This window comes from Variovorax sp. PAMC26660, from assembly GCF_014302995.1.
In the GTDB taxonomy this organism is placed as follows: Bacteria; Pseudomonadota; Gammaproteobacteria; order Burkholderiales; family Burkholderiaceae_C; genus Variovorax.
This window is the reverse complement of sequence record NZ_CP060295.1, coordinates 1,238,513-1,350,553: the sequence shown is the minus strand read 5'-3', so window position 1 is coordinate 1,350,553 and position 112,041 is coordinate 1,238,513. Positions and strand designations below refer to the sequence as shown.

The following is a 112,041-nucleotide window of genomic DNA, read 5'->3' as shown; positions in this document are numbered from 1 at the left end:
CGGGCGTGATCACGCCGGCGCCGCAGTCGGTGCAGCTCGATGCGCTGTTCCTGCCGCTCAACCACACCTTCTCGGCCCGTGCCGAACAAAAGCAACTGCAACTGCGCGTGCGCGCCAGCGGCCTGTGGGTGCGCAGCGATCCGCAACTGCTGCACCGCATGCTGTCGAACCTGATGGACAACGCGCTCAAGTACACCGCGCGCGGCGGCGTGACGGTGACCGCGCGCGACCGCGGCGATGCCGTGTGGATCGAGGTGCGCGACAGCGGCATCGGCATCGCACCCGAACAGTCGAGCCGCATCTTCGAGGAGTTCTATCAGATCGACAATCCGGGCCGCGACCGCTCGCGAGGGCTGGGCATCGGCCTGTCGATCGTGCAGCGCCTGTCGCGCCTGCTCGGGCATCCGGTGCAGATGCATTCGCGGCCGGGGCGGGGCACGCACTTTCGTGTCGTGCTGCCGGCTGTCGACGCACAAGCCGATATGCGGGTCAGGCAGCTCTCGCAGACTGCCGTCGAAGCCCTGGAGAGAGAGCGGCAGTGGCAAGGCAGGCCCGCGCTGCCGGGCCGCGTGCTGCTGCTCGACGACGAACTCGAAATCCGCGAGGCCATGATGGGGCTGCTGCGCTCCCATGCCATCGACGCCCACGCCGTGGCGGACGAAGCGGGTGCGGCTGCCGCCTTGCAGCAGGCGAGCCGCGAGGGCCGCCCCTTCGAACTGCTGGTGTGCGACTACCGGCTGGCCGATGGCGCCGACGGCCTTGATGCGGGCCTGCGTCTCAGCCAGGGGCAGGGCGCCGCAATACCGTTGCTGTTGATCACCGGCGAAACCGCACCCGAGCGTTTGCAGCGCGTGCGCGAATCGAAAGTGCCCGTGCTCTTCAAGCCGGTCGTTGCCGACTCGCTGCTGCGGGCCATGGCCGAGGTGGCTGTCGCCCGTTAGCCGCCGCGCAGGCCGTTTCTTATCCGAGCAGGGCCTGCGCGAACTCGCGCGCGTTGAAGGTCTCGAGGTCTTCGAGCTTCTCGCCCACGCCGATGAAGTACACCGGAATCGGCCGCTCGCGCGCAATGGCGCACAGCACGCCGCCCTTGGCCGTGCCGTCGAGCTTGGTCACGATCAGGCCCGTGAGGCCCAGCGTCTCGTCGAAGGATTTGACCTGCGCGAGTGCGTTCTGTCCGGTGTTGCCGTCGATCACCAGCAGCACCTCGTGCGGCGCCGTGGCGTCGGCCTTGGTGACCACGCGCTTGATCTTCTTCAGCTCGTCCATCAGGTGCAGTTGCGTCGGCAGGCGCCCTGCCGTGTCGACCAGCACCACGTCCTTGCCGCGCGCCTTGCCGGCGTTCACCGCGTCGAAGCTCACGGCGGAAGGGTCACCGCCTTCGTTGCTCACGATCTCGACAGTGTTGCGGTCGGCCCAGACCAGCAACTGTTCGCGCGCCGCTGCCCGGAAGGTGTCGGCGGCGGCGAGCAGCACCGAGGCGCCTTCGGTGGCCAGGTGCTTGGTGAGCTTGCCGATGGAGGTGGTCTTGCCTGCGCCGTTGACGCCGGCCACCATGATCACGGTCGGCGTGAACTGGCCGATGACCAGCGGCTTTTCGAGCGGCTTGAGCAGGTCGGTGATGGCATCGGCCAGCAGCAGCTTGACCTGCGCGGCGTTGGTGGCCATCTGGCGCTTGACGCGGACCTTCAGGTCGTCGAGCAGGTACTCGGTCGCCTTGACGCCGGTGTCGGCCATCAGCAGGGCGGATTCGAGTTCTTCGTACAGCGCATCGTCGATCTGCGCATTGACGAAGACGGCCTGGATGCCGGTGCCGGTCTTGCGCAGGCCGGTCTTGAGCTTGTCGAACCAGCTCTTGCGCTCGGTGGCGATGGCGGGTTCCGCGACAGGCACAGGCACGGGCACAGGGACCGGTGCAGGGGGCGGTGGAGGCGGAACGAAGACGGGGGCAGGGGCAGGTGCTGGCGCTGGCGCCGGGGAAGGGGCGGGCACGACCGGCGCCGGTACAGGCATTGGCACCGCCGCCGGGGCAGGCGCGGCAACTGGTGCGGGTGCCTCGACGGGTGCGGGCGCAGGTGAAGGTGCTGGTGTGGGCGCAGGTGCCGGAGGCGCCTCTTCAGCCGCCGGCTTCGCGCCGAACCAGCTCGAAGGCGAAAACACCGAGCGTGCCGGGGCGGGCTCGGCAGCAGGTGGCGTGGCGGCAGGCGCGGGGGGCGCCGGCGCGACCGGGGTTTCGGCAGGCGGTTTTTTCTTGAAGAAACTGAACATCAGGAGCTTTTTACAATCCGACCCATTCTATGAAACACCTCTCGCCACGCAGTGCTGCGTCTGGTGCGGTGCTGGCGGTGGCGCTTACGGCGTCCTGGGCCATGCCTGCGCAGGCCCAGCCCACACCGGCTCCCGCCGCATCTTCCGCCGCCACCGCGGCCGCGCCGGGCCCTCAGCAATTCAACCTTGCGAACGGCATGACACTGATCGTGCAGCCCGACCGGCGCGCGCCGACCGCGGTGCAGATGGTCTGGGTCCGCGTCGGCTCCATGGACGAGGTCGACGGCACCTCGGGCGTGGCCCATGCGCTCGAACACATGATGTTCAAGGGCACCAAGGACATCAAGCCGGGTGAGTTCTCTCGCCGCGTGGCGCAGCTCGGCGGCCAGGAAAACGCCTTCACCACGCGTGACTACACCGGCTATTACCAGCAGATCCCGGTCGGCAGCCTCGAGCAGGTGATGAAGCTCGAATCCGACCGCTTCGCCAACAACCAGTGGCCCGACGACGAGTTCAAGCGCGAGATCGAGGTCGTCAAGGAAGAGCGCCGCCTGCGCACCGAAGACCAGCCGCGCGCGCTGCTCGGCGAGCAGCAGAACGCCGCCGTCTTCACCGCCTCGCCCTACCACCGCCCGGTGGTCGGCTGGATGAGCGACCTCGACGCGATGACGCCCGATGACGCGCGCGAGTTCTTCAAGCGCTGGTACGTGCCCGCCAACGCCGTGCTGGTGGTGGCCGGCGACGTCGACGTGGCCCAGGTGCGCGCCATGGCCGAGAAGTACTACGGCCGCATCCCCTCGCGCGCCGTGCCCACGCGCAAGCCGCGCATCGAGCCCGCGCAGCGCGGCATCCGCCGCGTCGACTTCAAGGCGCCGGCCGAGCAGGCGTATGTGTCGCTGGCCTACCGCGTGCCGCAGCTCGCGAACATCGACGACGCCAACAGCGACGCCTGGGCATTGGTGGTGCTGTCCGCCGTGCTCGACGGCTACGCCGGCGCGCGGCTCGACCGCGCGCTGACGCAGGGCCCCGACCGCGTCGCCGATTCGGCCGGCGCGTATTCGGGCTTCGTTGGCCGTGGTCCACAGCTCTTCGTGCTCGAAGGCGTGCCGGCTGCGGGCAAGACCGCCGAGGCGGTCGAAGCCGCGCTGCGCGCCCAGGTGGCGCGCGTCGCCAAGGACGGGGTGGGCGAAGCCGAACTGGCCCGCGTCAAGACCCAATGGGTCGCCAGCGAAACCTACAAGCGCGATTCGGTGATGGCGCAGGCGCGCGAACTCGGCAGCAACTGGATCCAGGGCCTGCCGCTGGACGCGAGCGAACGCATCGTCGCCCGGCTGCAATCCGTCACGGCCGCCCAGGTGCAGGCCGTGGCCGCCAAGTATTTCGGCGACGACCAGCTCACGGTCGCCACGCTGCGCCCCCTGCCGCCTGAAGCCAAGCGCGGCCGCGGCTTCGCGGCGCCCGCAGGCGAACTGCGCTGAAAGGTATCGATTTCATGATTACTCTTAAAAAGATAGCGCAGTGCGCCCTGTTCACGGGCGTTACGGCAATTTTTGGCATGACCAGCGCGCAGGCCGCGCTGCCCATCCAGCACTGGACGCTGGCCAACGGCGCCAAGATTTACCTGGTGTCGACCAACGCGCTGCCGATCGTCGACGTGCAGGTCGACTTCGACGCCGGCAGCCGCCGCGACCCTGCGCCGCAGGCGGGCCTGGCCAGCACCACGGCAGCCATGGTCGAGAAGGGCGTGCGCGCCGGCAAGAACGGCGAGCCGGCGCTCGACCAGAACGCGCTGGGCGAGGCCTGGGCCGATCTGGGCGCCAGCTTCGACGTGGGCGCGGGCACCGACCGCACCAGCTTCTCGCTGCGCACGCTGTCCGACCCGGCACTGCTGAACAAGGCGGTGACGCTGGCCTCGCGCGAGATCGGCGAGCCGGCCTTCCCCGACGACGTGTGGCAGCGCGAGCGCGAACGCATCAATGCCGCCATCAAGGAAGCCAACACCAAGCCCGCGACCCTCGCGGGCCGCGCGTTCGCGCAGGCGGTGTACGGCGTGCATCCCTACGGCCAGGAGGTCACCGAGGCCACGCTGGCGCGCATCGACACCGCCGCCATGCGCCAGCGCTACCAGCAGCTCATGGTGCCGTGCCGCGCCAAGCTGAGCATCGTGGGCGCCGTCACGCGCGCCGAAGCCGAGACCATGGCCACCGCGCTGCTGTCGCGGCTGCCCAGCGCAGAGGCGTGCACGCCGCTGCCAACGATCGCGCCGGTGGCCGCGCTGACGGCACCGAAGGACGAGCGCATTCCGTTCGACTCGGCGCAGGCCCATGTCTTCATCGGCCAGCCCGGCTATCCGCGCAAGGACCCGGATCACTTCGCGCTCACGCTGGGCAACTACGTGCTGGGCGGCGGTGGCTTTGTCTCGCGCCTGACCAATGAAGTGCGCGAGAAGCGCGGGCTCACGTACAGCATCTACAGCGGCTTCGCGCCGGGGCTCGAGGCGGGCGCGTTCCGCATCGGCTTCCAGACCCGGCCCGACCAGGCTGAAGAAGCGATCAAGGTGTCGCGCGAAGTGCTGGCCAAGTTCGTGGCCGAGGGCCCGACCGCCAGCGAGCTGAAGGCGGCGAAGGACAACCTGATCGGTGGTTTTCCGCTGCTGCTGGACAGCAACCGCAAGCTGATCGGCAATGTCGCCAACATCGCCTGGCATGACCTGCCGCTGGACTACCTCGACACCTGGACCGCGCGCATGAACGCAGTCACGGCGGCCGAGGTCAAGGCGGCTTTCGAGCGCAAGCTGCAGCCGGCGCGCATGGTGACGGTGGTGGTGGGCGGCAAGTAACAGGGCATGAATAAACCTACTGCGCGCCCCGATCTCGCACCTGCGGTCCTCACCGTACAAAGTACGGCTCCGGTCCTCGATGCAAGCTCGTGGCGCTCGCTACGGTTTCTTCACGCCTTGTAGGCCCACTGGTTGGCCATCAGGCCAGTGCGTGCGGTCCGCTGGTGGCGGCCGCACGCACCGCCGCTCTGAGTTTCTTCAGCAACTGCGGCGCCGCGCGCGCCTGCTGCCAATAGAGGGGCACCGGCAGCGTCGAGCCGGGCACCAGTTCCACCAGCCTTCCTTCGCGAATCGCATCCGCCACCATGCTGGCCGGATGCATGCCCCAACCCATGCCGGCACATGCCGCTTCGACGAACGCGCTCGGCGAGGGCACCCAGTGCCGGGGCGTCTCGACATTGCGATGGCAGATGCGGCGCACCCAGCGCGCTTGCAGGCGGTCCTTGCGGTCGAACACGAGGCTCGGTGCATTCGCCAGCGTGCGGGCGCCCACGCCTTTGTCGAAATACCGCCGCACGAAGTCGGGGCTCGCGGCCGCCACGTAGTGCGTCGTGCCCAACGCCTCGCTGTTGCAGCCGGCCACCGGCTGGGCCAGCGCGGTCACGGCCGCGAGCACCGCGCCGCTGCGCAGCCGCTCGGCCGTGTGGTCCTGGTCGTCCACCGAAAGATCGAGCAGTGCGCCTTCTTCCTGGGTCGCGAAGGCAGCGGCAGCAGCAATGAACCAAGTCGCGAGGCTGTCGGCATTGACGGCCACCCGCACGGTGACGCGTTCGCCCGCTTCGCCGCCGCCCATGCCAAGGGCGGGCAGGGTGTCGCGCAGCTCGTGTTCCAGCATGCCCACACGCTCGACGTGCCGGCACAGATGCAACCCCGCTTCCGTTGCCACGCAGGGCTGGCCGCGCACCAGCAGCGCGCCGCCGGTGCGCTCCTCCAGCGCCTTCACGCGCTGCGACACCGCCGAGGGCGTGACATTGAGCGCGCGGGCCGCGCGCTCGAAGCTGCCTTCGCGCACCACGGCGGCCAGGGCGTTGAGGGCGGCATAGTCGAGCATGAGATGAAGCCAAACTGAATTGAAGTTAGAAAGTTTAGTTTGATTGAATCGAAGGCCGGCGGCAAGCTCGCACCATGTCAGCCGAACTCGCCACCACCGCCTTCCTGAATGGGCTCTTCATGAGCCTGGTGCTCATCGTCGCCATCGGCGCCCAGAACGCCTACGTGCTTCGCCAGGGGTTGCGGCGCGAGCATGTGAGCGCCGTGGTGCTGTTCTGCGCCGCCAGCGACGCGGTGCTGATCGGGGCCGGCGTGGCCGGCATGGCGCAGGCGCTGAAGGGGCGGCCGATGCTGGCGACGGTGCTCGCGGGGCTCGGCGCGGCGTTCCTGTGCGCCTACGGCCTGAAGGCGCTGTGGCGCTCGCGCCAGCCCGGCGCGCTGCAGGCAATGGCGCAGGGCACATCGCTTTCGCGTGCAGCCGTGGTGGCGCAGGCGGCCGGCTTCACGCTGCTGAATCCGCACGTCTACCTCGACACGGTGCTGCTGGTGGGCAGCGCCGGGGCGCAGTACGGGGGCTCGCTCAAGGTCTGGTTCGTGGCGGGCGCCTCGGTGGCGAGCGCGCTGTGGTTCACCGCGCTGGGCTATGGCGCGCGGCTGCTCGCGCCGGTGTTCGCGCGTCCGCGGGCCTGGCAGATGCTCGACGCGCTGATCGGCGGCACCATGCTCGTGCTGGCCGCCATGCTGGCCCGGCGCGCCTTCACGGGGCTTTGACGAAGGGCGGCGCTCGCGGCGGCGTTAAGCTCGCCGCATGCCCCAGAAGAAAGCCGCAGCTCCCTCCCGCCCCGCTCCCGCCAAGCGTTCGTCGAAACCGCCCAACGAGGTGCGCATCATCGGCGGCCAATGGAAGCGCACCCGCCTTGCCGTGGCCGACAAGCCCGGCCTGCGCCCCACGCCCGATCGCGTGCGCGAAACCCTGTTCAACTGGCTCGCGAGCCTGGCCGGCGTCGGCGGCGGCGGATTGCCGGGCTGGCATTGCATCGATGCCTTCGCGGGCACCGGCGCGCTCGGCCTGGAAGCCGCGTCGCGTGGCGCAGCCAACGTGGTGCTGTGCGAGCAGGACGCTGCCCTGGTCGCGCAACTGCAGGCCGCGAAGACCAAGCTGTCGGCCGAGGCCGTGCACATCGAGCGCGGCAATGGCGTCACGGCGCTCGAGCGCGTGACGGCCGGCAGCCTGCACGCCGTCTTCCTCGATCCGCCTTTCGAGAGCGTCGCGCTCTACGAACCGTCCCTGCGCGCGGCCGCACGCGCGCTGCGTGCCGGCGGTGCCGTGTACCTGGAGGCGCCGCGTCGCTGGACGGACGAAGAACTCGCCGCTTTCGGCCTCGTCGGTTTCCGTTACCTGAAAGCCGGCGCCGTGCATGCCCACCTGCTGCGGCTTGCAGCGGATGGGACTGCATAATCCGCCGAACAAGCCGCATCGGCTGCATGAGGAAGAAGCAACCATGGCCAGCAACGTGATCGCGGTTTATCCCGGCACATTCGACCCCATCACCCTCGGTCACGAGGACGTGGTGCGGCGCGCAACCCAGCTTTTCTCCAAGGTGATCGTCGCTGTCGCGGCGGGCCATCACAAGAAGGCGCTCTTCACGCTCTCCGAACGCATGGACATGGCACGCGAGGCGGTCAAGCCGTACAGCGACCAGGTCACGGTCGAGAGCTTCTCCGGCCTGCTGCGCGACTTCGTCGTCGCGCGCGGCGGCAAGGCCATGGTGCGCGGCCTGCGCGCCGTGACCGACTTCGACTACGAGTTCCAGCTCGCAGGCATGAACCGCTCGCTGATGCCCGATGTCGAGACCGTGTTCCTCACGCCCAGCGACAAGTACCAGTTCATCTCCAGCACCTTCGTGCGCGAGATTGCGATGCTCGGTGGCGAGGTCAACAAGTTCGTCTCGCCGAACGTGGAGCAGCAACTCGCGGCCAAGGTCCGCAGCCTCGGCCGTGAATAAGCCGCGATGAGCGGCTCGCCCCCGCCCCGACTGCATCTTCTGGGCGATGCAGCGCTGTTGTGCGAGCTGCCCGCGCCCGCCACGCTGGCGCAACAGCAGAAGATCTGGGCCCTGGCCACACAGGCGCAACGCTGGCCCGGTGTAGGCGAAGTGCTGCCGGGCATGAACAACCTCACGCTGACCTTCGATCCGACCGCGATCGATCTCGACACGCTCACCGCGCAGGTGCTCCAGGCCTGGCCGAGGCTCGACATCGGTGCCGTGGAAGGTCGGCAGATCGAGATTCCCGTGGCCTACGGCGGCGAGCACGGGCCCGACCTGGCCGACGTTGCGGCGCACACCGGCCTCACGCCGGCCGAGGTCGTGCGGCGCCACAGCGCGGGCGAGTACGTGGTCTACCTGCTGGGCTTTCTGCCCGGCTTTGCCTTCATGGGCGGCCTGGCGCCCGAACTCGCCACGCCGCGCCGCGCCGAGCCGCGCATGGCCGTGCCTGCCAGCTCGGTCGGCATCGGCGGCGAGCAGACCGGCATCTATCCGCTGGTGTCGCCGGGCGGCTGGCAACTGATCGGCCGCACGCCGCTGTCGCTGTTCGACCCGACGGCAGAATCGCCCACCCTGCTGCGACCCGGCGACCGGGTGCGTTTTGTCGTCGAGAGCGTGCAGACATGATCGTCATCCAGAAACCCGGCCTGCTCGCGTCGGTGCAAGACCTGGGGCGGCACGGCCATCGCCAGCTCGGCATCTGCCCGGGTGGTGCGCTCGATGTGCTCTCCCTCGCATTGGCCAACCGGCTCGTGGGCAACGTGGACGGCGCGGCCGGCCTCGAACTGACCATGGGCGGCTGCGAGCTGCGCTTCGAGGCCGACACGCGCATCGCGCTGACCGGCGACGACTTCAGCGCCACGCTCGACGGCGTGCCGCTCTGGCCCTGCTGGAGCGTGCCGGTGCGTGCCGGCCAGACACTCAGGCTCACGGGCGCCAATGCGGCGGGCCGCAAGAAAGCCGGCCTGCGCAGTTGGCTCGCGGTGGCGGGCGGCATCGACGTGCCCCCGATCCTCGGCTCGCGCAGCACCGACCTGAAGGCCAGCTTCGGCGGCCACGAGGGGCGCGCGCTGCGCAAGGGCGACCGGCTTTCGCTCGGCGCGTCGCGGCTCAGTGAGGCACAGCGCACACGCCGGCCTTTCGGCCTGCGCGGACCCGATTGGGGCGCCGAAGAAGCCGACGCGGCCATCGCCCTGCGCGTGCTGCCCGGCCCCGAGTTCGAGCAGTTCACGCTGGCCGCGCGCGATCTGCTCTGGGGCGAGCGCTGGCGCATCACGCCGCAAAGCAACCGCATGGGCAGCCGCCTTGCCGGCGCCGAACTCAAGCGCAAGCGCGGCGGCGACATGCTCTCGTCGGGCGTGATCCCCGGCACGATCCAGGTGCCGCCTTCGGGCCTGCCGATCATCCTGATGGGCGACGCGCAGACCACCGGCGGCTATCCGCGCATCGGCGTGGTGATCCGCGCCGACCTCTGGAAGCTGGCGCAGGCGCCGCTCAACGGCAAGCTGCGATTGGTGCAGGTCGACATGGCGCAATCGCTCACCGCGTGGGCCGACCAGCAGCGCTACCTGCGGCAGGTGGCACAGGGGCTCGCGGCTGCAGGCTGGCCGGGCGCGGCATAGACTGTGCAAGCAGACGGCGAGAGGGCCGGCGCGATGCCGTCCCCCGCCGAAGAAGAAGGAACCTCCCATGCACATCGACCTCAATGCCGACCTCGGCGAAGGCGCCGGCAGCGACGAAGCGCTGCTCGGCCTCGTCAGCTCCGCCAACATCGCCTGCGGCTGGCACGCGGGCGACGCCAAGACCATGCAGCAGTGCGTGCGCTGGGCCATCCAGCACGGCGTGGCCATCGGCGCGCATCCGAGCTTTCCGGACCGCGAGAATTTCGGCCGTAGCACCATGCACCTGCCACCCGACGAGATCGTGGCCAACGTGCTCTACCAGGTCGGCGCGCTGGCTGCCATCGTCAAGGCCGAGGGCGGCACGCTCTCGCACGTCAAGGCGCATGGCCAGCTCTACAACCAGGCGGTGAAGGAGCCCGAACTCGCCGATGCGCTGTGCGAGGCGGTACGCCGCTTCGATCCCTCGCTCAAGTTCTTCGGCCTGGCCGGCAGCAACATGATCGACGCGGCGCGCCGCGCGGGCCTCACGCCCGTGGAGGAAGTGTTTGCCGACCGCGGCTACATGCCCGACGGCAGCCTGGTGCCGCGCAGCCAGCCTGGCGCGCTCATCGAGAGCGAAGAACAGTCGATTGCGCAGACGCTCTCGCTCGTGCGCGACCACCGCGTGACCGCCATCGACGGCAGCACCGTGGCCGTCAATGCACAGACCGTGTGCCTGCATGGCGACGGTGCCCATGCACTGGCCTTTGCGCGCCGCATCCGCGAGCGGCTGCAGGCCGAGGGCATTGCAGTCCGCGCCTGAGCCGGCTCGTTGCTCGCGGGCTTCATGACAGCGGTGCGGGCGACAGCGCGCTGACCCATTCCTCACCCGCCTCGGCGCAGTAGTCGGCCACGATGGCCCGCGTGAGCTTGGTGACCGCGTGCACGGCAGGCGCCGTGTCGCGCGCATGGGCCACGGTGATCACCATCGGCGGCAGCGCGGGCCCTCCGCGAATTTCGAGGTAGCCCTCGGCCAGTTCTTCGCGCACGAAGATCGGCGGGATCGCCGCCACGCCGAAGCCGCCCTTCGTGAGCTGGATGATCGACTGCACCGACGGAAAGCTGCACACGCGCGGCTCCGTCGCCCGCCCCGCGAACAGCGCCCTGACATGCGCGCGCGGCCCCGAGGTGCGGGAGAAGGTGAGCACCGGCACGCGTTCCAGGTCTTCCAGCCGCAAGGTCCGCGCCTTGGGCAGCACCGCCGGGCGTGCGATCCACAGCATCGGAAAGCGGCACAGCGGCGTGACGGTCGCGCCGTCATTGCAGGCCACGTCCGCGATGTCGTCGTTCTGGATCAGCATGTCGAACTTGCGATGCCTGAACTGCTCGCGCAGGTTGTGTGCCGTGTCGACGGTGATGTCGGGCTCGATGGCCGGCAGCCGCTCGCTCAGCATGTGGATCAGCGGTGTCAGCCAGGTGTGCACCACCGTTTCGATGACGCCGATGCGCACCCGGCCCGAAGGGGGCGCGTCGGGGTGGACGGACAGCTTCAGTTGCTTCTCGAGGGCGAGCATTTGCTCGGCCTGGCACACCACCTGTTCTCCGATGATCGTGAGCTTGAGCGCACGCTGCGTGCGGTCGACAAGCTGCACGCCCAGCTCTTCCTCCAGCGCTTCGATGCGCTTGGACACGGCGGCCTGGGTGGTGCACAGCATCTGCGCGGTCTCGCGAAAGCTCTTGAGCCGATCGAGCATGACGAGCGTCTCGAGGAATCGTGTGTTCACTTGTGAATATCTCCCTGCGTTCAGGCGCTTTGCGAATTTTTGTTATCGACATGTCAACAAAAACTCGTTCGACAGCACCTGAGGCGCCATGTTTTCATAAAGCCGTCACACAGACACAGAGGTGCAACCCGCCCTTTCAACGCCTGCAGAAGTCGTGCCAGGGGTATGCACCAACGGCTCATGTCACCCATCAGGGAAGGGAAAAGATGAAACGTACGATCACTGCACGGCGGCTGAAAACGGCTGTCGCGCTCGGCGTCTGCGCGCTGGTACTCGCAAGTTGCGGAGGCGGGAGCGGCAACGGGGACAATGCGGCGGCGCTTGCGGCCATCGCGGCAGCGAATGCTGCTGCAGCCGCGGCAGCGGCTGGGGGCTCGACACCGCCAACCGCGCCGCCGCCAGCCGTCATTCCGCCAGCACCGCCTGCGATCCAGGCCAAGTGCGCGGTGGACACGACAGTGGCCGCGTCCTACGAAGAGCAACGCCTGCCCAACAAGCTGTCGAGCAGCGATGCACTGAGCTTCTCCCAGCAACTGCTGCAGGCCAGCGGCTTTGACAAGTTCGGCCCCGACTTCGCCAGCAAGCTGTGCAGCAACAGCCTGGCAGGTGCCTCGACCTACGACGACACCGTGACGCTGCTTCACACCGAAGGCCAGAAGCTCTGGCAGGCGGCGCTGGACCGTGTGCAGGGCCGTGCCGTGCAAGGTACGCTGCCCAAGAGCGACGACCGCATGCTCTATTGGGCGCGCCTCACGATGACGCTGGCGCTGCGCCAGTGGAAGCCCGACTTTCCGTTGACGGACGACCAGCGCGCGGCGCTGCAGAACGAGTTCGAGCGCGCTTCGCGCGGCCAGTACGCGATCGACTTCCCGGAGGGGCCGAAGTACAAGCGCGTCCTGGTGAGTGGCTTCGATCCATTCACACTCGGTACGCCGGGCGTAAACGGCGATCCCAGCGTTCGCATCGGCAATCCCTCGGGAGCGGCCATCCTTTCGCTGGACGGCAACATCGTGGCCTTGCCTGATGGCACCACGGCTGTGATCCATACTTTCATCCTGCCTGTCAACTACGGACCGTTCATGCAAGGCATGCAGGAAGACACGCTGGGTCCCTGGTTCAAGCCCGGTACCAAGCGTGTTGATGCCTCCGTCAGCGTGAGCCAGGGGGGCGGCGAATTCGACCTGGAGCATTTCAACGGCCGCTATCACATGTATGGAATACCCGGAAACGACAACGTATTCCCGGCATGCGCCGATGGCGGTTCCTACCCGGCTGCACTCGAATGCGACATCTTTCCGCCGGAACGATGGCTGGGATATGCGCCCAAACCATGGGTCAAGGAGCTGCCAGCGCAGTTCACGCAATCCACTCTGCCTTTTAAGAAGTTGATGGACGCCAACACCGGTGTGGGCGTCATCAACCAGGACACCAACATGACAGGAGGATGGGCCGTCGTGCAGCATGACACCTATTCGGTGCGGGACTGTGTCAAGAACCCTCTGGGTCCTCTGGAGAAAAACTGTGCGTACTGGGGCGGTGGCCAAAGCTACTTGTCCAACGAGAGCGCCTATCGCAATACCCAGTTGCGCGATGTTTTCAGGCTTCAGATCCCGGCCGGACACATCCACACGCCGGTCATGACCGTCTTCGGCGCCGGCAGCGATGGCAAGATCACCGATACAACCTTTGAGGGCCACCGCGATTCCATCGTGGCGCAGACTCGCAACTTGATTGTTGCGTTGGCAAACACCCTGGCAACGTCGCCCGCACCGTAATCCATGAGGACCATGACCATGAAATCAAGATTTCTCGCTATCGTCCTCGGCGTCACGTTATGCGGCGCTGCAATGGCTCAGCCCATTGGAGGTTTTTACCTGTTCAAGAATAAGGAAAGCGGCAAGGAGGTGTGCTCGTCGCACGCATTCAGCCCCGATTGGATCAAGCAGGCCGGCCCGTTTGAGGACCTGACCTGCAAGATCGCGCAGAAGCCGCAGCCTGCTCGCACCGACCTGCCAGCCAGCCCGCTCGACCTGGCACCCAGGAAGTAGGGACTCCCGGCGAGGGCCTCGTTGCGGTACCTTCGGGCATCACGCCGAAGGTTTGTCCATGCCCCAGCCGAAGTCATCGCCGTCTTCCCCGTCAACGCGCGTCCTGCTCACCGGCTTCGATCCGTTCGAGCAGGAGGCGGTCAATCCTTCATGGGAGGCCGTGCGCGCGCTCGATGGCTGGAAGGTCGGCCGGGCTGTCGTGCACGCGCGGCAGGTGCCCTGCGTGTTCGGCGATGCCATCGACACGCTGGTGCACGCCATGGACGAGCTGAAGCCACGTCTCGTGCTGTGCATCGGTCAGGCCGGCGGCCGTTCGGAGATCGCCATAGAGCGCATCGCCATCAACATCGACGACGGGCGCGTGGCCGACAACGCGGGCCGTCAGCCGATCGACGTGCCCGTGGTGCCCGATGCGCCGGCCGCGTACTTCTCGACGTTGCCGATCAAGGCCATCGTGCGCGAGCTGCGTGCCGCCGGCGTGCCGGCCTCCGTGTCGAACAGCGCGGGCACCTTCGTCTGCAACCACATCTTCTACGGCCTCATGCACCGCATCGGCACGCACCCGGTGACGGGGTTGCGTGGCGGCTTCATCCACATCCCGTACCTGCCCGAGCAGGCCGCGCGATTCCCGGGTGCGCCGAGCATGTCGCTCGACACCATGGTCCAGGCGCTGCGCATCGCGGTGACCACTGCGCTCAAGGTGAAGCAGGACATCGCCGAGACCGGCGGCCAACTGCACTGAACCGCATCAGGCGGCCGAAGAAGGGAACTGCTTCGCCAGCCAGGCGTTCAGCGCCGCGTTGACGAACTCGGGCTTTTCCATCGTCAGCATGTGGCCGCACTGCGGCACCCACACGACGTCGGCCTGCGGCAGCAGCGCCGCCATCTCGCGCGTGCATTCGGGCGGTGCCAGGCGGTCGTCGTCGCCGCACATCAGCAGCACCGGCGCACGCAGAGTCGACAGGTGCAGGCTCGCATCGGGCCGACGCATCACCGCGCGGTTCTGGCTGATGAGCTGGACGGCGCCGGCGCCGAGCACGATGTCGAGGTAGCGCTGCACCAGCACCGGGTCGGCCGCCTGCGTGGGGTGAAAGGCGAAGTACACATTCGGCTCGATCACGTCGCGCAGCTCGCCGCGCTCGAAGTGTTCGATGGCGCCTTCGCGCAGCTCGCGCATGTCGGGCGTTTCGGGGCGCGCGCTGGTGCCCAGCAGTGCAAGGCCGGCGATGCGTTCGGGCGCCTGGCGGGCCGCTTCCATTGCGACCATGCCGCCCATCGACGCGCCGCACAGCACCAGTGGCCCGTCGTGCTCGCGCAGCACGGTAGCGGCCATGCCTTCGATGGTGTCGTTGCGCGTCTGGGCATCGCTCACGCGGGCCTGGAAAACGGAGGGGAGGGCGGGGAGTTGGGCTTCCCAGAGGCGCTCGTCGCAGGCGAGGCCGGGCAGCAGGACAAGATTTGGCATGGGGAGGGATTCTGCGCGATCGTGGCCATCGGCGTAACGGCATAGGCTTCATGACCAGCAGTCAACTCGGGTCGCCGTCGACATACTTTCCGGCGCCGCGCGACGCATCGCGCGTGCCTTTGCGATCCATGTCGAGGACAAGAACATGAACCTGGTTGAACGCGTGCAGGCCATCCTGCTCAAGCCCAAGGCCACATGGCCCGAGATCGATGCCGAGCCGGCCGATGCCGCATCGCTCTACAAGAACTACGTGATGATCCTTGCGCTGATCCCGGCGGTGGCCAGCTTCATCGGCCTGTCGCTGATCGGCATCGGCGCCTTCGGCGTGAGCTTTCGCGTGCCGATCGTCGCGGGGCTCGCGAACATGGTCGTGGGCTACGTGCTGTCGCTGGTGATGGTGTTCGTGCTCGCACTGATCATCGACGCGATGGCACCGACCTTCGAGGGCACCAAGAGCCAGATCGGCGCGCTCAAGCTGTCGGCCTATGCCAGCACAGCGGCGTTCGTCGGCGGCATCTTCAGCCTGCTGCCTTCGCTGGCGGTCATCGGCGCGCTGGTGGCGCTCTACGGCATCTACCTGCTCTACACCGGCCTGCCGGTGCTCATGAAGTGCCCGGGCGACAAGGCCATCGCGTACACGGCCGTGGTCGTGGTCTGCGCCATCGTCGGCGGCTTCGTCATTGCCTGGGTGCTGGCGCTGCTCACACCCTCGCCGGTGCGCCTGGGCGTGGGCCTGCTGCCGGTCGATGCGGTGGTGGCCTTGCAACAAAGCGTCAACGCCGGGGCCTGAGCGTCACGCACAGGGTGGAAAATGGACGGCAATGCCAACGCCCAAACCCGACTCCACCACCGACATCATCCTCATCCGCCACGGCGAGACCGCCTGGAACCGCGAGCTGCGCTTCCAGGGGCATGCCGATGTACCGCTCAACGACATCGGCCACGAGCAGGCACGCCGCATCGGCTTGCGACTCGCCGGCGAAACCGCGCAGCACCTGATCAGCAGCGACCTGATGCGCGCGCAACAGACCGCTGCGCCCGCCGCGCTGCAACTGTCGCTGCCGGTGGTGACCTCGGCCGCCCTGCGCGAGCAGTTCTTCGGCGTCGTCGAAGGCATGCGCTCCGATGAAATCCAGAGCCTGCATCCGCGCGCCTGGGAAGAGTGGCTGGAGTTCCGCGAAGACCACGCCATGCCCGAGGGCGAGACGGCGCGCGAGTTCCATGCACGCATCATTGCGGCGCTGGGTGGCATCGCCGCCGCGCACACGGGGCAGCACCTGATCGTGGTCACGCACGGCGGCGTGCTCGACATGGTGTGGCGCACCGCGAAGGGGCTGAGCCTGAGCGGGCCGCGCCAGAGCGACATTCCCAATGCCGGCTTCAACCGCATCCGCATTGCCGACGCGGCCAAGCCTGAGGCGATCGAGATCGTCGACTGGGCCGACATCCGGCATCTGGCCGACCTGCCGCCCCAGCCGACCTACGACCAGACGCGGCACCTGAAAAGCAAGGACTGAGCGGCGTGCTTCCTCAGCCCTGGGGAAGTGGAAGAAGCTGGCCGAGCCCCAGCCGCGCATAGACCGCGCCCGCCTGCCGGCGCAGGCGCAGCGATTCGGGCTGGCCGTTGAGCTGCTGCTGCAGGATGCCCTGCGCAGCAGCGAGCGTTGACTCGGTGCCGCTGCGCACCAGCGCATCGAGGTACACCTGTTCGAACAGATCGCGTTGCGCGTGACTGCCGCCGATCTCGATCAAGCGTGGCAAGGCCACCCCCAGTCCCTCGATGGTTCCGGCGAAATCGCCACGCGCATGCGCCACGAGCCCGTGCGCGGCCGGCACGCAGACGCGCTGCCATGCTGCGCGCGTCGACGGCGGCGCTCCGGGCGCGAAGGCTTCGATGTTGCGCAGCAGCGTGTCGGCCTCGGGTCGCCCGGCGCGCGCGAGCCCGTAGAGATATTGCAGGTCGAGGAAGGGCAGCACATGGTCGGCCTGGCGCTGCAGCAGGTAGCCCGCCACGTCGTTCCAGCGCGCGCCCACGTCGATGCCCGCCAGTTCCAGGCGCGCCAGCAGCGACACCGCGCCGATCTGGTCCTGCGAATAGTCCTTGACCACGCCCCAGGCGTGTTCGTCGTACACCGCGAGCGCTTGTGCATCGCGGCCCAGGTCGATCAGGAACAGCGCCACGTGCCACCAGTTGTGCGTGACCATGAAGGAGTTGAGCCCGGTCCAGGTGTCGCTCATGCTCTGCATGAATGCCAGCCCTTCAGCGAGCCGGCCTTCGGTGAGCATCACGTGGGCCAATGCGTGATGCGCCCACGGTTCCTTGCGGCACATCGATATCGCATGGCGGGCGCTGGCTTCGGCCTCGCGCATCAGGTGGCATTGCTCGTAGCCGAAGGCTGCCATGCCGTGCACATAGGGCACGTCGGCCGCCGAAGGCAGCACGGCCAGCGCGAGCCGCAGCATGCCCGGGCAGTCGCCGGTATTGAAGCAGTGGTACTGGCCGAGCTTGACCGACACCAGGTCGCGCGGATGCTCGCTGGCCTGCTCGGCATGCAGCGCGATGGCGCGCACGATGTCGCCATCGGCCCAGGCCTCGATGGCCGCGATGTAGCGTTGCTCGCGCGGTCTGGCGCGTGAAGCGCCGGCTCTGGCTTTGACAAGGAACGGCCGTGCGTTGGCGACGGCTTCGCGCGATTCGGCGAACAGGTGCAGCGTGGCGCAGTAGGCCTGCACGATCGGGCTTGAATCGGTCTGCGCCAGTGCGAGCAGGTTGACGGCCCGCGCCTCGGTCGAGATGAAGCCCATGACGAAGTCGTCGACCAGTGGCAGGCTGGCAATGTCGTCGAGGGTGAGCGGATTGCCGAGGCTGTCGGTGGAAAGCGGGGCGGTGTTCGTGGGGTTTCCGGAAGGCATGGCGCATGGTGCCATGCCCCCGGCGATGCTTCAAACCCCGGCTTGCTGGTGGCGGAACTCCTGCGTCCTGCCGCCGTAGCCGTAGGCGGCGCCGCGAGCGTCGATCACGTGGATGTACGACACCTCGTGCAGGTTCGGCCGCAGCTTCGCCATGGCCGCATGCACTTCGCGCAGGTAGCGCGCCTTCTCGGCCTTGGTGTTGGTTTCATCGGTGATGCTGATGTCCAGGTGAAAGGCCGACTTGCCGAGCGAAGCCAGCGACTGGCCGCCGATGAACCAGGCGTCAGCAGCGATGTACTGCACCGTGGTGGCGATCACCGGCAACTGCTTGCCGAGCACGCTCTGCGTGAGTTCCGCGACCGTGTCGACGGCCTTGCGTGTGAGGGCGGCGTCGGGTTCGCCGGAGAGGTGGATGACGATGTGGGGCATGGTGGGCTCCTGTGGTGGCGATGAGGAATGAATGAACGATGGGGTGATTGTGGGAATTCCTTCATCATCGTAAAAGCGGGAAGATATGATGGGATTCATCGGATAAACGGATGGATAGGTCATGCAAGGCTTTGATCTCGAACAGCTCCGCACCCTTGCCGCGGTCATCGACGCGGGCAGCCTCACGGCGGCTGCGCCACGCGTGTTTCTGTCGCAGTCGTCGGTCAGCGAGCAGATACGCAAGCTCGAGGAGCGGTCGGGGCAGTCGCTGCTCACGCGCAGCAAGGCGGGCGTGGCGCCCACCGAGGCGGGCACGCGGCTGCTGGCCTACGCGCGGCGCATCCTGGCCCTCAGCGACGAAGCATTCCGCGACCTGCATGGCGAGACGCTGCAGGGCGAGCTGCGGCTTGCGGTGACCGACTATTTCCGGCCCGGCGATCTCACTCGGTTATTGGGGCGTCTGGGAGGAAGCTATCCGCAGGTACGGCTGAATGTCAGCATCCTGAAAAGCGATGAACTGCGGGCGGCGTATGGGCGAGGGGATTTCGATGTGGGATTGGGGATGAACATCGCGGGCGTGACTGCCGCGTCGGCACAGGGCGCGAAGAGTCCGGTGATCCGTCGGGAATCGCTGGTGTGGCTCGGCGCGACCGGCATGCGCCTGGTGCGCGGCGAGCCGGTGCGCCTGCTGGCCTTGCCCGACACCTGCTCGTTGCACCAGTTCACCGTGGCGCTGTTGCGGCGGCGGCGAGTGCCGTATGCGCTGGCGCACGTGGCGTCGGGGGTGGCTGGGTTGCAGTCGGCGCTGGCTGCGGGATTGGGGGTTGCTTGCCTGAACGAGTCCGCGATGTGCGACGGGGTGAATCGGTTGAGCGCGCCGCACGGCCTGCCGGCCTTGCCGCGGGTGGCATTCCAATTTCTGCCTGGGCGTCGGGGCGAGACCGAATTCGTGACCCGTGCCAGGGAACTGTTGGCGACGCACCTTGTGTGACGGCTGCTGAGCGGCTTGCTGCGCCTTTTTGCAAGGGCGGGGCTTGTGTTCGGGGTGCGTGCGAATGACACCGGGAGCTCCCCTGTGCGAATGTCCCCCGCTTCGCTCCTCCTTTATTTCGCTGCGGGGAGCACCCGGTGTCATTCGCACAGGGACACGCTGCTGGTGATCGCCGATCAACGACTGCTCTGAGCACCGTGTCGGCGTGAGCGACGCCCTGAATGCCCCTCAGCGTCCAGGCACCACCGGCCAGGGCCTTTGCAATTCACGGATCTGCTCGAACGCACGCGACACGCGCAACACGCCCAGGTCATCAAAGCGCTGTCCCGCGATCTGCAGGCCGATGGGCAGTCCGCCCGCCGAGTACCCGCAATTGACCGAAGCAGCTGGTTGCTCGGACATGTTGAACGGCACGGTGAACCCGATGTGCTCCAGCGGCCGCAGCGGATCGTTGGTCGGCGAAGGTGCCTCTGCTGCAGCAGGCATGTTCGGCGACACCGGCGAGATCACGTAGTCGAAGCGCGAGCATGCCTGCACCGTCGCCACGCGCGTCGCATGGAACTGGCTGAAGCCGCGGAACACATGCTCGCCGCTGAACTCGGCCGCGCTCTCCGCCCACTCGCGGATGTAGGGCAGTACCTTGGCGCGCTGGTCGGGGCGCAGGGCCTTCAAGTCCACCAGCGAGCGCATGCGCCACAGGTGGTCCATGCCGTCGAGCATGGCTTGCGACATGAAGGGCTGCATGGTCTCGACGATGGCGCCGGCCTTTTCAAACAGGCGAGCCGCATGTTCGACCGCCGTCTGTATCTCGGGCTCGACCGCAAGGCCGCAACCCGCATCGAGCAGCAATCCGATGCGCAGGCCGCGCAGATGGTCGGGCGACACATCGAAGCCGGCCCAGTCGATGGCTTCTGCAGGCAGGCTCATGCTGTCCCGCGCATCGGGCCTGGCCAGCGCCTGCATCATCAGCGCGGCATCGCCCACGCTGCGCGTCATCGGCCCCGCCGCGCGGCCCATGTAGGGCGGGTCGATCGGAATGCGCCCCAGGCTCGGCTTGAGCGTGAAGATGCCGCACCAACTGGCGGGCAACCTCAGCGAGCCACCGATGTCGGTGCCCAGGTGCAGCGGGCCGTAGCCTGCCGCGGCCGCCGCACCGGCGCCCGCGCTGGAGCCGCCCGGCGTTCGGCTCAGGTCCCACGGATTGCGCGCCAGCGTGTGAAAGCTCGACAGGCCCGAGGACAACATGCCGTAGTCGGGCATGGTGGTCTTGCTCACGATCACCGCGCCGGCTTCCTTCAGGCGCGCGGCCGGCGGTGCGTCGGCTGCCGCCGGCTTCAGGTCGACGGCGGCCGTGCCGGCAGGCAGCGGGTCGCCGCGCGTGGCGATGTTTTCCTTGATGGTGGTCGGCACGCCGTCGAGCGGGCCGAGTGCATCGCCTCGCTGCCAGCGCGCCTCAGACGCGCGTGCCTGTGCGAGCGCCGCCTCGGGCCGAAAGAGCCAGGTGGCCTGTAGGTGCGGCTCCCAGCGTTCGATCTGCGCGATCACGGCCTGCGTGACCTCGACCGGCGAGAGTTTCTTGTCGCGGTAGGCGGTGGCGAGTTCCTGCGCGGACAGGTCACTCAGCAAAGGTGCATCGGACACTGTGTCGCTCATCCCCAGGACAGTGCCGACAGGTCGTTCACGAAGATCGGGTTCTCTTTCCAGAGGCCCTTGACGTTCTTCTTTGCGATGGTCGGGAACTGCGGCTGGTACAGGAAGCCGTTGGCCGCATCGGTGGCCAGCATCTTCTGCGCGTCGCCCAGCAGCTTGTTGCGTTCGGCGGCGTTGCCGGTGGACTTGATCTTGTCGAACAGCGTGTTGAAGGGCTTCGACTGGTAGCCCCAGTAGTAGTCCGACTTGGCGTAGTTGCCGAGGTCGAAGGGCTCGACGTGCGAAATGATCGACAGGTCATAGTCCTTGTTGCCGTAGGTGCCGCTGAGCCATTGCGCCCACTCGACGTTCTGCACCTTCACGACGATGCCGATCTTGGCAAGCTCGGCCACGATCACCTCGCCGCCCTGGCGCGCGTAAGGCGGTGGTGGCAGCGTCATCGTGAGTTCGAGCGGCGTCTTCACGCCGGCTTCGGCGAGCAGCTTCTTGGCCTTCTCGATGTCGAACGGATTGATGCCGGTGGTGTCGACATAGCCCGCCGCACCCGGCACGTAGTGGCTGCCGATGGGCACGCCGAAGCCGTCGGCCGCGCCTTCGATCACGGCCTTGCGGTCGATGGCTGCGAGGATGGCGCGGCGTACGCGCACATCGTCCAGCGGCTTCTTGCGGTTGTTGATCGACAGGATGGTCTTGGCGCGCGAGCCGGCCAGGATGACCTGGAACTGCGGGTTCATCTTGAACTGCGGCACCACGCGCGTGCCGATGCGCGTGAACACATCGACGTCGCCCGCCATCAGCGCGGCGGCCTGCGCGGCCGTGTCGGAGATGAAGCGGAAGGTGACCTTGTTGATCTTGGCGGTGGTGGGGCTGCGGAAGCCGTCCCACTTGCTCAGCGTGAGCGACGAGCCCTTGGCCCAGCTGTCCAGCTTGTAAGGGCCGGTGCCGATCGGCTTGTTGGCGTTGGTCTCGGCGCTCTTGGGTTCGACGATCACGGCCGTGGCCTGGCCCAGCACGAAGGGCAGGTCGGGGTCGATCTCCTTGTTGATGACGACGACCGTGTAGTCGTCGATCACCTGGGTGGCGAGGTTTGCGAAGGTGCGCTTGTCCTTGTTGGTGCTCTTTTCGCCGCCGGCGCGGTCGAACGAGAACTTGACGGCCGCAGCGTTGAACGGCTCGCCGTTCTGGTACTTCACGCCGCGCTTGAGCTTGAAGGTGTAGGTCTTGAGGTCGGGCGAGATTTCCCAGCTCTCGGCCAGCAGCGGGGTGACGCTGCCGTCGGCGTTGATCTTGGTGAGCGTCTCCAGGATGTTGTATTGCACGACTTCGGCAATCGCGGCCGCTGCGCCGGTGGTCGGATCGAGCCCCGGCGGTTCGAGCGCCATGCCGATCACGATGGCGTCCTTCCTGCCCTGCGCCATGCCGGCGAGCGGGGTGGCCAGCGCAACGGTGGCGCCAGCGGTGGTGAGGAGGGTGCGGCGGTTCAACATACGTGTGATCTCCGGAAAAACAAGCCAGGGTCGAATGACTGCTTCGGCGTGCGCCATGCCCCGAAGGGAGGCGCGACGCCGCGAAAGAACAGACACGCAGCACGAAAGATGCCACGTGCGCAACGGGTCATTCTCTCGCAGCAGGCATGTCGGCGTGTGCTCGCGAAGGCGGTTTTTCCTCGGGACGTTCCCGTAGGTGCGACCCGGGTTGAGCCCTGCCGGACCCCGTCAGACCCAGGACAGCGCGGCGATGTCGTTCACGAAGATCGGCGTGTCTTTCCAGAGGCCGCGCAGGTTGCGTGCCGCCACCGTGATGAACTGCGGCTGGAACAGGAAGACGTTGGCCGCGTCCTCGGCCAGGATGCGCTGCGCATCGCCGAGGTAGCGCAGGCGGTCTGCGCTGCGCGCGCTGTTGCGTGCCTTGTTGAACGCGTCGTTGAACTTCGCCGACTGGTAGCCCCAGTAGTACTCGGGCTTGGTGTAGTTCACGAGGTCGAAGGGCTCAACGTGCAGGATCAGCGAGAGATCGTAGTTCTTGTTGCCGTAGGTGCCGCTCATCCATTGCGCCCATTCGACGTTCTGGATCTTCGCGACGATGCCGACCTTGGCCAGCTGCGCGGCGATGAGTTCGCCGCCTTGCCGTGCATAAGGCGGAGGCGGCAGCACGAGCTCGAGTTCAAGCGGTGTCTTCACGCCGGCCTCGGCCAGCAACTGCTTGGCTTTCTCGACGTTGTAGGCGTTGATGCCGGTGGTGTCGATGTAGCCTGGCGCGCCCGGCACGTAGTGGCTGCCGATGGCCACGCCACGGCCGTCCATGGCGGCTTCGATCACGGCCTTGCGGTCGATGGCCGCGGAGATGGCGCGGCGCACGCGCACGTCGTCGAGCGGCTTGCGCTTGTTGTTGATCGCGAGGATGGCTTTGCCGCGCGAGGCGTTGAACACCACCTGGAAGCGCTTGTCGTTCTCGAACTGCGCAAGGCTCCGCGAGACCGAGGCATGCGGGAAGAGGTCGATGTCGCCCGACAGCAGCGCGGTGGTCTGCGCAGCCGGCTCCGAGATGAAGCGGAAGCTGGCCTTGCGAATCCGCACGGCCTCGGCATTGCGAAAGCCGTCCCACTTGGCAAGCACGATGCCCGAGCCCTTGGCCCAGCTGTCGAGCCGGTAGGGGCCGGTGCCGACCGGCTTGGTGGCGTTGGTCTCGACCGTCTTGGGGTCGACCAGGATGGCCGAGGACTGGCCGAGCAGGAACAGCAGGTCGGGCTCGATCTCCTTGTTGATCAGCACCACCGTGTGCTCGTCGACCACCTGCGTCGCGAGGTTGGTGAAGGTGCGCTTGTCCTTGTTGGTGCTGTCGGGTGCGGCCGCGCGGTCGAACGAGAACTTGACGTTGCTGGCGCTGAACGGCTCGCCGTTCTGGAACTTCACGCCGCGTTTGAGCTTGAAGGTGTAGGTCTTGAGGTCGGGCGAGATTTCCCAGCTCTCGGCCAGCAGCGGCGTGACGCTGCCGTCGGAGTTGATCTTGGTGAGTGTCTCGAAGACGTTGTAGAGCACCACTTCGGAGATTTCGGCGCCGGCCTTGGCGGTGGGGTCGAGGCCGGTGGGCTCCAGCGTGAGGCCCAGTATCAGCGCGTCCTTTTTTCTTTGTGCCAGCGCCAGGGTGGGCAGCACCAGCGGTGTCAGGGCGGCGGCGCTGGTGGCGAGCAGGGTGCGTCGTTTGAGCATGAAGCGGTGTTCTCTGAACTGGGGGCAAGCATCATCCGCGAGGCGAGGCCTTTTGTGCAACCAGATGCTTATGACGTACTCATCCTTGGTGCTGTTCGCTCATGCGGTTCATTCGGGGCGAGTGCGAATGACACCGGGAGCTCCCCTCCGCGAATGTCCCCCGCTTCGCTCCTCCTTTATTTCGCTGCGGGGAGCACCCGGTGTCATTCGCACAGGACACGCTGCTGGCGATCCTGCGCTCAACCACCGCTCTGTCCAACGCTCGCGTCGATACGGGGCTCTTTTTCGCGAAATAAAGGAGGAGCGAAGCGGGGGACATTCGCGAAAAAGAGCACCGTGTCGGCGTGAGCGTCGCCCTGAACAGCAGCGCCCGAATCACTCCACGCGACAGGTGGCCCCGAAAATCCGGTTCGCTTTCAAACCGGCAACAGCGTGCCACCAATGGGCGTGCGCGGCACCGCATCGAGCAGCGTGCGCGTGTACGGATGCTGCGCGTGGCGGAACAGCTCGCCGGGCGGACCCTGCTCGACGATCTTGCCCTGCCACACCACGCACACGTCGTCGCACAGGTGGTTGACCACCGCGAGGTCGTGGCTGATGAGCAGGTAGCTGATGCCGAACTGCTGCTGCAGGTCCTGCATGAGATTGAGCACCTGGGCCTGCACCGACACGTCGAGCGCGCTCACAGGTTCGTCAGCCACGATGAGTTTGGGCCGCGTGATCAGTGCACGTGCGATGGCGATGCGCTGGCGTTGGCCACCCGAGAACTCGTGCGGGTACTTGTCCATGTCGGTGGTGCGCAGGCCCACGGCGGCGAGTGCTTCGGCGGCGCGTTCGCGTTGCACGGCGCGGCTGGTTTCGGCCAGCGCTTCGAGTGGCTCGGCCACGATGCGCGCGACGGTCTGCCGCGGATCGAGCGAACCGTACGGGTCTTGAAAGACCATCTGGAAGTCGCGCCGCGCAGTGCGCAGCTCGGCCTTGGGCAGCGTGTGCAGGTTGCGGCCTTCGAGGGAGACGGTGCCCGAGGTCGGCGTGTCGAGCGCCATCACGAGGCGCGCGATGGTCGACTTGCCGGAACCCGATTCGCCGACGATGCCCAGGCTCTTGCCGGCCTCGACCTTGAAGCTCACGCCGTTGAGTGCCTTCACGGTCGGCGGTGGGCCGAAGAGTTTCTCGCGCGGCATCGCATAGTGCCGCACGAGATCTGTGACAGCCAGCAAGGGCACGGAAGAAATGGGCTCGCTCATGGTGCGACGGTGAGGCCTTCGGCCGCGATTTCTTCAAGACGGATGCAGCGCACCGCATGGTCCTGCGGCAGCATCGTGGCCGGCGGCCGTGTGGTCTGGCAGGCGTCGATGGTGTAGCTGCAGCGGCCCGCGAAGGGGCAGCCCGGTGGCAGGTCGACCAGCTCGGGCACGCTGCCTCTGATGGTGGCAAGGCGCACGCCACGCGGTGCGCCGATGGCGGGGCGTGCGGCGAACAGGCCCTGGGTGTAGGGATGCGCGCGGCGCGCGAACACCACCTCGGTCGGCCCGCTCTCGACCACGCTGCCGCCGTACATCACGAGCATCTTCGAGACGGTCTGCGCGATCACGCCGAGATCGTGCGAAATCAGGATCAGTGCCATGCCGCGCTCGGCCACGAGGCTCTGGATGAGTTCGAGGATCTGCTTCTGGATGGTCACGTCGAGCGCGGTTGTCGGCTCGTCGGCGATCAGCAGGTCGGGGCCGCAGGCCAGGGCCATCGCGATGCCGATGCGCTGGCGCTGGCCGCCCGAGAACTGGTGCGGATAGGCATCCAGGCGCGAAGCCGCATCGGGGATGCCCACGCGGTCTAGCAGCGCGAGAACTTCCTTGCGTGCTTCTGCTTTCGACAGGCCGCGGTGCAGCCGCAGCGGCTCGCCGACCTGGCGTGCGATGGTGTGCACCGGGTTCAGCGCCGTCATCGGCTCCTGGAAGATCATGCCAATGCGGTTGCCGCGAATCTGGCACATGGATTTTTCATCGCGGCCGACAAGCTCGGTGTCGTCGAACCTGATGCTGCCCGTGACATCCGCGGTCGATGGCAGCAGGCCCATCAGCGACATCACGGTGATCGACTTGCCACAGCCCGATTCGCCGACGATGCCCAGCGTTTCGCCACGCTCCAGCGAGAACGAAACGCCGCGCACGGCCTGCGCCGGGCCTCGCTGCGTCTGCAGGCCGATATGGAGGTTGTTGACTTCGAGGAGGGGCATGGCGCTTAGCGGGCGCGGGCGAGGCGAGGATCGAGTAAATCGCGCAAGCCGTCGCCCAGCAGGTTCAGGCCCAGCACGGCCATCGCGATGGCCATGCCCGGGAACACGGCGAGCAGGGGCGCCTGGAACATCATGGTCTGTGCTTCGCTGAGCATGCGGCCCCACGAAGGCTGCGGTGGCTGCGTGCCCAGACCCAGGTAGGACAGGGCAGCTTCGGCCAGGATCGCAATGGCGAAGCGGATCGTGATCTGCACGATCAGCACCGCCGAGATGTTCGGCAGCACGTGCTGCATCGTGATCGAGAACGGGCCCTTGCCGCAGGCGCGCGCGGCGGCCACGTACTCGCGCGACCAGATCGCATTGGCTGAAGCGCGCGTGATGCGCGCGAAGGTCGGGATGTTGTAGATGCCGATCGCAACGATGGCATTCACGATGCCAGCGCCGAACACGGCAGTCATCATGATGGCCGACAGGATCGCGGGGAAGGCGAGCGTGAAGTCGGTCAACCGCATGATGGCTTCTTCGATCCAGCCGCGTTTGGCGGCGGCCAGCAGGCCCAGCGCGGTACCGACGACGAGGCCGATGCCGACCGCGATCACTCCGACAAGAATCGATGCGCGTGCGCCCACGAGCAGCAGCGAGGCGACGTCGCGCCCGTAGGTGTCGGTGCCCAGCCAGTGCGAGCCGGTTGGCGGCTTCAGCTTGTTGGCCATGTCCATGTCGTAGGGCGACCACGGCGTCCAGACCAGCGAGACGGCTGCTGCAAGCAGCAGGAGCAGCGTCAGCACGCCGCCGATGACGAAGCTGCGGTGCTGCAATGCGCGGCGCCAGAAGCCCGGCACCTTGAGCGCGGCGGCGCTCGGGACTGTCGCGCTGCTCATATGTCGCTCGCCTTGATGCGCGGATCGATCACTGCGTAGAGCACATCGACCACGAAGTTCACGATAACCACGAGCGCTGCAAGCAGCATCACGCAGTTGCGCACCACGATCAGGTCGCGGTTGCTGATGGCCTGGAAGATCAAGCGGCCCAGGCCCGGCAGGTAGAACACGTTTTCCACCACGATGGTGCCGGCCAGCAGCTCGGAGAACTGCATGCCCATGACCGTGATGACGGGGATCATCGCGTTGCGCAGCACGTGGGTCCACAGCACCATGCGCTGCGACACACCTTTGGCGCGCGCGGTGCGCACGAAGTCTTCGCGCATCACTTCGAGCACCGCAGAGCGCGTGATGCGCGCGAGGATCGCGGCCTGCACCACGGCCAGCGAGAGTGCAGGCAGCAGGAGCGACTTGAGACCCGCGAAGAAGCCTTCGCCCCAGCCCTCGAAGCCGCCTGCGGAGAACCACTGCAGTTGCACCGAGAACACGAGGATCAGAAGAATCGCGAACCAGAAATTGGGAATGGCGATGCCCACTTGGGCCATGCTCATCAGGCCGACGTCACCGAGCTTGTTGTGGCGGGCGGCGGCAGTCACGCCCACCAACAGCGCGATCACGACGGTGATGGCCATTGCCAGCAGCGCGAGCGGCACAGTGAGCGCGAGCCGCTCGAGGATCAGGTCGAGCACCGGCGAGCTGTAGGCGTAGCTGTCGCCAAGGTTGCCGGTCAGCATGCCGCCGATCCAGTGCCAGTAACGCGTCCAGGCGGGTTGGTCGAGGCCGAGCTTGGTGGCGAGCGCGGCCACGGCTTCGGGCGAGGCATCAGGGCCCATGAGCATCTGCGCGGCATTGCCGGGCAGGATCTCCAGGACAAGGAAAACGATGACAGAGGCGCCGATCAGCGTGCCGATCAGCGTGGCGAGGCGCTTGAATAAAAACAGACTCATGGGGCGGGGCGCAGCATAACTGACTCCTGCAACAAGCGTGCCGCTTGTGAGACCTTTGTCACTAACTTGCATGCCGCCCTGACGCTGCTGGGGGCTCCGTGCGGCCCGACCCGGCCCGGTCACCCGACCCGTCGATAATCGGGGCATGGCCCTCATGATCACCGACGAATGCATCAACTGTGATGTCTGCGAGCCCGAGTGCCCGAACGATGCGATCTACATGGGCGCCGATTTCTATGAAATCGATCCGCACAAGTGCACCGAGTGCGTGGGCCACTTCGATGAGCCCCAGTGCGTGCAGATCTGCCCGGTGGCCTGCATTCCCCTGAATCCCGAGCACGTGGAAAGCCGCGAGACGTTGATGCAGAAGTACCAGCGTCTCACGGCGATCAAGGTGACGACGGCCTCAGCCGGCGTCTGAGCCGGCGGACTTCGGCTTCTTTTTCTTCTTGCGCTGCGGCGCATCGCCGGCCGCCTTTGTACTTGGCGTGCTGCTGCTGAAACTCATGCTGGACTTGCGCGGCTCGCTGGCCATCTTGCTCGCGTGCTCCCGCGATTTCTGCTCGGCCAGGGCCAGACGTCTTTCAGCCATGGCTGCGCCTCTCGCTTCCCGCGCGGCCTGGCGGTCCCTGTCGTGGGCCGCTTTCTCCTGGGACAACCGGCTGCGTTCCAACTGATCGGCCTGGGTTCTGGCGCTGCGTGTGCCGGCATCGGCAGCCCGGCGGTCCTGGTCGCTGCGGTTGTCATCCACCTTCACCGTCTTGCCGCCTTCGCAGGGGCGATCGGAATAGGTGTTGCCGCATCGCCATGTCTGCGCGGAAACATCCAGGGAATAAGCACAGGATGCTATTGAAAATATAGCGACCCAGACATTCCCCGCTCTTGCTCTTCTCTTTCTCATTTTTATTTCTCTCCCTCCCTGCGCTCCCGTTGCCGGCTAGGTGGCGGCAGGCGTGCCCCCTTCGCCGGGCTCCCGCCGCGGCGGTTTGGGCCGCGGCGGTTTGCTCGTGTGAATGACCAAGGTCGCTTTCTCCATCTCGCCGGCCACGAGCGCGGGCGCTGCGTGCAGCGTGCGGACGATGGCGTCCTCGATCGCTTCGCGTTGTTCCTTCAGCGGTTTCTTGAGCACCCAGTTGACGACCTCCGACTTCACGCCCGGATGCCCGATGCCCAGGCGCAGCCGCCAGTAGTCGCCGGTGCCAAGCTGTGCGTGGATGTCGCGCAGGCCGTTGTGTCCCGCGTGGCTGCCGCCGAACTTGAGCTTGGCCTGGCCGGGCACCACGTCGAGCTCGTCGTGCACCACGAGGATTTCTTCGGGCGCGATCTTGAAGAAGCGCGCGAGCGCCGCCACCGACTTGCCTGACAGGTTCATGAAGGTCTGCGGCTCCAGCAGCCAGATGCTCTGGCCGCCGATGTTGGCGCGTGCCGCAAGGCCGTGGTAGCCGCGCTCGGGCACGAGGTTGAGTTTCCAGTCGCGCGCAAGGGCGTCGATCCACCAGAAGCCCGCGTTGTGCCGCGTGGCTTCGTACTCAGGCCCCGGGTTTCCGAGGCCGACGAAAAGCTTGATCATGGCCGGGATTATCCCGCCGCCAAAAAGCAAAAGGCCCGCACGGGGCGGGCCTTTTGGCTCATTCGCGAGCTTGCGAAGAAGAGATTACTTCTTGGCAGCGGGCGTCTTGGCTGCAGGGGTCTTGGCTGCGGGCTTGCCGCCCTTGCCAGCCGGTGCTGCGGCAGCTGCGTCGGCAGCGCCTTCGACGGGTGCGTCGACTTCTTCAGCCGCCGGCGACACGGCCGAAGCCAGCACCGGATTGACCTTGCCGTGGCTGACCCACTTCACGCCCTTGGGCAGCTTGATGTCCTTCAGCGTGACGGTGCCGTTCTTCTTCAGGCCCGACAGGTCGACTTCGATGAATTCCGGCAGGTCGGTCGGCAGGCAGTTCAGTTCGAGTTCGGTCGTCACGTGATTGACCAGGTTCAGGTCGATCTTGACGGCGTCGGATTCTTCTTCGCCCTTGAAGTGCAGCGGCACCTTCAGGGTCATGCGGGTCTTGGCATCGACGCGTTGGAAGTCGATGTGTTGCACCAGCTGGCGGAACGGGTGGTACTGAACGTCACGCAGCAGAACCTTGCTGGTGGTGTCGCCGAGTTCCATTTCGAGCACGGTCGAATGGAAGGCTTCCTTCTTCAGGGCGTGCCACAGCGCGTTGTGATCGATCTCGATCAGTTGCGGCTGGGTGTCACCACCGTAGACGATGCCAGGGGTCTTGCCCGAGATGCGGAGACGGCGGCTCGCACCCGTGCCCTGCTTTGCGCGCTCAAAAGCGACGAATTTCATAGTTAGCTCCTGTGAGAGTCCACCGCGACCAGTGAGACTCCGGTTCAACAAGGGCTCCTGCCCCGAAAGGGGAGAGGAGCCCGCTTTTTGCTCAGATCAGAACAGGTTGTCCTGGTCCGAGAACAAACTCATCACCGACTCGCCCTTGGCAATGCGCTGGATCGTTTCGGCGATCAGCGGTGCCACGGAGAGCTGGCGGATCTTTCCGCAGCCCAGGGCCGCATCGGAAAGAGGAATGGTGTTGGTCACGACCACTTCGTCGAGGGCCGAGCCCTGCGTGATGCGCTCGATGGCCGGGCCCGAGAAGATCGGGTGCGTGCAGTAGGCGTAGACGCTCTTGGCGCCGCGCTCTTTCAGCACTTCGGCCGCTTTGACCAGCGTGCCGGCCGTGTCGATCATGTCGTCCATGATCACGCAGTTGCGGCCGTCGATCTCGCCGATCACGTTCATGACTTCGCTGACGTTGGCCTTCGGACGGCGCTTGTCGATGATGGCGAGGTCGCAGTTCAGTTGCTTGGCCAGCGCACGGGCGCGAACCACGCCGCCGACGTCGGGCGAGACCACGATCAGGTCTTCGTAGTTCTTGGCGCGCAGATCGCCCAGCAGCACTGGCGACGCGTAGATGTTGTCGACCGGAATGTCGAAGAAACCCTGGATCTGGTCGGCGTGAAGGTCCATCGTGAGCACACGCTCGACGCCGACGGTTTCCAGCAGGTTGGCCACGACCTTGGCCGAGATCGGCACGCGGCTCGAACGCGGGCGGCGGTCCTGGCGGGCATAGCCGAAATAGGGAATCACGGCGCTGATCCGCTCGGCCGAAGCACGCTTGAGCGCATCGACCATGATCAGCAGTTCCATCAGGTTTTCGTTGGTCGGTGCGCAGGTCGACTGCACCACGAACACATCGCGCGCCCGGACGTTCTGGTTGATCTCGACGGTGACTTCGCCATCGGAGAAGCGACCGACGCGTGCGGCGCCCAGCGAGGTGCCGAGGTTGTGCGCGATTTCCGCGGCAAGGCCTGGATTGGCGTTGCCGGTGAAAACCATGAAATCAGGGTGATTAGCCTGCATGAGCGCGTCCCGGCAGTGCGAATTGGCTGAGGAAGCCGCCAAAAGGTTTGTGATGCGTGGCGGCCGGTGAGCCGCCGATTATTGCAGCGGGTGGGCTGCAAAAGAAGACTGCGGCCGTCGGGCCGCAGTCTTTGAAGATTTGGCAGGGGAGAAAGGATTCGAACCTTTGCATGCTGGAATCAAAATCCAGTGCCTTAACCAGCTTGGCGACTCCCCTACACGGGTCGATGGTTTTCACCACCAACCGATATATGTCGCGTCGAACCGAACAAACGGTCCGACTATCTTCAGGTTGCCCACCCCCAGAGAGGATGAACAGCCAAATTGCTGCATTGACGAACCTGCCAGCCTTCGGGGGCTTCGAGCAGTTCCGCGTCTTGCGGCGCTTGCGGCATCTTTGCGAACACTGAACTTCCGGAGCCGGTCATCCGGGCTTTCAATCCTTGGGCGCCGAGCCATTCGATGGCCTCGGTGACCGCGGGGCAAAGCCGCTGAGCAACCGGCTGCAGGTCGTTTCGACCGAAGTCGCCGAAGTCGAAAACCTGGTTTCCCAAGTTTGGAGCTTCAAGCTGTTCGCTATCTGCAGCAAAGCCCGAGATTATAGCAACAGGAGTTGCACGTTCAAGATCGGGCGCAGAAAAAATTAATCGGGTATCGAGTCCTTCGGGCGGCTTGACCACCGCGAAGTGCGCGGGAGGGAGTGTAACCGGACGAATTTCCTCGCCGATGCCTTCGACCCATGCATTGCGGCCTGCAAGGAAGAAAGGCACGTCGGCGCCCAGCTTCAGTCCGATGTGCGCCAGGCGCGCAAGGGGCAGGTTCAGGCCCCACAAGCGGTTCAGCGCCAGCAGGCAAGTAGCGGCGTCCGAAGAACCACCGCCCATGCCTGCTTGCGCCGGCACATGCTTGGCGACCGAGATGTGGGCGCCCTGGCCGGGTGCGGCGAACACCTGCAGCGCACGCGCGGCGCGCAGGATCAGGTCGTCGGCCGGCAACTCGGTCGTCAGGTCTTCGCGGCTCAGTTGGCCATCGCGACGAAGCTCGACATGCAGCGTGTCGCACCAGTCGATCAGCATGAAGACCGATTGCAGCAGGTGGTAGCCGTCGTCGCGCCGGCCGGTGATATGCAGGAAGAGGTTGAGCTTGGCCGGCGCGGGAAGGTCGTAGATCGCCTTCATGACCGCTCGAACACGATGCGCAGGTCGGCCCTGGGGCCGGGTGATTCACGCACGGCTTGCAGGCGCCCGCTGCCGAGCTGCGCCAGGTCGGGTTTCCAGCCGGGCACGGGCTCGTTGCGGCCTTCCAGCCATCCGAACAGCGCGCCGACCGGAATGGCGGCGCCAGTGGCTGCTTCGACAAGGGCATCGACGGAGTCGAAGCGCCGTGTGTTGTTGCCGTCCTTGAGCAGGGCTTCGCCCGGCGTCCAGTGCAGTTGCGCCAACGTGCTGCCGATGGGCGTCGTGAGCGTGAGATCGCCTGCTTCGGCCGAGCCGCGCAACTCGAACAGCGCGGCGAAGGTCTGCGCCGGTTCGCTCTCGATACGCAGCGACATGCGGCCGCTCCAGCTGTCCGAAGTTTTCGGCCCCGACGAGCCGCCCGACAGCTGGGCGCAACCGGCCATCAAAAGAAGAGCCGCTGCGCCCATGGACAGAACGGCACGACGGCCGTTCAGCGCCCCGTCAGCGCAGGTCATGGCTTGACCCGCAAGCGCTTGAGCGTTTCCTGCAGCGTCTCGTTCTCGGCGTCACTCAGCAGGGCTTCTTTCCAGATCGTGACCGCGCGGTCCTTCTGGCCAGTGCTCCACAGGACTTCGCCGAAATGCGCGCCGATCTCGGGGTCGGGGCGCGTCTTGTAGGCGGCCTCCAGGATGCGGATGGCCTCGGTCGTGTTGCCGAGCCGGAACTCGACCCAGCCCAGGCTGTCGGCGATGAACGGGTCTTCAGGCGCCAGTTGCACCGCCTTCTGGATCAGCGTGCGTGCTTCGTCGAGCCGGATCTTGCGATCGGCGAACGAATAGCCCAGCGCGTTGTACGCATTCTGGTTGTCGGGCTTGAGCTGCATCAGCCGGCGCAGCAACCGTTCCATGTCGTCGAGGCGGTTGAGCTTCTCTGCAATCATGGCCTGGTCGTAGACCAGATCGCCGTCATCCGGCGTGGCTGTGGAGGCCTGGGCCAGCATGTCGTAGGCGGCCTGGTATTGCTTCGCGTCGCGCAGCAACTGCACTTCGGCGAGGAACTTCTGCTTCTTGTCGTCGGGCGTGCGCTCGGGCAGGTTGCGAATGACTTCGCGTGCCTGCGCCAGCTTGCCCTGGCGTGCCAGCAGGCCTGCGCGGCGGCTCTGTGCGGCCACCAGTTCGTCGGGGCCGTCGACACGGGCCAGCCAGCGCTCGGCGGCCGTGAAATCCTTGCGCCGTTCCGCCAGTTGCGCGAGGGCGAGGTAGGCCTGCGATACGCCGCGCTTGCGTTCGGCGGCATCGGCCGCATCCTTGCCCTGGCTGCCCGACAGGTCGACGAAGCGCTTGATCGAGGTTTCGGCCGCTGCGTCTTGTTTAGCCTGCATCTGCAGGCTGCCGAGCAGCAGCCACGGCTCGGCGAGTTCGGGCCGCGACGAGGTCACTGCCTGGAGTTGCGTGGTGGCGTCGCCAAAGCGCCGGTTCTCGACCAGCACGCGGGCGTAGGCAATGCGCAGGTCGGGCGTGGCCTTGGGGTTGTTGCTCAGGTAGCGCGTCACGATCGGCTCGGCGAGCGGCTGGCCGGGATCGATCATTTCGAGCGCCAGCGCAGCCGGCGCGTCGGATGCCGGATCGATGTCCTGGCCCTTGCGCGCCGCGTCCAGCGCGCCGGAGGCATCGCCCGCGTTGAGGCGCAGGCGGCCGACAGTGGCCCATGCCAGTCCGCCCGAAGTGGGGCTCTTGAGCTCGTCGACCAAGGCTTGTTCGACCACCGAGGCGGCCTGCTTCTTGTCCGCGGCGCGAGAGTAGTTGCGCGCGATCACCGCCATCAGCAGCGGGCGCTCGATCTGCGAGGTGGCTGCCACTTCGGCGCGCAGGGGCTCGACCGTTTCGCTGATGCGGTTCAGCGCGATCAGGATCTGCAGTTCGATGCGGCGGGCATCGCGCGAAGTGGGCAGCGCTTCTTGCCACGCGCGGGCCGCGGCGAGCGCTGCGTCGCCGGAGCGCGACTGCAGCGCGATCTCGACGGCGCGCTGGAACAGCTTGCCGTCGCGCAACCGCCGGGCGGCGTCGAGTACCAGCGCGTAGCCGGAACCCGGGTCGCCGGAACGGGCCGTCATCTCGCCCATCAGGATTTCGTAGAACAGGTCGGCCGTCAGTGCCGATGGCTGAGGAATGGGGTCGCTGGCCTGCTTGCTTGCCGCCGGCCTGGGTCGGGCGGCCGGCTTCGGCGGCGCGGAGCGTTCGATGACCGGCGTCGGGCTACCGGCAGCGGCAGGATCTGAAGAAGATTGCGCGTGAGCCGCGCAGGCCAGAAGAGCAAGAGACGCGGCCGCCGCAAGGCGGTGTCGGCGGGGCGATAGATTCATCTGGCCATAATAATCCAGCCATTTGAACGAGCGCCGCGTGGGGCTTCGTCAACGTCGCAGATTGCCGGAGCTTTACTTTTCATGCCTGAGTTACCCGAAGTCGAAGTCACCCGGCGCGGCATTGCCGACCGCATTGCCGGCGCCCGCATCGACGCCGTGCGCGTCGGCAAACCCTTGCGCTGGGCGCTGATGGTGTTGCCTGAAACGCTAGTCGGACGGCGGGTGCTCCAGGTGCGGCGTCGCGGCAAATACCTGCTGATCGATCTCGATCGCGGCATCCTGCTGCTGCACTTGGGCATGTCGGGCAGCCTGCGTTTCGACGCGGTGTTGCCGCCGCCCGGCGCGCACGATCACTTCGACCTGGTCACCGACCGCGGCACCTTGCGCCTGAACGATCCACGCCGCTTCGGCGCCGTGGTCTATGTGGACCATGAAGAGGCTCCCTGGGCCATCAAGCTGCTCGGCGGCCTGGGCATGGAGCCGCTGGGCGACGACTTCGACCTCGATGCGTTCCATGCCGGCCTCAAGAAACGCAAGGCGGCCATCAAGCTGGTGCTGCTGGCCGGCGACGTGGTGGTGGGCGTGGGCAATATCTATGCGTCCGAGGCGCTGTTCCAGGCCGGCATCCGGCCGACGCTCTCGGCCGCGCGCATCACCCGGCCGCGGGCCGCCAAGCTGCACGCGGCGGTGCGCGAAATACTGGCCCGCGCGGTGGAGAAGGGCGGCAGCACATTGCGCGACTTCTCGAACGTGGACGGGCAGGGCGGCTATTTCCAGTTGGAAGCGACTGTTTACGGCCGGGCTGGCGAGCCTTGTCGGGTTTGTGCAACGCCGATCCGCCTGCTGCGCCAGGGGCAGCGCTCCACCTACTACTGCCCCAATTGTCAGAAGTAACCGTCGGGCACCCTCGACGGATACCCCGCAAACGGTTGCGGCACGACGTGCGATGCTATATTTGTAAATTGTTTCTTACATATTTCCCTTGAGCCGCTCCTTCAACCAACAACTCGATCAGCACGGTGCCTGGCGGAGCAATTTCGCGCACCGGCTGCAGTGGCTGTCCCGCTGGCTGACCGAGAACGAGCTGCTCGACCAGTCCGTGGCCGAGCGCTTGCGCGGGCTCGAGACGCAGATCCGCACCAGCAAGGTCATGGTCGCGTTCGTGGCCGAGTTCTCGCGCGGCAAGTCGGAGCTGATCAACGCGATCTTTTTCGCCGGCTACGGGCGGCGCATCATGCCCGCCAGCGCGGGCCGGACCACGATGTGCCCGACCGAGCTGGGCTACGACGCCGCGCTGGCGCCCAAGCTGCGCCTGCTGCCGATCGAAACCCGCCTGGAGCCCCACTCGCTGGCCCACTGGCGTGAAAAGTCCACGCGCTGGACCGAAATCGCCATCGACGTCGGCAACGCCGAGCAACTGGCGCAGGCGATGAGCAAGGTGGCCGAGGTGCTGTGGGTCGAGAAGGAAGAAGCGCGAACCCTGGGCTTCTGGAACGACGACACGCCCGACGACAACCCGGTGCAGAACGCCGAAGGCCGCGTCGAAATTCCGCGCTGGCGCCATGCCGTGCTGAACATGCCCCATCCGCTGCTGGAACAGGGGCTGGTGATTCTCGACACTCCCGGCCTGAATGCGATCGGCGCCGAACCCGAACTGACGGTGAGCCTGATTCCGCAAGCGCACGCCGTCGTCTTCATCCTCGGCGCCGAAACCGGCGTGACGCGCTCCGATCTGTCGATCTGGCGCGAGCACCTGATCACCGAGGACGAAGGCAACAACACGCGCTTCGTGGTGCTCAACAAGATCGACACCATGTGGGACACGCTGAGCACGCCCGCACAGATCGAGCAGCAGATCGAACGCCAGCGCGACAGCGCGGCCCGCTTGCTCGAAGTGCCGCTCGCGCAGGTGCTGCCGGTTTCCGCGCAAAAGGGGCTGCAGGCCAAGATCCAGCGCGACGGCCCCTTGCTCGAAGCCAGCCGGTTGCTGGCGCTCGAAGCCCTGCTGGGCGAAGGCGTGCTCGGCAAGCGCGAGACCATGTTGCGGCTCGCCGTCGACGCCGGCATGACCGCGTTGCGCGCCGAGGCCGAACGCATCCTGAAGGTGCGCCAGCGCGACCTGTCCGAGCAGGCGCTCGAACTGCAGGGGTTGCGCGGCAAGAACGTTTCGGTGATCCGGCACATGCGCGCGCGCATCGACCAGGAACACGCAGAGTTCGAGGGCAGCAACACCCGCATCCTGGCGCTGCGCTCGGTGCAGGGCAAGCTGCTGCGCGAGGTGTACGCGGTGCTCGGCCGTACCGCGCTCAAGGCCGACATGGTGCGGTTATCGACTGCGCTCAAGCGTCCCGGCGTCAAGTTCAACGTCCGCAAGGTGTATGCGGAGACTTTCGATTCGCTGCGCAACAACCTGCGCGAAGTGCAGGCGACCACGGCCGAGATCCAGTCGATGCTGCACGCCACCTTCCGCCAGCTCAATGCCGAGCAGGGCTTCACCCTGCAGGCGCCGGCCGAGCCCGACCTGACGGGTTTCGAGCAGGAGCTCAGCCAGATCGAACGCAGCCACATCCACTACCTGGGCGTGGGCAACTTGCTGAAGCTCGCGCAGGCCGATTTTTGCGACAAGCTGGTTCGCGCGCTGGCCAGCCGGCTGCGGTTGGTCAACGAAGCCGCCATGACGGAAGTCGAGCGCTGGAGCAAGGGCGCGAGCGCGCAGATCGATGCGCAGCTCAAGGAGCGCCGCCGCAACTTCAGCAAGCGCATCGAGGCGATCGAGCGCATCCAAAGTGCCGCAGGCAATCTGGACGAGCGGCTGGTTGAACTCGCCGCACAGGAAAGCAACCTGGCCGAGCTTCATCACCGCCTGCGCGATTTCACGTCGCTGATCACGCAGCAGGGAAAGCCGCAGCCTGGCGCGGCCGCTGCCGGCGAGTTGCGTGCGGCTTGAGCGTTCCGCCCCCGCGGCGGCTGTCACTTCTTCGAAACTGCCTCCGGACTTCGCGGCGCAGATCGTGAGCTGGCAGCGCAGTCATGGGCGCAGCGAGCTGCCGTGGCAGAACACCCGCGACCCGTATCGCGTGTGGCTGTCGGAGGTGATGCTCCAGCAGACGCAGGTCTCGACGGTGCTCGGCTACTTCGCGCGTTTTCTCGAGCGCTTTCCTGATGTGAAGGCGCTCGCTGCAGGCACGGAAGACGAGGTGTTCGGTCTCTGGAGCGGCTTGGGCTACTACAGCCGCGCGCGCAACATGCACCGGTGTGCGCAGGACATCGTCGCCCGATTCGGTGGCGAGTTTCCGCGCACCGCCGCTGATTTGGTGACCTTGCCCGGCATCGGCCGCTCCACCGCCGCCGCAATTGCCGCCTTCTGCTTCGGCGAGCGGGTCGCGATCCTCGACGGCAATGTGAAGCGCGTGCTGACGCGCGTGCTCGGCTTCGGCGGCGACATGTCTTCATCGGCCCAGGAGCGCGCGCTGTGGGACCTGGCGACGCAACTGCTCCCGCCCGCCGAACAGCGTGAGGCGATCGCGCACTACACGCAGGGGCTGATGGACCTGGGTGCCACGGTCTGCCTGCCGCGCAAGCCGAGCTGCATGATCTGCCCGGTCGACAAGACCTGCGTGGGTTTGCGTGAAGGCGGGCCGGAGCGCTATCCCGTCAAGACCCGCAAGCTCAAGCGCAGTGCCCAGTCGCTCTGGGTGCTGGTCGCCCGCGATGAAGAAGGCCGTGTGTGGCTTGAGAAGCGGCCGTCGAAGGGCATCTGGGCGGGTCTGTATTGCCTGCCGGTGTTCGACAGCCGCGACGATCTGCTTGCAGCACTGCCGCCCGCCGCGCAGCGTGGCGCACAGGATCTGCCGGCCTTCGTGCACGTGCTGACCCACAAAGACCTGCACATGCATCCCGTGCTGCTGCAGGGCAGTCAGCCGCAAGGCGAGGCCGCACGCTGGGTCGATGCCGAGGAATGGGCCCGCTTGGGCTTGCCTGCGCCGGTGCGCAAGCTGCTGGAGAGCAGCAGCGCTGTCTGACGGCTAGCTTGCGTCGAGTTCGCGATGGCGCTTGAGTGCGCCCCAGCGTGCGCCGAAAGAACGCGCCAGTTGCTCGACCAGGAACACCGAACGATGCTGCCCCCCGGTGCAGCCGATAGCCACCGTGACGTAGCTGCGATGGTCGCGCGCCAGCGCATCGAGCCAGTGGGACAGGAACTGCTCGATGTCGTCGTACATGCGTGCCACGTCGTCGTGCTCGCGCAGCCATTCGATCACCGGCTCGTCGCGGCCCGTGAGCGGACGCAGCGCGGGCACGTAGTGCGGGTTGGGCAGCATGCGCACGTCGAACACATAGTCCGCGTCGAGCGGCACGCCACGCTTGAAGGCGAATGACTCGAACACCAGCGTCAACGCGCTTTGCGGCGCAGAGATCAAGGCCTTGATGTAGCTCTGCAATTGGGCCGGCCGTATCAGGCTGGTGTCGATCACGTCGGCACCGTCACGCAGGTCACCCAGCAGCTCGCGTTCGAGCTCGATGGCCTGCGTGAGCACGCGATGCTGGTCGGGCACGTCGGTGCGGCCTTCCTGGCGCGAAAGCGGGTGACGGCGGCGGGTTTCCGAGTAGCGGCGCAGCAGGGCGTCGGTGGTTGCATCAAGGAACAGCGAACGCAGCGAGATGCCATCGCGCCGCAGCGCTTCGAGCTGCTGCGGAACGATCGGCAGCGACACGCCGCTGCGCACGTCCATCGCAATGGCCACGCGCGTGGCCTGCTGCTCGTGCTGCAACGCGATGAAGGATGTCAGCAGCTCGGGCGGCAGGTTGTCGACGCAGTAATAGCCCGCGTCTTCCAGCGCATGCAGGGCCACCGACTTGCCGGAGCCGGACATGCCGGTGATGAGTACGAGGTCGAGGTTCATGGCGCGGTCGCCGAAGTCTTGTGGCCGAGCATTTCGCGTGCATGCGCGAGCGAGGTCTGCGAGACCTTTTCGCCACCCAGCATGCGGGCAATCTCCTTGGCGCGGTTGTCGTTGTCGAGCCGCGAAACGCCGCTCTCGGTACGCGGGCCGTCCTTGCCGGCCGCGGCCGTCTGGCGCTTGGCCACCACGAGGTGATGGTCGGCGCAGGCGGCCACTTGGGGCAGGTGAGTCACGGCGAGCACCTGCCGGTCGCGGCCCAGTTGCTTCATCAGGCGGCCCACGGTTTCAGCCACGGCCCCGCCGACGCCGGCATCGACCTCGTCGAAGATCAGTGTCTGCGCGGCGCCGAGCTGGCTGGTCGTCACGGCGATGGCCAGTGCGATGCGCGAAAGCTCACCACCCGATGCCACCTTGCCGATGGCGCGCGGCGTGCTGCCGGTGTGGCCGGCCACGAGAAAGGCCACGTCTTCCAGGCCGGCGCGGCCGGGCTGCGCCAGCGGCTGCAGCTCGACCTCGAAGCACCCGCCCTGCATGCCAAGGCCTTGCATGGCCTGCGTGACAGCCTGGGCCAGACGCGGAGCCGCCTGCTTGCGGGCCTTGCCGAGCGCCTTGGCCTCTTTCATATAAGCCTGTTGGGCGTTCTGCTCGATGCGCTCCAGGCCTTCGAGATCGCTTTGCGCGTCGAGCGCCTGCAGTTCGGACTGCCAACCGGCCAGCAGCATCGGCAGCTCGGCCGGCGTGCGCTTGTAGCGACGCGCGAGCGACATCCACAGGCCCATGCGTGCGTCCAGCTCGGCCAGGCTCTGTGGATCGGCTTCGGCATTGCGCAGGTAGCCGTGCAGCGAATGGGCGGCGTCCGACGCTTGCGCCACGCAGGAGGCAAGCACCTCGCCCAGCGATCGGAATTCGGGCTCGATGTGCTCGCAGTTCTGCAGCAGCGTGGCCGCGCGCGTGAGCGCGGACAGCGCGCCGTTGTCGTCGTCTTCCAGCGCCTGGCCGGCGCCTTGCGCGGCGTCGATCAGGGCCTGTGCGTTCGAGATGCGCGAGTGGTTGGTCGAGAGTTCTTCCCACTCGTCGACACCTGGCGCCAGCTTTGCGACTTCGGCAATCTGCCATTGAAGCCGCTCGCGTTCGCGTTGCAGCGAGTCTTGTGCCGAGCGCGCGTGTTCCAGCGCGGAGAGCGCCTGCCGCCAGCCGTGCCAGGCGGCATCGAGCGCGTCGGTGCGAATGCCCGCATAGGCATCGAGCAGGCCGCGCACGGCCTCGGGCCGCGTCAGGCTTTGCCAGGCGTGCTGGCCGTGGATGTCGAGCAGGCGGTCGCCAAGCTCGCGCAGTTGCGTGGCTGTGGCCGGGCTGCCGTTGATCCAGCCGCGGCTGCGGCCCTGCAGGTCGACGGTGCGGCGCAGCAGCAGCGCGTCGCCGGCTTCGAAGCCGCCTTCGTCAAGCCAGGTGGCAAGGGCCGGGTCTGCGTCGAATTCGGCGCTCACGTCGAGCCGTTCGGCGCCTTCGCGCACCGCGCCTGCGTCGGCGCGGTTGCCCAGCGCCAGTTGCAGCGCATCGATCAGGATGGATTTGCCGGCGCCGGTTTCTCCGGTCAATACCGTGAAGCCGGCGGACAGGTCGAGTTCAAGTGATCGCACGATCACGAAGTCGCGCAGTGCGATGCGTCGCAGCGCCATGTCAGGAGCCCCCTTCGTTCCAATGAAGTTTCTTGCGCAGCGTGTCGAAATAGCTCCAGCCCCGGGGGTGCAGGAAGCGCACCCGGAAGTCGGAGCGGCGCACCACCACGCGATCGCCGATCGCGAGGGAGGCCAGTGACTGCATGTCGAAATTGGCGCTGGCGTCGCGCCCGCCCACCAGCTCGATCACGATCTCGTCGGCATCGGGCAGCAGCACGGGGCGGTTCGACAGCGTGTGTGGCGCGATCGGCACCAGCACCCAGCCGGGCACCGCCGGATGAAGCAAAGGACCGCCGGCAGACAGCGCATAAGCGGTCGAGCCCGTGGGCGTGGCGATGATCAGGCCATCGGCGCGCTGGTTGGCCACGAAATGGCGGCCCACCGACACGCGCAACTCGACCATGCCGGAGGTGGCGCCGCGATTGACCACCACGTCGTTCATGGCGAGCGTGTCGAACACCGACACGCCGTCGCGCATGACCTGGGCGTGCATCAGGCTGCGGTGGTCTTCCTCGTACTCGCCGGCCAGCATCGGGATGAGCGTGGCCTGGTAGTTGTCGAGCGGAATGTCTGTGATGAAGCCGAGCCGGCCGCGGTTGATGCCGATCAGCGGAATGCCGTAGCTGGCGAGTTGCCGGCCGATGCCCAGCATGGTGCCGTCGCCGCCGACCACCAGGCCGAGGTCGCAGCGCTGGCCGATCTCTTCGACCGACAGGGCTTCGTAGCGCGGATGGGCCGGTGCGCCGTCATCGGCTTCTTCCTCGCAGGTCGAGCGCTCGACAAACACCTTGCAACCCTGCGATTCCAGGAAGGTGCCGATGCTCTCCATCACGCCGTCGCGTGCATCCGCTTGCGCGCGGGCGCCGGATGCCTGGTATTTGCCGATCAGGGCGACGTGACGAAAGCGAGAAGTCATTCACAAATTACAACACTAAAATCTTGCAATGCTGGACGACCGTGCCAAGTTGCTGCTCAAGACGCTCGTCGAGCGCTACATCGCCGACGGGCAACCCGTCGGGTCACGCACGCTATCGCGTTCCTCGGGGCTGGACCTGTCGCCCGCGACCATCCGCAACGTCATGTCGGACCTGGAGGCATTGGGGCTGATTGCCAGTCCGCACACCTCGGCGGGCCGCGTACCAACCCATCGCGGCTACCGCCTCTTCGTCGACACCATGTTGACGGCCCAGCGCGAGCAGATGAGCACGCCGAGCCTCGCACCCGACCAGCCGCAGAAGGTGATTGCCAACGCGGCCCATCTGCTGTCGAACTTGTCGCAGTTCGTGGGTGTGGTGATGGCGCCTCGGCGCGCGTCGGTGTTCAAGCAGATCGAGTTCCTGCGGCTGTCCGAAAACCGGCTGCTGGTGATCATCGTGTCGCCCGATGGTGACGTGCAGAACCGGGTGATCTTCCCGGAGGCCGACTATTCGCAGTCGCAACTGGTCGAGGCCTCGAACTACATCAACGCGCACTACGCGGGCCTGACGATCGAGCAGGTTCGCGACCGTTTGCAGTCCGAGGTCGAGAAGCTGCGCGGCGAGATCGCAGCACTGATGCAGGCGGCGGTGCAGGTCAGCTCCGAGGTATTGACCGAGGCACAGGAAGACGAGGTCGTGATCTCCGGCGAGCGCAACCTGCTCGCGGTGAGCGATTTCTCCAGCGACATGGGGCAACTGCGCCGCGCCTTCGAGCTCTTCGAACAGAAGGCGCAGCTCATGCGGCTGCTCGATGTGTCGAGCAAGGCCGAAGGCGTGCGCATCTTCATCGGCGGCGAGAGCCAGGTGGTCCCGTTCGAGGAACTCTCCATCGTCAGTGCCAACTACGAGGTCGATGGGCAGGTGGTCGGCACACTGGGCGTGATCGGGCCGACGCGCATGCCTTACGAACGCATGATCCAGATCGTCGACATCACATCGCGGCTGATCGGCAATGCGTTGAGCCACCGCAAGTGAGCGGGTGGGTGGCGCGGCACGAATAGAATCGTGCCCGCGTGGGCCGTTAGCTCAGTTGGTTAGAGCAGTGGACTCATAATCCATTGGTCGATGGTTCAAGCCCATCACGGCCTACCACCACGCTTTCCCCCTGAAAGTACCTCGAAAGAGCAGCCATCACGCGGCTTTCTTCGTGGATCATCTTTGGACGCCGCAGCCGATGCTGGCCTGCACTTCGTCCATCACAAGCCGCCGCTCATGCGCGCTGCCCCGTCCTGCTGGCCAGAACCGACGGCCCCTTCACCAGTCCGACCGCCAGCGCGGACAGGATCAGCGCAATCGACGTCCACTCGGAACCACTTGGCTGCTGTCCAAAGATAAGGATGGAGCCAGCGATGCCGAACACCGGAATCAGAAGGGAAAGCGGTGCCACGCGCGAAACCGGGTATTCGCGCAGCAGCAGGTTCCATCCCCAATAGCAGAAGTGGGTGGCGCCATAGACCTGGAACAGCAGCGAAAACACCGCCACACCGTCGACATGCTCGAGCAGTGTGAGGTAGGGCGCCGATCCGTGGAACAGCCAGGTCAGCAGGAACAGAGGTATCGGCGGGAACAGGCTGGCCCAGACCACGAAGGCGAAGATCTCGCGCACTCTGGACACCTTGACGACGATGTTGCCGATGCTCCAGGCCACGGCGCTGACCATGACCAGGGAAAAGCCGAGCATGGTAGCCCCATCTGAACGGCCCGACAGAATGCCCACCAATCCAAGTGCTGCCAGCACGAGGCCGACAACCTGCGGCAGGCTCAGTCCTTCCTTGAACAGCAGCACCCCCCAGCCCAGAGTGAAGAAGGCGCTGAACTGGATCAGCAAGGCTGCGCTGCCCGGCGGCACACCCCACGCGATGCCCAGGTTGATCAAGGCCCACATCGCCACTCCGAAGATCAGCCCGTAGGCCGCCAGCCATCCGAAGGCGACCTGCGGGCGCCTGACGATGAACACCAAGGGCAAGGCGGCCAGCGTAAAGCGGATGGCGGTGAGCAGCAGTGGGTCGACTCTGGCCAAGCCAAGTTTGGTGATTGGAAAGTTGAATCCCCAGACGGCCGTCACGAGAATGGCCAGGAGCAGGTGTTTCTTTTGCATGGTCGGTATTTCCGCGTCAAGTGCGCCGGCGCGGAGGGCGTCGGCCAAGGTGACTGTGCTGAATTTCGGCTCGGCCCGCCTTCGATGGCGGGTCAACTGATGTCAAATATGGGCCATGCGAAAAACTGACGCCGATCCCCACGAAAAAACACCGCGCGATGCCGTGGTGGCAGCCCGTGATTACGCGGACGGCGAACTCTTTCCCTCGCACAGCCACCCGCGTGGACAGTTTGCGTACGCTGCCTGCGGGGTGATCACCGTGTTCACCGACCAAGGCAACTGGGTCGTCCCGGCGCAACGTGCCATCTGGGTGCCGGCTCGGCTGCCGCACGCGATGCAGATGCGCGGGGCGGTCACCATGCTCAACACCTATGTCCGCAGCAAGGCGGCACAACGCCTGGGGCTGCCGGACGACTGCCGGGTGCTCGACGTGTCGCCGCTGCTGCGTCAACTGCTGGAAAAAGCCGTCGATGTACCTGCGCTGTACAAGCTCGGCGGACGCGATGCGCATCTGATGGGCCTCTTGCTGCACGAGATCGCGGACATGCGGACACTGTCGCTCAATGCCCCGCTGCCCGCCGACCCGCGCCTTGCGCAAGCCTGTCGGGAGATGCTGATTCACCCCTCGCTGGAGATCGGCATCGACGACATGGCGGCACGCACGGGCATGAGCCGCCGCACATTCACCCGGCAGTTCCGGCAGCACACCGGCGTCAGCTACATCGAGTGGCGCCAGCAGGCCTGCCTGCTTGCCGCAGTGGTTCGCTTGGGCCATGGCGAGCCAGTCACGAGGGTGGCCGCAGACTTGGGCTACAGCAGCCCGAGCGCCTTTGCCACCGTGTTCCGGCACGCGCTGGGTGAGGCGCCCAGCCGGTACTTCGATAAAAAATAGTTCGCAGTGCGATGCGCCTCTCGCAGAGGTCGCACCTTCGTTTCCGGATCTCGCCCCGATGGTCCCGTCACCGCGGGATTCCACCAAGGCTGCGCGTGCACCAGTGCGGCGCATACTGGCGCCAAAGCCACATGTCGGGCCCCTCCGGGGTCCCGGGCGTTCGTCCAGGAGACACGCATTGCAGCGAACAAACATTGCAAATCCGGCCTACTTCCACAAGGTCGTCGATTGCCAGTACGCCTGTCCGGCGCACACGCCCGTTCCTGAATACATCCGCATGATCGCGCAGGGTCGCTACAGCGACGCCTACATGATCAACTGGGTCTCCAACGTCTTTCCCGGCATCCTGGGGCGCACTTGCGATCGGCCGTGCGAGCCGGCCTGCCGGCGCGGGCGGGTGGAGGAAAGCAACGCCAAGGATCCCGAGCCGGTGGCGATCTGTCGGCTCAAGCGCGTGGCGGCCGACATGAAAGACGATGTGCGTGCGCGCATGCCGAAGCTCGCACCGAAGAACGGCAAGCGTGTCGCCTGCATCGGCGCGGGGCCGGCCTCGCTCACCGTCGCGCGCGACCTGGCGCCGCTGGGCTATGAAGTGACGGTGTTCGATGGCGAGGCCAAGGCCGGCGGTTTCATCCGCACGCAGATCCCGCGCTTTCGCCTGCCCGAGTCGGTGATCGACGAGGAGACGGGCTACATCCTGGACCTGGGCGTCGAATTCCGCAGCAGCGAGCGCATCGATTCGATGAAGGCCTTGATGGCGCAGGATTGGGACGCAATCTTCGTCGGCTGCGGCGCGCCGCGCGGGCGTGACCTGGACATGCCCGGCCGGCAGGAAGCAGCGGCCAGCATCCACATCGGCATCGACTGGCTCAACTCCGTGTCTTTCGGCCACGTCAGCAGCATAGGCAAGCGGGTGATCGTGTTGGGCGGTGGCAACACGGCCATGGACTGCTGCCGGTCGGCCCGCCGGCTGGGCGGCACCGACGTGAAGGTCATCGTGCGCAGCGGCTTCGAGGAGATGAAGGCCTCGCCCTGGGAAAAGGAAGACGCCCAGCACGAAGGCATTCCGATCATCAACTTCCACGTTCCCAAGGCCTTCGTGCACGAAGAGGGCAGGTTGCTGGGCATGCGCTTCGAGATCGTCCGGGCCGCGTACGACGATCAGGGCCGCCGTTCGCTGGTGCCTACCGGTGAGCCGGACGCCTTCTTCGAATGCGACGAAGTGCTGGTGGCGGTGGGCCAGGAAAACGCCTTCCCCTGGATCGAGCGCGACTGCGGCATCGACTTCGACAAGTCGGGCCTGCCGATGCTGGACAAGAACACCTTCCAGTCCAGCGTGCCCAGCGTATTTTTCGGCGGCGATGCGGCCTTCGGCCCCAAGAACATCATCACCGCCGTGGCCCATGGCCACGAGGCGGCCGTGTCGATCGACAAGCTGCTCCACGCCGAGCCGGTCTACGTGCGCCCTGCGCCCATGACCAACCTGGTGTCGCAGAAGATGGGCATCCACGAGTGGAGCTACGACAACGACACCTCCAACGACCTGCGCTACAAGGTGCCCTGGGCCAAGGCCGAGACGGCGCTGGCCAGCATCCGTGTCGAGGTCGAGCTGGGCTTCGACGCCGCCACTGCCTTCAAGGAGGCTGAGCGCTGCCTGAACTGCGATGTGCAGACCGTGTTCACCGAGACCGCCTGCATCGAATGCGACGCCTGCGTGGACATCTGCCCGATGGACTGCATCAACTTCATCGACAACGGCGAAGAAGCTGAGCTGCGGCCCCGGCTCAAGGCGCCGGCGCTGAACCTGGCGCAAGACCTGTATGTGTCCGGTGGGCTCAAGACAGGCCGCGTCATGGTCAAGGACGAAGACGTCTGCCTGCACTGCGGCCTGTGCGCCGAGCGCTGCCCCACGGGGGCCTGGGACATGCAGAAGTTCCTGCTGAAGATGACGCCCGCGGGGCAGGGGGTGGCTGCATGAGCGCCATTCCACAGATCGAGGCGGTCAACGACTTCGTCATCAAGTTCGCCAACGTCAACGGCTCGGGTTCGGCCTCGGCCAACGAGCTGTTCGCCAAGGCCATCCTGCGCATGGGCGTGCCGGTGAGCCCACGCAACATCTTCCCCAGCAACATCCAGGGCCTGCCGACCTGGTACGAGGTGCGCGTGACCGAGCAGGGCCATCTGGGGCGGCGCGGAGGCACCGACATGATGGTGGCGATGAATCCGCAGACCTGGGACGCCGACCTGGCCGAGCTGGAGCCCGGCGGCTACCTCTTCTACGACAGCACGCGGCCACTGCCGCCGTCGAAATTTCGCAGCGACATCCGCGTGATCGGCATGCCGCTCACCGAAATCTGCAACGCCGTTTATCAAGACCCGCGCCAGCGCCAGCTCTTCAAGAACATCGTCTACGTGGGCGCCTTGGCCATCCTGCTCGGCATCGAGCCAGAGGTGGTCGAAAAGCTGTTCGGCGAGCAGTACAAGGGCAAGGAAAAGCTGTTGGCCTCCAACGTGCAGGCCCTGCACCTGGGCTGCGACTTCGCCAGGGAGAACCTGCGCGAACCCGTGGGCCTGCAGGTGCGGCGTGCCGACCGTGTAGGCAACCGCATCTTCGTGGATGGCAACAGCGCTGCAGCGCTGGGCTGCGTGTATGGCGGCGCCACGGTGGCGGCCTGGTATCCGATCACGCCGTCGTCCTCGGTCGCCGAGGCCTTCCAGAAGTACTGCACGAAATTCCGCGTGGACCCGTCCACCGGCCAGCACCGCTTCGCCATCGTGCAGGCGGAAGACGAACTCGCCTCGATCGGCATGGTGGTCGGCGCCGGATGGAACGGCGCACGCGCCTTCACTGCCACCTCGGGGCCGGGCATTTCGCTGATGACCGAGTTCATCGGGCTGGCCTACTTCGCCGAGATTCCCGTCACGCTCATCAACGTGCAGCGCGGCGGCCCTTCCACCGGCATGCCGACGCGAACCCAGCAGGCCGACATCCTGTGCTGCGCCTACGCCTCGCACGGCGACACCAAGCACGTGCTGCTGTTTCCCCAGGACCCGCACGAGTGCTTCGAGCATGCGGCGGCGGCGCTCGATCTGGCCGACCGGCTGCAGACGCCGGTGTTCCTGATGACGGACCTGGACATCGGCATGAACCAGCGCCTGTGCGAGCCCTTTGCCTGGGACGACAGCGCGGCCTACGACCGCGGCAAGGTGATGAGCGCCGAAGAGCTGGAGGCGGGCCGCGACTTCGGCCGCTACAAGGACGTGGATGGCGACGGCATTCCCTGGCGCACGCTGCCGGGCACGCACCCGACCAAGGGCAGCTATTTCACCCGTGGCACGACGCGCGACGCCTACGCCCGGTATTCGGAGCGCGGGCCGGACTACATCTACAACATGGAACGGCTGCTGAAGAAGTTCGCGACCGCGGCCACGCTGGTGCCGCAGCCGGTGCTCCGGCCTGCCGCCGAGAAGACCGACCTGGGCGTGATCTATTTCGGATCGACCAGCCCGTCGATGCATGAGGCGCTGGAAACGCTGGAAGAGCAGGGCATTCATCTGGACGCGCTGCGGCTGCGCGCCTTTCCCTTTCCGGACAGCGTGGTGCAGTTCCTGGCGCAACACAGGCAGGTGTTCGTGGTCGAGCAGAACCGCGACGCGCAGATGCGCAGCCTGCTAATCAACGAACTGGACGCCGATCCCGCCCGGCTGATCCGGGTGCTGCATTTCGATGGCACGCCGATTACCGCGCGCTTCATCGTTCAGGCCATCAGCACGCATGTGCAGCAGACGCAGGCGTTACGCGCCGCCGGTACCAAGGAATCTGCATGACCTACCTTGCCAAGCCCCGGCTGCGCCATCCGACGCTGGCCACCAACAAGGTCGGCTACACGCGGCGCGACTACGAGGGCAAGATTTCCACGCTGTGCGCCGGTTGCGGCCACGACTCGATCTCCGCCGCCATCATCGAGGCCTGCTGGGAACTGGACATCGAGCCGCACCGCGTGGCCAAGCTCTCGGGCATCGGCTGCAGCTCCAAGACGCCGGACTATTTTCTGGGTGCATCGCACGGCTTCAACACGGTGCACGGCCGCATGCCCAGTGTGCTGACCGGCGCCAACCTGGCCAACCGCGACCTGCTCTACCTGGGCGTGTCGGGTGACGGGGATTCCGCTTCCATCGGCCTGGGCCAGTTCGCGCACGCCATGCGGCGCGGTGTGCGAATGGCCTACATCGTGGAGAACAACGGGGTCTACGGCCTCACCAAGGGCCAGTTCTCGGCCACAGCCGACCAGGGCTCCAAAAGCAAGAAGGGCGTGGTCAACACCGACAACCCGCTGGATCTGGTGGCCATGGCGTTGCAGTTGGGCGCCAGCTACGTGGGGCGCGGCTTCTCGGGCAACAAGGAGCAGTTGGTGCCGCTGATCAAGGGTGCGATCAGCCACGGCGGCTCCGCCTTCATCGATGTGATCAGCCCCTGCGTGGCCTTCAACAACCACCCGGGCAGCACCAAGAGCTACGACTACGTGCGCGAGCACAACGAGGCGGTGAGCCGCATCGACTTCATCAGCGGGCGGGAGGAAATCACCGTCGACCTGGGGCCGGGCGAAGTGATGGACGTTCGCCAGCACGACGGCACGGTGCTGCGCCTGCGCAGCCTGCACCCCGACTACAACCCGGGAGACCGCTACGCCGCCATGGCCTACATGCAGCGGCACCACGAGATGGGCGAGGTGGTGACGGGCCTGCTCTACGTCGATCCGCTGGCCACCGACCTGCACACGGCGCTCAACACCAGCGACCGGCCGCTCAACGCGCTGGGGCCGGCCCAGCTCTGCCCTGGTGCCCAGGCGCTGGAGCGGCTCAACAACTCCTTGCGCTGAGCAAAAGCCAGGCGCACCATCACGACTCCTTCGGAGGGCGCACCATGGCCGAGCGCACCGTTTTCCAGTCCATCTCGCGCACGCACGTCGTCAGCCTGGGCCCGCAGGCCAGCGTGCGCGACGCAGCCTGCGTGATGACACGCGCCAATTGCGGCAGCGTGCTCGTCATGGAGCTGCCGGACACCCTGCTGGGCATCCTGACCGAGCGCGACCTGATGACCCGCGTGCTGGCCAAGGGGCTCGACCCCGATCGCACGGTCGTGCGCGAAGTCATGACGCCGAACCCGATCTGCATACCGCCGGAGACGCTGGTGTCCGACGCTGTGGTGCTGATGCTCGAACGGGGGTTTCGCCATCTGCCGCTCGTGGCAGGGGCAAAGATCCTCGGCGTGTTCTCGGCGCGCGATGCGTTGCCGCGGGAGATCGGCGCCGCCCTCAGCCAGACCGAATTCAATGAACAGGTGAATGACGCTCTGGGTTAGCGCTTCGCAAAAGTCACGCATCAGGTCGGACGATGACAGGCGCATGCAGTGCCATCAGTTCGACGACCCAATCGATGAACACGCGCAGCTTGGCGCTGACATGCCGGTTCGGCGGAAACGCCACGTACAGCGGCATCGGATCGAGGTGCCAGCCCTCGAACAGCGGCACCAGCTCGCCGCGCGCCCGATGCGGTTCGGACATGTAGTCCGGTAGCCAGAGGACCCCGAGACCGGCAAGACCGGCCGCGAGGTAGGCATTGCCGTCATCGACCGAGAACACGTGGCGCCCTTGCACTTCGATGCGCTCGGTGTCGCGGTGCATGGCGTACGGAAAGGCCTTGCCGGTGCGCGACCACAGGAAGCCTATGACGCGGTGATGCGTGTCTTCCAGCTCCCACGGGTGCGAGGGCGTGCCGGCGCGTTCGATGTAGCTGGGCGCCGCGTACACCCCAAGCTGCAGATCGCCCACGCGGCGTGCCATCAGCGATTGGTCGGTGAGTTCGCCGCCGCGCACGACGCAGTCCACGTTCTCGCCGATCACGTCCACCATGCGATCGCTCACGCCCATGTCGATCTGGATGTCGGGGTAGCGCGCGTGGAACGCCGGCAATGCCGGCACCAGGATCATGCGCGCCAGCGGGCTGGGCACGTCCACCCGCAGGCGACCCCGGGGCAGCGCCGACGCGCTGGACAGGCTGGTCTCCGCATCGTCCATGTCGGCCAGCAGGCGCACCACGCGCTCGTAGTAGGCCGCGCCGTCGGCCGTGACGTTGACCTTGCGCGTGGTGCGGTTGAGCAGCTTCACGCGCAGCCGTGCTTCGAGCTGCTGCACCAGTTGCGTCACGCTGGTCTTGCTCATGTGCAGCGTCTCGGCCGCCCTGGTGAAGCTGCCTGCTTCCACCACGCGGGCGAACGCCTGCATCGCGTCGAAACGGTCCATGTCTGCTCCTGCTGGCTCGATGATTGTTTGGGTTCTGCAAACAGTGATTGTTGGCTTTGCCCGTTTATCTGGCGGGCGCGGATCCCTAAAGTCCCTTCATCGTTATCACCGGGGCCGGCTTCGACCCCTTCAAGAAGAAGGCAATCCATGACCAAGCGCGACGTCGTTTTTCCGCCAGGGCGCCAGGCGCTTTATGAAAAAAATCGTTATTCGCCGGCGATCCGCTCCAACGGCTTCCTGTTCGTCTCGGGCCAGGTCGGCAGCCGCGAGGACGGATCGCCCGAGCCCGATCTGCAGGCGCAGGTACGGCTCGCGTTCGACAACCTGAATGCGATCCTGAAGGCGGCAAGCTGCACGTTCGACGACGTGGTCGATGTCACCGTCTTCATGGTGAATCCCGAAGCGCAGTTCGAGAAGATCTGGGAGGTGGTGCCGGAGTATTGGGGCAGCGCACCCCACCCGACGCTGACCGCCGTTGGCGTGACGTGGCTCTATGGCTTCCAGTTCGAGATCAAGGTGATTGCGAAGCTTCCGTAGATCATCGGGCGTCGCGTACGCAGATACCGAGTGAGGGGCCGATAGACTTGGCCGCGGCCGCTACAGCAGTTGCCGTAACTTTCCTGTCAGCCTCCGGCGCCCTTCTCACATGGATTACCTGGCCGAACTTCGACATCGGGGATTTTCTCAAGCGGACGATGGCCGCGATCCCGAAGGTCGCGTGCAATTCGACAGCGACCTGTACGCAGGAACATCCAGCGAACTCACAGTGCAGGTGTATGCAGCCGATCTGCAGGCACTTCAGCGCGAGATCATGCCAACGCTGGAGGCCGTGCTGCCGATGATCGACAACATGGTCGATGCACTCGGGGAGATGGATGCCGATCTGGCGCAGATCATTCTTTTTCGCGAACGGCTCGGTCTTCATTTCTGGTCTCGCGGCATCAACAACGAATTCACGGCGGTCTATGTGCGCAACGATGCGCGCTGGATCTTCCAGGGATTCGGTGAGATCTTTTCCGACGACTGATCGGAAAGGGGCCGCAGTTGCATGGCTGATAGAGGCAAGCCTGCGGTCATCATCTTGCGCATCACCCATGGGCCGCAAGGCGCGCAGATTTTGAAGAATGAAAATATCGAAAAGATATCGAAATTCATTCGAAAGCGGTATTTGTGAATATCGTTGACGGCTCCTAGCATCGCTCCGATTCAGGAGACAAAAAATGCTATCGCTCTCAATGGACGAGGCGAAGAGCCCGCCCCGCGCATCCTCGCGCACCGCGCGCTTTGCGCTCATGGTTTGCTTCCTGGTCGCACTGATCGACGGCTACGACACGTTGATGCTGTCCTTCGTCGCACCACTGATCTCGAAGGAGTGGGGCATGCCGCCGGGCGCTTTCGGCAAGGTCTTCGCGGTGAGTTTCGCGGGTGCGGTGGTCGGTGCCATCGCGCTGGGTGCGGCGGCTGACCGCTTCGGCCGCCGCAAGCTGCTGCTGGCATCGCTCTTCTCGGCCGGCTGCTTCATCGTGCTGAGCGCGTGGTCGACCACGCCCGAGCAACTGATGCTGTGGCGCTTTCTCTCGGGCATCGGCCTGGGCGGTGCGATACCCACCATTTCTGCGCTGGCGGCCGAGCATGCGCAGCCCGCGCACCGCAGCGCGACCGTGTCGCGCATGTTCCTGGGCTTTCCCATAGGCGCCGTGGCCGGCGGCGCCATCACCGCAGCGTTGATGCAGCAGGTGGGCTGGCGCGGCATCTTCATCGGCGGTGGCGTGCTCGCACTGGCGCTGCTGCCGCTGGTGTTCGCGGTGTCCGAGCCCGAGCGCAACCCGTCGCGCGCCGACACGCCGGCGGCCCGTGCCAAACACCCGATTGCCGAGCTGGTGTCCGATGGCCGAGGCCTGGGCACGGCGCTGATCAGTCTCGCTGCCTTCATGATTCTGTTGGTCAGCTACTTCCTGCTGAGCTGGACGCCCAGCGTGCTCTCGATGATCGGCATGAGCGCCCAACGCTCGGCGCTGGCCGGCGTGATGCTCAACGTGGGCGGTGTGGTGGGCGCGTTCGCGATGTCCTTCGTGGTGGCACGCCGCAGCCCCCTCGGTCCGGTGGCGATCTGCCTCGGCCTGGGTGCGCTGCTGGTTCCCTTCTTCGGCTTCCATCTGGTCGGCAGCGAGGTCGCGGCCTTCTGCCTGGTGTTCGTCATCGGCCTGCTGATCATCGGCGGGCAGATGAACATTCCCGCGCTGTGCGTGCACTACTACCCGGCGAACGTGCGCGCGACCGGCGTGGGGTTGTCGATGTCGATCGGCCGCATCGGCTCCATCGTCGGGCCGTTGTTGGGTGGCTTCCTCGTGGGCGCGCAACTGCCGTGGAGCCAGTTGTTCCTGCTGGCGGCCGTGCCGGCACTTCTGGCGGCAGCGGCGCTGGGCTGGATCGCACACCGCACCCGGCGCGCCTGACCCGTCAGGGTTTCTTGCGGCCTGCAGCCGTGTGGGCCGTCGGTGTGGTGCGCAGCAATCGCAACAGGCTGTCCAGGTGCGGGTTGGCATCGGCATCGCGGTAGCCCAGGTAGAGGCTCGATACCGCGTCCTTGTCGAGGATGCGGCTGTACAGCACGCCTTCGAGCTGGATGCACTGCGTGTCGCTCGGCACGATCGCCACGCCGAAGCCTGCGGCCACCAGCCCGATCATGGTCGAGGCTTCGCGTGTCTCGTGCATCACCGCGGGCCGAAAGCCCGCTTTGGCGCACAGCTCCTGCACCTTCCAGTAGAGCCCGATGCCGGCGTCGCGCGGATAGACGATCAGCGGCACGTCCTTCAGCTCGCGCACGTGGATGCCCTTGCCGCGCGTGAGCACGTGCTGCTGCGGCATGGCTGCGACCAGCGGCGCCGAATACCACTCCTCGATGGTCACGCCCATCGGAATGCTCACGTTCGGCTTGCGCAAAACGCCCAGGTCGAGCTCGCGCGCGTGGATGGCGTCGAGCTGGTGCATCGAGGCCATTTCCTGCAGGCGAAGTTCGACGGCAGGGTAGTTCGCTCGGTAGTTGCGAATGGCGGCCGGCAGCCCCGCGGTGAGCACCGACGACGCGGTGAAGCCCACGTTGAGCTTTCCCACCTCGCCGGCGGCGGCGCTCTGGACTTCGTCCTTTGCGCTTTGCACCGACGCGAGGATGGTGCGTGCCCGGTCCAGGAAGTGCCGCCCCGCCTGCGTGAGGTACACGCGCCGCTTGTCGCGCTCGAAGAGCTGGACACCCAGCTCTTCTTCGAGACCGCGAATCTGCGTGCTCAGCGGTGGCTGCGCCATGTAGAGGCGTTCGGCCGCACGGGTGAAGTTGAGCTCTTCCGCCACGGCGACGAAGTAACGCAGGTGTCGAAGTTCCACGATATCTCCAGAGTATCGAACGCCATCCGAATCCGGTATTTCCAGATATGAGGGTCATTCTCTAGCATCTGTCCACACCTGTACAACAAGAGACAAAGGAAGACCCGCATGGCGCAAGACACGGCTTCGACCGCATCCACCAACCTCGTTGTGAGCCGCCTGCTGCAGCGCCTGCCGGTGGCCGCGCTCGGCATCCGCTGCTCGCGCACGCCGGACATCGCGCGCATCGCCAAGGCCAGCGGCCACCATGCGATCTGGGTGGACCTGGAGCACAGCAGCATCGCCATCGACGCGGCCGTGCAGATCTGCGCTGCCGCGCTCGACATCGGCCTCATGCCCTTCGTGCGCGTGCCCGAGCGCGAGTACGGCGTGATCGGCCGGCTGCTCGATGGCGGCGCGGGCGGCATCATCGCGCCGCGCATCGAGACCGTGGCGCAGGCCGAAGACCTGGTGGCGGCCTGCCGCTTTCCGCCGCTGGGCCATCGCTCGGCCATCGGCACGCTGCCGCATGTGGGCTATCGCAAGATGACCGCGCCGGACTTCAACGCGGCCATGAACCGGGCCACCGCCGTGAAGGTGCTGATTGAAAGCCCGCTCGGCATCGCCAACATCGAAGGCATCGCCGCCGTGCCGGGCATCGACATCGTGGGCATCGGCACCAACGACCTCAGCGCCGAGCTGGGCGTGGCCGGCGACTTCAGGCACGCGCGGGTGCGCGCGGCGCACGACGCCGCGCTGGCCGCCTGCCTGCGCGTGGGCAAGCCACTCGCCATCGGCGGCATTGCCGACGCGGCTTATTCAGCCGAACTGATGCACCGCGGCGCAGCACCTTTCCTCATGACCGGCATCGACACCGACCTTCTGCTGGCCGCCGCGCACGAACGCGTGCGGCTGGCGCTTGCCTCCCTCGAAAGCACCGAACCGAAATGACTTCCCCAGAAATCCTCACCTCCAAACCCATGCGCTCGGCCGACACGCTGGCGCGCCCCACCTTCGTCGTGCCTGCGGGCGCCTGCGATGCCCACGTGCACGTCTTCGAAAGCGAAGACCGCTACCCGCATGTGGACCACCCGCACTACACCCTGCCCGACGGTCCGCTTACCAAGCTCGAAGAAATGTGTGACTCGCTGGGCCTGGACCGCTACGTGATCGTGCAGCCCAGCTTCTACGGCACCGACAACCGCTGCATGCTGGGCGCGCTCGATATCGCCGGCGACCGTGCCCGGGGCGTGGCGATGGTGGACGACAGCATCACCGAGGCCGCGCTGCAGGCGATGCACCACCGCGGTGTGCGCGCGCTGCGGCTCGACCTGTTCCTGCGTTCGGGCCTGCCGACCGCCGAGCTGGTGCAGTACATCCAGCGCTGCGTGCGCACGACAAAAGCGCTCGGTTGGCATTTGCAGTTCTACACGCCGGGCTGGGTGGTACGCGACCTGATTCCTTACCTGGGCGACATCGAGGCCGACTTCGTCATCGATCACATGGGCTACATGCTCGAAAGCGACGGCCTCACGCGGCAGGACTTCGACCGGTTGCTGAAGGTGCTGGCCGACGGGCGCGGCTGGATGAAGCTCTCGGGCCCCTACCGCGTGGCCAAGGATGGCAACTACGAGAAGCTGCGCCCGCTCGCGCATGCGATTGTCGAAGCGCTGCCCGGACGCACCATCTGGGGCAGCGACTGGCCGCACATTCCCGAGGGCGGGCGCGACACCGGCGAGCTGCTGAACCTGCTCGCGCACTGGGTGCCCGACGCGCAGGCCCGCCAGCGCATCCTCGTGGACAACCCCGCGCGGCTGTTCGGCTTTGCGCCGCTTTCGCAGTAAGGTGCGCATGCACGACACACGGGACACACCCATGAAGAGCATCCAGGACCTCGATACCTCCGGGGCGCGCGCCGCGGAAACATTCGTTCACGGCGGTACGCGCTACCTCGTGGTTCCCCAACTGGCCGTCGATGTGCCGGGCCAGCCCGCGATGATCACGGTGGGCGACAGCGACATCGATGCGCTCGTCTACTGCTGGCAGGGCGAAGGCTTCGTGCCCCACGCGCGCCTGCCCGTGCCGGGCGGCGAGGATGCCGAGTTCTTCGAGATCGATGGCCGCGCCTTCCTTGCCACCGCGAGCCTGAAGTCCGGCACCGGTCCCTACGACCTCAATGTGCACTCGACGATCTTCGAGCTGAAGGACGGCGCGTTCACCGAATTCCAACGCGTGCCGACCTTCGCGGCCAAGCAGTGGAAGCACTTCGCCATCGGCGAGCGGCATTTTCTGGCGCTCGCACAGGGCGTGACGATGGAGGGCAGCCAGCCCCGCCATCCCTCGAAGTCGATGCTCTGCGAATGGAACGGCGAGCGCTTCGTCGAGTTTCAGCAAGTCGAATCGGCGTGGGGCTACAACTTCGCGTTCTTCAGGATCGATGGGCAGTGCTTCCTGGCGTACGCCGACCATGTGGCGCCTTCGCGCATCCTGCGCTGGAACGGCGAGCGCTTCGAAGACTTCCAGTTGCTCGATGGCAAGACCGGCCGCGCCTTCCAGTTCTTCGAGGCCGAAGGCCAGGCGTGGCTGGCCTTTGCCTGCCTGCATGACAACACGGTGCTGCTGCGATGGGACGGGAACCGCTTCGTTGCGCACCAGACGCTCAGCGGCCCGGGCGGTCGCGAGTTCGTCTGGCACGAAGACGCGGACGGCGGCGAACTGATCCAGATCAACTTCCTGCTCGGCAGCCGCGAGGCACCCATCACGGCGCTGACCTCGGTGGGCTATCGTTTTGCCGACGGCAAGCTGGTGCCGCAGCGCGAGTTCCCGACCTTCGGCGGCACCGATGCCTGTGTCTTCGACGAAGGCGGCCAGCGCTACCTCGTGGTGGCCAATAGCCTTGGCGCCGACATCCGCTTTCGCACGCCCAGCAAGGTGTATCGCCTCGATGCGAAGACGGGAGGCAGGCCATGACGAACCCGAACTTTCAAAGCCCCGAGTTCATCCGCCTGTTCGAGACCTACACCGCGAGCGCCGACAGCATCGGTGCGAAGCTGACCCGTGCCACGGCCGAGGCGGCGCCCGATGGCGCGCTGATCGTTGCCACTGCGGCGGACTTCATCCTCTTTCCCGGCCGTGGGCGCCCGCCCGAGGTCGAGGGCTATCGGCTCACGACGCGCGGCTTCAAGGAGCTGGCGGCGGTGTCGCACTTCGGCCCCGCGCTCGCTTCGCTGGTGCGGCTGCGCGAGATCGATCCCGAAGGCATGTTGTGGCGCACCGAGGCCGAGCGCCTGCTGGCCGCGACCGTGGCCGCGCGCGAAGCCAACAGCGTCGCTCTCTGGCGCGATGAGATCGCGGTGCCGGCCTATCGCGGCCGCGAGGTGGCCATCGCGAACATGGTGCAGTACGCCTGCGAACTCACCGAGCGCTGCATCCGGCGCGCACTGGCCACGCCCGAGGCCTTCACTGCGGACGACCTGCGCACGCACTGCCTCGAAGCCACGGGCAGCGAGGCCGGTGCCACGGTACCGATGAACAAGGTGATGATCGCGACCTTCTTCCTTGTCGGGCTGGACACCGGGCACCGCGTCATCGGCTGGTTCGACCGCCACAACATCGATTGGTCCAATGCGATGGTGTTGATCGTCGGCAAGCAGGGCCGCCCCACGGCGGGGGTGACATGGAGCACCAACGCGGTGTGCTCGATGGTCCTGGCCTCGTCGCGCCATGCGCTCCCGTTGGAGCGCGTGTACATCGCGCCGCACGCGCCGGCACCGACCTTCTCGTACCCCGTCGACACGCAGGCCGTGGCGGCGCACGAGATGCCGATGCGCAAGCTCTGGTGGGCCACCCGGGCGATGAGCGATCTGGGGCCGCTGATGTACGAGGGCTACCCACGCTTCGCGCCCGGACGCGGCAGCCGGCCCGTGCTGCAGCCCGACACCACCGAGGTCAGCGAGATGCCCGCGATCGGCGGCCCCGACGACTGGCGGGCCCTCAATACCCGCATGCGCGTGATCCTCGAAGACCCGCGTCAACTGCTGGCCGGCTGCGTGACCGACTACGCGGCGGACCAACTGCAGGCCAACGGCAACGATCCGCGCAAGGCCGTCGTGCCCGGTCTCGACGGCACCGACTACCCCGTGTATTTCTCCTGAAAGCCGGGTGCGCGAGGCACCCGGCATCGCCGGGGCTTACGGGCCTCAGAAGTTGTGCGAGATCCCGATCTGGAGGCCGCGGGAGTTCGCTCCCGTCTGCGGGTCCGCCAGCGCGTCGGTCACCACATAGGCGGCGTTGCCCCGGTTGCGGATCTTCGACCAGGTGCCATAGATCGCGCTGCGCTTGCTGAGCCAATGGACATAGCCGATGGCCAACTGGGTGGCGTCGTCGGCGTCCACGCCGAGCCCTGAGCGGTTCGAGCGTGCGATCGACGCCTTGATGACACCTGCACCGATCGGCACGCTGACGCCCAGCATCAGGTTGGTCTGCTTGTCCTGCGGGGCCTTTTGCATCAGGTAGTTCGCGTACAGCTTGGCGGGGCCGAAGTCGTAGCTGCCGCCGAGGCTTGCGCTGCGGTAGTGCCGGTCTTCGACGGGCGTTTGGCCGTAGCTGGCTGCAATGTCGAGCGGGCCCGATGCATAGCCCAGGCGCGCGCCGTAGTACTTCGTTCCCTTCTGGCCTTCCGGCATGGCGACCATGAACTGGCCATAGACACCGCCCAGGTTGCGCGGCAGGAAATAGCCGACCGAGTTGTTGGCACGCACCAGCGTTCTGGCGCCACCAAGGCCGAAAGGCCAGCCCTCGACGATGTTGCTGGAGCCGCCGACTCCAACGGTGCCGAAAGGAGAGAACTGCGAGATGTTCCAGAAGCTCGGCGTGTAGTCGCGGCCCAGGCGAAGCTCGCCGAATGTGTTGTGCGAGAGGCTCACGGTGGAGCGCCGTTGCCACGGGATGCCCTGGTTTTCGCCGATGTCGGGCAGCGTCGCCGACTCGAGCCAGAAGCTGGCCGCAAGGCCGCCGCCAAGATCCTCGGTGCCCCGAAACCCGAGCCGGCTCGGGAAGATGTTGCCACCCTGGTCCATGGAGGTAACGGAGCGGTTGCCCGACTTCGCGGAGGTGACATTGAGGTCGACCGTGCCGAAGACGGACACGGTGGATTGCGCAAGCGCATGGCCGTGCAGGCCTATGCAGCCTGCGGCGATCAAAAGGGCGGGGCGGATCATGGTTCTTGTCTCCTGGTTGTAAAAATGGCGTGCGCCGTCCCGCGCCCTTGCTCTGTGCGGGGGCGAGGATGCGTGACGGCAATGGAATGCGTGGGGTGCGCCAAGGGCGCGCGGCTGTCTCAGGCGGCAGCGGGAAGGAGGTGGCGGGCGAGCGGCCCGCCGTCAGTCAAGGCGCAAGCCCTTGGCCTTGATCAGCCGGCCCATGGTCTGGGCCTCGCGTTCGATGATGGCGCGGGTGTCGGCGGAATTTGTCGACATCGGTTCCAGCCCGGCATCGGCAATCTGCCGCGCCATCTGCGGCGAACGCGTGGCCGTGGTGATCGCCTGGTTCAGGCGCTCGACGATGGCGTCGGGCGTGCGTGCGGGCACCCAGAAGCCGAGCCAGGTCGACACTTCGAAACCGGGATAGCGCTCGGCAATCGTCGGCACGTCGGGCAGTGCCGCGCTGCGCTGGCTGCCGGTATAGGCCAGGGCCTTCACCCGGCCTGCCTTGATGTTCGGCAAGGCCGAGATCGGGGGCTCGAAGCCCAGCATCACCTGTCCACCGATCACATCGGGCATGGCGCCCTGTTTGTAGGGAACGTGCAGCATCTCGATGGACGCAGCTTCCTGCAGCAGCTCGAAACCCAGGTGAGAGGTGCTGCCAGAGCCATAGGAGGCAAAGCTCACGTGACCCGGCTGGCGCTTGGCCAGTGCGACCAGCTCGTCCGTGTTGCGCACGGGCACCGCATTGTTTGCCACGATGAAGGAGCCGCCCTTGAGTGCCTGCGTCACCGGCACCAGGTCTTCCTTCGGGTTGTAGGGCAGCTTGGAGAGCAGGAACGGCGTCATGGTGAACGGATTGCTCGTCGAGAACAGCACGGTGTAGCCGTCGGGTGCCGCCTTGGCCACTGCGTCGGTGCCGATGGTCGCCAGCGCGCCCGGTCTGTTCTCCACGATCACGGGCACCTTCAGCAGCCGCGAGAGCTGCTCGGCATAGCTGCGCGCGAAGATGTCGGAGCCAACGCCGGCCGGCGTTGGCGTCACGATCTTGATGGGGCGCTGGGGCCAGGGCGTGCCTTGTGCAAATGCGGCGCCCATGCTGCATTCAAAGGCGGCGGCCCACACCAGCGCCAGAGTGGTGATCCTCTTCATATGTCTCGTCTCCTGATAGTTATGGATGCATCCTAGGGAGACGAGGTCATATCTGGAAATACTCATTCGAGATGTATTTCTATATCTTCTTCGTATTGTTGTATGGGTACGAGACGCTCGGTCGTTGCAGGCGTCGGTGTACGCTCGGTCGCTTCCTTGATTTCATCCTGCCAGCACCGCATCGCACGGCCGGCAGATTCATCATGAAGCCCGGCATGCGCCCGTCGTGCCATTGAACGCTCCGCATGAAACTCGACTCCACCACCGTCCAACTGGTCCTGTGCATCGCCGAGGAAGGCAGCATTTCGCGAGCGGCCGACAGGCTGAGCCTGGCCGTGGCTGCTGCGTCCAAGCGCGTGACCGATCTGGAACTGCAGCTGGGCACCAAGCTGTTCAAGCGCGTGCCCCATGGCGTGAAGATCACCGAGGCCGGCAGCCGGCTGATGGCACACATCCGGCAGATCGACAACCTCATCGGCCGTCTCGAAGGCGACGCGCAGGTGCTGGGCCACGGCCAGGACGGGCGCATCCTCATCGGCGCGCCGAAGGCGGCCATCATCCAGTTCCTCGCGAGGGACATCGCGCGGCTGCGCGATGCCTATCCGCAGATCACGCTGAAGGTCCTGGAGGAGAACAGCAAGATCGTGCAGCAGTTGCTGCGCGACAAGGTGATCGACGTCGGCATCTACGAGAAGAAGAGCGGGTTCCTGGACCTGGAGAAGTTCGACTACCGGCAGGACAGGCTGGTGCTCGTCTACAGCCGCCGGCATTTTCAGTTTGCGGGCGCGTCCGTTGGCATCGACGACTTTCTGGATCTGCCGGTCGTGAGTCTTGGCAAGGGCTCGGCGATCCTGTCTGCCTTGCAAGGGGCTTACCGCAGCCGCGGGCGATCGTTCCCGAACAACTTCTCGACCAGTGGTTTCGACACCATGCTGGCGCTGGTGCGCCATGGCCTGGGTGTGGGGCTGATGCCGCCGGACGTGCTGCGCAGCTTTCATCCCGAAGATGACCTGGGCTCTGCCGAGATCGACGGCGACTGGCACCGGCGCGCCTATGTGCTGTCCTGTGTCGAAGGCCATGCGCAGGCGCAGACCCTGCGCAACGTGGTGGCCCAACTGATCGGTACGAGCGTCTAGGAAGCGGTGCTCCTGCGGCTGCGGCTTCGCGGATCGCGAAGCCAGGCATGCACTTCACGTTCTTGCGACGTCTTGGGCGCTGCGGGAGAGTAGCGGCACTACTTCTGAGGACGAAAAGAATGAGACGCCGAGACTTCATTGCGGCCAGTGCCGCCGGGCTGGCCGCGCCCTGGGCCCTGGCCGCCACCGAATTGCCCAAGGGCATCGTCAAGATCTACGTGGGCTGGGCGCCCGGCGGCGGCACCGACGTGTTCGCCCGCATCGTGGGCCAGAAGCTTTCGGAACTGTGGGGCCGCGCGGTGGTCGTCGAGAACAGGCCCGGCGCAACCGGCTCCCTGGCGGCGGATTTCTTTGCGCGGACCCGGTTCACCGAGGGCGTGAATCTGCTGATGGCCCACGTCAACACCCACGCCATTTCGCCGCACATCTTCAAGGGCATCACCTACGACCCGCTGAAGGACTTCGTGCCCGTCGCCATGGTCGGTGCCACGCCGCACATCCTGGTGACCAGCGCCAGGAATTCGGCCGCATCGATCAAGGAGGTGGTCGCGCAGTGCAGAAAGAACCCGGGGCAGATCAGCTTCGGATCTTCCGGTGCGGGATCGGTGCAGCACCTGGCGGCCGCGATGTTCAACATGGCCGCCGACGTCAAGAGCATCCACGTGCCCTACAAGGGGTCGGGCCCGATGCAGACGGACCTGATCGGCGGGCAGATCGACTACAGCTTCGACACCATGACGGCGGCCACAGCCCAGGTCAAGGCCAAACGGATGACGGGCATCGTCCAGACCCGTCTGCAGCGGGCCAAGGGCTTCCTGGAATTGCCGACGATGGACGAGCAGGGCTTCAAGGGCTTCGATGTCTCCAGCTGGTATGGCGTGGTCGGCCCCAAGGACATGTCGCGGGACCTGGCCCTGCAGATCAACGCCGACATCAACAAGGTGCTGGCGTTGCCGGATGTCGTGACGCGCTTCGATGGCTATGGCGTGGAGGACGGCGGCGGTTCCGTCGACAAGTTCGCTGCCTTCATGGCCGCGGAGTTCAAGAAATGGGGCGACGTGGTGCGCACCGCCAAGATCACCGAAGAGGGCTGAGAAATGAACGACGCACGACAACTGCCGTTGAAGGGCATCCGGGTGCTGGACGTGAGCCAGGTCATGGCGGGGCCATTCGCCTGCATGCTGCTGGCCGACCTGGGGGCCGATGTGATCAAGGTCGAGCCGCCGAGCGGGGATCAGACGCGCGGCGCCATGGGCTTCAAGATGAAGGGGCCGGACAGCATGGGCTTCCTGAACATGAATCGCAACAAGCGCTCGCTGACGCTGGACCTCAAGGACGAGGAGGACCGCGCGTCCTTCTACAAGCTGGCCCAGACCGCCGACGTGATCGTCGAGAACTACCGCCCCGGCGCGGTGCAGCGATTGGGCATCGACTACGAGTCGATCAAGAAGATCCATCCCAGGATCGTGTACGTCAGCATCTCCGGCTTCGGCCAGAGCGGCCCCTGGGCTGACCGGCCGGGCTTCGACCTGATGGCGCAGGCCATGTCCGGCGTGATGAGCGTGACCGGCTATGCCGGCGAGAAGCCGGTCAAGGCCGGCGTGCCCGTGGCCGACATCGGCTGCGCGCTGTTTGCCACCTACGCGCTGTTGGCCGCCTACATCGGCGCGCAGAAGTCGGGCGTGGGCCAGCACATCGACGCCTCGCTGTTCGACGCGGCGATGGCCTTCTCGATCTGGGACATGTCCGAGTACTGGGGCACGGGCGTGCCGCCGGCACCGCTGGGCACCAGCAACAAGATGAGCGCGCCCTACCAGGCCGTCAAGGCGCGTGACGGGTACTTCGTGATGGGCGCGACCAACCAGAAGCTCTGGACGCGGCTGTGCGAACTGCTGCAGCGGCCGGACCTCGTCCAGCATCCGGACTACGCCAGCGTCTCGCTGCGATTGAAGAACCGCGAGGCACTCATCGAGGTGCTGGAAGGGGAGTTCGGCAAGCGGAAAAGCGGCGACTGGATCGACGCCATGCTCGCTGCCGGCATCCCCGCCGGGCCCATCCTGTCGTATCCGGAAGCCTTCGAAGGCGAGCACGGCACGCACCGCCGCATGTGCATGGAGATCGACCATCCGATCGAGGGCAAGGTCAAGAACATCGGCTTTCCCGTCAAGCTGCTGGGTACGCCCCAGCAGGTGCGCAGGCATCCGCCGCTGCTGGGCGAGCACAACGATGAAATCATGGCGGAGATCAACGCGTCGGCCGACACGACGATGGCCGCATGAGCTCTGCTGAATGCGTGCAGCTTGGCGTTCATGCGTCGGGCGTGGCCGAGATCGTGATTCATCGGCCCGAACGCCACAACGCGATGACGCGGGAGATGTACGAGAGGCTGCTGGAGCACATCGGCGCGTGTGCGGGCCGCTCCGCGGTGCGCAGCGTGCTGTTCAAGGGGGCGGGGGGCAAGTCGTTCGTCTCGGGCACGGACATCAGCCACTTCAAGGATTTCCGCGAGGGCCGCGACGGCATCGCCTACGAGGCCTTCGTGGAGCGCGTCATCGATGCGGTCGAGCGCATCGCCGTGCCCACTGTCGCGGTGGTTGACGGCTGGGCGGTGGGTGGGGGGCTTGCTCTGGCAACAGCCTGTGATTTCCGGGTCTGCAGCGAGGCATCGCGTTTCGGCGCGCCCATTGCCAAGACGCTGTCCAACACCTTGTCGTCGCGCAACATCGCGCGGCTGCTGGCTGCGCTGGGCACGCCGCGCGTCAAGAGGATGCTGCTGCTCGCCGACTACATGACGGCACAGGAAGCGCTGGCCTGCGGCTATGCGCATGCCGTTTGCGCCCCGGGCGAGCTGGATGCCGCCGCCCATGCGCTGGCGCAGCGGCTCATGGCGCTGTCGCCGGTCACGCACAAGGCCGCCAAGGAGAGCATCCGCCGCATCGTCGTCGAGCAGCGCTTGGACGACGACGACCTGATCGAGGAGGTGTATGGCAGCCAGGCGTTTCGCGACGGGGTGGCTGCCTTCACCGGCCGGTGACGGTTTCGGCCCGTCGCGCGCACGATGCTATAATCGTGGGCTTAGCGGCTGTAGCTCAGTTGGATAGAGTACTTGGCTACGAACCAAGGGGTCGTGGGTTCAATTCCTGCCAGCCGCACCACCTCTCGAAAATGCCCGAAGGATTTGTCCTTCGGGCATTTTTCTTTTTCGCCTCCCTGTCTATTCGACCCGCCAAGTTGAAGAAGGTCGAAAAAAGCGGGCTATAATTGCAAGCTGTGCGGCTGTAGCTCAGTTGGATAGAGTACTTGGCTACGAACCAAGGGGTCGTGGGTTCAATTCCTGCCAGCCGCACCACTACAAGGAAAGCCCGCAACGAAAGTTGCGGGCTTTTTTCATTTGGAGGGTTCTGCGTTGAGCAAGGCATTCACCAAGGAAACCGACACCGACGGGGATGACGATGGCGCAGATGGCGGCGCCTTGCCTGCATTGCCCGCAGGCAGCAAGAACTACATCACCCCGGAAGGCTATGTCCGGCTGCGCGACGAATTGCTGCAGTTGATGGACGAGGAGCGCCCCAAGGTCGTCGAGGCGGTGCATTGGGCCGCCAAGAACGGCGACCGCTCCGAGAACGGCGACTACCTTTACGGCAAGAAGCGCCTGCGGGAGATCGACCGGCGCATCCGCTTTCTCACCAAGCGGCTTGAAATTGCGGAAATCACCGACCCGTCGGTGCATCACGGTCGCGATCAGGTCTTCTTCGGCGCCACGGTTCGCTATGTGGACGAGACCGGCGACGAGCGAAGCATCACGATCCTCGGCGTCGACGAAGCCGAAAGCGCCAAGGCGCAAGTCAGCTGGATCTCGCCGATTGCGCGGGCGCTGCTCAAATCGCGCGAAGGCGATGTGGTGAAGCTGGTGACGCCCGGTGGGACGCACGAAGTGGAGATTCTTTCGGTGAGCTATCCGGCGCCACGTCCGGCCGAGGCGTAGCGCACTGGGGCTTCCTCAGGAAGCGGGAATCGTCCTTGCCGCGGTCAGCACCGATGCGGTTCGCCGCGCGGCGCGCAACACGGCATCCAGATGCGTACGGTCTCGCACGGCGATCACGAACCGCAGGTCGGTCGAATCCTGCGGCGTTTCATCCGCCATTTCCACGTGCGTGATGTCGGCTTCTGCATCAGCCAGCGTGGCTGCGACCCGCGCCAGCACGCCCTTGTCGTTGCGCACGGTGATCACCACGCCGGTCTCGAAGGCGCGCGTGGGTTCGTCCGCCCACTCGACGGCGAAGAAGCGCTCGCTGTCCTTGTTGCGCAGGCGCTGGCCCACGCCGCAATCTTCGGTGTGAACCACGAGGCCTTCGCCGTGCCCGAGGTAGCCGACGATCTGGTCGCCGGGAATAGGACGGCAGCACAGCGCAAAACGAACCGATGAGTTTTCGCTGCCATCGAGCGTGACCGCGCCCTGCGACACGGTTTCGTGCGAGATGAAGCGCTCGCGGCTCAGCAGCAGCGCATCGGGCCGTTCGCCCAGCTCGGAAAGCAGCGCCATCAGCCGTTTGGCGACGATGCTCGCGATGCGCTTGCCCAGGCCGATGTCGGTCAGCAGCTCGGAACGGGTGCGGTTGCCGGTGAAGCGCAGCAGCTTTTCCCACAGCGACTGATGCTCTTCGTCTTCCTCCGGCAACTTGCTGAGACCTTCGGCGCGCAGCGCCTGCGCAAGCAGCTTTTCACCGAGACCTTCGGATTCGGCATGCGCCAGGGTCTTCAGGTAGTGACGGATCTTGGAGCGCGCCCGGCCGGTTCGCACGAACCCGAGCCAAGCCGGATTGGGCGTTGATACCGGCGCGGTGATCACTTCGACCACGTCGCCGTTCTTGAGCTCGGTGCGCAGCGGCACCTGGTCGCCGTTGATGCGCGCGGCCGAGGTGTGATCGCCGATGTTGCTGTGGATGGCGTAGGCGAAGTCGACCACCGTGGCACCGCGCGGCAGCGCCATGATCTGGCTCTTGGGCGTGAAGACATACACCGCATCGGGAAACAGGTCGACCTTGACGTGGTCCCAGAACTCGGCGGCGTCGCGCGTTTCGTCCTGGATGTCGAGCAGCGACTGCAGCCACTTGGTGCCCAGCCTGTCGTTGCTCGCCGCATTCGGTTCGGCCGCCTTGTAGAGCCAGTGCGCTGCCACGCCGGATTCGGCCACCACGTGCATCGCCTCGGTCCGCAACTGGAACTCGACGCTCACGCCGGCCGGGCCTACCAGCGTGGTGTGCAGCGACTGGTAGCCGTTGAGCTTGGAGATGGCGATGTGATCCTTGAACTTGCCCGGCAGCGGCTTGTACATCTGGTGAAGGATGCCGAGGCCGGTGTAGCAGGCGATCACGTTCGGCACGATCAGGCGGAAGCCATAGATGTCGGTCACCTGGGCAAAGCTCAGGTGTTTTTCTTCCATCTTTCGGTAGATGGAATAGAGCGTTTTCTCGCGTCCTGCGATCCGCAGCGTCATGCTGGCGGCCGAGAAGGCTGTCTCGACCTCTTTCTGTACTTTCTGGATCAGGTCGCGACGTCGCCCGCGCGCCTTGGCCACGGCCTTGGACAGCGTGGCGTAGCGCCAGGGCTTGAGGTGCCGGAACGACAGTTCCTGCAGTTCGCGGTACGTCTGGTTCAGCCCGAGCCGGTGCGCGATGGGGGCGTAGATTTCGAGCGTTTCGCGCGAAATGCGAGCCCACTTTTCACGCGGCGCATCGGCCAGCGTGCGCATGTTGTGCGTGCGGTCGGCCAGCTTGACCAGGATGACGCGCACGTCGCGCGCCATGGCCAGCAGCATCTTGCGGAACGACTCGGCCTGGTTTTCTTCGCGGGTGTTGAACTGCAGCTTGTCGAGCTTGGTGAGCCCGTCGACCAGTTCGGCGACCGGGGCGCCGAAGCGCTCGATCAGTTCGGGTTTGGTGACGCCGCAGTCTTCGATCGCGTCGTGGAGCAGGGCGGCCATCAGCGCCTGCGCATCGAGCTTCCATTCGGCGCATTGCGCCGCCACGGCGATGGGGTGCGTGATGTACGGCTCACCGCTGTTGCGCAATTGGCCCAGATGGGCTTCGTCGGCGAAGCGGTAGGCGCGGCGGACCAGCTCGGTATCTTCGGGACTCAGGTAGTCGAGGCGTGCCGTCAATGCCGCAAAGCTTGCGGCGGCCGCGTTCAGCGCCGCCGGACTCGGCTTCGGCGTGCCCGTGGGGGCATGGGACTGATGTTTGGCGACCGCGCTCATGGCTACCACTTTAGCGTGACCGCTCTATAGACGCGTCCAGACATAAAAAAAGCACCGCTTTGCGGTGCCTTTTCGTTGCAGGGCTGCGTCAGATCAGCCCGGCACCTTCTTGAGCATTTCGATGCCGATCTTGCCTTCTGCGATTTCGCGCAGGGCGGTCACGGCGGGCTTGTTCTTGCTCTCGATCTTGGGCGCGTGGCCTTGGCTCAGCATGCGCGCACGGTAGGTGGCGGCCAGAACGAGCTGGAAGCGGTTCGGGATCTGCAGCAGACAATCTTCGACGGTGATGCGGGCCATGATGAGTATCTTTCGGTCGGTGAGCGGGAAATCAGGGGATGTTCAGTGCGGCGAAAGTGTCGGCACGTGCACGGCGCTGTGCAGAGTACCGAAGCCGCTGAGCGTGGACGATCGCCTTGAGATCGAAAAGCGCGCGCTCAAATAACTCGTTGATTATAACGAAGTCGAATTCCCCCGCCCTGGCCATCTCTTCTGCGGCGTTTTTCAGGCGCAGTTCGATGACCGAGGCGCTGTCTTCGCCGCGCCGTTCGAGCCGGGAGCGCAGTTCTTCCCAGCTGGGCGGCAGGATGAAGATCATGACCGCGTTGGCAAAGGTCTTGCGGATCTGCAGCGCACCCTGGAAGTCGATTTCGAGGATCACGTCGGCCCCCTGGGCGATCCGCTCCTCGATGGCCCGCTTGGAGGTGCCGTACCGGTGGCCGTGCACATGCGCCCATTCCACGAAGCCATCCGCCGCGATCAGGGCGTCGAACTCGGGAGGCGAGGCAAAAAAGTACTCGCGCCCGTGCTTTTCCTGCCCGCGGGGCGGCCGCGTGGTGTGCGACACAGAGGGCTGGACGGCCGAGTCGAGCTCCATGAGCGCCTTGACCAGGCTCGATTTGCCAGCGCCGCTGGGCGCCGCGACCACGAAGATGTTGCCGGGGTAATCCATTCTTTCGCTCGTCATTCGATGTTCTGGACCTGCTCGCGCATCTGCTCGATCAGGACCTTCATGTCCACGCCGATCCGCGTGAGCTCCAGGGCTGCCGACTTGGAGCCCAGGGTGTTGGCCTCGCGATGCAGTTCCTGGATCAGGAAGTCCAGGCGCTTGCCGATTTCGCCGCCCTTCTTGAGCAGCCGCTCGATCTCGTCGAGGTGCGAATTCAGGCGGGTGAGCTCCTCGGCCACGTCGATGCGGATGGCGAAGGCCGTGGCCTCGGTCAGCGCGCGGTCTTGTGCCGCCTCGGGCAGCGTGCCGCCCGTGCCGGCGGTCAGGCCCATGGCCTCCTGCCAGCGTTCCAGGAAACGCGTTCGCTGTTGTTCGACCAGTTGCGGTATGAGCGGCCCGGCCTGCTGCACCAGGGTGCGCAACTGGCCCAGATGGGCGTCGAGCATCTTGGCCAGCCGGGCGCCTTCGCGCTGGCGGGCGGACATCAGGCCTTCGAGTGCCTTGCCGGCGACGTCGATCAGGTCGGCGCCCCAGTCGCCGCGGGCGGCACTGTCGCCACCGGCCAGGCGCAGCACGTCGGCCACGCTGAGGTCGCGGGCGCTGGGCAACCAGGCCTTGATGCTGTCCTGCACGCCGTTGAGCCGCTGGAGCAGCTTGACGGACGGCTCGACGACACCCGCCTGGGCGGTGTTCTCGATGGCTGCTCGCACTTCGACCTTGCCGCGCTTGAGCTTGCCCGTGAGCAACTCGCGCAGCGCAGTTTCATGCTGGCGCAGTTCCTCCGGCAACTTGAAAGTCAGGTCGAGGAAGCGGCTGTTGACCGAGCGGATTTCGACCCCGAGTCGGCCCGCGGAGGAGGGCCGTGCTTCGGCTTCGGAGTGGCTGCCTGCGGACCCGTTTTGGCCGCTGGCGTAGCCGGTCATGCTGTAAACTGGCATTGCGCCTCACTGTGGTTTTGCTTGCATGCACCGAGGCGTCGGCACGGCGTTCGCTTGCCGCACCATCGCCTTCGGGCGAAACTCCCGGATTATGTCAAAGGTCAAGCCTTCGCCCCTGTTGCCCGATACGGTCATTGGCGGTTACCGCGTTGTTCGCCGGCTTTCTGCGGGCGGTTTTGGTGTTGTTTACCTCGCCATCGACCCCAGCGGACAGCAGGTTGCCATCAAGGAATACCTGCCTTCTTCGCTGGCCACCCGCGGGCCCGGCGAGCTGAATCCGCAGGTTCCGCCCGAAAAACTCTCCCTCTACCGGCTGGGACTCAAGAGTTTCTTCGAGGAAGGCCGCTCGCTCGCGCAGATCTCGCATGCCTCGGTGGTCAGCGTGCTCAATTTCTTTCGCGAGAACGAAACCGTCTACATGGTCATGAACTACCTGGAGGGCGCGACCCTGCAGGACTTCGTGGTCACGGCGCGCGATCTGAAGCGCCAGAAGGTGTTTCGCGAATCGACCATCCGCTCGCTCTTCGACGAAATCCTGCGCGGCCTGCGCATCGTCCACCAGTACAAGATGCTGCATCTGGACATCAAGCCGGCCAATATCTTCGTCACCGACGACGACCGCGCCGTGCTGATCGATTTCGGCGCCGCGCGCGAAGTGCTCAGCAAAGAGGGCATCTTCATCCGCCCGATGTACACCCCCGGCTTTGCCGCCCCCGAGATGTACCGGCGCGATTCGTCGATGGGCCCCTGGACCGACATCTACGCCATCGGTGCCTGCATCTACGCCTGCATGCAGGGCTACCCGCCCAACGACGCCCCGAGGCGCATCGAGAAAGACCGGCTCAGCCTCTCGCTGTCGCGCCTGCGCGGCGTGTACTCCGACAACCTGATCGAAGTGGTCGAGTGGTGCATGTCGCTCGACCCGCTGTCGCGCCCGCAATCGGTTTTTGCGCTGCAAAAGGAACTGAGCCGCGAGGGCGAGCGCCGCTACACCAAGCTCACGGTCGGCGAGAAAGTGCGCCTGTCGATCGACAACATCCGTTCCTTCGACAAGAAGAGCCTGCCCAAGGCCGTCGCACCCACAACCCGCCCCGCATGACGACGACATGAAATTTTCCGTCTTCCAGGTCAGCCGCAAGGGCGGCCGTGTCAAGAACGAGGACCGCATGGGCTATTGCTACACGCGGGAATCGGGCCTGTTCGTGCTGGCCGACGGCATGGGCGGCCACCCCGAAGGCGAAGTCGCGGCCCAACTGGCGCTGCAGACCATCGCCGCGCTCTACCAGCGCGAAGCCCGCCCGACCGTGAAGGACGTGAAAGCCTTCCTGGCCGAATCGGCCATGGCCGCGCACCAGCAGATCATGCGGTACGCCAGCCACAAGGCCATGCTCGACACCCCGCGCACCACCGTCGTCGCGGCCGTGCTCCAGGGCACCACCGCCACGTGGATGCATTGCGGCGACTCGCGCCTTTATGTCGTGCGCGATGGCCGCCTGCTGACCCGCACGCGCGACCATTCGCATGCGGAACGTCCCAAGCCGCATGGCTCGGACGCGCCGGTCAATCGCAACCTGCTGCTGACCTGCTTGGGCTCGCCGACCACGCCGCTGTTCGACATTTCGGCGCCGCTGCAACTGCAGCGCGGCGACCGCCTCATGCTGTGCTCCGACGGCGTCTGGGGCGTGCTCGACGATGCACTGATCGTGCACACGCTCTCCTCTGGCAAGCCGGTGTCGGACGCCGCGCCCGACCTCGCCGAGATGGCGCTGCGCAAGGGGGGCGCCCACAGCGACAACGTGACCCTCATCGCGCTCGAATGGGAAATGCCGGACAGCGCCGGCGAAGACCACGGCATTTCCACCGAGACCATCACCGACGGCGTATTTGCCTCGACCATCCAGGCCGGCATGCCCTCGGACAGCGAGATCGACGACCTCGATGAAGACGCCATCGAGCGTTCCATCGCCGAGATCAACGAGGCCATCCGCCGTTCAGCCGCGCGCAAGACCTGAGCGCGCCTTTCTTTCTTTTCTTTCCAGTTTCAAAAAATGACTGCTTTCACACGAAGCGGCGGCCGTGCCGCCGACCAGTTGCGCCCCGTGCGCATCACCCGCGGTTTCACCATCCACGCCGAAGGCTCGGTGCTCATCGAGTTCGGCCAGACGCGCGTGCTGTGCACCGCCTCGGTCGAAGAGAAGGTGCCGCCGCACAAGAAGGGCAGCGGCGAAGGCTGGGTGACGGCCGAATACGGCATGCTGCCGCGCGCCACCCACACCCGCAGCAGCCGTGAGGCGGCCAAGGGCAAGCAGACCGGCCGCACGCAGGAAATCCAGCGCCTCATCGGCCGTTCGATGCGCGCCGTGTTCGACCTCGCCGCGCTCGGCGAACGCACCATCCACCTCGACTGCGATGTGCTGCAGGCCGACGGTGGCACCCGCACGGCCGCCATCACCGGCGCCTTCGTCGCCGCGCAGGACGCGGTCAACAAGCTGATTGCCGCTGGCACCCTCAAGGCCTCGCCCATCAAGGGCCACGTGGCCGCCATCTCGGTGGGCATCGTCGACGGCACGCCGCTGCTCGACCTTGAATACACCGAAGACTCGACCTGCGACACCGACATGAACGTTGTCATGACCGGCGCCGGCCACTTCGTCGAAGTGCAGGGCACAGCCGAAGGCGTGGCCTTCACCCGCGACGAAATGAACCTTCTGCTCGGCTTGGCCGAAAAGGGCATCGGCGACCTCGTGATCCTGCAGCAGCAGGCGTTGCTATCGAATTAATAGCTACTGACGCACGTCGCACGTGCGTCACAGCCACTTTGACTTATGAAACTGGTTCTGGCTTCCAACAATGCGGGCAAGCTCGCCGAACTCCAGCAGCTGTTTGCCGAGCTGGCCGTCACGCTGGTGCCGCAATCGGCGCTGGGCGTGGGCGAGGCTGAAGAACCTTTCCGTACCTTTGTAGAGAACGCGCTGACCAAGGCGCGTCATGCCAGCGCGGCCACCGGCCTGCCGGCCATTGCCGACGACGCCGGCCTGTGCGTCGATGCCTTCGGCGGCCTGCCGGGCGTCGACACCGCGTTCTACGCCACGCAGTTCGGCTACGCCAAGGGCGACGCCAACAATGTGAAGGCGCTGCTCGAGCAGCTCGACGGCGTGGTCAACCGCCGCGCCGCGCTGGTCAGCACGCTGGTTGCGCTGCGCAGCCACGACGACCCTGAGCCGCTCATCGCCGTCGGCCGCGTGGTCGGTGAAATCGCGCTGGCACCCGTGGGCGACAACGGCTTCGGCTTCGACCCCGTGATGTACCTGCCGACCTTTAGCAAGACCTTCGCCCAACTGTCGTCCGAGGTCAAGAACGCCAACAGCCACCGCGGCCGCGCCGCGCAGGCGATGCTGGCGTTGATGCGCGAGCGCTGGCTGTAATGGCCACCATCTTCCCGATCCAGCCGGCGCAGTCCACAGGTGCGCCACAGGCCAATGACGTGCTGCACTGGATGCGGCCCGGTCCGTTGCAACTGGCCGCGCTGCCGCCCCTGTCGCTGTACATCCACCTGCCGTGGTGTTTGCGCAAGTGCCCGTACTGCGACTTCAACTCCCACGAATGGCGCGCGACCAGCGCGGCTGATGCGGAAGGCATTCCCGAGGCCGCCTATATCGATGCGCTCGTGGCCGATCTCGATGCTGCGCTGCCGCTCATTTGGGGCCGCGCCGTCCACACCATCTTCATCGGCGGCGGCACGCCGAGCCTGTTCTCGCCGCAAGCCATCGACCGCCTGCTGGGCGACGTGCGCGCGCGCCTGAAGCTCGCGCCCGACTGCGAGATCACGCTCGAGGCCAATCCCGGCACCTTCGAGCGCAACCGCTTTCGCGCCTACCGCGCGGCAGGCGTCACGCGCCTGTCGGTGGGCGTGCAGAGCTTCAACGACGACCACCTGAAGGCCCTGGGCCGGGTGCACGACCGTGCCCAGGCCATCGCTGCCCTGGAAGAGGCAGCCAGCGCTTTCGACACCTTCAACCTGGACCTGATGTACGCGCTGCCGGGCCAGACGCTCGAAGACCTCGACGCCGACCTCTCGCAAGCGCTGGCGCTGGCGCCGCCGCACATTTCGGTCTACCACCTCACCATCGAGCCCAACACCTGGTTCGCGAAGTTTCCGCCGACGCTGCCCGAGGACGACATCGCCTACGCCATGCTCGACCGTATCACCGAGCGGACCGGTGCCAACGGCATGTCGCGCTACGAGGTGTCGGCCTATGCGCGCGACGGCCACAGCTGTGCGCACAACCTCAACTACTGGCAGTTCGGCGACTACCTGGGCATTGGCGCAGGCGCGCACAGCAAGCTGAGTTTTGCGCACCGCATCGTGCGGCAGGTGCGCTATCGCGAGCCGCGCCTGTACATGGAGAACGCGCGTGCCGGCGCGGCTGTGTCGCAAAGCGATGAAGTGGCGCTGGCCGACCTGCCGTTCGAGTTCATGCTCAATGCACTGAGACTGAAGGCGGGCTTCACGCTGCCGCAGTTCAGCGAGCGCACGGGGCTCGCGATGACGTCTATCCAGCGCGGAATGGAAGAGGCGGAACGCAAAGGCCTGCTGGCGCGCGACCTGTTTCGCGTATGGCCCACCGAGCGCGGGCTGGATTTTCTGAGCGACCTGCAGACGCTGTTCTTGCCCGATGAAGATTGAGGTCTTGCCGGCGGCTTAGAATCGTCGGCTCCGGAGAGTTGGGTGAGTGGTTTAAACCAGCAGTCTTGAAAACTGCCGACGAGAAATCGTCCGTGAGTTCGAATCTCACACTCTCCGCCGCCAACCCAGTATCCATGCGGGTTTGCGGGCAGTACGGTCTTTTACCCCCCTTTCTTTGTTGCACTCAGTTGGACTGTTTTGGCCCGCTTTGTACAAGCACGGCTGTGTATCAGCACCAGCCCCGGGGCTACGGCCTGACGCTTATTAAAGTGTTGATTGGGTCAGAGATCGGCGGAATTCAACACGGTATCTACGACGACGCCTTCGCATGCTCCGTTTACTCAGGGAGTGAAATTCAACAGCCTGCGGGCGACGTCAAAAATTCGAGAAACGCCCGCAGCGCAGCGCTCTTGTGACTGCGATGCGGATACGTCGCATACAACCAGATCGTCTGCGGCATTGCGTCTTTCAAAACCGGCACCAGCGCACCGGAACCCAGATGCGCCTTGGCCAGTACTTCGGGAACGCATGTGACGCCCAGCCCCTTGACCGCCAACGCAATCAAAGGAGCGGCATCGTCCGCATCCAGGCGACTGCGCACGGATACGTAGTGTGTTTTTCCATCGACGACAAAGGGCAGCCGGGGTGACGCATCCCAAAGGGAGTACGTCAGGACGTCGTGTTTCGCCAGATCTTCCGGCTTCGACGGCATTCCCCGGCGAGCCCAATATTGCGGAGATGCACAAAGAACCAGCGGAACCGGTCGAAGCTTGCGAACGATGACGTCCCTGTCCTCGATGGGGCCGATACGCAGGGCCACATCGATGGCGCCCTTCACCAGGTCGTCATCGCGATTGCTGAGATGGATGCTCACGTGAACATCCGGATGGCGAGCGATGAAATCCTCGATGTTCCAGCCAAGCACACTCAGCGACAAACCGTGCGGCGCAGCCACCTTCAGTCGCCCTCGCGGGTGTGCTGCGAAGTCCGACAACTCCGTGCGCGCATCCTGAATAAGACTGAAGAGGGGCGTCAACCGCTGTGCCAGCGTTTGCCCGGCGTCGGTCGGTGTCACTGAACGCGTTGATCGGTTCAGAAGCCGGACCCCCACATCTTTTTCCAATTGCGCCACGCTCTTGGTGACGCTGGCCTTGGAGATTTGCAACGCAATGGCCGCCTGCGTGAAGCTCTTGCGGGCGATGACCTCTCTGAAGACTCTGAGCTGCTGCAAGTCGTCCATCGTCTACGGCGCAGCCTTGGCGACGACCGCGCCGGTTTCCCAGCCGCCTCCCAGCACCATGAACACGGCGCATTGATCGTCGGCGAGCTGGGCGGCCGATTCCGCAAGGGCCGCTTCGCTGGCTGCCAGCGTGCGCATGGCATCCAGCGCGTCAAGTTGTGCGGTCTTGCCGGTGACATAGAGCTGGCGCGCCTGCCGGGCCACAGTTGCGCTCTGGTCGCGTGCAGCGGCCAGCGCGGCGTGGCGGTCCAGTTCCCGGGCGTAGGCGTCGAGCGCAGTTTCCACTTCCCGCAGAGCCCTCAGCACAGTGCCGTCGAAGTGCGCGGCAGCCATCCGCGTGCCGGACTCGGCCTGCGCGATGCGCGCCTGGGCGACACCGGTGCTGGGCAACGTCCAGCTGATCAGCGGGCCCAGGCTGTAGCTAAGGGATTCACGGTTGCCGAACTTGTTCAGGAAGCCTGCGGAGCCGGCCGACAGGCCCAGGACGACCTTGGGGTAAAGCTCGGCCGTCGCCACGCCGATGCGGGCGGTCGCGGCGGCCAGGCTGCGCTCGGCCTGGCGCACGTCGGGCCGGCGACGCAACAGGGCGGCCCCGTCGCCCACCGGCAGCAGGCCGGCTACGCGGGGCGGCTGATCGCAGGCGGCCACTTCGGGAGGGAAGTCGCGCGGTGCCTCGCCGGTGAGGGTGGCCAGCCGGTACAACGCGTTCTGGCGCAGCGCCTGCAGGGGTGGGAGCGATGCGCGCAGCAGTTCCAGCTGGGCGCGTGCGCGCGCGGTGTCGATCTCTCCGACCTTGCCCGCTTGCTGCAGCCGTTGCGCAAGCTGGACCGCTTCTTCCTGCAGTCGCACGGACTCACGCGTGCTGCGCAAGCGCAAGCCGCTGGCGCAGACTTGCGCATAGGCCCGCGCCGTGCTGCCGGCGACGTTGACGCGCACCAGGTCGACCGCCGCCTGAGCGGCGCCGCTGCCGGCCTCAGCCGCTTCGATGGCTCGGTGCAGTTGGCCGAACAGATCGAATTGGTAGGACAGCGTCGTGGCCGCGCTGTACGTGAAGCGGCTGGGTGGCTCGTAGTCCCTTTGCACGAGCGTCAGCCCGGAGACGTGGCCAAACCCCGGGCCGCCACTGAGGCCCACCGTCGGCTTCTGCGACCCGCGGACCTCGGCCTGCAGCGCCTGGTCGCGCTCGAAGTTGGCGACAGCCTGCCGCAGATCGGTGTTGTGTTCAAACGCTTGGGCCACGAGCGCATCCAGCCGTGGGTCCTGGTACAGCTGCCACCAGTTCGGCGGAAGGGCCGTGTCTGCCGCTGCGCCGCTGCCGGATTGGAACGGACCCGCAGAGGTTGCCTGGGCGGCCGAGAGCGGCGCTGGGGCGACATAGTCCGGCCCGACTGGCGAGTGGGCACAGCCGGCCAAGAGTGCGCCCGCCGCCGTGCCGACGGCCAGGAGACGATGCAGGGGGCTCATCCTCGGGGCTCCTGCAGGCGTGCCGTGGCGGCGGCTGCGGAAGCGCCGAGCACCTGCACCGTGACCGTCTGGCCCGCCACCAGGCGGGTGCCCGTGGGCATCGGATCCAGCTTCACGCGCACCGGCACGCGCTGCGCCAGCCGCACCCAGTTGAACGTGGGATTGACGCTGGGAAGCAGGTTGGCTCCGGTGCTGCGGTCGCGATCTGCAATGCCGGCGGCGATGCTCTCCACCGTGCCCTCGAGCGCGTCGGCGTCCATGGGCGTCACGCGCACGCGGTCGCCCAGGTGGATGCGAGCCAGCTTGTTTTCCTCGAAGTAGCCCTCGACATAGAGCGAGCCGGCGTCCACCAGCGCCATGACGGGATGGCCCGCGCTCGCGTAGGCGCCCTGTCGAAGGTCGAGGTTGGTCACCAGGCCGGAGGTGGGGGCGCGCACTGCCGTGCGCTGCAGGTTCAGCCGCGCGGTGTCCAGGGCGACCTGCGCTTGCCGCAGTGCCGCTTCGGCCGACTGGAGCGCGCCCTTTGCCTGGTCGGCCCGCAAGCGCGACTGCTCGCGAGCCTCCTGCGAGATCAAGTCACCCAGGCTTGCATTGCGAGTGCTTTCGCGCTGTGCCTGCGCGAGCGTGACCCGCTGGTTGCCGACCGCAATGACCTGCGTGGCAACGGCAGCCTCGGCCTGCTGCTCGGCCAATTCGAAGCGGGCCCTGTCCACTGAAAACAGCAGCGCGCCGGCGGCGACGGACTGGTTGTCCTGCACCGCCACATTGGCCACCATGCCGGACACGTCAGGCGCTACCTGCACGACATTGGCCCGCACGCGTCCGTTGCGGGTCCACGGGGCCAGCTCGTAGTGGTCCCACAGTTGCCAGCCGGCCCAGCAGGCGGCGGCGACGATCAGCAGTGTCACGAACAGGCGAACGATCGGGTGGGCGCTGCGCGAAGCCCAGGCGGGGGAAGGAAGGGCGTGAGATTTCATAGAGAGGGCACGGAATGCGGAGATCGGAAATCAGGTGGCGAGGGCGCCGGTGAGACGGACCAGGGCGTAGAGCAGCAGGACGTACAGCGCCAGGTCGAACAGTGCGGGGTGCCATACCCACCGATAGACACCGGCCAGAGCCAGCAGGCGGCGCACCGCCCAGGAACATGCCAGCGCGCCGCCTGCCAGCGGCAACAGCCACGGCAGGTACACGCCGTGAAAACTCATGTCGATCATGGGTGGAGTCCGGTCGGAGCCGTTGGAAAAAGATTGCGCCGAAGACCCACAAGGGCGGCGATGGCCGGGCGGCCGCCGTCGCCATCGAGGGCGTCGAGAAGCAGCCGATCGATTTGTGGCAACAGCAGCGCATGGCTCGCTGGCGTGCCCGCCACCTGGGCGTGGAAGACCCTGGCCAATTCCGTCAAGAGGCGGTTGAGGGGCTCGGCCGGAAGGCGTCGGCGCTGCTGCTGCAAGGCAACGATGTCCGCACCCATGCGCAGTTCGCTCTGTGTTTGCCGGGCAGTGGCCTGGGCTTCCTTGCCGTCGCCAGGCGCCGTTCGCGGCGCCAGCAACGAGATCCGGTCCAGCATCCGGCCCGCGTAGGCGTCGCGGGCGGACGCGTCCTGCGGACGAGTCGCCAGCTCGGCCAGATCGCGCCAGGTCGCACGCCGTATGCGCCGGGCACTCCAGTCGCTCCCGACGCTGCGCACGAGGGCGGTCACGCGGGCTGCGACCAGAGCCCCCACGAACAGGGCGAGGTTCGATGTGATGACGCTCACCAGGTCGGCATTGGCGGTGTCGTGCAAGGCGAGCGTTCCGGCCACGCCGAAGAACATGCCCATGGCCGCCAGTGAACTGGCCGGCCGCGCCATGTAGCAGCCAACCACCACGAAGAACGGCGCGATGCACAGCGCCAGCATGCCGAAGTCGCGTGCCAGCGGTATCACTGCCAGCACGCAGAACACGGACACCGGCAATGACCACAGCAAGGCGACGATGAACTTGTGCATGGCCGGCACCGGGTTGTCCATGGTGGCGAAGAAGCTGCAGAAGACGGCTGTCGACATGGCCGCGGCCGACCCCGAGGGCCAGGCCGTGGCAATCCAGAACGCACAGCATGTGCAGGTGGCCAGCACGGCAGTGATCGCCGAGCGCAACGCGAGCCCTCTGTCCAGGTGGAGCACCCGTTGGCCGAGCGCCGCGGTACGCCGCGGCGGCATTGCGCCTCCGGCCAGGCCGACGTCGATGTCGCCGCGCAGCGCCATGCATGCGCGCCAGCCGGCAACCAGCTCGTCGAGACGGGTAGCCAGGTCGACGCGCAGTGCACGCGTCCACGGTGAAGCCGCCGGTCCGTCCGCCAGGGCGAGAAAGGCGGCGCGGGTTTCTTCCATCGCTGCGCCTGGCGCCTGTGGATCGAGCCAGCCGGTGTGCCGCGCAAGGGCCGAGGCGATGTCGTCGGGCACCGCACCCGTGGTGGCCGCCAGTGCTTCGAGCCGGTCCTCCACCGCCGACAGCGTGGGCGTGAGCGCGGCGATGCGGTCCTGCATGGTGCGGATGGCGCCCGCCGTCCAGCGCAGGTTGCCGGTGTCGAAGGGCACATGGGTGGACAACAGGCGCAGTTGAGTGATCTCCAGCGCCAGCCGTTGGCGGTCGGCGGCGATGCGCTCGCTGCCCGCATCGCCGGGGCCATCGCCCAGCAGGTCGCCCAGCCATCGGCGCGCGTCGCCGAGTGCGCGATCCATCACCCCGAGCAGGGAGGGCCCCAGGCCTTGCGGCAGCACGATGCTGTGGACCAGAGTGGCGCACAGGATGCCCAACCCGATCTCCTCCACCCGCGCCACGGCCGTGTCGAACATCGCCGCGGGCGCTTCCACCAAAGGAAAGCCGATGATCGCGGCCGAGTAGCCAGCCAGCATGAAGACGTAGGAGCGTGCGCTTCGGTCCAGCATCGAACAGTAAAGGCAGATGCCCGTCCAAAGTGCCAAGGCCAAGGAGAGCAGTTCCGGCGATGCAGACAGCGACGGGACCAGCACGACCGTGGCTGCGCACCCCAGCAAGGTGCCCCCGAACCGATAGAGCGCCTTCGAGCGCACGTTGCCGGCCAGAGGGTGGGCCACGATGTACGCGGTCATGAAGGCCCAGAAGGGGCGGGGCAGGCCGGCCCGGCTGGCCACGTACAGCGCGAGCATCGCGGCCGTGAAGCTCTTGAGGGAGAAAAGCAGTTCCTGGCGCGAGAAACGAGGCAGCGCCATCATGCGGCGTTGCCGGGATGGCACGACGACTTCGCCGAGCCGTCGCTTTCCCTGTTGCGAATCGATTTCATGCGCCCATGCTAGGCACCGGTGCACGCATCGGGAATTGCATTCCTGGCCGAATGATTTCTCTTTTCGGCCATCGTGAAGTTGGAGTCAGCGAGGCAAGAAAGAGGAGGGCGGCAAGCGGCTGGCCTGTGCAAATAAACTAACGCGAATGTGCGGGCCGCGGGTTCGCACGCGCACCAACGATCCATTTCGGAGACCATGCAACGCCCAGTGTTCGGCCGGCAAGATTTCGACTACAAGCCCTCGGTGCCGGTCGTGGCGCTTCGCGTGGATGTCCAGGCGCGGGAGCACGAAATTCCGATCCACCAGCACGAGTCGGGGCAACTCGTGATCGCGCTGCGTGGCGCCGTGACTTGCGACGTGCCGGGTGCGCTCTGGATGGTTCCGCCGCAAGCGGGCGTGTGGATTCCGGGAGGAACGCCGCACAGCAATCGCAGCACGGCGAATGCCGTTCTTTTCTTCCTGTTCATTGCGCCGGGCGCGGCCGCCTTGCCCGCGAGATGCTGCACGCTGCGGCTCAGCCCGATGCTCAGCGAGATGATCCAGTACCTGGCGGGCCTTCCACCCACCTACGAGCCGGGCAGCGCGACGGATCGGCTGGCGCATGTGTTGCTGGACCAGCTTTGCACCATGCCTGCCGAGGAACTTTTCCTGCCGATGCCCCAGGATGCGCGGCTTCGAAGAATCTCGCAGGCCATCACGCTGGACCCTTCCGATCGCAGAACGCTGAGCGACTGGGCCCACGAACTCGCCACCAGCGAGCGGACCTTGAACCGGCTGTGCACTGCACAGACCGGCCTGAGCTTCGGCCGCTGGCGTCGGCAACTGCACATGATCGTGGCGCTTCGGGAGTTGTCCGGTGGAGCGACTGTCCAACAGGTGGCCTATGACCTGGGGTACGAGTCTCCTTCTGCCTTCATCACGATGTTCAAGAAGGCATTCGGAAAGCCTCCGGCAACCTATATCAGCGACCGACTGAGGGTTGAGAACTAATACATGCGGTCCTTGGCGGATCTAGCCCAGCATCGAACCATCGATGCACGTCACGCAGGAACCACCGATGAAAACGCCGCCCTTCGAATCGACATTCACTGCGATGCGGCCATTGCGGCCCACGCAGCGCCCCTGGGTGGCGACGTAATCCTTGCCGCCGGAAGGCAGCAGGCCTCGCGCCCACAGGAACGCGGCCACGCTGCCATTGCCGCTCCCGCACACGGGGTCTTCATTCACGCCGGAAGAGGGGGCGAAGGTACGCACTTCTATCGCGGCATCTCCGGACGGGTGCGGGCCGAACACCGTGAGCCCGGTGACGCCCAGGCGACGCTCCAGTTCAGCCAGCCTCGCGAGATCCGGACGCAGACCGATCACTGCGTCCGCATCCTCGAGCTGCGCAATGATCCAGATCGGACCTACGGTCACGATGCCCGGCTCGACCTTCACCTTCAGTCTGCGTCCGACAGCGGCTTCCAGATCGTTCAGGTCCGCATCCCGCAAAGCGGCGATCCGCGCCGGCGGCAGCTCGAAGCTCAGGCGACGCTCTTTACCAATGTCCGAGACGGTCAACGCGACCAGGCCCATGCCGCACTCCTGGACCAGCCGACCGTTGTCACGAGGTGTCGCGCGTCCGGCTTCAAGGATGGCATGGGCACTCCCAAGTGTTGGATGACCCGCAAACGGCAGCTCACTGCGGGGCGTGAATATCCGCAGGCGATAGTCCGCATCCCGCGACGACGGGGGAAGCACGAAGGTCGTCTCGGAGAGGTTGGTCCACCCGGCAATGGCTTGCATCTCCTGGGTGTCGATCCCTTCGGCGTCGAGAATCACCGCGACGGGATTGCCCATGAAAGGCCTGGAGGTGAACACATCAACCACTTTGTAGGATCTTTTCATTTGTTCCTTTCGATGTTCATGATGTTCAAGGCCGAACCTAAGCTGACTGGCTTGTGACCACACCATCGATCTCGCTGGCCTCGATACCGTACTTTGCCATTCGCGCGCGATGGTCGGCCGTTCCGAGGTACGCACGAAGTTGCTTGTTCACCGCCTGCACCAGATCGCGGTTTTCCTTGTTGAAGGAGAAGCCTCCTGCAGGGATGCGTCCATCGGGGCTCTTCTCATGTGCAACGGCCTCAAGCGGCTTGTTGGCAGCGGCGAGCGCGCGGTTGCCCACGGCCGTGGCGGCATAGGCGTCGACCTTTCCAGACAAGAGCGCTGCCACCGCCGAAGGCTGATCATTGAACAGCACGATCTGGCTGTCAGTCGCTCCAGAGGACGTTGCGGCATCGATCTGTATGGTGCCGCCGACAACGCCCAACCGCGCATCGCTGCGCGCAGCGAGCGCCTTGTAGCCTGTCAGCGCCTTGGGATTGCCCCGGGCCACGAGGAACCCATCTCCGAGCGCCCAGACCGGCTCGCTGAACGCGACCAGCCTGGCGCGCTCGGGTGTCACGAAGATCGGCACATTCATATCACGGGCTGCCCGAGATGGTCGTCCAATCGCTGCTACTGCGCGGCGGGGTAGTGCAGCGTGGCGATGGGCGCGAAGTCGCTCACTGACTTGTTGAGCAAGCGGTCGGGTGGGTAGTCCTTCAGCAGGGCATCGCGCTTTTCTTCCACGAGTTCCTGGGCGACCAGGCGTCCCAGCATCGGTCCCAGGGTCATGCCGCTGTGGGTTGCGACCACGTAGGCGCGTTGCCGCGGGGTGATGAATCCCACGGCGGGCAACCCGTCCGCGGGCCGCGAGCGCTGGCCCACCGACAGGTTGTCGAGCCGTGCGTGCGCGGTGTTGTGAAACGTGCGCCGCAGCCGCGCCAGCATTTCCTGCCCGATGAGCCCGTCCGTCGACGCCTGGTAGGCCGGGTCTGCCCGGTCGTCGAGGTCAGGCGTCTGCAGCAGCAGCCTGCCGCCGCCGTCCGGGCGGAAATTCATCTCCGGCGTGATGAGATTGGCACGCAAGCGAACGTACAGCGCAGCGGTCAGCCCGAGGAATCCACATGCCCGCTTGTTGGGCTGGTTCGCGTCGATCATGGCCAGCGTGACACCGAGGCTGGCGGTCAGTGCCGGTGTCCATCTGCCGGTCGCGAGGACCACATGGGCACCGCTCCATGGTTTCCCTTCGGAGAGTTGAAGCGTCACGCCGTCGGGCCGCTCGTCGATGTCCAGCACATCGACGCCCTCATGCAGGGTGGCCCCGTGCTGGCGGGCTTCCGACCACAGGCGTGCGAGAAGCAGGGACGGGCAGAGCACCGCTTCAGATGGGAAATGCCAGATGTCTCCGCTGCGCGGATGGATGCGCAGCTCGGGAATCCGGCCCTGCAATGCGGTGCGAGAAATGCGCGCCGCAGGATAGTCGCGCGCCTGCAGCCCGAGTGCCCGCGCGCCAAGCCGCTCCTGCTGCAGCAGGTCGGCGGCCCATTCGTAGGTGCCGCACACATCCAGCCAGCGGGCTTCGGCCTGCTCCGATTCCTGAAGGGCCACGTGCTCGCGCATGCCTGCGCAGTTGAGCGCGTGGTAGCTGTCGGGATTCTTGCCGTTCGAATTGATCCACGCGAACGTCTTGCTGCTGGTGCCTGCACCCAGGTGCGTGCGCTCGAAGATCGACACCTGCGCGTTCAGCAGCGAGAGCGATCTGGCGACCGACAGGCCGATGATGCCGGCCCCGACGACCGCGATACGAAGTGGTGCCTGGGTCATGGCGAAGAAAGCAAGTCGATGGCGAACATCAACACAGCCGTGCAATTCATACGAACCTGTCCGGCCGGTATTTCCCAAGAATATCGATGCTGGCTCTTCCCACGATTTCTTGCGCCGCGTACTTCCCGATGATGGGGGCGAGCGTGATTCCGCTGTGCGTCGCAACGACGTACATGCCGTCGACGCCGGGCACGTTCCCGATCATCGGGAGGCCATCCATCGGCATCGGCCGGAAGCCGACCGTCACGCTCTTGATCTCTGCGTCGCGCAAGCCCGGCCAATACTTCGCGACCTTCAACTTCAGGCTTTGTGCGTGCATGTTCGCCAACTCCGCCGTCGGATGGCTCTTGAGTATTCCTGCATAGACCGGCTCATGAACCGGCGTCTTCGGCGGGCCGCCCACATAGATGGCCACGGCCTCGCCATTGGGCATCTGCTTGAATTCCAGTGCGCTGGAAAAATCGTAGACCATCTTCGTCACCGGCGCTATCGGCTTCGTGTGAATCTTCAGCCCGGGCGCCGTCTGCATCTTGATGTCCAGGCCAACCCTGGCCAACATGCCGGGCGTGTCTACACCGCAGGCTGAAACCACGTAGTCCAGGGCATACGCGCCCTTGGTGGTCTTGACTCCCTTCACGCGAGAGCCCTCCATGACAAGGGCTTCCACGGAACACGGGTAGACCAGCTTCACCCCCTTCCTCTTCGCGTAGGCGAGGATCCTGTTCGTCACTGCGACGGGGTCGATGTGCCCATCGTGGGGTAGGTAGAAGCCGGCTCTTGTTTCGCCTGGCGCCAGGTACGGGCAGAGTGCGGCGATCTCGTTTTCTGTCAGGTGCTTCGGCTGCGCCCCGGTATCCTGAAGCGCGTTTCCCCGCTTGTTCAGGTCCTTCGCCTTCTCTTCGCTGTCCGTCCAACTGACCGATCCACCCCAGATCACACCCAGCCCCAACTTCGCATCCAGGCGCTTCCATTCCTGCATGCTCTGAAGGCGCAGATCCCGGTAGTGCGTGTTGACCGTGCTGGGATTGATCCAGGCAAGAGAGGCCTTCGTCGCCCCCGAGGCCGGCTCCTGCTTTTCGAACACCACGACATCCGCGCCCGCTTCCGCCAGGCTGGCGGCAATCGACGCACCGATGATGCCCGCGCCGATCACACCGATTCGGAGCCTGGCGTTGGCAGAGAAGCCAAGGATCGGCAGGGCACCGGCCCCGATGCCCACGGCGTGGATGAAGTCTCGTCTCTTGATCATTTCAGTTACCTGTTCTGAAGGCCGCCTTATTGCTTTTCTGCCTTGGCGACTTCAACCGACATCTGGTAGCTCACACCGAGCAATCGGTTCGACAGCCGGTCGATCGTGCCGTCGGCGTGCATGTCTTTCACCGCCTTGCTCACGGCCTCGCGCAGTGCGGGCTGGTTCTTCGCCATGGCTGCGGCCGACAACTGGTAGGTGAGGATGGAGCCCACCTCCTTGATGGGCAGCTTGTTCACCGTGGCGTACTTCATGCCGCCGAAGTGGGAGCTGATGACTGCGTCGATGCGGCCGATGGCCAGGTCGTTGAAAACCAGACCGCCGTTGTCGTAGGTGACGATCTCCGAGCCCAGGAGAGTCGCGCGCGACCACGATTCGTTGCTCGTGCCCGCGGTCACGCCGACGCGTTTGCCTTTCAGGTCCGGACGGTCCTTGATGTCGCTGTTGGCGGCGCGCACGAAGATGCGAAAGTCTTCCAGGCCATAGGCCGCGCTGAAGTCGACCTGCTTTTCCCGTTCCACGGTCGGCGTGAGGTCGTTCATCACCAGCTCGTACTTGCCGGCCTTGAGTCCTTCGACAAAATTCTTGAACTGGTCGGCCACGAACTCGACCTTGGCGACACCGATGCGCCTGGCCACTTCCCTGGCCACTTCAACGTCGTAGCCGGCGGGCTGGTTCTTGTCGTCCAGCATGCTCCACGGTGGGCTCGCCTGCGTGTTGGCGATGCGGATCACGCCAGCGGACCGCGCGTGGGCCAGGGTGTCGCCCGGCTGCGCCCAGGCTGCGGGCGCGGCGAGGACCGCGCCCCATGCGCACGCGGCAACGAGGCCGCGAATGAGGGACTGGCGAAGAGGTGCTCGATTCATGAACGCTGTCCTGACGATGGAAGTGGGTGAATGCGCCGATCTTGTCGGCGTCACCGTATTGCCACAATCCGCTGTTCGTAGTTACTCGATAAGCACAGCTTATGCAGCCGCCCGCGCGCCGTCAGCGTCTGGGCAGCTTCTGTCCGAGCGCTTCACGCACGCGCTTCATGTCGGCGTCCAGCTGGATGCGCATGACGCGCAGCAACTCCTTGGCGTTGTCCGACAGCGGCGTTCCCGGGCGAAAGACCAGCAGCGACGTGGAGGGAACGTCGAAGGTGGTCGGCTTCAACAGCAGGCCACGCGCCACGTAGTCGAGCGCCATCACGGGATGGGCCATGCCCATGCCGACGCCTTGCAGCGCGAATTCGCAGACCGAATTCGAGTACGGGGTTTCGATCAGCGGCCGCAAGGTCTTGCCTTCGGCGGCGAGGGCCTGTTCGAGCGCGCGCCGTCCCACGTCCTCCGGATTGAGCGCGATGAACGGATAAGCGGCCAGGTCGTCGGCATCGAGCACCTTCTTGCGTGCCAGCGGATGCTGGGCGTTCATCACGATGACGCCCGAGACGGCGGCGAACTGCGAATGTTCCAGGCCGGCGACGGACAGCTCCTCGGCCATCAGGCCGAAGTCGAGCTGGCCAGCCGACACCTGCTGGTAGACCTCGCGCGAGCTCATCACCTGGAACGACAACTGGATCTGCCGCTCATGCAGGCCGAACGCGGCAATTGCGCGTGGCATGAAGCCGGTGCCCAGTGCCGGCAGCGACCCGATGGCCAGGCGCCCCAGGCCGAAGGACTTGAGGCTGCGAATGCGGTGCTCGATCATTTCGAGGCCGGTGAAGTAGCGGTCGACCTCGACCATCAGCGCGAGGGCTTCCTGCGTCGGGACTAGCCGGCCACGGACCCGCTCGAACAAGCGCAACTCGCAGGCGACTTCGAACTTGCGCAACGACTGGCTCACGGCGGGCTGCGACACCCCCAGCAGATTGGCTGCCCGGCTCGTCGTGCCTGCGCGCATCACCGCACGGAAAACCTCGATGTCACGCTTTTCCATCCATAACCTCTGCTTATTGAGCGAGTCTTCCAGGCTGTTGAGACTATAGGCAGGAAGGCGAATACTTCGCTGCATCCGATCGCCATGCCTAACCTGAACGAATAGCTTAAATGCAATCTATAGATCAAACTAATGCGGACTTCGAGAGCCTGTCGCCGCCCGTGATGCGCGGATCGACGGTGGTTTTCAACACCTTCAACGATTTCGTCAACCGCAAGGGCCGCCAGCCCGACGGCTTCAGCTACGGCATCACCGGCACGCCGACGGCGCGCGGACTGGAGCGCAGGATTGCCGACCTCGAGGGCGGCAAGCACTGCGTCGTGACGCCCTCTGGCCAGTCGGCGCTGATGACCACCGTCATGGGCTTCGTGCGGGGCGGCGATCACCTGCTGGTGTCGGCCGCCTGCTACGGGGCGCTGAAGACCTTCGCGCAGAAATGGCTGGCCGGCATGAACGTCGATGTCGAGTTCTACGCGCCTGCCATCGGCGCGGAAATCGAGACGCTGATCCGGCCCAACACACGAATGATCTGCATGGAGTCGCCCGGCACGGTCACCATGGAAATGCAGGACACGCCCGCCATCGCGGCCGTGGCCAGGCGCCGCGGTGTGCTCACCATGATGGACAACACCTGGGCGAGCCCGCTGGGGTTTCGCCCACTGGCGCACGGTGTGGACTTCAGCATCGAGGCGGCGACCAAGTTCATGGGCGGGCATTCCGACCTGCTGATGGGCAGCATCAGCACGAACGACTATGCCCACTACGAGGTTCTGCGCGAGACGCAAAGCATCCTCGGTCAGCAGGTGAGTCCGGACGACTGCTTCCTTGTGCTGCGTGGCCTGGAGACGCTGAAGCTCCGGGTGGCCGCGCAGAGCGCGTCGACGCTGCGCATTGCCCAGTGGCTCCAAACACAGCCTGCCGTTGAGCGGCTTCTGTATCCGCCGCTCGAGTCGGACCCCGGGCACGCCCTGTGGAAGCGGGACTTCCGCACCAACGGCTGCCTGTTCTCCCTGATCCTCAAACCCGCCCCCGAAGCTGCGTTCAATGGTTTCTTCGATGCGCTCCAACGCTTCGCCATCGGCGCGAGCTGGGGTGGCGTGCACAGCCTCGCGGCGTACTACCCCGCACCGCTGCAAGCCGATCGCGTGTTTCCGGTCACCGACCAGCCGGTGGTTCGCCTGTCGATCGGACTCGAAGACACGGACGAGCTGATCGCCGACCTGCGGGCAGCGCTCGCCGGCTACAGCGCACACCGCACCAAAGCGCCCGCGCAGTGAACCCGGGGAGCCCACGATGATGGATCTGTTTCTCAGGGCGCAGCCCTTGCTCGAGAAGGCCGTGCTGGTCACGCTCGGCCTCGGGTTCGGGGCGTTCTTTCTTGGATGCGTGCTGGGGCTTCTGATCGCCCTGGCGCGAATCTCGTCGTTCCGTCCGCTGCGCTGGTTCGCGTTTTCGTACGTGTCGGTGTTTCGCGGCACGCCGCTGCTGATCCAGATCCTGCTGATCTACTTCGGACTTCCCAGCTACGGCATCGTGATTTCGCCCGTTCCCTCGGCGTTGCTGGCCCTGACCCTGTTTGCCGCCGCCTACCTGAGCGAGAACTTCCGCTCCGGGATCATGGCGGTCGACAAGGGCCAGTGGGAGGCCGCATGGGCGATGGGCATGGGCTACTGGAAGACGCTGCTGCGCATCGTGCTGCCGCAAGCTTTTCGCATTGCATTGCCGACGCTGGGAAGCCGGCTCATCGGCCTGATGAAAGACACATCGCTGGCGTCGACAGTCACTGTCGTGGAACTCACGCGCGTGGCAGAACAGATGGGAGCGACGACCTTCCGGTACATGGAGATGTTCCTGATCGTCGGCGCCATCTACTGGTTCATCAACCAGATCCTCACCATCCTGCAGACCTGGCTCGAAAACCACCTCTCGAAGCGCTACGCATGAACGACGCGTCCAACTCTCCTGTCCAGGTTCGCGGCCTTGCGAAGAGCTTCGGCTCGAACCAGGTCCTCCAACACATCGACTTCACGGTCGCGCGCGGCGAAGTCGTGGTGCTCATGGGGCCCTCCGGCTCCGGCAAGACCACGCTGATCCGTTCGCTGAACTTCCTGGAGATGCCCGATCGCGGAAGCATTCGCATGTGCGGCATCGAGATCGCCGACGCCGGCCCCAGGCCTTCGGGCGAGGCGCGTCGCAAGATACGCGAGATCAGGAAGAAGACGGCCATGGTGTTCCAGTCGTTCAATCTCTTCGCGCACATGACCGCACTCGACAACGTGATCGAAGGCATGGTCTCGGTGCAAGGCATCAGGAAGTCGGAAGCCCGGCCCCGCGGGCGCGAGCTGCTGGGCCAGGTCGGACTGCTCGAGAAGGCGAACGAGTATCCCGGGCGCCTGTCGGGTGGGCAAAAGCAGCGCGTGGCCATTGCCCGCGCGCTGGCCATGAACCCCGAGGTGATTCTTTTCGACGAGCCGACATCTGCCCTTGATCCCGAACTTCGCGGCGAGGTGTTGAAGGTGATGCGCGATCTGGCCGACAAGGGAATGACGATGCTCGTGGTGACGCACGAGACCAAATTTGCCAAGGATGTCGCCGACCGGATCATCTTCATGGAAGGCGGCGTGATCGTGGAGGACGCGACACCCGATCACTTCTTCGGCGCTGCTGCGAGCCAGCGTTCCAGGGACTTCCTGGGGCTGATACTGGATTAGAGGGCTTGCTGGTTGAGCAAGCCTGGTTATTGAAGAGTGACAGCGGTTGGCATCGAGGCGGTTCCCTGAGCGGTTTTTTTCTCCCTGGCCTCTACCAGCGCCGAACCGCTGTCGAGAGGCAGTGTGCGCGACACAAGTGAAGTCGGCGTGAAGTCCGTGCAGGAGTTCCGTGAAACGATACCCGCCGTCTTGTTGCACGCCACTTGTCGAGAGAGCCGGGCATGCGCCGGCCCTGAGGCCCTGCAGAAATTCGTCATCGGCGAGACAATCGCCGGGCCTTGGTCCGCCCGGCGGGTGGGGGCAACAACCCGAACCCTTCTGCGCATGTCATCCCCGCCTGCTGCCTCGACCTCATCCCCGGCGTCCTCGTTCTCTCTGTGGCGCATCGCCGTACCGGCCTTCGCGCCTTCGCTGTTGTTCGGATTGGGCGAGGGCGCCATCCTGCCGATCGTGCCGTTGACGGCGCGCGACCTGGGCGCTTCCGTGCCGATGGCTGCGTTGGTGATCGCGATGATCGGCATCGGCTCGCTGTTCAACAACATCCCGGCCTCGATGATCACGATGCGATGGGGCGAGCGCTGGGCCATCGTCGCGGCGGGTGTGTGGAGCGCTCTGGGCATGCTCCTGTGCGTGCTGACTTCGCATCTGGGCCTGTTCGCCACGGGTTGCTTCATGGTGGGCATGTCGCAGGCGGTCTACAACCTGGCGCGGCAGAGCTACATGACCGAGGCGGTGCCCGTCGAGTACCGTGCGCGGGCACTGTCGACGCTGGGCGGCGTCATGCGCATCGGCATGTTCGCCGGGCCTTTTCTCGCGGCTGCCGCGGTGCATATGTTCGGCCTGTCGGCGGCTTATGTGGTGGGCATCGTGGCGGTGATGGGGGCTGCGGCCATCGGGGCCCGCATCCCCGACCTCGAAGCGCCGCCGGTTCCGGCCGGGCAGGCCGCGCCTGCCTCGACCTCCATCGTGTCGACGCTGCGGGATCACCGCCGCGTGTTCCTCACGCTGGGCGTCGGCGTGATCCTGGTCAGCGCGGTGCGTGCATCGCGCCAGGCCGTGATCCCGCTGTGGGCCGACCACCTGATGCTCGCGCCCTCGGTGGCTTCGCTGATCTACGGTCTGGCGGGTGGTGTCGACATGCTGGTGTTCTACCCGGCAGGCAAGGTGATGGACAGGAAGGGCAGGCGCTGGGTCGCGGTGCCGTCGATGCTGATCATGGGACTGGCCATGCTGCTGATGCCCCTGACATCCGGTGTCTTCACGCTGCTGCTCGCTTCACTGGCGATCGGCTTCGGCAACGGTATCGGCTCGGGGATGATCATGACCCTCGGCGCCGACCATTCGCCGCGACACGGGCGCGCGCACTTCCTTGGCATATGGCGCCTGATGTCCGACATCGGCTCCTCGAGCGGCCCGGCACTGCTGTCGCTGCTGGCGGGCGGCCTGTCGCTTGCTGCGGGAATCGCTGTGACCGGACTGATCGCCTTTGCAGCGGCGGGAGTGCTGGCGTATTGGATTCCGCGTCACAGAAGCCCTGGTGGCGTCGGGCCACGAGTGACGAGGTAGCTCACAAGCCAGCCAGGCGCGAGATCGAGCGCGCATCAACGACCTGGCATTCAACTTCATAATCCAGGCCCTTCCCAGAACCCAGACGAATCGGAACACCCTTGAGTGCTGCAGATTTTCTCTTGTCCCCCGCTGTGCAAAAGCTCATGCAGGTCGTGTATGCAGACCCCGATCAGTCGTTCTCGGTGAACGAGTTGGCCCAGCGAACGAAGCTGGAGCCTGGCGAAGTCGATCAGACCGTGGAGCATCTCGTCAAGAGCGGCATCCTCGCAAGGCTGAAGGTGAAAGCGGAGGAGCCCGAAACCGTCAAGGCGGACCGTTCGTTCGTCTTCTACGGCGAGCTGCGCAGCATCGCATTGAAGTCGTTCGCCGCAGCCGAGCCGATCCGCACCATGCTGCGTTCCAAGTTCAAGAACTCGGTCGTGCGTGCCTTCGTGTTGGGAGAGGACGACGACAACGTCATAGAACTCCTGATCGTGCATGGCGCCATCACGCCCGACGAGGCCGCGATGACGGAAGCGTGCAAGAAGCTGTCGAAGACTCTTCATCGCCATCTGCAGGTCCACGTGATCTCGATGGCCAGGCTCAACGGGCTGACGAGTCGCGATGCACTCGCCGCAAAACTGGCAGCCGCTTCGGCGTTCGAGATCATCGCGCAAGGAGACACCAAGGCGCAGTTGTCGACCGAGCGGCTTGGCCTGTTGCAAAGCGCGAAGAAGAAGCTGGCCGCACTGTCTCGTTCTTAGCGCCGGAGCGGGTCGCGGTAGGGCGATCACGCGCCGGATGCGCTGCCTCGGAAGCGGGAAATCAGCTCGCCCAGTTTCCCCGCCTGTCGGCGCAGTGCCTCGTCGTCCAGCGCCGCATAGCCGATCACCAGTCCGGGCGGCAGGACCGCGCGTTTGCAGAAATCCGAGATGGCCTGAAAGCGCAGGCCATGTCCTGCCGCTAGCTCTTGCAACGCGGCCACGTCGATCCCTGGCGGCGGCCACCACACCAGATGAAATCCTGAATGCGCCCCGGTGACGTACAGCCGTTCGGCGCCGAGTGCATCGCGCAGGGCCTGCAGCACGATGTCCCGGCGTTGCGCGTAGGCCAGGCGTGCACGGCGTACATGCCGCGCAAAGGCGCCACTCTCCAGAAAATTCGCCAAAGCCAATTGCTCGATCACGCCGGTGGAGCGCCCGGTGATGTGTCGCGCCTTGCGGAACTCGGGCACGAGTTTTTCAGGCAGCACGGCATAACCGATGCGCAGCCCGGCGAACATCGTCTTGTTGAAGCTGCCGCAATGAATGACGCGGTCGGCCGCGTCCAGGCTCTTCAGTGCAGGCAGCGGTGCGCTGTCGTAGCTGAACTCGCTGTCGTAGTCGTCTTCGATCAGCCAGCAGTCCGCTTCTTCGGCCCACGCAAGCAGCGCCAGGCGCCGCGAGACAGGCATCGTGACGCCGGTGGGCGCCTGGTGCGCAGGCGTGACGTGCACGAGCCGCGCGCCGGTGCGGTGGCGTGCATGGTCCACCGAGAAGCCGTGCGCATCGATGGGCACGTGAATGACTTCCCGCGCATGCCGGCTGAATATCGGGGCCGCATGAAGGTAGCCGGGGTCTTCCACCATGACCTTGTCTTCGGGCGAGAGCAGGAGTCGCGCGCACATGTCCAGCCCCTGGCGAATGCCGGCCAGCACGACGATCTGCTCCGCGTCGCAAGAGATGCCGCGCGCAACGCCCAGGTAGCTGGCGATCTGCGTGCGCAGCGCGCCGAGTCCGAAGGGTTCGTTGTCGTCCAGTTGTTCGACCGTCACATGCCGTGTGCTGGCTTGCAGCGCCTTGCGCCACTGATCGATGGGAAAGAGCGCGGGGTCGGCAACCCGTGCCACGAAGGGCTTGCCAACTGCGCTGGCGATGAGCGGTGCCACGTCGATGCCGGGCGCGCGGCGTCGCGGTGAATCGCTCGTGCGTGCGCCGGCATCGAAGAACTGATCGGGCACCTTCGCCGCGACATGGGTGCCCGAGCCCGCCGTGCTGACCAGGTAGCCCTCGCTGCGCAACTGGTCGTAGGCCAGGTCGACGGTGGCGCGCGACACCTGCCAGCGCTCGGCCAGGTGCCGGGTGGAGGGCAGCCGCGCGCCTTTGGCCAGCACCCCTTCCAGGATGCGGGCGCGGATCTGGCGATAGATCCACACCTGCTTCAGCTCACCCGCCTGCAGCGGCTCCGCCGCGAGGTCGAGGCTCGACAGCGTGCGGCGTGACTGCGAGGCGCGAGAAAGTGGCCTGGTCATATTTGCAGATATGGCTCTATGGATGAGGCCGCATTCTAGGTAAGTTCTGCCTTCGCCAAGACCGGTCGCTCAATGAGGGCCTGACCCAGAAAAGCCCAACCACGAGATTCCCACGCATGCCAGATTCGCCCATTCACTTTTGCACCGTCACACCGGACGGTCCCCGGTTTCCGCTCGGCGCCGCGGGCAGCATCCTCGATTCGGCACTGGCCGAAGGTGTCGCCGTGCCCTTTTCCTGCAAGCGCGGCGAGTGTGGTTCCTGCCGCGCGCAGGTGCTCGAAGGCGGCTTCGAACGCATCGCTGCGCCGTCCGAGGCCGCCTATCAAGTGGCCGATGACGAGCTGCTGATGTGCCAATGCCGCGCCACCAGCGACTTGAGCCTGCGCTTTGCGCATTGGCGCAGCCCGGCCCGTCCGGCCGCCCGCTATGGCGCGAAGATCGTTGCGCTCGACGCAATGGCACCCAGCGTGACGCGGCTGGTGATTGAGGTGCAGAGCGCCCAGCGCTTTCAATGCGAGCCCGGGCAGCATGCGCAACTGTTGCTGGACAACGGCGAGCGCCGCAGCTTCTCCATCGCCAACTTGCCGGTGCAGACCGGTGACGCGAACCTGTTGGAGTTTCATATCCGGCGGATTCCGGGCGGTGCATTCACCGACCACGGGCTCGCCCAGCTTCGGCCGGGCGACCTGCTGGAACTCGACGGGCCCTACGGCGCCTGCACCTGGCAGGCGCCCTCCGACGCGGTCGAGCATCTGGTGCTGCTGGCCACGGGCACGGGCTTCGCAGGCATCAGCGCCATCCTGACAACTGCATTGGCCGGCGCTGCGTTCCGTACCGTCCATTTGTACTGGGGAGTGGGCCGAGCCGAGGACTGCTATGCATCCGACTTGCTCGACAAGCTGCAGGATGCCCACGCGAGCTTCCATTGGACGCCGGTGGTGTCTGCGGCGCGTGCCCCAAGCACCGAGGCGGTCCAGGCCCGAGGGCAGCGGCACGTGCAGGAAGCGGCACTCGCAGCCGACCACGACTGGCAACGCACCATGGTCTACGCCTGCGGCAACCCCGCCATGGTTCGGGGCGCGCGCGACGTGCTGAAGGCCGCGGGCCTGCCGAAGGACCGCTTCCAATCCGAAGCATTCCTGCCGGCCGCGCAGGCGGAGCAGGGCAAGGCGCCGTACATCGTGCGCCATCCCTGGGAGAAGGTGGGAGCGGCCTTTTCGCTCGACGGCATCCTCGATGCGCGCAGGCGCTCCATGGAGGCGTTACCGCAGATCGCGGCCCTGATGGTGCCCGGCATGACCACCGGCGAGGCCATCGCCATCGCGGACAACCACCTGCGCGCGATGGGCGCGGCCTACAACTGGCATCCCACCTACGTGCGCTTCGGCCCCGACACGCAATGCACATCCCGCCAGCCGGTGGACCGGCACCGGAAGCTGCGCGCCGACGACCTGTTCACCATCGACCTGGGCCCCGTATGGGACGGCTACGAGGGTGACTACGGCGACACCTTCGTGATGGGTGACGACCCCGACCATCGGCGCTGCACCCAGGCCGCGCGGCACATCTTCGAGCGAACCCGGCTGGCATGGGCGCAAGGCCTGAGCGGCAGCGCGCTCTACGACTTGGCGGACGGGCTGGCGCGTGAACATGGTTGCTCGCTCGTGCGCGAGACAGCCGGACATCGCGTCTCGGACTTTCCGCATGCGCTCTATGGCAAGCACCGTCTGGCCGAGGCCGATTTCATGCCGGGTGACGGAATCTGGGTGCTGGAAGTCCAGGTGCGGGATCTGGAGCGGCCCATTGGCGCGTTCTTCGAAGACGTGCTTTTGCGAGCGGCCGGCGACCGGGCCCGACACCCGGTTGGCGCAGCTCTTCTTGCTGCGCCGCATTCCCCGTGAACCCTTGCAGCGCAGGCGGCCGCCAGAAACTCAAGGCTTCCTGTCCGCCGCAGCCGGCATGGCGATGGGTTTCGCGGCAGGCGCAGCAATGAGCACCATGGCCCCGTCCTGCCCGCGGCGGATGTGCAGGCGGGTGCCGTCCAGCAACTTGTCCAGCGCCGCATCGGGCGCGATCTTTCCCTTCACGCCCCGTGTCGACAGGTCCTTGACGTCTTCCATCTTGTAGATGAGCTGCACGCCGGACTGTGCAATGAAGGCGTCGAGCGCGGGCCTGAGTTCGCCGCTGCGAACGTCGAAATCCCGGGTATTGGCGAAGGACAGGCCGGTCATCAGTACGCATCCGAGCGCGACGGCAATGCGCCGGCCTGCTCCGGTGTGGAGGAGGGGGGTCTGCCTCCGGAATCGATTCATGTAGGTGTATTTCCAGCGAGATGGTTTTTCTTGTTACCCCCATGAGACGAGTGCGGCTGCGCTTTCCGGTAACGGGGCGCCCCATTTCAGTGCCGCCTAGAATTTCGTGGTGCTCCTCACCGTGCGTTACCGGAAATCTTCTGGCCGTTCGTCTCAGTGTCTGTCGCCAATCCCGGCGACGAGCCGCCACCCCATCCGGCCATTCCCAGGAGCGCTTTTTTGGTTCTCAGTGATTTGGACAACTGGTTCGTCAGGGAAGTGCTGCCCATGGAGGCCGCACTCACGCGGTTTCTTCGCCGCAACTGGCGCGACGACGCCGAAATACCTGACTTGCGTCAGGACGTCTACATGCGCATCTATGAGTCAGCGGCCAAGGCCGTGCCCGAGCTGGTGAAGCCCTTCGTCTTCGCCACGGCGCGCAACCTGCTGATCGACCGTGCGCGGCGGGCGCAGATCGTGTCGATCGAGATCATTGCCGACCTCGACGCGCTCGATTTCTCGGCCGATGAACTCACGCCCGAGCGCCATGCCTCGGGCCGCGGCGAGCTGCGGCTGCTGCAGACGGCGCTCGATGCCCTGCCTTCCAAGTGCCGCCGCGTCATCGAGATGCGCAAGATCGAAGGGCTCTCGCAGCGCGAGGTGGCCACGCAGCTGGGCATCACCGAAGACACGGTCGAGCGGCAGGTGTCCCGGGGCGTGAGGGCGCTGGCAGACGCGCTGCTCTCCGACGGGGTGCATCTGGACACCAAGGCCTTCGGTCGGGCGCAGAACGAAAAGAGGCTCTCGACATGACAGAAGTCGAACGCATTGAATCCGCCGCCGCCGACTGGCTGGCGCGCCGCGACAGCGGCACATGGACCGAGGCCGACGAGCAGAAGCTGGACGCCTGGGTCGCCGAGTCGATCGCCCACCGCGTGGCGTGGCTGCGGCTGGCCAGCGTCTGGCAGCGCAGCGACCGGCTGGGCGTCCTGCGCGCACCGCCGCCCCTGACGGGAACGGCCACGGCCAAGCCGGCGCCCATTCCCATCCGCATACCCTTGCCCGCAGACGCGCCTGCATCCGCTCCACGGGCGGCGCCTGCGTACCGGCTGCCGCGCTTTGCCACGCAACGCATCGCGGCCGGCATGCTGGTCGTGGCCGCTGCCTGCAGTTGGCTGGGCTGGCGCTACACGCAGGACTGGAAGGGCGAGCACTACGCCACGGCCGTGGGCGCGCGTCAATCGGTTGCGCTGTCCGACGGCTCCGTGCTCACGCTGAACACCGCCACGCACGTGCGTGCCGTGGTGAACGGGAGCAGCCGCAAGGTGTGGCTGGAAGACGGCGAGGCCTATTTCGACATTGCGCATGACAAGGCCCATCCCTTCGTCGTCATCGCCGGGGACCGCCGCATCACCGTGCTGGGCACGCGCTTCCTGGTGCGGCGCCAGGGCGACCAGGTGAACGTGACCGTGGAAGAAGGGCGCGTGCAGATCGCGTCTGCGCAGGGCGCGAAAGAAGTGGCACCCACCGTGCTCACGCGCAACCAGGGGGCGGTTGCCAGTGCCAGCAGCGTGCTGGTGATGTCGAAGGCGCCCAAGCAGATCGACGACGAACTGAGCTGGCGCCAGGGCAGGCTCGTGTTCGACCAGACCACGCTGGGCGATGCGGCCGCACAGTTCAATCGCTACAACACCCGCAAGCTGGTGATTGCCGATCCGGCCATCGCGCGCATTCGCATCGGCGGCAGCTTCGATGCCAACAACATGAGCGGGTTCGTGGCCTTGCTCAAGCAGGGCTTCGGCCTCGCGGCGCAGGACAGTGGTAACGAAATAAGAATTTCAAACTAGGTTATTACCGGAATGTGACCGGGCATTCGTCTCAGTGGATACCAAAACAAATACCACTCTGGAGACACCCCCATGAATCGAATCGAGCAAGGCCTCGGCCAGCCCTCCAAGAAGAAGCAAAAGAAGAAACGCCCATCGGTGGCCTTTCCGGTGGCGATCCGCCACTGGGTCATCGGTGGCACGTGGGCGCTGATGAGCGGACTGCCCGTGCTGGCGCATGCGCAGGCGCAAGTGCAGGCACAGCAGGTCTTCGACGTCAGCGGCGGCGACCTGAAGACCGCGCTCGATGCCTACATCGCCCAGGGCGGTGTGCAACTGCTCTACAAGGTCGACGATGTGAAGGGCAAGGTGACGCGCGGCGTGAAGGGCGCGCTGTCGCCGCAGGAGGCGCTGTCGCGCATTCTCGAAGGCACGCCGCTGCTCACGCGCCGCGGCGATGACGGTGCGATCGTGGTCTATGCCGCCGCACCGGTGGCCGCCGCCGCAAGGGCGTCGACCGAAGAGCCGCAGTCGCTCGACAGCGTCACTGTCACGGCCACGCGCCGCCGCGAGCCGATCCGCGAAGTGCCGATGCAGGTCAACGTGATGAAGGCCGAGACGCTGGAACGCGCCGGCGCCAAGAACCTGGCCGACTACGTGGCCGAGCAGCCGGGCGTGAGCCTCACGAGCAGCGGCAGCGTGGGCGGCATCCTCACCATGCGCGGGCTGACCACCGGCCCGGTGCAGGGCATCGCCACCGTCGGCGTGTATGTGGACGACGTGGCCACGGGCCTGAGCTCGTCCGGCGCGCTCGCCGGCTTCACGCCGCTGGACATGGGCATGCTCGACCTGAACCACATCGAGGTGCTGCGCGGCCCGCAGGGCACGCTGTACGGCGCCGGCGCCATGAGCGGCGTGCTCAAGTACGTGACCAACCAGCCCGACACCATGGAGTTCGCGGGCTCGGTGAAGTTCGGCACCACGTGGACCCAGGGCGGCGGCCAGGGCTACTCGACCAACGCGGTGCTCAATGTGCCGATCAAGGAAGACGTGGCGGCGGTGCGCATCGCCGCCTTCACGGACCGGGTCGGCGGCAGCTACAACGCCGTCGGTCCCGCATGGGGCCGCAACATCGATCGCGGCCACACCGACGGCGGCCGGATCTCGCTGCTGCTGACGCCCACGAAGGAACTCACGGTGCGCCTCACGGGCATGGTGCAGGACGTGAATCGCCAGGGCCTGGGCTTTGAAGACATCGACAAGCGGACCCTTCGCCCGTGGGGGCTCGACCGCACGCGCCAGCTGTCTGGCCGCGAGCCCTACCGCAACCGCTCGCAGCTGTTCGGCCTGGACGTGGAGTACGACTTCGGCTGGGCACGCCTGAACTCGATCACCTCCGCGCAGGACGTGAAGATCAACAACTCGGCCGACCTCACCGCCCTCTACGGGCCGTCGCTGGCCGCGATGCGCCTGTCGGCGTCCTCGGCGCCGCTGGACAGCACCGTGGAGCAGCACCGCGTCAGCCAGGAGTTTCGCCTGACCTCGCGCTCGGGCACCACCATCGAGTGGCTGGCCGGCATCTACCTGAACCGCGAACGCGGCGCCAACGACGGCACCCTCAGTGCGAACCTGAACGGCGGACTGGGCAACAAGACCTTCCTGACGTCGACGCAGTCCTCGCGCTACCGCGAGGAGGCCCTTTATGGCGACGTCACCTGGAACGTGACGCCCGCGCTGTCGTTCACCGGCGGCGTGCGGCTGGCGCGCAACAACCAGAGCTACAACAGCAAGCAGTCCGGCTCGCTGGTCGGCCCGGTCGACGCCAACGCCGCCGGCACCTCGTCGGAAAGCCCCACCACCTACCTTGCCGCGGCCAAGTACACGCTGTCGGACACCAGCAATCTGTACTTCCGCGCGGCGAGCGGCTACCGCCCCGGCGGCCCGAACGCGCTGAAGGCCGACACCGACCGCAACATCGTGCAGCCGATGTTCAAGTCCGACTCGCTGTGGAGCTACGAACTCGGCTACAAGGCCGACCTGCTGGACCGCAAGCTGTCGCTGGAGGCCGCGCTCTACGACATCGAATGGCGCGACGTGCAGCAACCCACGCGCAGCGGTGGCTTCGTCTTCGTCACCAACGCCGGAGCCGCCCGCATCAAGGGCGGTGAGCTCACGCTCAACTGGAAGCCCAGCAAGGCGTGGCGCTTCACCGCCAACGCCGCACTCATCGATGCGCGCCTGACCGAGGATGCCAAGGGCCTGGACGCCAAGGCGGGCACCCGCCTGCCCCAGACGCCGCGCTTTGCGACCACGCTGGGCGTGACGCACAACTTCAGCATTGCCGATCACCCGGCCTACGTCGGCGTCAGTGCGCGCTACACCGGCAAGCGCGATGCGGGCTACTCCGGCAGCTCGGTCATTCCAAGCATCAAGATGCCGGCCTACACGCTGGTCGACCTGCAGGCGGGCATCGACTTTCCGCGCTTCAGCCTCTCGGCCTATGTGCGCAACCTGGCCAACAAGCGCGGCATCCTGTCGATCGAAACCGGACTGGCGGCGAACCCGAACCTGGTGCAGGCGGCGCTGGCGCCTTCACGCACCATCGGCCTGAACGTCAACGTTCCGTTCTGAGATGTCGAGCCTTACGCCACTGGCGGCCGCGTTGCCGCCGGATGCGACGAGCCCCGCAGCACAAGAAACGGCACGCAAGGCACCGTCCAGCGCCTGGTACGCGCTGGCGGTGCTGGTCATCGCGACGGTGCTGGGCTCGATCGACAAGGTCATCCTCACGCTGCTGACGGAGCCGATGCGCATTGCGCTGTCGCTCTCCGACACGCAACTGGGGCTGCTGCAGGGCGCGGGCATCGTGCTGTTCACCGGCATCGCCACGCTGCCCCTGGGCTGGCTGAGCGACCGCTACGACCGGCGCGTGGTGCTGGCCGCCTGTGTGCTGCTGTGGAGCGCTGCCACCGCGATGCGCGGCACCGCAATGGACTACGGCGTGCTGTTCATCGCCTCCATCGGCCTGGGGGTGGGCGAGGCGGGCCTCACACCCATCACCAACAGCATGATTCCCGACCTGTTCCCGCGCGCGCAGCGGGTGATGGCCAACGCAGTGTTCGCGCTGTCGGCCATCTTCGGCAGCGCGCTGGGCGCCTTGCTCGGTGGCACCGTCGTGCACCTGACGGAAGACCTGCGGCCCTGGCTGCCCGCGTCGATGCAGCACCTGGAGGCATGGCGGCTGACCTTCTTCGTGATGGCGTCGGCGGGCCTGCCGGTGGCATTGCTGGTGCTGTCGATCCGCCGGACGCGACGCGGGAAGGCGCAGCCCGTTTCTTCAGCGGCTACGGTGACACACCATGCCGCACCTGCGGCGAGTCAAGCCGATGCGGACGATGCGGCCAGCACCGTCAGCTTCCGAGATCACCTTCGCCTGCACTGGCGCACCTTCGCCGGCCTGGTGATCGGCGCGGGCCTGGCGAGCGTCGGGATGAGCTCGATCGGCACCTGGCTGCCGATCATGGCGGCACGCTCGTACGGCATCACGCCGGCCCAGATGGGCCAAGGCATGGGCCTGGCCTTCCTGTGCGGCACGGTGGTCGGCGGCCTGCTGGGCGTGGCGGCGATGCGCTACGTGCAGCCCCGCATGGGGCCGGCCGCCGCGCTGCGCATCATCATGCTGGGCAACCTCACGGCCGCCTTGTTGTCGACGCTGCTGCTCTTCACGCGCTCGGCGACCGATGCGTTCGCGTTGCTGGCCCTGCTGGTGGTGCCGCTCATCAGCGGCGCGGTGCTGCTGCCCAACGTGCTGCAGGACGCGGCACCGCCCCACCTGCGCGCCCGCACCATCGCACTGCTTTCCGTGGGCGGCCTGCCGTTCGGCGTGCTGGGGCCACTGGTGGTGGGCATGTTGTCGGACGCCCTCAAGTCCGTGCCCAACGGGTTGGCGGTGTCCATCGTTGCCACGACGCTGATCGGCGGTGTCCTCGGCGCCATGGTGCTGCGCGCCACCGAAGGCCCGTTCGTGCGCCTCATGCGCGCGGCGCGGCCCACCTGATCTTTTCCTCGTTCATCTCCCACCCCCTTTCGTTGTCCTTCCATGTCACAACAACCTTCGCCTCCCTTACCTGACACCGCCGCCGCGGAGGCGGCCGCGCTGGCCGCCATCGACGCACTGGTGGCGCCCTTCAACCGCGGCGACGCGCCCGGCATGGTGATCGGCATCGCACGCAACGGCCGCCTGCTGTACCGGCGCGCCGTCGGCATGGCCAGCCTGGAAATGGGCGTGGCCAACACGCCGACCACGCGCATGCGCATCGCCTCCACCAGCAAGCACTTCACCGCGCTGGCCGTGCTGCTACTGGCCGAAGACGGGCTGCTCGACGTCGAAGACCCCGTGCAGAAGCACCTGCCCGAAATGCCGGCGCTGAGCGCCAACGGCCCCACGCTGCGCCACCTGCTGGCGCACACGAGCGGCTGGCGTGGCCACGACGAGCTGTGGGCCATTGCGCACGGCCTCACCTTCACCGAGCCCGGCCCGGGGCTGCCTGCCATGGCGCGCCAGAGCGAACTGAACTTCGAGCCCGGCACGCAGATGGTCTACAGCAACGGCGGCTACCACCTGCTGGCGAAGATCGTCGAGCGCGTGAGCGGACAGAGCTTCAACGACTTCCTGAAGGCGCGCATCTTCGGGCCGCTGAACATGCCCGACACCGCCTCGGTGGCGACCGACCACGAGGTGGTCCCCGGCCTGGCCGGCCTGTACATGCCCACATCCGGCGGCGGATGGCAACGCGGCGTGTACCCCTGCGAACTCGACGGCGGCGGCTCGCTGGTGTCGACGGTGGACGACATGCTGCGCTGGCTCGCGCACATGCGCAGCAGCGAGAAGACCGTGGGCAGCGCCAAAAGCTGGGCCCTGCTGTCCGAACCCACCATCCTGTCTTCGGGCTCGAAGGTGACCTACGGCTACGGGCTGGCGCGCCATCCCTACCGCGGGGTCGAGATCATTCACCACGCGGGTGCGGTCCTTGGCGCCCAGTCGCAGATGATCACCGTGCCGGCCCACGGGCTGGACATCATCGTCATGGTGAACGGCGCCGCGGTGGGTGCGTCGGCGCTGGCCCTCAACGCGATCGAGCTGCTGCTGCCCGACGTGCTCGCGCCGCGTGAAGTGCGACCGCTGGCCAGCGACTTCCCCGCGCTGCTCGGCCAGCGCTACCACGCGCCGTCCACCGGCAGCGTGCTCGGCTTTTCGGACGCCGGCGGCAAGCTGGCCATGTCGTGGCAGGCCTCCGGCCCGCAACTGATGCACCAGGGCGACGGCAAACTGTGGCTGGGCGTGCAGGACCTCCCGATCAACGACCTCGTGATCGATGCCAGCGACATCGATCCGCAGCGCACGCCCGACACGCTGGTGCTGCATGAAGGCGGGCTGCCGCGCCGCTTCGAGCGCCTGCCCGCAACGGCGCCCGATGCCGCGTCGCTGGCCGACGCGCTGTGCGGCAACTACACCAGCGCCGACCTCGACGCCACCGCGCAGATGGCGCTGGTCGACGGCACGCTGCAGCTCACGGTGCAAGGCCGCCACGGCCAGCACCTGTGCTTGCTGACGCCGCTGTCGGCCGACGTGATGGTGCTGACCTCCGCCAATCCGGTGCTGGCCCGGATGGGCAAATCGATCCTCAACGTGGAGCGCAAGGCAGGCCGGGTCGTGGGACTGCGGCTGGACACCCTGCGCGCGCGAAACATTCACCTTGCCCGTCAGGAGTCACGCGCATGAAGTTCTTCACCACCCTGTTCGCCACCGAAACCAACACCTTCGTCTCCGCCCCCACCGGCTGGGGCAGCTACAACGAATACGGCATCTTCCGCGGCGACTCCAGCACGCGCGACGCGAGCGGCTACGGCATGTTCGCGGTGGAAGTGCGCAAGCAACTGGCCGCCGAAGGCCACGAGATGGTCGAGAGCCTGCTGGCCTTTGCACAGCCGCTGGGGCGCACCGTGCGCCCGGTGTACGAGAGCCTGCGCGACGAGATCCTGGCCGACCTGCGCGATGCCGGCCCGGTGGACGGCGTGATCCTGGTGCTGCACGGCGCCATGGTGGCCGACGGCTACGACGATTGCGAAGGCGACCTGATCTCGCGCGTGCGTGCCCTGGTCGGCCCGAAGGTGACCATCGGCGTGTCGCTCGACCTGCACTGCCACTTCACGCAGCAGATGCTGAACGAAGCGGACGTGATCATTTGCTACAAGGAATATCCGCACACCGACGCGCTGGACCGCTTGCAGGAATTGGTCCGTATCGTGATGGACACCGCACAGGGCCGCGTGCGGCCGGTGACGGCCGTGCACGACTGCCGCATGGTGGGCAAGTGGCACACCACGCGCGAACCGATGGCCGGCTTCGTGCGCCGCATGGAAGCCTGCGAGAAGTTGCCGGGCGTGCTTTCGGTGTCGCTGGGCCATGGCTTCCCATGGGCCGACGTGCCGGAGTCCGGCGCCAAGCTGTGGGTGGTGACGGACAACGACCCCGTGCTGGCCGCAAAGCTGGCCGAAGAACTGGGCCGCGAGTTCTGGGACCTGCGCCACCAGACCGGCGTTCCCTCGCTCTCTATCGACGAGACGCTCGACCAGGCCATGGCCACGTCGGGCGGCCCGGTGGTCATTGCCGACACGGCCGACAACGCTGGCGGCGGCGCCACCAGCGACAGCACCTTCATGCTGCGCGCAATGATCGAGCGCGGCATCGCCAACGTGGCCTTCGGCGGCGTCTGGGACCTGGGCGCGGTGCAGCTGTGCCGCGACGCGGGCGTCGGCGCCAGCTTCGAGCTGCGGCTGGGCGGCAAGTGCGGCCCGGCCTCGGGCGACCCCATCGACCTGCACGTGACCGTCAAGGCCGTGAAGGACGCGCACACGCAACGCGGCCTTGCCGTGGGCAACCACACGCCCATGGGCCCCTGCGTGTGGGTGCAGGCGGCGAACGGCGTGGACATCGTGCTCATCAGCAAGCGCAACCAGGTCATCGGGTCCGACCTCTTCACGGGCCTGGGCATCGACCTGGCGGCCAAGAAGCTGGTCGTGGTGAAGTCGGCGCAGCATTTTCATGCCGAGTTCGGCCCGATCGCCAAGTCGGTGCTCTACGTGTCGACGCCGGCTGCGCTGAGCACCGACTTCGCCAACCTGCCGTACCGCGTGCGCGACCTCGACTACTGGCCGCGCGTGGAAGAGCCGAAACGCGCCGCACGGTTGCCGTCGTCGATGGACGGGCGCGGGATGCCCGCGCCCGGCGAGCTGTACACCATCGACGGACGCCAGATGCACCTTCAGCGCAGCGGCCCCGTGCCGGCCAGTGCCCTGCAGCCCACGCTGGTGATCGAAGCCGGTGGCGGCTGCGCCTCGCCGATCTACGCGCGCCTGCAGCAGGTGCTGTCGGCCAAGTACCCGGTGATCAGCTACGACCGCGCAGGCATGGGCTGGAGCGAGGCCGACGACGCGCCCTTCGACGGAAAGCGCAGTGCGCAGCAATTGCATGCGCTGCTGGCCGCGGCCGAGGTCACCGGCCCCATCGTTCTGATCGGCCATTCGCTCGGCGGGCTGCTCAACCGCATCTACACCGGCCTGTACCCGGAACAGGTGGCCGGTGTCGTGATGCTCGACGCCAGCCACCCGGAGCAGTTCGAGCTGTTCAAGGGCCTGCCGGCGGAACAGCTCGCGCCGGAGCGCAAGAAACGCGCCGAATTCCAGGCCGGCGGTGTGCCGCCGCCGGACTTTGCGCCGATCCAGGCCATCTTTGCCGACATGCCCCATGTCCTGCGACAGATGGCCGCGAACTACACGCCGGAAACCATCGACACGATGGTGAAGGAGCACGAAGGCCTTCAGCACGTCGCCCGGCAGGCCGGCGCCTCGCCGGACCTGGGCGCGCGTCCGCTCGCGGTGTTGTCGGCCACGGTCATGCAGAAGCTGCCGCCCGGTGCCGAGGAAGCTGCCGAGGTGCAACGGCGTTGGCCCGAGTACCAGGAGGCGCATGCGGGGCTGTCGACGCGAAGCCGCCTGCATCGCATCGAAGGCGCCGAGCACATGACGCTGGTGGTGCTGCCGCCCTTCGTGAGCCGCGTGGCCGAAGAGATCGACTGGATCATGGCCCAGCTCGGATGCACCCGATGACGCAACTCGCACACACGGCGTTGGGCGAGCTGACCACGCCGGCGCTGCTGCTCGACAGCACGGTTCTCGAACGCAACTGCGAAGCGATGGCGCAGCGCGCGGCGCACCACGGCGTGGCACTGCGCCCGCACCTGAAGACCTCCAAGTCGGCCGAGGTGGCGCGCCTGGCCACCCGCGGGCACAGCGGCGCCATCACCGTGTCCACCCTGGCCGAGGTCGATTACTTCGCGCGCCACGGTTTCCTGGACCTGACCTATGCGGTGGGCATCAGCGCGGGCAAGATCGACGCGCTGCATCGCATCCAGCTCGCGCACGCTGCCCGCGTGACCCTGCTCGCGGACCGCGTCGAAGCGGTACGTGCAGCAGCCGCACGTGCGCGAGCCATCGGCGCGACCTTCAGGTTGTTGATCGAGGTCGACACTGGCGGCGGCCGTGGCGGTGTCGCGCCCGACGACGAGGAGGCGCTGCTCGCCATCGCGGCCGAAGTGCAACGCAGCGGATCGCTGACGCTGGCCGGCGTGCTGACGCATGCCGGCCACAGCTATCACGCCGAGGGGCTGGACGCGATCCGCGCCATTGCCGAAACCGAGCGTGCCGGCGCGGTGCAAGCGGCCGGGCGCCTGCGCGCGGCCGGCTTCACGGTGGACACCGTCAGCGTGGGCGCCACGCCCACGGCGGTGTGTGCCGAACGGCTCGACGGTGTGACCGAAATGCGCCCCGGCGTGTACACCTTCTTCGATCTGGACCAGGCCGCGCGCGGCATCTGCGAGATCGAAGACATCGCGCTGTCGGTGCTGGCCACCGTGATCGGCCACAACCCGCGGTCGCGCCGCGTGCTCATCGACGCCGGCGGGCTCGCGCTGTCGAAAGACGAATCCGCCGCCGAGTTTCGCGACGGCCTTGGCTTCGGGTTGATCTGCAAGGCGGACGGCACAACACCGCTGGCTGGATTGCGCGTGGCCGAGCTGCACCAGGAGCACGGCCTCATCGCCTGCGATGGCGACAGCGATGGCGCCGCGCAGGCGATGTTCGATGCGCTGCCTGTCGGCAGCCGCGTGCGCATCCTGCCGCACCACGCCTGCATGACCGCGGCCCCCTACGACCGTTACCACGTCGTGCGCGGCACGGGTGCCAGCGTGTATGCCGTATGGGGCAAGGCCCATGGCTGGCATGCAGCCGGACCCGGCGCCTGAATCGCTCCCGTTTTTGATTTTTGGAACCACTCATGATGAAGACCTTTTTCGCGAAGCTGATGGCCGCAGCCGCTCCGTTCGTTCTGGCGCTCTCCCTGACCGCCGCGCCGCACGCTGCCAACGCCCAGGCCACGCCGGAACCCGCACCCGCCGTTGCGCCCGCCACCACCGCACCGGCAGCGGACCCGTCGGCCGGCAGCGTCGCGGCCCCGGCACCCACGGTGCCTGCCGCAGTGCCAGCCGCAACAGCCGCCGCGACCACCAAAGTCGACAACCCCTACGGCATAGGCGCCCTGTGGGCGCAGAGCGACCTGGTGGCCAAGGCCGTGCTGGCCATCCTGGCGATCATGTCCATGGGCAGCTGGTACGTGATCGTGACCAAGCTGCTCGAGCAGATGCGCATGGGCCGCCAGGCCAAGGAAGTGGACAACGAGTTCTGGAACGAGCGAACCGTGCAGGCCGGCACAGAGAAGCTCGCCGAAGGCAGCCCCTTCCGCTTCATCGCCGATGCCGGCGTGCACGCCACCAAAAAGCATGACGGCCTGCGCGGCAAGGTCGACTTTGCCGACTTCGTCGACCTGTGCATCCACCGCGCCACCGAACGCGTTCAACGGCGCCTGAGCAACGGCATGTCGCTGCTGGCCACCGTGGGTTCCACAGCCCCCTTCGTCGGCCTCTTCGGCACCGTCTGGGGCATCTACCACGCCCTCACCGCCATCGGCATCGCCGGCCAGGCCTCCATCGACAAGGTGGCAGGCCCCGTGGGCGAATCGCTCATCATGACCGCCATCGGCCTGGCCGTGGCCGTGCCCGCCGTGCTCGGCTACAACTGGCTGCTGCGTCGCAACATCACCGTGATGGACGACGTGCGCGAATTCAGCGGCGAACTGCATTCGGTCATCCTGGCCGGCAGCGCCGCCGCCTGAGCCCCCGCGCCGCCGCAATGAACCGGGCCACATCATGGCGATGAACATTCCATCCGCCGGGGGAGACGAGGAGCAGGTCATTGCCTCCATCAACACCACGCCGCTCGTCGACGTGATGCTGGTGCTGCTGATCATCTTTCTCATCACCATTCCCGTCGTCAATTACTCCGTGCCGGTGCAGGTCCCCAAAGAGCGCAACGAGGTGCGCGAGAGCAAGCCCGACACCGTCGTGCTGTCCGTCGACGCCACGGGCCGCATCTACTGGTTCGACACCCCCGTGCGCGATGTGAACGCCCTGGCCGACAAGCTCAAGAAAGTGGCCGCCATGACCCCGCAGCCCGAAGTGCACATCCGCGGCGACTGGCACTCCGACTACGAGCCCGTGGGAAAAATCATCTACGCGTGCCAGTCCGCCGGCATCGTCAAGGTGGGCTTCATCACCGAGCCGCCCGCGCGCAACTGAGAAGACACAGCCATGCGAAAAGAAAAACAGGGGCGCCGCCGCAGTGCGCCGTCCGACGAGCCCATGATGGACATCAACACCACGCCCCTGATCGACGTGATGCTGGTGCTGCTGATCATGCTCATCATCACCATCCCCATCCAGTTGCATGCGGTCAACCTGAACATGCCCAACGGCAACCCGCCGCCCATCGACATGAAGCCCGAGGTGCTGCGCGTGGACATCGACGAACACAGCACCGTGCTGTGGAACGGCGAGGCCATTGCCGACCTGGCGGAAGTGGAACGGCGCTTCGAGCAGATCGCGACGCAGGCGGTGCAGCCTGAAGTGCACCTGCGCCCCGACAGGCACGCCAAGTACAACATCGTGGCCGGCGTGATGGCCTCGGCGCAGCGCTCGGGCCTGACCAAGCTGGGCATCATGGGCTCGGAGCAGTTCATCCCATGAGCCGCGCCAACGACTTCGACCCCAAGTCCCGCTTCGGCCCTATCGGCATCGGCGTGATGATCCTGTTTCATTTGCTGGTCGGCTACGCGCTCGTCTCGGGCCTGGCCCGCAAGGCGGTGGAGATGATCAAGAAACCGATGGATGCGACCATCATCGCGGAGATCAAGCTGCCCCCGCCGCCTCCACCGCCGCCGCCGCCCCCCAAGAAGATCGTCAAGCTGGAGACGCCCAAGGCCCCGCCACCGCCGCGCCCGGCCTACGTGCCGCCACCGGCCGTGACGCCGCCACCGAGCACCGCGCCCACGATCACGGCGGTGCAGAGCGTCGAGCCGGTGGCACCGCCGCCCGCTGCGCCGCCTGCGCCGTCCGCACCACCGGCGCCGCCGAAGGCGGTCTCTTCAGACATCGCAGTGGCCTGTCCCAAGCAGGTCAAGCCCGAGATGCCGCGCAAGGCGCTGGACGAAGGCACCAGCGGCGTCGTCAAGGCTGAGGTACGGATCAAGGGCAGCCATGTGACGGAAGTGCGCTTCCTGTCGGGGCCGCGCGTGTACTACGGGGCGGTGCGCTCGGCCATGATGCGCTACGAGTGCCAGACCACGGGCGATGCGGAGATCCTGGCCACACAGGAGTTCGTCTTCAAGATCGAGTGAGTCGAGGGGCGAGGCCCCGACAGCCTCAGTGCGGATGCGCGTGGTGCGCATCCGGCACATGCGGATGCGTGTGACGCAGCGGCGTGTGCCGATGTGAATGGCTGTGTTCGCCAACCGGCATCGGCGCGTGCACATGGTCGTGGTGCCCGTCGTCATGCCGGTGCGCATGTTCATGATCGAGCGGCTCGTGGTCATGCGCATGCCCGTGCGATTCCGCCAGATGCAGTGCGACGCCCGCGAGCATCAGCACGCCGCCGGTGGCCATGCCCCAGCTCAGGGTCCGATCGCCCAGCGCAATGGCGACCAGCGCGCCGATGAAAGGCGCGAACGCGAACACCGAGCCGGTGCGCGCCGCGCCGAAGGCCCGTTGCGCCAGGAGGTAAAGCCGCAGGCTCAGTCCGTAGCCGCTGGCGCCGATGGCGAGCAACGCGAGGGCTGCGCTCCAGCCGGGCAGCGGTTCGCCGGCCACGACCGCGAGCAGCACCGTGGCACCGACACCCAGCAGCGACTTGCCCAGCACCACCTGGCCCGGATCGCGCTCGGCCAGCGCGCGCGACAAGGTGTTGTCGATGCCCCAGGCCACCGTGGCCGCCAGCACGGCGAGCAGGCCCAGCAACTGGGCGCCGCCGTTCAGGCCGCGATCGACCACCAGCACCATGCCGCCCGCGAGCAGCAACAGCATCGCGGTCCAGACGCGGTGGTCCATCACTTCGCGATACAGCATGCGGGCCAGCACCGCAGTGCACAGGGCTTCGAGCGCGAGCATGAGCGAGGCACTGGTGCCGCTGGTGTGCTGCAGGCCCCAGGCCAGGCCCACGGGCCCGACGACGGCGCCGAAGAGCGCCATCCACGACAGTCGTTTCAGGTCGGTGCGGCGCAAGGCGGCTTCGCGCTCGGCC

Annotated in this window: 106 protein-coding genes, 5 tRNA genes and 1 pseudogene (2 of these 112 only partly in view); 65 read left to right on the top strand and 47 right to left on the bottom strand. The window is 66.3% G+C overall.

The features are described 5' to 3' along the window. Nucleotides 1-941, top strand: partial view of a hybrid sensor histidine kinase/response regulator gene (locus tag H7F35_RS06460; RefSeq protein WP_261803545.1) — the 3' portion only. Its footprint begins 868 nt before the window's first position; only the last 941 of its 1,809 coding nucleotides appear in the window; its start codon lies off the left edge, out of view; it ends in the stop codon at nt 939-941. Nucleotides 942-960: 19 nt separating this feature from the next. Here H7F35_RS06460 and ftsY read toward each other — a convergent pair whose 3' ends face one another. Next, a complete protein-coding gene (ftsY, locus tag H7F35_RS06455; RefSeq protein ID WP_187112103.1) occupies nt 961-2,265 on the bottom strand; it encodes a signal recognition particle-docking protein FtsY in 1,305 nt (434 codons plus the stop codon). Between the two features lie 29 nt (nt 2,266-2,294). Here ftsY and H7F35_RS06450 point away from each other — a divergent pair, with 29 nt between their 5' ends. Both H7F35_RS06450 and H7F35_RS06445 read left to right on the top strand, forming a co-directional pair. Next, a complete protein-coding gene (locus H7F35_RS06450) occupies nt 2,295-3,743 on the top strand; it encodes a M16 family metallopeptidase (RefSeq protein ID WP_187112102.1) in 1,449 nt (482 codons plus the stop codon). A 14-nt stretch (nt 3,744-3,757) separates the two neighbouring features. Further along, nucleotides 3,758-5,104 (top strand): M16 family metallopeptidase, encoded by a 1,347-nt coding sequence (locus H7F35_RS06445; RefSeq protein ID WP_187112101.1) that lies wholly within the window; start codon nt 3,758-3,760, stop codon nt 5,102-5,104. Nucleotides 5,105-5,243: 139 nt separating this feature from the next. Here H7F35_RS06445 and H7F35_RS06440 read toward each other — a convergent pair whose 3' ends face one another. Then, complete coding sequence (locus H7F35_RS06440) at nt 5,244-6,155, bottom strand: LysR family transcriptional regulator ArgP (protein WP_187112100.1); 912 nt, start codon at nt 6,153-6,155, stop codon at nt 5,244-5,246. Nucleotides 6,156-6,229: 74 nt separating this feature from the next. Between H7F35_RS06440 and H7F35_RS06435 the strand changes: the two genes are divergently transcribed. The 6 genes from H7F35_RS06435 to pxpA all read left to right on the top strand — a co-directional run bounded on the left by H7F35_RS06435 (nt 6,230) and on the right by pxpA (nt 10,566). Continuing rightward, entirely contained in the window at nt 6,230-6,865 is a 636-nt protein-coding gene (locus H7F35_RS06435; protein WP_187112099.1) for a LysE/ArgO family amino acid transporter, read from the top strand. Nucleotides 6,866-6,902: 37 nt separating this feature from the next. Next, nucleotides 6,903-7,553 carry an RsmD family RNA methyltransferase gene (locus H7F35_RS06430; protein ID WP_187112098.1) on the top strand — a complete coding sequence of 217 codons (651 nt, stop codon included), beginning with the start codon at nt 6,903-6,905 and terminating at the stop codon, nt 7,551-7,553. A 43-nt stretch (nt 7,554-7,596) separates the two neighbouring features. Continuing rightward, nucleotides 7,597-8,100 carry a pantetheine-phosphate adenylyltransferase gene (coaD, locus tag H7F35_RS06425; RefSeq protein WP_187112097.1) on the top strand — a complete coding sequence of 168 codons (504 nt, stop codon included), beginning with the start codon at nt 7,597-7,599 and terminating at the stop codon, nt 8,098-8,100. Nucleotides 8,101-8,106: 6 nt separating this feature from the next. Beyond that, entirely contained in the window at nt 8,107-8,769 is a 663-nt protein-coding gene (gene pxpB / locus H7F35_RS06420; RefSeq protein ID WP_187112096.1) for a 5-oxoprolinase subunit PxpB, read from the top strand. Beyond that, complete coding sequence (locus tag H7F35_RS06415) at nt 8,766-9,764, top strand: biotin-dependent carboxyltransferase family protein (protein WP_187112095.1); 999 nt, start codon at nt 8,766-8,768, stop codon at nt 9,762-9,764. The genes pxpB and H7F35_RS06415 overlap by 4 nt, the downstream gene beginning before the upstream one ends. Before the next feature lie 67 nt (nt 9,765-9,831). Next, a complete protein-coding gene (gene pxpA / locus H7F35_RS06410) occupies nt 9,832-10,566 on the top strand; it encodes a 5-oxoprolinase subunit PxpA (protein ID WP_187112094.1) in 735 nt (244 codons plus the stop codon). Nucleotides 10,567-10,588: 22 nt separating this feature from the next. On the opposite strand, the gene H7F35_RS06405 is transcribed toward pxpA, so the two are convergent. Next, the gene (locus H7F35_RS06405; RefSeq protein WP_187112093.1) at nt 10,589-11,527 is read right to left on the bottom strand and encodes a LysR family transcriptional regulator; all 939 of its coding nucleotides are present in this window, start codon (nt 11,525-11,527) and stop codon (nt 10,589-10,591) included. Nucleotides 11,528-11,733: 206 nt separating this feature from the next. On the opposite strand from H7F35_RS06405, the gene H7F35_RS06400 reads away from it, so the two are divergent. The 3 genes from H7F35_RS06400 to pcp are packed head-to-tail and all read left to right on the top strand — an operon-like array spanning nt 11,734 to nt 14,317. After that, on the top strand, nt 11,734-13,302 hold the full coding sequence (locus H7F35_RS06400; RefSeq protein WP_261803544.1) for a hypothetical protein: 1,569 nt from the start codon (nt 11,734-11,736) through the stop codon (nt 13,300-13,302). A gap of 18 nt (nt 13,303-13,320) precedes the next feature. Further along, a complete protein-coding gene (locus tag H7F35_RS06395; protein ID WP_261803543.1) occupies nt 13,321-13,575 on the top strand; it encodes a hypothetical protein in 255 nt (84 codons plus the stop codon). A gap of 58 nt (nt 13,576-13,633) precedes the next feature. After that, the gene (pcp, locus tag H7F35_RS06390) at nt 13,634-14,317 is read left to right on the top strand and encodes a pyroglutamyl-peptidase I (protein WP_187112091.1); all 684 of its coding nucleotides are present in this window, start codon (nt 13,634-13,636) and stop codon (nt 14,315-14,317) included. Between the two features lie 6 nt (nt 14,318-14,323). Here pcp and H7F35_RS06385 read toward each other — a convergent pair whose 3' ends face one another. Beyond that, a complete protein-coding gene (locus tag H7F35_RS06385) occupies nt 14,324-15,040 on the bottom strand; it encodes an alpha/beta fold hydrolase (protein ID WP_187112090.1) in 717 nt (238 codons plus the stop codon). A 145-nt stretch (nt 15,041-15,185) separates the two neighbouring features. Here H7F35_RS06385 and H7F35_RS06380 point away from each other — a divergent pair, with 145 nt between their 5' ends. Together H7F35_RS06380 and H7F35_RS06375 are read left to right on the top strand one after the other, a co-directional pair. After that, on the top strand, nt 15,186-15,830 hold the full coding sequence (locus H7F35_RS06380; protein ID WP_187112089.1) for a Yip1 family protein: 645 nt from the start codon (nt 15,186-15,188) through the stop codon (nt 15,828-15,830). A 31-nt stretch (nt 15,831-15,861) separates the two neighbouring features. Next, nucleotides 15,862-16,557: a histidine phosphatase family protein gene (locus H7F35_RS06375; RefSeq protein WP_187112088.1), complete on the top strand. Its 696-nt coding sequence runs from the start codon at nt 15,862-15,864 to the stop codon at nt 16,555-16,557. Between the two features lie 13 nt (nt 16,558-16,570). Here H7F35_RS06375 and H7F35_RS06370 read toward each other — a convergent pair whose 3' ends face one another. After that, entirely contained in the window at nt 16,571-17,953 is a 1,383-nt protein-coding gene (locus H7F35_RS06370; RefSeq protein ID WP_187112087.1) for a tetratricopeptide repeat protein, read from the bottom strand. 30 nt (nt 17,954-17,983) lie between these two features. Continuing rightward, nucleotides 17,984-18,382: a tautomerase family protein gene (locus H7F35_RS06365; RefSeq protein WP_187112086.1), complete on the bottom strand. Its 399-nt coding sequence runs from the start codon at nt 18,380-18,382 to the stop codon at nt 17,984-17,986. Nucleotides 18,383-18,503: 121 nt separating this feature from the next. Between H7F35_RS06365 and H7F35_RS06360 the strand changes: the two genes are divergently transcribed. Then, a complete protein-coding gene (locus tag H7F35_RS06360; RefSeq protein ID WP_187112085.1) occupies nt 18,504-19,373 on the top strand; it encodes a LysR substrate-binding domain-containing protein in 870 nt (289 codons plus the stop codon). Nucleotides 19,374-19,601: 228 nt separating this feature from the next. Here H7F35_RS06360 and H7F35_RS06355 read toward each other — a convergent pair whose 3' ends face one another. From H7F35_RS06355 to H7F35_RS06325, 7 genes are all read right to left on the bottom strand, one after another. Continuing rightward, nucleotides 19,602-21,026 (bottom strand): amidase, encoded by a 1,425-nt coding sequence (locus tag H7F35_RS06355; protein WP_187112084.1) that lies wholly within the window; start codon nt 21,024-21,026, stop codon nt 19,602-19,604. Further along, complete coding sequence (locus tag H7F35_RS06350) at nt 21,023-22,510, bottom strand: ABC transporter substrate-binding protein (RefSeq protein ID WP_187112083.1); 1,488 nt, start codon at nt 22,508-22,510, stop codon at nt 21,023-21,025. The genes H7F35_RS06355 and H7F35_RS06350 overlap by 4 nt, the downstream gene beginning before the upstream one ends. A gap of 228 nt (nt 22,511-22,738) precedes the next feature. Beyond that, nucleotides 22,739-24,232 (bottom strand): ABC transporter substrate-binding protein, encoded by a 1,494-nt coding sequence (locus H7F35_RS06345; protein WP_187112082.1) that lies wholly within the window; start codon nt 24,230-24,232, stop codon nt 22,739-22,741. 416 nt (nt 24,233-24,648) lie between these two features. Further along, nucleotides 24,649-25,479 (bottom strand): ATP-binding cassette domain-containing protein, encoded by an 831-nt coding sequence (locus H7F35_RS06340; protein ID WP_187112081.1) that lies wholly within the window; start codon nt 25,477-25,479, stop codon nt 24,649-24,651. Beyond that, nucleotides 25,476-26,468 (bottom strand): ABC transporter ATP-binding protein, encoded by a 993-nt coding sequence (locus H7F35_RS06335; RefSeq protein WP_187112080.1) that lies wholly within the window; start codon nt 26,466-26,468, stop codon nt 25,476-25,478. Before H7F35_RS06335 ends, H7F35_RS06340 begins: the two co-directional genes overlap by 4 nt. 5 nt (nt 26,469-26,473) lie before the next feature. Beyond that, on the bottom strand, nt 26,474-27,349 hold the full coding sequence (locus H7F35_RS06330) for an ABC transporter permease (protein ID WP_187112079.1): 876 nt from the start codon (nt 27,347-27,349) through the stop codon (nt 26,474-26,476). After that, nucleotides 27,346-28,296, bottom strand: coding sequence for an ABC transporter permease (locus H7F35_RS06325; protein WP_187112078.1), 951 nt, complete (start codon nt 28,294-28,296; stop codon nt 27,346-27,348). The genes H7F35_RS06330 and H7F35_RS06325 overlap by 4 nt, the downstream gene beginning before the upstream one ends. Before the next feature lie 145 nt (nt 28,297-28,441). Here H7F35_RS06325 and H7F35_RS06320 point away from each other — a divergent pair, with 145 nt between their 5' ends. Continuing rightward, a complete protein-coding gene (locus tag H7F35_RS06320) occupies nt 28,442-28,717 on the top strand; it encodes a YfhL family 4Fe-4S dicluster ferredoxin (RefSeq protein ID WP_187112077.1) in 276 nt (91 codons plus the stop codon). Here H7F35_RS06320 and H7F35_RS06315 read toward each other — a convergent pair. The 8 genes from H7F35_RS06315 to H7F35_RS06280 all read right to left on the bottom strand — a co-directional run bounded on the left by H7F35_RS06315 (nt 28,703) and on the right by H7F35_RS06280 (nt 35,242). Beyond that, nucleotides 28,703-29,053 (bottom strand): hypothetical protein, encoded by a 351-nt coding sequence (locus tag H7F35_RS06315; protein ID WP_261803542.1) that lies wholly within the window; start codon nt 29,051-29,053, stop codon nt 28,703-28,705. The two genes, H7F35_RS06320 and H7F35_RS06315, sit on opposite strands and share 15 nt — an antisense overlap. Before the next feature lie 180 nt (nt 29,054-29,233). After that, a complete protein-coding gene (pth, locus tag H7F35_RS06310; protein WP_187112076.1) occupies nt 29,234-29,866 on the bottom strand; it encodes an aminoacyl-tRNA hydrolase in 633 nt (210 codons plus the stop codon). 84 nt (nt 29,867-29,950) lie between these two features. Then, nucleotides 29,951-30,631, bottom strand: a complete 681-nt coding sequence (locus tag H7F35_RS06305) for a 50S ribosomal protein L25/general stress protein Ctc (RefSeq protein ID WP_187112075.1) — start codon at nt 30,629-30,631, stop codon at nt 29,951-29,953. A 96-nt stretch (nt 30,632-30,727) separates the two neighbouring features. Then, nucleotides 30,728-31,702, bottom strand: a complete 975-nt coding sequence (locus tag H7F35_RS06300; protein WP_093132507.1) for a ribose-phosphate pyrophosphokinase — start codon at nt 31,700-31,702, stop codon at nt 30,728-30,730. Between the two features lie 140 nt (nt 31,703-31,842). Next, a tRNA-Gln gene (locus H7F35_RS06295) sits at nt 31,843-31,919 on the bottom strand. A gap of 70 nt (nt 31,920-31,989) precedes the next feature. After that, nucleotides 31,990-32,880, bottom strand: a complete 891-nt coding sequence (gene ispE, locus H7F35_RS06290) for a 4-(cytidine 5'-diphospho)-2-C-methyl-D-erythritol kinase (protein ID WP_187112074.1) — start codon at nt 32,878-32,880, stop codon at nt 31,990-31,992. Further along, nucleotides 32,877-33,254 (bottom strand): lipoprotein insertase outer membrane protein LolB, encoded by a 378-nt coding sequence (locus tag H7F35_RS06285; RefSeq protein ID WP_261803541.1) that lies wholly within the window; start codon nt 33,252-33,254, stop codon nt 32,877-32,879. The genes ispE and H7F35_RS06285 overlap by 4 nt, the downstream gene beginning before the upstream one ends. Nucleotides 33,255-33,391: 137 nt before the next feature. Beyond that, on the bottom strand, nt 33,392-35,242 hold the full coding sequence (locus tag H7F35_RS06280; protein ID WP_187112072.1) for a tetratricopeptide repeat protein: 1,851 nt from the start codon (nt 35,240-35,242) through the stop codon (nt 33,392-33,394). Between the two features lie 81 nt (nt 35,243-35,323). Between H7F35_RS06280 and mutM the strand changes: the two genes are divergently transcribed. The 3 genes from mutM to mutY all read left to right on the top strand — a co-directional run bounded on the left by mutM (nt 35,324) and on the right by mutY (nt 39,264). Continuing rightward, on the top strand, nt 35,324-36,136 hold the full coding sequence (mutM, locus tag H7F35_RS06275; RefSeq protein ID WP_187112071.1) for a bifunctional DNA-formamidopyrimidine glycosylase/DNA-(apurinic or apyrimidinic site) lyase: 813 nt from the start codon (nt 35,324-35,326) through the stop codon (nt 36,134-36,136). A gap of 88 nt (nt 36,137-36,224) precedes the next feature. Next, nucleotides 36,225-38,189 carry a dynamin family protein gene (locus tag H7F35_RS06270; RefSeq protein WP_187112070.1) on the top strand — a complete coding sequence of 655 codons (1,965 nt, stop codon included), beginning with the start codon at nt 36,225-36,227 and terminating at the stop codon, nt 38,187-38,189. 37 nt (nt 38,190-38,226) lie between these two features. Then, the gene (mutY, locus tag H7F35_RS06265; RefSeq protein ID WP_187114171.1) at nt 38,227-39,264 is read left to right on the top strand and encodes an A/G-specific adenine glycosylase; all 1,038 of its coding nucleotides are present in this window, start codon (nt 38,227-38,229) and stop codon (nt 39,262-39,264) included. A gap of 3 nt (nt 39,265-39,267) precedes the next feature. On the opposite strand, the gene rapZ is transcribed toward mutY, so the two are convergent. The 3 genes from rapZ to H7F35_RS06250 are packed head-to-tail and all read right to left on the bottom strand — an operon-like array spanning nt 39,268 to nt 42,738. Further along, a complete protein-coding gene (gene rapZ, locus H7F35_RS06260) occupies nt 39,268-40,143 on the bottom strand; it encodes an RNase adapter RapZ (protein ID WP_187112069.1) in 876 nt (291 codons plus the stop codon). After that, the gene (gene recN / locus H7F35_RS06255; protein ID WP_187112068.1) at nt 40,140-41,822 is read right to left on the bottom strand and encodes a DNA repair protein RecN; all 1,683 of its coding nucleotides are present in this window, start codon (nt 41,820-41,822) and stop codon (nt 40,140-40,142) included. Before recN ends, rapZ begins: the two co-directional genes overlap by 4 nt. Before the next feature lies 1 nt (nt 41,823). Beyond that, nucleotides 41,824-42,738 (bottom strand): NAD kinase, encoded by a 915-nt coding sequence (locus tag H7F35_RS06250; protein WP_187112067.1) that lies wholly within the window; start codon nt 42,736-42,738, stop codon nt 41,824-41,826. A 28-nt stretch (nt 42,739-42,766) separates the two neighbouring features. Here H7F35_RS06250 and hrcA point away from each other — a divergent pair, with 28 nt between their 5' ends. Both hrcA and H7F35_RS06240 read left to right on the top strand, forming a co-directional pair. Continuing rightward, nucleotides 42,767-43,774, top strand: a complete 1,008-nt coding sequence (gene hrcA, locus H7F35_RS06245) for a heat-inducible transcriptional repressor HrcA (protein WP_187112066.1) — start codon at nt 42,767-42,769, stop codon at nt 43,772-43,774. 40 nt (nt 43,775-43,814) lie between these two features. After that, nucleotides 43,815-43,891, top strand: a tRNA-Ile gene (locus tag H7F35_RS06240). 118 nt (nt 43,892-44,009) lie between these two features. Here H7F35_RS06240 and H7F35_RS06235 read toward each other — a convergent pair. After that, complete coding sequence (locus H7F35_RS06235; protein WP_261803540.1) at nt 44,010-44,945, bottom strand: EamA family transporter; 936 nt, start codon at nt 44,943-44,945, stop codon at nt 44,010-44,012. Nucleotides 44,946-45,012: 67 nt separating this feature from the next. Here H7F35_RS06235 and H7F35_RS06230 point away from each other — a divergent pair, with 67 nt between their 5' ends. From H7F35_RS06230 to H7F35_RS06210, 5 genes are all read left to right on the top strand, one after another. Next, nucleotides 45,013-45,789: an AraC family transcriptional regulator gene (locus H7F35_RS06230; protein ID WP_187112065.1), complete on the top strand. Its 777-nt coding sequence runs from the start codon at nt 45,013-45,015 to the stop codon at nt 45,787-45,789. Between the two features lie 178 nt (nt 45,790-45,967). Then, a complete protein-coding gene (locus tag H7F35_RS06225) occupies nt 45,968-47,767 on the top strand; it encodes an FAD-dependent oxidoreductase (protein WP_187112064.1) in 1,800 nt (599 codons plus the stop codon). Continuing rightward, nucleotides 47,764-49,617, top strand: coding sequence for a 2-oxoacid:acceptor oxidoreductase subunit alpha (locus H7F35_RS06220; RefSeq protein WP_187112063.1), 1,854 nt, complete (start codon nt 47,764-47,766; stop codon nt 49,615-49,617). Before H7F35_RS06225 ends, H7F35_RS06220 begins: the two co-directional genes overlap by 4 nt. Next, entirely contained in the window at nt 49,614-50,669 is a 1,056-nt protein-coding gene (locus H7F35_RS06215) for a 2-oxoacid:ferredoxin oxidoreductase subunit beta (protein ID WP_187112062.1), read from the top strand. The genes H7F35_RS06220 and H7F35_RS06215 overlap by 4 nt, the downstream gene beginning before the upstream one ends. Before the next feature lie 44 nt (nt 50,670-50,713). Next, nucleotides 50,714-51,151, top strand: coding sequence for a CBS domain-containing protein (locus H7F35_RS06210; RefSeq protein WP_187112061.1), 438 nt, complete (start codon nt 50,714-50,716; stop codon nt 51,149-51,151). Nucleotides 51,152-51,164: 13 nt separating this feature from the next. Here H7F35_RS06210 and H7F35_RS06205 read toward each other — a convergent pair whose 3' ends face one another. Then, nucleotides 51,165-52,091 (bottom strand): LysR family transcriptional regulator, encoded by a 927-nt coding sequence (locus H7F35_RS06205; protein WP_187112060.1) that lies wholly within the window; start codon nt 52,089-52,091, stop codon nt 51,165-51,167. Nucleotides 52,092-52,238: 147 nt separating this feature from the next. Here H7F35_RS06205 and H7F35_RS06200 point away from each other — a divergent pair, with 147 nt between their 5' ends. From H7F35_RS06200 to H7F35_RS06190, 3 genes are all read left to right on the top strand, one after another. Further along, entirely contained in the window at nt 52,239-52,628 is a 390-nt protein-coding gene (locus H7F35_RS06200; protein WP_187112059.1) for a RidA family protein, read from the top strand. 109 nt (nt 52,629-52,737) lie between these two features. Continuing rightward, the gene (locus H7F35_RS06195; protein ID WP_187112058.1) at nt 52,738-53,118 is read left to right on the top strand and encodes a hypothetical protein; all 381 of its coding nucleotides are present in this window, start codon (nt 52,738-52,740) and stop codon (nt 53,116-53,118) included. 193 nt (nt 53,119-53,311) lie between these two features. Continuing rightward, on the top strand, nt 53,312-54,547 hold the full coding sequence (locus tag H7F35_RS06190; protein WP_187112057.1) for an MFS transporter: 1,236 nt from the start codon (nt 53,312-53,314) through the stop codon (nt 54,545-54,547). A 4-nt stretch (nt 54,548-54,551) separates the two neighbouring features. Here the strand turns inward: H7F35_RS06190 and H7F35_RS34590 are convergent, their stop codons facing one another. After that, nucleotides 54,552-55,472 carry a LysR substrate-binding domain-containing protein gene (locus tag H7F35_RS34590; RefSeq protein WP_222622009.1) on the bottom strand — a complete coding sequence of 307 codons (921 nt, stop codon included), beginning with the start codon at nt 55,470-55,472 and terminating at the stop codon, nt 54,552-54,554. A gap of 108 nt (nt 55,473-55,580) precedes the next feature. On the opposite strand from H7F35_RS34590, the gene H7F35_RS06180 reads away from it, so the two are divergent. From H7F35_RS06180 to H7F35_RS06165, 4 genes are read left to right on the top strand one after another with little or no spacing between them, the layout of a single operon-like run. Next, the gene (locus tag H7F35_RS06180; protein ID WP_187112056.1) at nt 55,581-56,402 is read left to right on the top strand and encodes an HpcH/HpaI aldolase family protein; all 822 of its coding nucleotides are present in this window, start codon (nt 55,581-55,583) and stop codon (nt 56,400-56,402) included. Continuing rightward, nucleotides 56,399-57,295 carry an amidohydrolase family protein gene (locus H7F35_RS06175; protein WP_222622008.1) on the top strand — a complete coding sequence of 299 codons (897 nt, stop codon included), beginning with the start codon at nt 56,399-56,401 and terminating at the stop codon, nt 57,293-57,295. The genes H7F35_RS06180 and H7F35_RS06175 overlap by 4 nt, the downstream gene beginning before the upstream one ends. A gap of 31 nt (nt 57,296-57,326) precedes the next feature. Beyond that, a complete protein-coding gene (locus H7F35_RS06170; RefSeq protein WP_222622007.1) occupies nt 57,327-58,421 on the top strand; it encodes a hypothetical protein in 1,095 nt (364 codons plus the stop codon). Further along, on the top strand, nt 58,418-59,605 hold the full coding sequence (locus H7F35_RS06165) for a DUF5624 domain-containing protein (RefSeq protein ID WP_187112054.1): 1,188 nt from the start codon (nt 58,418-58,420) through the stop codon (nt 59,603-59,605). The genes H7F35_RS06170 and H7F35_RS06165 overlap by 4 nt, the downstream gene beginning before the upstream one ends. A 45-nt stretch (nt 59,606-59,650) precedes the next feature. Here H7F35_RS06165 and H7F35_RS06160 read toward each other — a convergent pair whose 3' ends face one another. Both H7F35_RS06160 and H7F35_RS06155 read right to left on the bottom strand, forming a co-directional pair. Then, nucleotides 59,651-60,670, bottom strand: a complete 1,020-nt coding sequence (locus tag H7F35_RS06160) for a porin (RefSeq protein WP_187112053.1) — start codon at nt 60,668-60,670, stop codon at nt 59,651-59,653. A 162-nt stretch (nt 60,671-60,832) separates the two neighbouring features. Next, nucleotides 60,833-61,804, bottom strand: coding sequence for a Bug family tripartite tricarboxylate transporter substrate binding protein (locus H7F35_RS06155; RefSeq protein WP_261803539.1), 972 nt, complete (start codon nt 61,802-61,804; stop codon nt 60,833-60,835). A gap of 245 nt (nt 61,805-62,049) precedes the next feature. Here H7F35_RS06155 and H7F35_RS06150 point away from each other — a divergent pair, with 245 nt between their 5' ends. From H7F35_RS06150 to greB, 7 genes are all read left to right on the top strand, one after another. Further along, nucleotides 62,050-62,940, top strand: coding sequence for a LysR family transcriptional regulator (locus H7F35_RS06150; protein WP_187112052.1), 891 nt, complete (start codon nt 62,050-62,052; stop codon nt 62,938-62,940). 119 nt (nt 62,941-63,059) lie between these two features. Further along, nucleotides 63,060-64,034, top strand: a complete 975-nt coding sequence (locus H7F35_RS06145; RefSeq protein WP_187112051.1) for a Bug family tripartite tricarboxylate transporter substrate binding protein — start codon at nt 63,060-63,062, stop codon at nt 64,032-64,034. 3 nt (nt 64,035-64,037) lie between these two features. Next, complete coding sequence (locus H7F35_RS06140; RefSeq protein WP_187112050.1) at nt 64,038-65,219, top strand: CaiB/BaiF CoA transferase family protein; 1,182 nt, start codon at nt 64,038-64,040, stop codon at nt 65,217-65,219. Next, on the top strand, nt 65,216-65,974 hold the full coding sequence (locus tag H7F35_RS06135) for an enoyl-CoA hydratase (RefSeq protein WP_187112049.1): 759 nt from the start codon (nt 65,216-65,218) through the stop codon (nt 65,972-65,974). The genes H7F35_RS06140 and H7F35_RS06135 overlap by 4 nt, the downstream gene beginning before the upstream one ends. Nucleotides 65,975-66,018: 44 nt before the next feature. Then, nucleotides 66,019-66,095 (top strand) — tRNA-Arg (locus H7F35_RS06130). 117 nt (nt 66,096-66,212) lie between these two features. Continuing rightward, nucleotides 66,213-66,289: transfer RNA gene (locus H7F35_RS06125), tRNA-Arg, on the top strand. A gap of 57 nt (nt 66,290-66,346) precedes the next feature. Continuing rightward, nucleotides 66,347-66,925, top strand: a complete 579-nt coding sequence (greB, locus tag H7F35_RS06120; protein ID WP_187112048.1) for a transcription elongation factor GreB — start codon at nt 66,347-66,349, stop codon at nt 66,923-66,925. Nucleotides 66,926-66,940: 15 nt separating this feature from the next. Here the strand turns inward: greB and H7F35_RS06115 are convergent, their stop codons facing one another. The 4 genes from H7F35_RS06115 to H7F35_RS06100 all read right to left on the bottom strand — a co-directional run bounded on the left by H7F35_RS06115 (nt 66,941) and on the right by H7F35_RS06100 (nt 71,080). Next, a complete protein-coding gene (locus H7F35_RS06115; protein ID WP_187112047.1) occupies nt 66,941-69,196 on the bottom strand; it encodes a RelA/SpoT family protein in 2,256 nt (751 codons plus the stop codon). A gap of 93 nt (nt 69,197-69,289) precedes the next feature. Beyond that, nucleotides 69,290-69,493: a DNA-directed RNA polymerase subunit omega gene (rpoZ, locus tag H7F35_RS06110; protein ID WP_021009011.1), complete on the bottom strand. Its 204-nt coding sequence runs from the start codon at nt 69,491-69,493 to the stop codon at nt 69,290-69,292. 31 nt (nt 69,494-69,524) lie between these two features. Next, nucleotides 69,525-70,145: a guanylate kinase gene (gene gmk / locus H7F35_RS06105; RefSeq protein ID WP_093438679.1), complete on the bottom strand. Its 621-nt coding sequence runs from the start codon at nt 70,143-70,145 to the stop codon at nt 69,525-69,527. Between the two features lie 11 nt (nt 70,146-70,156). After that, on the bottom strand, nt 70,157-71,080 hold the full coding sequence (locus tag H7F35_RS06100) for a YicC/YloC family endoribonuclease (protein WP_187112046.1): 924 nt from the start codon (nt 71,078-71,080) through the stop codon (nt 70,157-70,159). 91 nt (nt 71,081-71,171) lie between these two features. On the opposite strand from H7F35_RS06100, the gene H7F35_RS06095 reads away from it, so the two are divergent. From H7F35_RS06095 to H7F35_RS06070, 6 genes are all read left to right on the top strand, one after another. Beyond that, nucleotides 71,172-72,179, top strand: coding sequence for a serine/threonine protein kinase (locus tag H7F35_RS06095; protein WP_187112045.1), 1,008 nt, complete (start codon nt 71,172-71,174; stop codon nt 72,177-72,179). 7 nt (nt 72,180-72,186) lie between these two features. Beyond that, nucleotides 72,187-73,092, top strand: coding sequence for a PP2C family protein-serine/threonine phosphatase (locus H7F35_RS06090; RefSeq protein ID WP_187112044.1), 906 nt, complete (start codon nt 72,187-72,189; stop codon nt 73,090-73,092). A 36-nt stretch (nt 73,093-73,128) separates the two neighbouring features. Beyond that, nucleotides 73,129-73,860, top strand: a complete 732-nt coding sequence (gene rph / locus H7F35_RS06085; RefSeq protein WP_187112043.1) for a ribonuclease PH — start codon at nt 73,129-73,131, stop codon at nt 73,858-73,860. 45 nt (nt 73,861-73,905) lie between these two features. After that, nucleotides 73,906-74,505, top strand: a complete 600-nt coding sequence (rdgB, locus tag H7F35_RS06080) for an RdgB/HAM1 family non-canonical purine NTP pyrophosphatase (protein ID WP_187112042.1) — start codon at nt 73,906-73,908, stop codon at nt 74,503-74,505. Next, a complete protein-coding gene (hemW, locus tag H7F35_RS06075; RefSeq protein WP_187112041.1) occupies nt 74,505-75,767 on the top strand; it encodes a radical SAM family heme chaperone HemW in 1,263 nt (420 codons plus the stop codon). The genes rdgB and hemW overlap by 1 nt, the downstream gene beginning before the upstream one ends. Nucleotides 75,768-75,799: 32 nt before the next feature. Then, nucleotides 75,800-75,884, top strand: a tRNA-Ser gene (locus H7F35_RS06070). 238 nt (nt 75,885-76,122) lie between these two features. Here the strand turns inward: H7F35_RS06070 and H7F35_RS06065 are convergent. The 5 genes from H7F35_RS06065 to H7F35_RS06045 are packed head-to-tail and all read right to left on the bottom strand — an operon-like array spanning nt 76,123 to nt 81,703. Next, nucleotides 76,123-77,007 carry a LysR family transcriptional regulator gene (locus H7F35_RS06065; protein WP_187112040.1) on the bottom strand — a complete coding sequence of 295 codons (885 nt, stop codon included), beginning with the start codon at nt 77,005-77,007 and terminating at the stop codon, nt 76,123-76,125. Between the two features lie 3 nt (nt 77,008-77,010). Continuing rightward, on the bottom strand, nt 77,011-78,471 hold the full coding sequence (locus H7F35_RS06060; protein WP_187112039.1) for an efflux transporter outer membrane subunit: 1,461 nt from the start codon (nt 78,469-78,471) through the stop codon (nt 77,011-77,013). Further along, nucleotides 78,468-79,448, bottom strand: a complete 981-nt coding sequence (locus tag H7F35_RS06055) for an HlyD family secretion protein (RefSeq protein WP_187112038.1) — start codon at nt 79,446-79,448, stop codon at nt 78,468-78,470. The genes H7F35_RS06060 and H7F35_RS06055 overlap by 4 nt, the downstream gene beginning before the upstream one ends. 30 nt (nt 79,449-79,478) lie before the next feature. Beyond that, nucleotides 79,479-79,685, bottom strand: coding sequence for a DUF1656 domain-containing protein (locus tag H7F35_RS06050; protein WP_187112037.1), 207 nt, complete (start codon nt 79,683-79,685; stop codon nt 79,479-79,481). Next, nucleotides 79,682-81,703 carry an FUSC family protein gene (locus H7F35_RS06045; protein WP_187114167.1) on the bottom strand — a complete coding sequence of 674 codons (2,022 nt, stop codon included), beginning with the start codon at nt 81,701-81,703 and terminating at the stop codon, nt 79,682-79,684. Before H7F35_RS06045 ends, H7F35_RS06050 begins: the two co-directional genes overlap by 4 nt. 264 nt (nt 81,704-81,967) lie before the next feature. On the opposite strand from H7F35_RS06045, the gene H7F35_RS06040 reads away from it, so the two are divergent. Continuing rightward, on the top strand, nt 81,968-82,762 hold the full coding sequence (locus H7F35_RS06040; RefSeq protein WP_187112036.1) for an AraC family transcriptional regulator: 795 nt from the start codon (nt 81,968-81,970) through the stop codon (nt 82,760-82,762). Nucleotides 82,763-82,783: 21 nt separating this feature from the next. Here H7F35_RS06040 and H7F35_RS06035 read toward each other — a convergent pair whose 3' ends face one another. The 6 genes from H7F35_RS06035 to H7F35_RS06010 all read right to left on the bottom strand — a co-directional run bounded on the left by H7F35_RS06035 (nt 82,784) and on the right by H7F35_RS06010 (nt 88,628). Further along, nucleotides 82,784-83,659, bottom strand: coding sequence for a PhzF family phenazine biosynthesis protein (locus H7F35_RS06035; protein ID WP_187112035.1), 876 nt, complete (start codon nt 83,657-83,659; stop codon nt 82,784-82,786). A 37-nt stretch (nt 83,660-83,696) separates the two neighbouring features. Then, complete coding sequence (locus tag H7F35_RS06030; RefSeq protein ID WP_187112034.1) at nt 83,697-84,236, bottom strand: transporter substrate-binding domain-containing protein; 540 nt, start codon at nt 84,234-84,236, stop codon at nt 83,697-83,699. Nucleotides 84,237-84,271: 35 nt separating this feature from the next. Next, on the bottom strand, nt 84,272-85,462 hold the full coding sequence (locus H7F35_RS06025; RefSeq protein WP_187112033.1) for an NAD(P)/FAD-dependent oxidoreductase: 1,191 nt from the start codon (nt 85,460-85,462) through the stop codon (nt 84,272-84,274). Nucleotides 85,463-85,508: 46 nt separating this feature from the next. Further along, nucleotides 85,509-86,711: an NAD(P)/FAD-dependent oxidoreductase gene (locus H7F35_RS06020; protein WP_187112032.1), complete on the bottom strand. Its 1,203-nt coding sequence runs from the start codon at nt 86,709-86,711 to the stop codon at nt 85,509-85,511. A gap of 26 nt (nt 86,712-86,737) precedes the next feature. Continuing rightward, entirely contained in the window at nt 86,738-87,577 is an 840-nt protein-coding gene (locus tag H7F35_RS06015; RefSeq protein ID WP_187112031.1) for a transporter substrate-binding domain-containing protein, read from the bottom strand. A gap of 121 nt (nt 87,578-87,698) precedes the next feature. Next, nucleotides 87,699-88,628: a LysR substrate-binding domain-containing protein gene (locus H7F35_RS06010; protein WP_187112030.1), complete on the bottom strand. Its 930-nt coding sequence runs from the start codon at nt 88,626-88,628 to the stop codon at nt 87,699-87,701. A gap of 110 nt (nt 88,629-88,738) precedes the next feature. Between H7F35_RS06010 and metC the strand changes: the two genes are divergently transcribed. From metC to H7F35_RS05985, 5 genes are all read left to right on the top strand, one after another. Continuing rightward, nucleotides 88,739-89,905: a cystathionine beta-lyase gene (metC, locus tag H7F35_RS06005; RefSeq protein WP_187112029.1), complete on the top strand. Its 1,167-nt coding sequence runs from the start codon at nt 88,739-88,741 to the stop codon at nt 89,903-89,905. Between the two features lie 16 nt (nt 89,906-89,921). Beyond that, nucleotides 89,922-90,572 carry an amino acid ABC transporter permease gene (locus tag H7F35_RS06000; protein ID WP_187112028.1) on the top strand — a complete coding sequence of 217 codons (651 nt, stop codon included), beginning with the start codon at nt 89,922-89,924 and terminating at the stop codon, nt 90,570-90,572. Further along, complete coding sequence (locus H7F35_RS05995) at nt 90,569-91,339, top strand: amino acid ABC transporter ATP-binding protein (RefSeq protein WP_187112027.1); 771 nt, start codon at nt 90,569-90,571, stop codon at nt 91,337-91,339. The genes H7F35_RS06000 and H7F35_RS05995 overlap by 4 nt, the downstream gene beginning before the upstream one ends. A gap of 324 nt (nt 91,340-91,663) precedes the next feature. Then, on the top strand, nt 91,664-92,905 hold the full coding sequence (locus tag H7F35_RS05990; protein WP_187112026.1) for an MFS transporter: 1,242 nt from the start codon (nt 91,664-91,666) through the stop codon (nt 92,903-92,905). A 101-nt stretch (nt 92,906-93,006) separates the two neighbouring features. Further along, nucleotides 93,007-93,651, top strand: coding sequence for a hypothetical protein (locus H7F35_RS05985; RefSeq protein ID WP_187112025.1), 645 nt, complete (start codon nt 93,007-93,009; stop codon nt 93,649-93,651). 26 nt (nt 93,652-93,677) lie between these two features. On the opposite strand, the gene H7F35_RS05980 is transcribed toward H7F35_RS05985, so the two are convergent. Next, nucleotides 93,678-95,177, bottom strand: a complete 1,500-nt coding sequence (locus H7F35_RS05980) for a PLP-dependent aminotransferase family protein (protein ID WP_187112024.1) — start codon at nt 95,175-95,177, stop codon at nt 93,678-93,680. A gap of 116 nt (nt 95,178-95,293) precedes the next feature. Between H7F35_RS05980 and H7F35_RS05975 the strand changes: the two genes are divergently transcribed. After that, a complete protein-coding gene (locus tag H7F35_RS05975) occupies nt 95,294-97,078 on the top strand; it encodes an NAD(P)H dependent flavin oxidoreductase family protein (protein ID WP_187112023.1) in 1,785 nt (594 codons plus the stop codon). Between the two features lie 30 nt (nt 97,079-97,108). On the opposite strand, the gene H7F35_RS05970 is transcribed toward H7F35_RS05975, so the two are convergent. Next, nucleotides 97,109-97,408 (bottom strand): STN domain-containing protein, encoded by a 300-nt coding sequence (locus H7F35_RS05970; protein WP_187112022.1) that lies wholly within the window; start codon nt 97,406-97,408, stop codon nt 97,109-97,111. 348 nt (nt 97,409-97,756) lie between these two features. Between H7F35_RS05970 and H7F35_RS05965 the strand changes: the two genes are divergently transcribed. The 12 genes and pseudogenes from H7F35_RS05965 to H7F35_RS05915 all read left to right on the top strand — a co-directional run bounded on the left by H7F35_RS05965 (nt 97,757) and on the right by H7F35_RS05915 (nt 111,142). After that, on the top strand, nt 97,757-98,281 hold the full coding sequence (locus H7F35_RS05965; RefSeq protein WP_187112021.1) for an RNA polymerase sigma factor: 525 nt from the start codon (nt 97,757-97,759) through the stop codon (nt 98,279-98,281). Beyond that, nucleotides 98,278-99,315, top strand: coding sequence for a FecR family protein (locus H7F35_RS05960; protein WP_187112020.1), 1,038 nt, complete (start codon nt 98,278-98,280; stop codon nt 99,313-99,315). The genes H7F35_RS05965 and H7F35_RS05960 overlap by 4 nt, the downstream gene beginning before the upstream one ends. A 72-nt stretch (nt 99,316-99,387) precedes the next feature. Further along, nucleotides 99,388-101,925 (top strand): TonB-dependent receptor domain-containing protein, encoded by a 2,538-nt coding sequence (locus tag H7F35_RS05955; protein WP_187112019.1) that lies wholly within the window; start codon nt 99,388-99,390, stop codon nt 101,923-101,925. Nucleotide 101,926: 1 nt separating this feature from the next. After that, a complete protein-coding gene (locus tag H7F35_RS05950) occupies nt 101,927-103,351 on the top strand; it encodes an MFS transporter (RefSeq protein WP_187112018.1) in 1,425 nt (474 codons plus the stop codon). A 42-nt stretch (nt 103,352-103,393) separates the two neighbouring features. Further along, nucleotides 103,394-105,076 (top strand): serine hydrolase domain-containing protein, encoded by a 1,683-nt coding sequence (locus tag H7F35_RS05945; protein WP_187112017.1) that lies wholly within the window; start codon nt 103,394-103,396, stop codon nt 105,074-105,076. Beyond that, nucleotides 105,073-106,512, top strand: a pseudogene (locus H7F35_RS34695) (M81 family metallopeptidase); the annotation flags it as partial. The gene H7F35_RS05945 and the pseudogene H7F35_RS34695, both read left to right, overlap by 4 nt. A 42-nt stretch (nt 106,513-106,554) precedes the next feature. After that, nucleotides 106,555-107,463, top strand: a complete 909-nt coding sequence (locus H7F35_RS34690) for an alpha/beta hydrolase (protein ID WP_315970488.1) — start codon at nt 106,555-106,557, stop codon at nt 107,461-107,463. Then, on the top strand, nt 107,460-108,656 hold the full coding sequence (locus tag H7F35_RS05935; RefSeq protein ID WP_187112015.1) for an alanine racemase: 1,197 nt from the start codon (nt 107,460-107,462) through the stop codon (nt 108,654-108,656). The genes H7F35_RS34690 and H7F35_RS05935 overlap by 4 nt, the downstream gene beginning before the upstream one ends. Before the next feature lie 32 nt (nt 108,657-108,688). Further along, nucleotides 108,689-109,582 carry a MotA/TolQ/ExbB proton channel family protein gene (locus H7F35_RS05930; protein WP_261803538.1) on the top strand — a complete coding sequence of 298 codons (894 nt, stop codon included), beginning with the start codon at nt 108,689-108,691 and terminating at the stop codon, nt 109,580-109,582. 34 nt (nt 109,583-109,616) lie between these two features. Continuing rightward, nucleotides 109,617-110,045 carry an ExbD/TolR family protein gene (locus tag H7F35_RS05925; RefSeq protein ID WP_187111389.1) on the top strand — a complete coding sequence of 143 codons (429 nt, stop codon included), beginning with the start codon at nt 109,617-109,619 and terminating at the stop codon, nt 110,043-110,045. A gap of 12 nt (nt 110,046-110,057) precedes the next feature. Further along, nucleotides 110,058-110,492: an ExbD/TolR family protein gene (locus H7F35_RS05920; RefSeq protein WP_187111388.1), complete on the top strand. Its 435-nt coding sequence runs from the start codon at nt 110,058-110,060 to the stop codon at nt 110,490-110,492. Next, nucleotides 110,489-111,142: an energy transducer TonB gene (locus H7F35_RS05915; protein WP_187112014.1), complete on the top strand. Its 654-nt coding sequence runs from the start codon at nt 110,489-110,491 to the stop codon at nt 111,140-111,142. Before H7F35_RS05920 ends, H7F35_RS05915 begins: the two co-directional genes overlap by 4 nt. A 25-nt stretch (nt 111,143-111,167) precedes the next feature. On the opposite strand, the gene H7F35_RS05910 is transcribed toward H7F35_RS05915, so the two are convergent. Beyond that, a protein-coding gene (locus tag H7F35_RS05910; protein ID WP_187114165.1) for a DMT family transporter crosses the window boundary here: on the bottom strand, nt 111,168-112,041 show its 3' portion. The gene runs 140 nt beyond the window's last position; only the last 874 of its 1,014 coding nucleotides appear in the window; the start codon falls outside the window, past its right edge — the gene reads right to left on this strand; the stop codon is at nt 111,168-111,170.

Coding starts and splice junctions, on each gene's coding strand:
- H7F35_RS06220 (WP_187112063.1), top strand. CDS start 47,764: ATGAGCGCCATTCCACAGATCGAGGCGGTCAACGACTTCGTCATCAAG.
- rph (WP_187112043.1), top strand. CDS start 73,129: ATGACTGCTTTCACACGAAGCGGCGGCCGTGCCGCCGACCAGTTGCGC.
- pxpB (WP_187112096.1), top strand. CDS start 8,107: ATGAGCGGCTCGCCCCCGCCCCGACTGCATCTTCTGGGCGATGCAGCG.
- H7F35_RS06300 (WP_093132507.1), bottom strand. CDS start 31,702: ATGCAGGCTAATCACCCTGATTTCATGGTTTTCACCGGCAACGCCAAT.
- H7F35_RS06095 (WP_187112045.1), top strand. CDS start 71,172: ATGTCAAAGGTCAAGCCTTCGCCCCTGTTGCCCGATACGGTCATTGGC.
- H7F35_RS06345 (WP_187112082.1), bottom strand. CDS start 24,232: ATGCTCAAACGACGCACCCTGCTCGCCACCAGCGCCGCCGCCCTGACA.
- H7F35_RS05915 (WP_187112014.1), top strand. CDS start 110,489: ATGAGCCGCGCCAACGACTTCGACCCCAAGTCCCGCTTCGGCCCTATC.
- hemW (WP_187112041.1), top strand. CDS start 74,505: ATGGCCACCATCTTCCCGATCCAGCCGGCGCAGTCCACAGGTGCGCCA.
- H7F35_RS06045 (WP_187114167.1), bottom strand. CDS start 81,703: ATGATGGCGCTGCCTCGTTTCTCGCGCCAGGAACTGCTTTTCTCCCTC.
- H7F35_RS06090 (WP_187112044.1), top strand. CDS start 72,187: ATGAAATTTTCCGTCTTCCAGGTCAGCCGCAAGGGCGGCCGTGTCAAG.
- H7F35_RS06180 (WP_187112056.1), top strand. CDS start 55,581: ATGGCGCAAGACACGGCTTCGACCGCATCCACCAACCTCGTTGTGAGC.
- H7F35_RS06190 (WP_187112057.1), top strand. CDS start 53,312: ATGCTATCGCTCTCAATGGACGAGGCGAAGAGCCCGCCCCGCGCATCC.
- H7F35_RS06020 (WP_187112032.1), bottom strand. CDS start 86,711: ATGATCAAGAGACGAGACTTCATCCACGCCGTGGGCATCGGGGCCGGT.
- H7F35_RS06065 (WP_187112040.1), bottom strand. CDS start 77,007: ATGGACGACTTGCAGCAGCTCAGAGTCTTCAGAGAGGTCATCGCCCGC.
- H7F35_RS05955 (WP_187112019.1), top strand. CDS start 99,388: ATGAATCGAATCGAGCAAGGCCTCGGCCAGCCCTCCAAGAAGAAGCAA.
- H7F35_RS06215 (WP_187112062.1), top strand. CDS start 49,614: ATGACCTACCTTGCCAAGCCCCGGCTGCGCCATCCGACGCTGGCCACC.
- metC (WP_187112029.1), top strand. CDS start 88,739: ATGCAATCTATAGATCAAACTAATGCGGACTTCGAGAGCCTGTCGCCG.
- H7F35_RS06385 (WP_187112090.1), bottom strand. CDS start 15,040: ATGCCAAATCTTGTCCTGCTGCCCGGCCTCGCCTGCGACGAGCGCCTC.
- H7F35_RS06115 (WP_187112047.1), bottom strand. CDS start 69,196: ATGAGCGCGGTCGCCAAACATCAGTCCCATGCCCCCACGGGCACGCCG.
- H7F35_RS06350 (WP_187112083.1), bottom strand. CDS start 22,510: ATGTTGAACCGCCGCACCCTCCTCACCACCGCTGGCGCCACCGTTGCG.
- H7F35_RS06205 (WP_187112060.1), bottom strand. CDS start 52,091: ATGGACCGTTTCGACGCGATGCAGGCGTTCGCCCGCGTGGTGGAAGCA.
- H7F35_RS05935 (WP_187112015.1), top strand. CDS start 107,460: ATGACGCAACTCGCACACACGGCGTTGGGCGAGCTGACCACGCCGGCG.
- H7F35_RS06370 (WP_187112087.1), bottom strand. CDS start 17,953: ATGCCTTCCGGAAACCCCACGAACACCGCCCCGCTTTCCACCGACAGC.
- pxpA (WP_187112094.1), top strand. CDS start 9,832: ATGCACATCGACCTCAATGCCGACCTCGGCGAAGGCGCCGGCAGCGAC.
- H7F35_RS06430 (WP_187112098.1), top strand. CDS start 6,903: ATGCCCCAGAAGAAAGCCGCAGCTCCCTCCCGCCCCGCTCCCGCCAAG.
- H7F35_RS05970 (WP_187112022.1), bottom strand. CDS start 97,408: ATGACCGGCCTGTCCTTCGCCAATACCCGGGATTTCGACGTTCGCAGC.
- H7F35_RS05945 (WP_187112017.1), top strand. CDS start 103,394: ATGTCACAACAACCTTCGCCTCCCTTACCTGACACCGCCGCCGCGGAG.
- H7F35_RS06250 (WP_187112067.1), bottom strand. CDS start 42,738: ATGACTTCTCGCTTTCGTCACGTCGCCCTGATCGGCAAATACCAGGCA.
- rdgB (WP_187112042.1), top strand. CDS start 73,906: ATGAAACTGGTTCTGGCTTCCAACAATGCGGGCAAGCTCGCCGAACTC.
- H7F35_RS05960 (WP_187112020.1), top strand. CDS start 98,278: ATGACAGAAGTCGAACGCATTGAATCCGCCGCCGCCGACTGGCTGGCG.
- H7F35_RS06285 (WP_261803541.1), bottom strand. CDS start 33,254: ATGTCGCTGCGTATCGAGAGCGAACCGGCGCAGACCTTCGCCGCGCTG.
- pth (WP_187112076.1), bottom strand. CDS start 29,866: ATGATCAAGCTTTTCGTCGGCCTCGGAAACCCGGGGCCTGAGTACGAA.
- H7F35_RS05930 (WP_261803538.1), top strand. CDS start 108,689: ATGATGAAGACCTTTTTCGCGAAGCTGATGGCCGCAGCCGCTCCGTTC.
- H7F35_RS06000 (WP_187112028.1), top strand. CDS start 89,922: ATGATGGATCTGTTTCTCAGGGCGCAGCCCTTGCTCGAGAAGGCCGTG.
- pcp (WP_187112091.1), top strand. CDS start 13,634: ATGCCCCAGCCGAAGTCATCGCCGTCTTCCCCGTCAACGCGCGTCCTG.
- H7F35_RS06165 (WP_187112054.1), top strand. CDS start 58,418: ATGACGAACCCGAACTTTCAAAGCCCCGAGTTCATCCGCCTGTTCGAG.
- H7F35_RS05980 (WP_187112024.1), bottom strand. CDS start 95,177: ATGACCAGGCCACTTTCTCGCGCCTCGCAGTCACGCCGCACGCTGTCG.
- H7F35_RS06435 (WP_187112099.1), top strand. CDS start 6,230: ATGTCAGCCGAACTCGCCACCACCGCCTTCCTGAATGGGCTCTTCATG.
- H7F35_RS06375 (WP_187112088.1), top strand. CDS start 15,862: ATGCCAACGCCCAAACCCGACTCCACCACCGACATCATCCTCATCCGC.
- H7F35_RS06355 (WP_187112084.1), bottom strand. CDS start 21,026: ATGAGCGACACAGTGTCCGATGCACCTTTGCTGAGTGACCTGTCCGCG.
- H7F35_RS06305 (WP_187112075.1), bottom strand. CDS start 30,631: ATGAAATTCGTCGCTTTTGAGCGCGCAAAGCAGGGCACGGGTGCGAGC.
- H7F35_RS05975 (WP_187112023.1), top strand. CDS start 95,294: ATGCCAGATTCGCCCATTCACTTTTGCACCGTCACACCGGACGGTCCC.
- H7F35_RS06450 (WP_187112102.1), top strand. CDS start 2,295: ATGAAACACCTCTCGCCACGCAGTGCTGCGTCTGGTGCGGTGCTGGCG.
- gmk (WP_093438679.1), bottom strand. CDS start 70,145: ATGGATTACCCCGGCAACATCTTCGTGGTCGCGGCGCCCAGCGGCGCT.
- H7F35_RS06335 (WP_187112080.1), bottom strand. CDS start 26,468: ATGCCCCTCCTCGAAGTCAACAACCTCCATATCGGCCTGCAGACGCAG.
- H7F35_RS06415 (WP_187112095.1), top strand. CDS start 8,766: ATGATCGTCATCCAGAAACCCGGCCTGCTCGCGTCGGTGCAAGACCTG.
- H7F35_RS06050 (WP_187112037.1), bottom strand. CDS start 79,685: ATGATCGACATGAGTTTTCACGGCGTGTACCTGCCGTGGCTGTTGCCG.
- H7F35_RS05995 (WP_187112027.1), top strand. CDS start 90,569: ATGAACGACGCGTCCAACTCTCCTGTCCAGGTTCGCGGCCTTGCGAAG.
- H7F35_RS06360 (WP_187112085.1), top strand. CDS start 18,504: ATGCAAGGCTTTGATCTCGAACAGCTCCGCACCCTTGCCGCGGTCATC.
- H7F35_RS06210 (WP_187112061.1), top strand. CDS start 50,714: ATGGCCGAGCGCACCGTTTTCCAGTCCATCTCGCGCACGCACGTCGTC.
- H7F35_RS06140 (WP_187112050.1), top strand. CDS start 64,038: ATGAACGACGCACGACAACTGCCGTTGAAGGGCATCCGGGTGCTGGAC.
- H7F35_RS06325 (WP_187112078.1), bottom strand. CDS start 28,296: ATGAGTCTGTTTTTATTCAAGCGCCTCGCCACGCTGATCGGCACGCTG.
- H7F35_RS06320 (WP_187112077.1), top strand. CDS start 28,442: ATGGCCCTCATGATCACCGACGAATGCATCAACTGTGATGTCTGCGAG.
- H7F35_RS06060 (WP_187112039.1), bottom strand. CDS start 78,471: ATGAGCCCCCTGCATCGTCTCCTGGCCGTCGGCACGGCGGCGGGCGCA.
- H7F35_RS06055 (WP_187112038.1), bottom strand. CDS start 79,448: ATGAAATCTCACGCCCTTCCTTCCCCCGCCTGGGCTTCGCGCAGCGCC.
- H7F35_RS06010 (WP_187112030.1), bottom strand. CDS start 88,628: ATGGAAAAGCGTGACATCGAGGTTTTCCGTGCGGTGATGCGCGCAGGC.
- H7F35_RS05950 (WP_187112018.1), top strand. CDS start 101,927: ATGTCGAGCCTTACGCCACTGGCGGCCGCGTTGCCGCCGGATGCGACG.
- H7F35_RS06380 (WP_187112089.1), top strand. CDS start 15,186: ATGAACCTGGTTGAACGCGTGCAGGCCATCCTGCTCAAGCCCAAGGCC.
- ispE (WP_187112074.1), bottom strand. CDS start 32,880: ATGAAGGCGATCTACGACCTTCCCGCGCCGGCCAAGCTCAACCTCTTC.
- H7F35_RS06195 (WP_187112058.1), top strand. CDS start 52,738: ATGGATTACCTGGCCGAACTTCGACATCGGGGATTTTCTCAAGCGGAC.
- H7F35_RS06145 (WP_187112051.1), top strand. CDS start 63,060: ATGAGACGCCGAGACTTCATTGCGGCCAGTGCCGCCGGGCTGGCCGCG.
- H7F35_RS06340 (WP_187112081.1), bottom strand. CDS start 25,479: ATGAGCGAGCCCATTTCTTCCGTGCCCTTGCTGGCTGTCACAGATCTC.
- rpoZ (WP_021009011.1), bottom strand. CDS start 69,493: ATGGCCCGCATCACCGTCGAAGATTGTCTGCTGCAGATCCCGAACCGC.
- H7F35_RS06330 (WP_187112079.1), bottom strand. CDS start 27,349: ATGAGCAGCGCGACAGTCCCGAGCGCCGCCGCGCTCAAGGTGCCGGGC.
- H7F35_RS06030 (WP_187112034.1), bottom strand. CDS start 84,236: ATGAATGTGCCGATCTTCGTGACACCCGAGCGCGCCAGGCTGGTCGCG.
- H7F35_RS06170 (WP_222622007.1), top strand. CDS start 57,327: ATGAAGAGCATCCAGGACCTCGATACCTCCGGGGCGCGCGCCGCGGAA.
- H7F35_RS06200 (WP_187112059.1), top strand. CDS start 52,239: ATGACCAAGCGCGACGTCGTTTTTCCGCCAGGGCGCCAGGCGCTTTAT.
- H7F35_RS06445 (WP_187112101.1), top strand. CDS start 3,758: ATGATTACTCTTAAAAAGATAGCGCAGTGCGCCCTGTTCACGGGCGTT.
- hrcA (WP_187112066.1), top strand. CDS start 42,767: ATGCTGGACGACCGTGCCAAGTTGCTGCTCAAGACGCTCGTCGAGCGC.
- H7F35_RS06280 (WP_187112072.1), bottom strand. CDS start 35,242: ATGAATCTATCGCCCCGCCGACACCGCCTTGCGGCGGCCGCGTCTCTT.
- H7F35_RS05990 (WP_187112026.1), top strand. CDS start 91,664: ATGTCATCCCCGCCTGCTGCCTCGACCTCATCCCCGGCGTCCTCGTTC.
- H7F35_RS06040 (WP_187112036.1), top strand. CDS start 81,968: ATGCAACGCCCAGTGTTCGGCCGGCAAGATTTCGACTACAAGCCCTCG.
- H7F35_RS06230 (WP_187112065.1), top strand. CDS start 45,013: ATGCGAAAAACTGACGCCGATCCCCACGAAAAAACACCGCGCGATGCC.
- H7F35_RS06160 (WP_187112053.1), bottom strand. CDS start 60,670: ATGATCCGCCCCGCCCTTTTGATCGCCGCAGGCTGCATAGGCCTGCAC.
- H7F35_RS06400 (WP_261803544.1), top strand. CDS start 11,734: ATGAAACGTACGATCACTGCACGGCGGCTGAAAACGGCTGTCGCGCTC.
- H7F35_RS34690 (WP_315970488.1), top strand. CDS start 106,555: ATGGACGGGCGCGGGATGCCCGCGCCCGGCGAGCTGTACACCATCGAC.
- recN (WP_187112068.1), bottom strand. CDS start 41,822: ATGGCGCTGCGACGCATCGCACTGCGCGACTTCGTGATCGTGCGATCA.
- H7F35_RS05965 (WP_187112021.1), top strand. CDS start 97,757: ATGGAGGCCGCACTCACGCGGTTTCTTCGCCGCAACTGGCGCGACGAC.
- H7F35_RS06025 (WP_187112033.1), bottom strand. CDS start 85,462: ATGACCCAGGCACCACTTCGTATCGCGGTCGTCGGGGCCGGCATCATC.
- H7F35_RS06155 (WP_261803539.1), bottom strand. CDS start 61,804: ATGAAGAGGATCACCACTCTGGCGCTGGTGTGGGCCGCCGCCTTTGAA.
- H7F35_RS06150 (WP_187112052.1), top strand. CDS start 62,050: ATGAAACTCGACTCCACCACCGTCCAACTGGTCCTGTGCATCGCCGAG.
- mutM (WP_187112071.1), top strand. CDS start 35,324: ATGCCTGAGTTACCCGAAGTCGAAGTCACCCGGCGCGGCATTGCCGAC.
- H7F35_RS06100 (WP_187112046.1), bottom strand. CDS start 71,080: ATGCCAGTTTACAGCATGACCGGCTACGCCAGCGGCCAAAACGGGTCC.
- rapZ (WP_187112069.1), bottom strand. CDS start 40,143: ATGAACCTCGACCTCGTACTCATCACCGGCATGTCCGGCTCCGGCAAG.
- H7F35_RS05920 (WP_187111388.1), top strand. CDS start 110,058: ATGCGAAAAGAAAAACAGGGGCGCCGCCGCAGTGCGCCGTCCGACGAG.
- H7F35_RS06175 (WP_222622008.1), top strand. CDS start 56,399: ATGACTTCCCCAGAAATCCTCACCTCCAAACCCATGCGCTCGGCCGAC.
- coaD (WP_187112097.1), top strand. CDS start 7,597: ATGGCCAGCAACGTGATCGCGGTTTATCCCGGCACATTCGACCCCATC.
- H7F35_RS06035 (WP_187112035.1), bottom strand. CDS start 83,659: ATGAAAAGATCCTACAAAGTGGTTGATGTGTTCACCTCCAGGCCTTTC.
- ftsY (WP_187112103.1), bottom strand. CDS start 2,265: ATGTTCAGTTTCTTCAAGAAAAAACCGCCTGCCGAAACCCCGGTCGCG.
- H7F35_RS06135 (WP_187112049.1), top strand. CDS start 65,216: ATGAGCTCTGCTGAATGCGTGCAGCTTGGCGTTCATGCGTCGGGCGTG.
- H7F35_RS05925 (WP_187111389.1), top strand. CDS start 109,617: ATGGCGATGAACATTCCATCCGCCGGGGGAGACGAGGAGCAGGTCATT.
- H7F35_RS06365 (WP_187112086.1), bottom strand. CDS start 18,382: ATGCCCCACATCGTCATCCACCTCTCCGGCGAACCCGACGCCGCCCTC.
- H7F35_RS06440 (WP_187112100.1), bottom strand. CDS start 6,155: ATGCTCGACTATGCCGCCCTCAACGCCCTGGCCGCCGTGGTGCGCGAA.
- H7F35_RS06015 (WP_187112031.1), bottom strand. CDS start 87,577: ATGAATCGAGCACCTCTTCGCCAGTCCCTCATTCGCGGCCTCGTTGCC.
- H7F35_RS06395 (WP_261803543.1), top strand. CDS start 13,321: ATGAAATCAAGATTTCTCGCTATCGTCCTCGGCGTCACGTTATGCGGC.